This window comes from Streptomyces sp. NPDC002825, from assembly GCF_040295385.1.
Lineage (GTDB): Bacteria > Actinomycetota > Actinomycetes > Streptomycetales > Streptomycetaceae > Streptomyces.
In genome coordinates this window covers 1-110,447 of record NZ_JBEOVH010000031.1, presented here as the reverse complement: position 1 = coordinate 110,447, position 110,447 = coordinate 1, and the positions used below count along the sequence as shown (strand labels likewise).

At 73.1% G+C, this 110,447-nt stretch carries 94 protein-coding genes and 2 pseudogenes; 52 read left to right on the top strand and 44 right to left on the bottom strand.

All coding sequences use genetic code 11. The annotated features are described in order from the left end of the window. The first annotated feature begins 271 nt into the window (after nt 1–271). Nucleotides 272–1,279: an aminoglycoside phosphotransferase family protein gene (locus tag ABT041_RS31210; protein WP_351190767.1), complete on the top strand. Its 1,008-nt coding sequence runs from the start codon at nt 272–274 to the stop codon at nt 1,277–1,279. 34 nt (nt 1,280–1,313) lie between these two features. Here the strand turns inward: ABT041_RS31210 and ABT041_RS31205 are convergent, their stop codons facing one another. From ABT041_RS31205 to ABT041_RS31190, 4 genes are all read right to left on the bottom strand, one after another. Further along, nucleotides 1,314–1,817: a DUF6328 family protein gene (locus tag ABT041_RS31205; RefSeq protein ID WP_351190765.1), complete on the bottom strand. Its 504-nt coding sequence runs from the start codon at nt 1,815–1,817 to the stop codon at nt 1,314–1,316. Between the two features lie 60 nt (nt 1,818–1,877). After that, entirely contained in the window at nt 1,878–3,155 is a 1,278-nt protein-coding gene (locus tag ABT041_RS31200; protein ID WP_351190763.1) for a sugar ABC transporter permease, read from the bottom strand. Continuing rightward, nucleotides 3,152–3,931, bottom strand: coding sequence for an ATP-binding cassette domain-containing protein (locus tag ABT041_RS31195; protein WP_351190761.1), 780 nt, complete (start codon nt 3,929–3,931; stop codon nt 3,152–3,154). Before ABT041_RS31195 ends, ABT041_RS31200 begins: the two co-directional genes overlap by 4 nt. 108 nt (nt 3,932–4,039) lie before the next feature. After that, a complete protein-coding gene (locus ABT041_RS31190) occupies nt 4,040–5,128 on the bottom strand; it encodes a substrate-binding domain-containing protein (protein ID WP_351190759.1) in 1,089 nt (362 codons plus the stop codon). 299 nt (nt 5,129–5,427) lie between these two features. On the opposite strand from ABT041_RS31190, the gene ABT041_RS31185 reads away from it, so the two are divergent. Continuing rightward, nucleotides 5,428–5,880, top strand: a complete 453-nt coding sequence (locus ABT041_RS31185) for an SRPBCC family protein (RefSeq protein WP_351190757.1) — start codon at nt 5,428–5,430, stop codon at nt 5,878–5,880. Between the two features lie 17 nt (nt 5,881–5,897). Here the strand turns inward: ABT041_RS31185 and ABT041_RS31180 are convergent. After that, nucleotides 5,898–6,050 (bottom strand): annotated as a pseudogene (locus tag ABT041_RS31180) (Lrp/AsnC family transcriptional regulator); the annotation flags it as partial. A 109-nt stretch (nt 6,051–6,159) separates the two neighbouring features. Next, nucleotides 6,160–7,275 (bottom strand): tryptophan--tRNA ligase, encoded by a 1,116-nt coding sequence (gene trpS, locus ABT041_RS31175; RefSeq protein WP_351190753.1) that lies wholly within the window; start codon nt 7,273–7,275, stop codon nt 6,160–6,162. 370 nt (nt 7,276–7,645) lie between these two features. Between trpS and ABT041_RS31170 the strand changes: the two genes are divergently transcribed. Next, complete coding sequence (locus ABT041_RS31170) at nt 7,646–8,383, top strand: dienelactone hydrolase family protein (RefSeq protein ID WP_351190751.1); 738 nt, start codon at nt 7,646–7,648, stop codon at nt 8,381–8,383. Between the two features lie 71 nt (nt 8,384–8,454). Here the strand turns inward: ABT041_RS31170 and ABT041_RS31165 are convergent, their stop codons facing one another. Together ABT041_RS31165 and ABT041_RS31160 are read right to left on the bottom strand one after the other, a co-directional pair. Beyond that, a complete protein-coding gene (locus ABT041_RS31165) occupies nt 8,455–10,461 on the bottom strand; it encodes a serine/threonine-protein kinase (RefSeq protein ID WP_351190749.1) in 2,007 nt (668 codons plus the stop codon). A gap of 45 nt (nt 10,462–10,506) precedes the next feature. Continuing rightward, nucleotides 10,507–11,550: a helix-turn-helix transcriptional regulator gene (locus ABT041_RS31160; RefSeq protein WP_351190747.1), complete on the bottom strand. Its 1,044-nt coding sequence runs from the start codon at nt 11,548–11,550 to the stop codon at nt 10,507–10,509. 219 nt (nt 11,551–11,769) lie between these two features. Between ABT041_RS31160 and ABT041_RS31155 the strand changes: the two genes are divergently transcribed. The 4 genes from ABT041_RS31155 (at nt 11,770) to ABT041_RS31140 (ending at nt 15,471) form a co-directional block, all read left to right on the top strand. Continuing rightward, nucleotides 11,770–11,928, top strand: a complete 159-nt coding sequence (locus tag ABT041_RS31155) for a hypothetical protein (protein ID WP_351190745.1) — start codon at nt 11,770–11,772, stop codon at nt 11,926–11,928. Between the two features lie 2 nt (nt 11,929–11,930). Further along, nucleotides 11,931–14,780: a class IV lanthionine synthetase LanL gene (lanL, locus tag ABT041_RS31150; RefSeq protein WP_351190743.1), complete on the top strand. Its 2,850-nt coding sequence runs from the start codon at nt 11,931–11,933 to the stop codon at nt 14,778–14,780. 69 nt (nt 14,781–14,849) lie between these two features. After that, entirely contained in the window at nt 14,850–14,975 is a 126-nt protein-coding gene (locus ABT041_RS31145; protein ID WP_255325155.1) for a hypothetical protein, read from the top strand. 148 nt (nt 14,976–15,123) lie between these two features. Next, nucleotides 15,124–15,471: a DUF190 domain-containing protein gene (locus ABT041_RS31140; RefSeq protein WP_351190740.1), complete on the top strand. Its 348-nt coding sequence runs from the start codon at nt 15,124–15,126 to the stop codon at nt 15,469–15,471. Nucleotides 15,472–15,474: 3 nt separating this feature from the next. Here ABT041_RS31140 and ABT041_RS31135 read toward each other — a convergent pair whose 3' ends face one another. Then, nucleotides 15,475–15,771 carry a hypothetical protein gene (locus ABT041_RS31135; RefSeq protein ID WP_351190738.1) on the bottom strand — a complete coding sequence of 99 codons (297 nt, stop codon included), beginning with the start codon at nt 15,769–15,771 and terminating at the stop codon, nt 15,475–15,477. A gap of 225 nt (nt 15,772–15,996) precedes the next feature. Between ABT041_RS31135 and ABT041_RS31130 the strand changes: the two are divergent. Beyond that, nucleotides 15,997–16,719: pseudogene (locus ABT041_RS31130) on the top strand (phosphatase PAP2 family protein); the annotation flags it as partial. Here ABT041_RS31130 and ABT041_RS31125 read toward each other — a convergent pair. The 5 genes from ABT041_RS31125 to ABT041_RS31105 all read right to left on the bottom strand — a co-directional run bounded on the left by ABT041_RS31125 (nt 16,678) and on the right by ABT041_RS31105 (nt 23,916). Further along, on the bottom strand, nt 16,678–17,358 hold the full coding sequence (locus ABT041_RS31125) for a response regulator (protein WP_351190736.1): 681 nt from the start codon (nt 17,356–17,358) through the stop codon (nt 16,678–16,680). The pseudogene ABT041_RS31130 and the gene ABT041_RS31125 overlap by 42 nt on opposite strands. Before the next feature lie 7 nt (nt 17,359–17,365). Next, a complete protein-coding gene (locus tag ABT041_RS31120) occupies nt 17,366–18,697 on the bottom strand; it encodes a sensor histidine kinase (RefSeq protein ID WP_351190773.1) in 1,332 nt (443 codons plus the stop codon). Nucleotides 18,698–18,893: 196 nt separating this feature from the next. After that, complete coding sequence (locus ABT041_RS31115; RefSeq protein ID WP_351190734.1) at nt 18,894–19,988, bottom strand: nitric oxide synthase oxygenase; 1,095 nt, start codon at nt 19,986–19,988, stop codon at nt 18,894–18,896. 290 nt (nt 19,989–20,278) lie between these two features. Next, nucleotides 20,279–21,841: a mucoidy inhibitor MuiA family protein gene (locus ABT041_RS31110; protein WP_351190732.1), complete on the bottom strand. Its 1,563-nt coding sequence runs from the start codon at nt 21,839–21,841 to the stop codon at nt 20,279–20,281. Nucleotides 21,842–21,849: 8 nt separating this feature from the next. After that, nucleotides 21,850–23,916, bottom strand: coding sequence for a DUF4139 domain-containing protein (locus tag ABT041_RS31105; protein ID WP_351190730.1), 2,067 nt, complete (start codon nt 23,914–23,916; stop codon nt 21,850–21,852). A gap of 183 nt (nt 23,917–24,099) precedes the next feature. Between ABT041_RS31105 and ABT041_RS31100 the strand changes: the two genes are divergently transcribed. Further along, the gene (locus tag ABT041_RS31100; RefSeq protein ID WP_351190728.1) at nt 24,100–25,713 is read left to right on the top strand and encodes a TerD family protein; all 1,614 of its coding nucleotides are present in this window, start codon (nt 24,100–24,102) and stop codon (nt 25,711–25,713) included. A gap of 18 nt (nt 25,714–25,731) precedes the next feature. Here ABT041_RS31100 and ABT041_RS31095 read toward each other — a convergent pair whose 3' ends face one another. Next, a complete protein-coding gene (locus ABT041_RS31095) occupies nt 25,732–27,966 on the bottom strand; it encodes an alpha-N-acetylglucosaminidase (protein WP_351190726.1) in 2,235 nt (744 codons plus the stop codon). A gap of 215 nt (nt 27,967–28,181) precedes the next feature. On the opposite strand from ABT041_RS31095, the gene ABT041_RS31090 reads away from it, so the two are divergent. Next, entirely contained in the window at nt 28,182–29,552 is a 1,371-nt protein-coding gene (locus ABT041_RS31090; RefSeq protein WP_351190724.1) for a cryptochrome/photolyase family protein, read from the top strand. A gap of 173 nt (nt 29,553–29,725) precedes the next feature. Continuing rightward, nucleotides 29,726–30,373, top strand: coding sequence for an alpha/beta hydrolase family protein (locus tag ABT041_RS31085; protein ID WP_351190722.1), 648 nt, complete (start codon nt 29,726–29,728; stop codon nt 30,371–30,373). A gap of 128 nt (nt 30,374–30,501) precedes the next feature. Here the strand turns inward: ABT041_RS31085 and ABT041_RS31080 are convergent, their stop codons facing one another. After that, a complete protein-coding gene (locus ABT041_RS31080; RefSeq protein ID WP_351190720.1) occupies nt 30,502–32,169 on the bottom strand; it encodes an FAD-dependent oxidoreductase in 1,668 nt (555 codons plus the stop codon). Between the two features lie 231 nt (nt 32,170–32,400). Between ABT041_RS31080 and ABT041_RS31075 the strand changes: the two genes are divergently transcribed. From ABT041_RS31075 to ABT041_RS31045, 7 genes are all read left to right on the top strand, one after another. Further along, the gene (locus tag ABT041_RS31075; protein ID WP_351190718.1) at nt 32,401–33,519 is read left to right on the top strand and encodes a SchA/CurD-like domain-containing protein; all 1,119 of its coding nucleotides are present in this window, start codon (nt 32,401–32,403) and stop codon (nt 33,517–33,519) included. Nucleotides 33,520–33,628: 109 nt separating this feature from the next. Next, nucleotides 33,629–34,033, top strand: a complete 405-nt coding sequence (locus ABT041_RS31070; protein ID WP_351190717.1) for a cupin domain-containing protein — start codon at nt 33,629–33,631, stop codon at nt 34,031–34,033. Beyond that, nucleotides 34,030–35,298 (top strand): beta-ketoacyl-[acyl-carrier-protein] synthase family protein, encoded by a 1,269-nt coding sequence (locus ABT041_RS31065; RefSeq protein WP_351190715.1) that lies wholly within the window; start codon nt 34,030–34,032, stop codon nt 35,296–35,298. Before ABT041_RS31070 ends, ABT041_RS31065 begins: the two co-directional genes overlap by 4 nt. Continuing rightward, nucleotides 35,295–36,545 (top strand): ketosynthase chain-length factor, encoded by a 1,251-nt coding sequence (locus tag ABT041_RS31060; RefSeq protein ID WP_351190713.1) that lies wholly within the window; start codon nt 35,295–35,297, stop codon nt 36,543–36,545. Before ABT041_RS31065 ends, ABT041_RS31060 begins: the two co-directional genes overlap by 4 nt. Nucleotides 36,546–36,571: 26 nt before the next feature. Beyond that, nucleotides 36,572–36,829, top strand: a complete 258-nt coding sequence (locus tag ABT041_RS31055; protein WP_351190711.1) for an acyl carrier protein — start codon at nt 36,572–36,574, stop codon at nt 36,827–36,829. 1 nt (nt 36,830) lies between these two features. Next, complete coding sequence (locus tag ABT041_RS31050) at nt 36,831–37,310, top strand: SRPBCC family protein (RefSeq protein WP_351190709.1); 480 nt, start codon at nt 36,831–36,833, stop codon at nt 37,308–37,310. Nucleotides 37,311–37,345: 35 nt separating this feature from the next. Continuing rightward, entirely contained in the window at nt 37,346–37,678 is a 333-nt protein-coding gene (locus tag ABT041_RS31045) for a TcmI family type II polyketide cyclase (protein ID WP_351190707.1), read from the top strand. A gap of 82 nt (nt 37,679–37,760) precedes the next feature. Here ABT041_RS31045 and ABT041_RS31040 read toward each other — a convergent pair whose 3' ends face one another. Together ABT041_RS31040 and ABT041_RS31035 are read right to left on the bottom strand one after the other, a co-directional pair. Then, nucleotides 37,761–38,789, bottom strand: a complete 1,029-nt coding sequence (locus ABT041_RS31040; protein WP_351190705.1) for a methyltransferase — start codon at nt 38,787–38,789, stop codon at nt 37,761–37,763. A gap of 54 nt (nt 38,790–38,843) precedes the next feature. Continuing rightward, on the bottom strand, nt 38,844–39,908 hold the full coding sequence (locus ABT041_RS31035) for a right-handed parallel beta-helix repeat-containing protein (protein ID WP_351190703.1): 1,065 nt from the start codon (nt 39,906–39,908) through the stop codon (nt 38,844–38,846). A 321-nt stretch (nt 39,909–40,229) separates the two neighbouring features. Between ABT041_RS31035 and ABT041_RS31030 the strand changes: the two genes are divergently transcribed. From ABT041_RS31030 to ABT041_RS31005, 6 genes are all read left to right on the top strand, one after another. Further along, nucleotides 40,230–40,805 carry a sortase gene (locus ABT041_RS31030; RefSeq protein ID WP_351190701.1) on the top strand — a complete coding sequence of 192 codons (576 nt, stop codon included), beginning with the start codon at nt 40,230–40,232 and terminating at the stop codon, nt 40,803–40,805. 398 nt (nt 40,806–41,203) lie between these two features. After that, nucleotides 41,204–42,649, top strand: coding sequence for an ATP-binding protein (locus ABT041_RS31025; protein WP_351190699.1), 1,446 nt, complete (start codon nt 41,204–41,206; stop codon nt 42,647–42,649). Nucleotide 42,650: 1 nt separating this feature from the next. Next, the gene (locus ABT041_RS31020) at nt 42,651–43,058 is read left to right on the top strand and encodes a roadblock/LC7 domain-containing protein (protein WP_351190697.1); all 408 of its coding nucleotides are present in this window, start codon (nt 42,651–42,653) and stop codon (nt 43,056–43,058) included. Further along, entirely contained in the window at nt 43,055–43,411 is a 357-nt protein-coding gene (locus ABT041_RS31015; RefSeq protein ID WP_351190695.1) for a DUF742 domain-containing protein, read from the top strand. Before ABT041_RS31020 ends, ABT041_RS31015 begins: the two co-directional genes overlap by 4 nt. Continuing rightward, nucleotides 43,392–44,015 (top strand): GTP-binding protein, encoded by a 624-nt coding sequence (locus tag ABT041_RS31010; protein ID WP_351190693.1) that lies wholly within the window; start codon nt 43,392–43,394, stop codon nt 44,013–44,015. The genes ABT041_RS31015 and ABT041_RS31010 overlap by 20 nt, the downstream gene beginning before the upstream one ends. Further along, complete coding sequence (locus tag ABT041_RS31005; RefSeq protein WP_351190691.1) at nt 44,012–45,457, top strand: cytochrome P450; 1,446 nt, start codon at nt 44,012–44,014, stop codon at nt 45,455–45,457. Before ABT041_RS31010 ends, ABT041_RS31005 begins: the two co-directional genes overlap by 4 nt. Before the next feature lie 27 nt (nt 45,458–45,484). Here ABT041_RS31005 and ABT041_RS31000 read toward each other — a convergent pair whose 3' ends face one another. Together ABT041_RS31000 and ABT041_RS30995 are read right to left on the bottom strand one after the other, a co-directional pair. After that, nucleotides 45,485–46,516, bottom strand: a complete 1,032-nt coding sequence (locus ABT041_RS31000; RefSeq protein ID WP_351190689.1) for a terpene synthase family protein — start codon at nt 46,514–46,516, stop codon at nt 45,485–45,487. Nucleotides 46,517–46,700: 184 nt separating this feature from the next. Then, nucleotides 46,701–47,762, bottom strand: coding sequence for a PucR family transcriptional regulator (locus ABT041_RS30995; protein WP_351190687.1), 1,062 nt, complete (start codon nt 47,760–47,762; stop codon nt 46,701–46,703). Nucleotides 47,763–48,063: 301 nt separating this feature from the next. Here ABT041_RS30995 and ABT041_RS30990 point away from each other — a divergent pair, with 301 nt between their 5' ends. Continuing rightward, a complete protein-coding gene (locus tag ABT041_RS30990) occupies nt 48,064–48,288 on the top strand; it encodes a hypothetical protein (protein ID WP_351190686.1) in 225 nt (74 codons plus the stop codon). Here ABT041_RS30990 and ABT041_RS30985 read toward each other — a convergent pair. From ABT041_RS30985 to ABT041_RS30975, 3 genes are all read right to left on the bottom strand, one after another. Continuing rightward, nucleotides 48,263–49,108 carry a crotonase/enoyl-CoA hydratase family protein gene (locus tag ABT041_RS30985; protein ID WP_351190684.1) on the bottom strand — a complete coding sequence of 282 codons (846 nt, stop codon included), beginning with the start codon at nt 49,106–49,108 and terminating at the stop codon, nt 48,263–48,265. The genes ABT041_RS30990 and ABT041_RS30985 overlap by 26 nt on opposite strands. Before the next feature lie 51 nt (nt 49,109–49,159). Next, nucleotides 49,160–49,957 (bottom strand): VOC family protein, encoded by a 798-nt coding sequence (locus tag ABT041_RS30980; RefSeq protein ID WP_351190682.1) that lies wholly within the window; start codon nt 49,955–49,957, stop codon nt 49,160–49,162. Nucleotides 49,958–50,378: 421 nt separating this feature from the next. Next, nucleotides 50,379–51,302 (bottom strand): LysR family transcriptional regulator, encoded by a 924-nt coding sequence (locus tag ABT041_RS30975; RefSeq protein ID WP_351190680.1) that lies wholly within the window; start codon nt 51,300–51,302, stop codon nt 50,379–50,381. 92 nt (nt 51,303–51,394) lie between these two features. Between ABT041_RS30975 and ABT041_RS30970 the strand changes: the two genes are divergently transcribed. Both ABT041_RS30970 and ABT041_RS30965 read left to right on the top strand, forming a co-directional pair. Beyond that, entirely contained in the window at nt 51,395–52,831 is a 1,437-nt protein-coding gene (locus ABT041_RS30970; RefSeq protein WP_351190678.1) for an MFS transporter, read from the top strand. Between the two features lie 260 nt (nt 52,832–53,091). Beyond that, on the top strand, nt 53,092–54,360 hold the full coding sequence (locus ABT041_RS30965; RefSeq protein ID WP_351190676.1) for a serine hydrolase domain-containing protein: 1,269 nt from the start codon (nt 53,092–53,094) through the stop codon (nt 54,358–54,360). Between the two features lie 137 nt (nt 54,361–54,497). Here the strand turns inward: ABT041_RS30965 and ABT041_RS30960 are convergent, their stop codons facing one another. Continuing rightward, nucleotides 54,498–55,028: a DinB family protein gene (locus ABT041_RS30960; RefSeq protein ID WP_351190674.1), complete on the bottom strand. Its 531-nt coding sequence runs from the start codon at nt 55,026–55,028 to the stop codon at nt 54,498–54,500. Beyond that, complete coding sequence (locus tag ABT041_RS30955) at nt 55,025–55,579, bottom strand: helix-turn-helix domain-containing protein (RefSeq protein WP_351190672.1); 555 nt, start codon at nt 55,577–55,579, stop codon at nt 55,025–55,027. The genes ABT041_RS30960 and ABT041_RS30955 overlap by 4 nt, the downstream gene beginning before the upstream one ends. A 173-nt stretch (nt 55,580–55,752) precedes the next feature. Here ABT041_RS30955 and ABT041_RS30950 point away from each other — a divergent pair, with 173 nt between their 5' ends. Together ABT041_RS30950 and ABT041_RS30945 are read left to right on the top strand one after the other, a co-directional pair. Next, nucleotides 55,753–56,877 (top strand): aryl-sulfate sulfotransferase, encoded by a 1,125-nt coding sequence (locus ABT041_RS30950; RefSeq protein WP_351190670.1) that lies wholly within the window; start codon nt 55,753–55,755, stop codon nt 56,875–56,877. Next, nucleotides 56,874–58,223, top strand: a complete 1,350-nt coding sequence (locus tag ABT041_RS30945) for a uracil-xanthine permease family protein (RefSeq protein ID WP_351190668.1) — start codon at nt 56,874–56,876, stop codon at nt 58,221–58,223. Before ABT041_RS30950 ends, ABT041_RS30945 begins: the two co-directional genes overlap by 4 nt. Here ABT041_RS30945 and ABT041_RS30940 read toward each other — a convergent pair. Further along, on the bottom strand, nt 58,207–58,740 hold the full coding sequence (locus ABT041_RS30940) for a rhodanese-like domain-containing protein (protein ID WP_351190666.1): 534 nt from the start codon (nt 58,738–58,740) through the stop codon (nt 58,207–58,209). The two genes, ABT041_RS30945 and ABT041_RS30940, sit on opposite strands and share 17 nt — an antisense overlap. 202 nt (nt 58,741–58,942) lie before the next feature. Then, on the bottom strand, nt 58,943–59,713 hold the full coding sequence (locus ABT041_RS30935) for a DUF1684 domain-containing protein (RefSeq protein WP_502976626.1): 771 nt from the start codon (nt 59,711–59,713) through the stop codon (nt 58,943–58,945). Nucleotides 59,714–60,227: 514 nt separating this feature from the next. On the opposite strand from ABT041_RS30935, the gene ABT041_RS30930 reads away from it, so the two are divergent. Continuing rightward, nucleotides 60,228–61,424, top strand: a complete 1,197-nt coding sequence (locus ABT041_RS30930) for a S8 family peptidase (protein WP_351190665.1) — start codon at nt 60,228–60,230, stop codon at nt 61,422–61,424. A gap of 210 nt (nt 61,425–61,634) precedes the next feature. Here the strand turns inward: ABT041_RS30930 and xdhC are convergent, their stop codons facing one another. From xdhC to ABT041_RS30915, 3 genes are read right to left on the bottom strand one after another with little or no spacing between them, the layout of a single operon-like run. Then, complete coding sequence (gene xdhC / locus ABT041_RS30925; RefSeq protein ID WP_351190663.1) at nt 61,635–62,444, bottom strand: xanthine dehydrogenase accessory protein XdhC; 810 nt, start codon at nt 62,442–62,444, stop codon at nt 61,635–61,637. 1 nt (nt 62,445) lies between these two features. Next, nucleotides 62,446–64,806, bottom strand: a complete 2,361-nt coding sequence (xdhB, locus tag ABT041_RS30920) for a xanthine dehydrogenase molybdopterin binding subunit (protein WP_351190661.1) — start codon at nt 64,804–64,806, stop codon at nt 62,446–62,448. After that, nucleotides 64,803–66,266 (bottom strand): xanthine dehydrogenase small subunit, encoded by a 1,464-nt coding sequence (locus ABT041_RS30915; protein ID WP_351190659.1) that lies wholly within the window; start codon nt 66,264–66,266, stop codon nt 64,803–64,805. The genes xdhB and ABT041_RS30915 overlap by 4 nt, the downstream gene beginning before the upstream one ends. Before the next feature lie 476 nt (nt 66,267–66,742). Here ABT041_RS30915 and ABT041_RS30910 point away from each other — a divergent pair, with 476 nt between their 5' ends. From ABT041_RS30910 to ABT041_RS30885, 6 genes are all read left to right on the top strand, one after another. Continuing rightward, a complete protein-coding gene (locus ABT041_RS30910) occupies nt 66,743–68,005 on the top strand; it encodes a flavin-containing monooxygenase (protein WP_351190657.1) in 1,263 nt (420 codons plus the stop codon). A gap of 10 nt (nt 68,006–68,015) precedes the next feature. Continuing rightward, on the top strand, nt 68,016–68,528 hold the full coding sequence (locus ABT041_RS30905; protein ID WP_351190655.1) for a RidA family protein: 513 nt from the start codon (nt 68,016–68,018) through the stop codon (nt 68,526–68,528). After that, complete coding sequence (locus ABT041_RS30900; RefSeq protein ID WP_351190653.1) at nt 68,525–69,199, top strand: DUF1028 domain-containing protein; 675 nt, start codon at nt 68,525–68,527, stop codon at nt 69,197–69,199. The genes ABT041_RS30905 and ABT041_RS30900 overlap by 4 nt, the downstream gene beginning before the upstream one ends. 8 nt (nt 69,200–69,207) lie before the next feature. Beyond that, nucleotides 69,208–70,350, top strand: a complete 1,143-nt coding sequence (locus tag ABT041_RS30895; RefSeq protein ID WP_351190651.1) for a M20 family metallopeptidase — start codon at nt 69,208–69,210, stop codon at nt 70,348–70,350. Beyond that, entirely contained in the window at nt 70,347–71,789 is a 1,443-nt protein-coding gene (locus tag ABT041_RS30890) for an aspartate ammonia-lyase (protein WP_351190649.1), read from the top strand. The genes ABT041_RS30895 and ABT041_RS30890 overlap by 4 nt, the downstream gene beginning before the upstream one ends. A gap of 128 nt (nt 71,790–71,917) precedes the next feature. Next, nucleotides 71,918–72,832, top strand: coding sequence for a LysR family transcriptional regulator (locus tag ABT041_RS30885; protein ID WP_351190647.1), 915 nt, complete (start codon nt 71,918–71,920; stop codon nt 72,830–72,832). An 87-nt stretch (nt 72,833–72,919) separates the two neighbouring features. Here ABT041_RS30885 and ABT041_RS30880 read toward each other — a convergent pair whose 3' ends face one another. Further along, nucleotides 72,920–73,537: a TetR/AcrR family transcriptional regulator gene (locus ABT041_RS30880; RefSeq protein WP_351190645.1), complete on the bottom strand. Its 618-nt coding sequence runs from the start codon at nt 73,535–73,537 to the stop codon at nt 72,920–72,922. 232 nt (nt 73,538–73,769) lie between these two features. Here ABT041_RS30880 and ABT041_RS30875 point away from each other — a divergent pair, with 232 nt between their 5' ends. The 5 genes from ABT041_RS30875 (at nt 73,770) to ABT041_RS30855 (ending at nt 81,119) form a co-directional block, all read left to right on the top strand. Further along, nucleotides 73,770–75,242: an aldehyde dehydrogenase family protein gene (locus ABT041_RS30875; protein WP_351190643.1), complete on the top strand. Its 1,473-nt coding sequence runs from the start codon at nt 73,770–73,772 to the stop codon at nt 75,240–75,242. A gap of 122 nt (nt 75,243–75,364) precedes the next feature. Beyond that, nucleotides 75,365–76,720: an aminotransferase family protein gene (locus ABT041_RS30870; protein WP_351190641.1), complete on the top strand. Its 1,356-nt coding sequence runs from the start codon at nt 75,365–75,367 to the stop codon at nt 76,718–76,720. Between the two features lie 112 nt (nt 76,721–76,832). Beyond that, nucleotides 76,833–78,338 carry an APC family permease gene (locus ABT041_RS30865; RefSeq protein ID WP_351190639.1) on the top strand — a complete coding sequence of 502 codons (1,506 nt, stop codon included), beginning with the start codon at nt 76,833–76,835 and terminating at the stop codon, nt 78,336–78,338. 282 nt (nt 78,339–78,620) lie between these two features. Then, nucleotides 78,621–80,102: an FAD-binding oxidoreductase gene (locus tag ABT041_RS30860; protein ID WP_351190637.1), complete on the top strand. Its 1,482-nt coding sequence runs from the start codon at nt 78,621–78,623 to the stop codon at nt 80,100–80,102. A 45-nt stretch (nt 80,103–80,147) separates the two neighbouring features. After that, nucleotides 80,148–81,119 (top strand): nucleoside hydrolase, encoded by a 972-nt coding sequence (locus ABT041_RS30855; RefSeq protein WP_351190635.1) that lies wholly within the window; start codon nt 80,148–80,150, stop codon nt 81,117–81,119. On the opposite strand, the gene ABT041_RS30850 is transcribed toward ABT041_RS30855, so the two are convergent. Then, complete coding sequence (locus ABT041_RS30850) at nt 81,116–81,538, bottom strand: MarR family winged helix-turn-helix transcriptional regulator (RefSeq protein WP_041132796.1); 423 nt, start codon at nt 81,536–81,538, stop codon at nt 81,116–81,118. The genes ABT041_RS30855 and ABT041_RS30850 overlap by 4 nt on opposite strands. Nucleotides 81,539–81,714: 176 nt before the next feature. Between ABT041_RS30850 and eno the strand changes: the two genes are divergently transcribed. Then, the gene (eno, locus tag ABT041_RS30845; RefSeq protein WP_351190632.1) at nt 81,715–83,022 is read left to right on the top strand and encodes a phosphopyruvate hydratase; all 1,308 of its coding nucleotides are present in this window, start codon (nt 81,715–81,717) and stop codon (nt 83,020–83,022) included. Between the two features lie 60 nt (nt 83,023–83,082). On the opposite strand, the gene ABT041_RS30840 is transcribed toward eno, so the two are convergent. Beyond that, a complete protein-coding gene (locus tag ABT041_RS30840; RefSeq protein WP_351190630.1) occupies nt 83,083–86,454 on the bottom strand; it encodes a S8 family serine peptidase in 3,372 nt (1,123 codons plus the stop codon). Between the two features lie 365 nt (nt 86,455–86,819). Next, the gene (locus ABT041_RS30835) at nt 86,820–88,415 is read right to left on the bottom strand and encodes a hypothetical protein (RefSeq protein ID WP_351190628.1); all 1,596 of its coding nucleotides are present in this window, start codon (nt 88,413–88,415) and stop codon (nt 86,820–86,822) included. A gap of 339 nt (nt 88,416–88,754) precedes the next feature. Here ABT041_RS30835 and ABT041_RS30830 point away from each other — a divergent pair, with 339 nt between their 5' ends. From ABT041_RS30830 to ABT041_RS30815, 4 genes are all read left to right on the top strand, one after another. Next, entirely contained in the window at nt 88,755–89,498 is a 744-nt protein-coding gene (locus tag ABT041_RS30830) for a hypothetical protein (protein WP_351190626.1), read from the top strand. Between the two features lie 221 nt (nt 89,499–89,719). Next, the gene (locus tag ABT041_RS30825) at nt 89,720–90,910 is read left to right on the top strand and encodes an ROK family protein (protein WP_351190624.1); all 1,191 of its coding nucleotides are present in this window, start codon (nt 89,720–89,722) and stop codon (nt 90,908–90,910) included. A 364-nt stretch (nt 90,911–91,274) separates the two neighbouring features. Next, complete coding sequence (locus tag ABT041_RS30820) at nt 91,275–93,212, top strand: glycoside hydrolase family 5 protein (RefSeq protein WP_351190622.1); 1,938 nt, start codon at nt 91,275–91,277, stop codon at nt 93,210–93,212. Between the two features lie 328 nt (nt 93,213–93,540). Beyond that, nucleotides 93,541–94,758, top strand: coding sequence for a glycosyltransferase (locus ABT041_RS30815; RefSeq protein ID WP_351190620.1), 1,218 nt, complete (start codon nt 93,541–93,543; stop codon nt 94,756–94,758). A 48-nt stretch (nt 94,759–94,806) separates the two neighbouring features. On the opposite strand, the gene ABT041_RS30810 is transcribed toward ABT041_RS30815, so the two are convergent. The 5 genes from ABT041_RS30810 to ABT041_RS30790 all read right to left on the bottom strand — a co-directional run bounded on the left by ABT041_RS30810 (nt 94,807) and on the right by ABT041_RS30790 (nt 100,364). Beyond that, complete coding sequence (locus tag ABT041_RS30810) at nt 94,807–95,880, bottom strand: acyl-CoA dehydrogenase family protein (RefSeq protein ID WP_351190618.1); 1,074 nt, start codon at nt 95,878–95,880, stop codon at nt 94,807–94,809. Continuing rightward, nucleotides 95,877–97,259, bottom strand: coding sequence for an MFS transporter (locus tag ABT041_RS30805; RefSeq protein ID WP_351190616.1), 1,383 nt, complete (start codon nt 97,257–97,259; stop codon nt 95,877–95,879). The genes ABT041_RS30810 and ABT041_RS30805 overlap by 4 nt, the downstream gene beginning before the upstream one ends. 92 nt (nt 97,260–97,351) lie before the next feature. After that, the gene (locus ABT041_RS30800; RefSeq protein WP_351190771.1) at nt 97,352–98,338 is read right to left on the bottom strand and encodes an acyl-CoA dehydrogenase family protein; all 987 of its coding nucleotides are present in this window, start codon (nt 98,336–98,338) and stop codon (nt 97,352–97,354) included. Continuing rightward, the gene (locus tag ABT041_RS30795; protein WP_351190614.1) at nt 98,338–99,507 is read right to left on the bottom strand and encodes an acyl-CoA dehydrogenase family protein; all 1,170 of its coding nucleotides are present in this window, start codon (nt 99,505–99,507) and stop codon (nt 98,338–98,340) included. The genes ABT041_RS30800 and ABT041_RS30795 overlap by 1 nt, the downstream gene beginning before the upstream one ends. Next, on the bottom strand, nt 99,507–100,364 hold the full coding sequence (locus tag ABT041_RS30790; protein ID WP_351190612.1) for an enoyl-CoA hydratase: 858 nt from the start codon (nt 100,362–100,364) through the stop codon (nt 99,507–99,509). The genes ABT041_RS30795 and ABT041_RS30790 overlap by 1 nt, the downstream gene beginning before the upstream one ends. A 45-nt stretch (nt 100,365–100,409) precedes the next feature. On the opposite strand from ABT041_RS30790, the gene ABT041_RS30785 reads away from it, so the two are divergent. The 4 genes from ABT041_RS30785 to ABT041_RS30770 are packed head-to-tail and all read left to right on the top strand — an operon-like array spanning nt 100,410 to nt 104,143. Then, a complete protein-coding gene (locus tag ABT041_RS30785) occupies nt 100,410–101,576 on the top strand; it encodes an acyl-CoA dehydrogenase family protein (RefSeq protein WP_351190610.1) in 1,167 nt (388 codons plus the stop codon). Beyond that, the gene (locus ABT041_RS30780) at nt 101,573–102,361 is read left to right on the top strand and encodes an SDR family oxidoreductase (RefSeq protein ID WP_351190608.1); all 789 of its coding nucleotides are present in this window, start codon (nt 101,573–101,575) and stop codon (nt 102,359–102,361) included. Before ABT041_RS30785 ends, ABT041_RS30780 begins: the two co-directional genes overlap by 4 nt. Continuing rightward, nucleotides 102,358–102,948, top strand: coding sequence for a TetR/AcrR family transcriptional regulator (locus tag ABT041_RS30775; RefSeq protein ID WP_351190606.1), 591 nt, complete (start codon nt 102,358–102,360; stop codon nt 102,946–102,948). The genes ABT041_RS30780 and ABT041_RS30775 overlap by 4 nt, the downstream gene beginning before the upstream one ends. A gap of 37 nt (nt 102,949–102,985) precedes the next feature. Next, the gene (locus ABT041_RS30770) at nt 102,986–104,143 is read left to right on the top strand and encodes an acetyl-CoA C-acetyltransferase (RefSeq protein ID WP_351190604.1); all 1,158 of its coding nucleotides are present in this window, start codon (nt 102,986–102,988) and stop codon (nt 104,141–104,143) included. Nucleotides 104,144–104,288: 145 nt separating this feature from the next. Here the strand turns inward: ABT041_RS30770 and ABT041_RS30765 are convergent, their stop codons facing one another. The 5 genes from ABT041_RS30765 to ABT041_RS30745 all read right to left on the bottom strand — a co-directional run bounded on the left by ABT041_RS30765 (nt 104,289) and on the right by ABT041_RS30745 (nt 108,417). Continuing rightward, nucleotides 104,289–104,834, bottom strand: coding sequence for a VOC family protein (locus tag ABT041_RS30765; protein ID WP_351190602.1), 546 nt, complete (start codon nt 104,832–104,834; stop codon nt 104,289–104,291). Between the two features lie 97 nt (nt 104,835–104,931). Then, nucleotides 104,932–105,996 (bottom strand): NAD(P)H-dependent flavin oxidoreductase, encoded by a 1,065-nt coding sequence (locus tag ABT041_RS30760; RefSeq protein WP_351190600.1) that lies wholly within the window; start codon nt 105,994–105,996, stop codon nt 104,932–104,934. Beyond that, nucleotides 105,993–106,775: a CoA-transferase subunit beta gene (locus tag ABT041_RS30755; RefSeq protein ID WP_351190598.1), complete on the bottom strand. Its 783-nt coding sequence runs from the start codon at nt 106,773–106,775 to the stop codon at nt 105,993–105,995. The genes ABT041_RS30760 and ABT041_RS30755 overlap by 4 nt, the downstream gene beginning before the upstream one ends. Continuing rightward, entirely contained in the window at nt 106,772–107,620 is an 849-nt protein-coding gene (locus ABT041_RS30750; protein ID WP_351190769.1) for a CoA transferase subunit A, read from the bottom strand. Before ABT041_RS30750 ends, ABT041_RS30755 begins: the two co-directional genes overlap by 4 nt. Nucleotides 107,621–107,634: 14 nt before the next feature. Then, nucleotides 107,635–108,417 (bottom strand): enoyl-CoA hydratase family protein, encoded by a 783-nt coding sequence (locus ABT041_RS30745; RefSeq protein WP_351190596.1) that lies wholly within the window; start codon nt 108,415–108,417, stop codon nt 107,635–107,637. A gap of 78 nt (nt 108,418–108,495) precedes the next feature. Between ABT041_RS30745 and ABT041_RS30740 the strand changes: the two genes are divergently transcribed. Together ABT041_RS30740 and ABT041_RS30735 are read left to right on the top strand one after the other, a co-directional pair. Continuing rightward, nucleotides 108,496–109,272, top strand: coding sequence for an SDR family oxidoreductase (locus ABT041_RS30740; protein ID WP_351190594.1), 777 nt, complete (start codon nt 108,496–108,498; stop codon nt 109,270–109,272). A 36-nt stretch (nt 109,273–109,308) separates the two neighbouring features. Next, nucleotides 109,309–110,220 (top strand): SDR family oxidoreductase, encoded by a 912-nt coding sequence (locus tag ABT041_RS30735; protein ID WP_351190592.1) that lies wholly within the window; start codon nt 109,309–109,311, stop codon nt 110,218–110,220. Nucleotides 110,221–110,447 lie beyond the last annotated feature (227 nt).

Genomic DNA, 110,447 nt, shown 5'->3' with positions numbered 1-110,447 from the left:
ACCCGGGGGGGGGGGGTTCCACCACCATGCCCCCGCGGGGCCCCGCTAGCTCTGTAAGCCCGGCGCGGAATCGTTCCTCCCGGCCCCGCGGCGGCCCCCCCCCCCCCCCCCACAACGCGGGTGCAAGCAACCCCCTCGGGCTGCTGCCGGTGTACGGAGCTCCCCCGGGCCGCCCCCGGTGTACGCAGCTCCCTCGGGCCGCCCGTCTCATCCGTGCTCGCCCCGGAATATTCGCGTGCGCCGTGCCCACCCCGGTGGTGGAATCGCCCCCATGAGGCGAGCCACATCCATGACCGTCGACCGCGGGCAGTTCGCGGACGCGGTCACCCCCTGGGAGGAAGAGGCCTGGCGGACCGACGCACTCGACTGGTCGGAGCGGGAGCTCGCCCGGCACGGTCTGGAGGAGACGGGACCCCGTGAGGTCAGGGTCCGCCCCTGGTCGATCATCGTGCGCTTCCGGATCGGAGCCGGAGAACGCGAGGCCGTCTGGTTCAAGGCGAGCGCCCCCGACGCCGCCTTCGAGGCCGCACTCGGCGGCGCGCTCGCCGACTGGGTGCCCGAGCACGTCATGACACCGCTCGCCGTCGACGCCGCCCGCGGCTGGTCGCTCCTGCCCGACGGCGGGCCCCTCTTCCGGCACGTCCTCGACGCCGGCGGGGCCGGGCCGGAGTCCTGGACGGAGGCGCTCGGCCAGTACGCGCGGATGCAGCGGGCCCTGACCCCGTACACGGACCGGATGACCGCCCTCGGCGTGCCCGGCGGCCGCACCGGTCAGCTGCCGGCCATCTTCGACGACCTCGTCGAGGGCAACGCCACCCTGGCCCCGGACTCCCGCCGCGCCCTTGGGGACCAGCGCCCCCGGCTCCTCGACTGGTGCGCCGAGCTCGACGCGTACGGGATCCCGGACTCGCTCGACCACTGCGACCTGCACGACGCCCAGCTCCTTACCCCCGCCGTCGGCCGCTTCACCTTCTTCGACTGGGGCGACGCCAATGTCGCCCACCCCTTCACGAGCCTGCTCGTCCCCGCCCGCGCCGTCCGCGAGCGTCACGGCGCCGAGCATGTGCACCCGCTGCGCGACGCCTATCTGGAGCCCTGGACCGACCTGGGCCCCTCCCTCCCGGAGCTGCGCCGCGCCGCGACGCTCGCCACCCGGCTCGCGGCGCTCGGCCGGGCGGCCTCCTGGTTCCGCCTCTTCCCCGGAACACCGCACGAGGGGTGCGCCGAGGCGAGCGCCCACTGGGTGAACGAACTCTTCGCCGGATCCACGCTGTTCTGAGCGGAGGCCGGGACCCGCCGCCGGGCGGACGGTCTCACTCGCCGCTCGTGTGACGGATGCGGATCCACAGGGGCAGCGCGAACCAGCACAGCAGGTACCAGGCGAGCACACCGGCGACCAGCCAGGGCACGTAGGCGTCGTGCGTGACCACCCGCAGGACGAGGAAGAGGGCCGACGTCAGGGTCGCCAGGAGCAGGATCAGACCGACGAAGGTCAGACGTGACGCCCAGGTCACCGCCCGGGGTTTGATCCGGCGGCCCGCCACGATCCGGTGGAGGGCGACGGGGCCGATGAGCGCGCCCGTCGCCAGCGATCCGAGGACGACCGTGACGACGTACGTCGTCTTGTCGGTCTGCTGGAGGCCCTGGAAGTGCGGGGTGAACGCCACGGTGAGGAGGAAGCCGAGGAGGATCTGCACGCCGGTCTGCGCCACCCGGATCTCCTGCATGAGATCCCCCCAGCGCCGGTCGGCCCGCTCCTCCTCGGTCTCGTCGCGGCCGTGGCGACGCCCGTCCCGCCGATTGGGGTCCGCCTCCATGAGGTCTCCTTGCGGTCTCCTGGAAGTCTCCTTGGGTCTCCTTCTCCGGGAGTGCGGTGGTCACGCGCGGCCGGCGGCCTTCTGGCTCCGGCGGGACAGCGAGTCGACGACCACGGCGGCCAGCAGGACCGCTCCGGTGATCATGAACTGGACGGCGTTGCTGACGCCCATGATGTTCATGCCCGACTGGATGGATCCGATCACCAGCGCGCCGAGCAGGGCGGACCAGACAGAACCCCGCCCGCCGAACAGGCTCGTACCGCCGATGACGGCCGCCGCGATGACGTTCATCAGCAGGTTGCCGCCGCCGGAGGTCTGGCTCGCGGACTGGATCTGCCCCGCCAGGAAGATGCCGCCGGCCGCGGCCATGAACCCGGAGATCGAGAAGACCGTCATCCGGACGAACGGCACGCTGATGCCGGCGCGGCGGGCACCCTCGATGTTGCCGCCGACGGCGAAGATCCGCCGCCCGTACGTCGTACGGCGCAGCACGAAGTCGAGGAGCACCAGCACGATCAGGAAGATGAGGAGCGCGAGCGGAAGCCCCTGGTACTGGTTGAGGATGTACGCCGCGACGAACGCGATCGCCGCGATGACGACCGTACGGAGCACGATCTCGGCGACCGGGCGGAACGGCACCCGGGCGGCCTGGCGGCGTCTGGCGTCCAGGAGCGAGGCCGCCAGGAAGAGCCCGACCCCGACGGCCGCGGTCACGTAGGCGGTCGCGGGACTGTGGAAGATCGTCGAGTAGAGCTTGGAGACGATGCTCTCGCTCGGGATGTTGACCGTGCCGCTGGTGCCCAGGATCTGGAGCATCAGACCGTTCCAGAACAGGTTGCCGGCCAGGGTGACCACGAACGCCGGCACACCGACCTTCGCGAAGAAGAAGCCGTGGATGAGCCCGACGGCGGCGCCGCCCGCGAGCGCGACGAGCAGCGCCAGCCACTCGTTCATGCCGTTCAGGACGTTGAGCACGGCGAAGATGGCGGCGCACAGGCCGCTGACGGAGCCGACGGAGAGGTCGATCTCGCCGAGCAGCAGGACGAAGACGATACCGACGGCGATCATGCCGGTGCCGACGATCTGCTGACTGAGGTCGGAGAGGTTCTGGGCCGAGAGGAACGTGCTGTCGAGGCTGCCGAAGACCGTCCAGATGATGATCACGGCGACGACGACCGGCAGCGACCCCAGCTCTCCGCTGCGCAACCTGCGGCGGAACTCCCCGAGATACCCCTTGAGGCCCTCCTCGCGGACGAGCAGCCGGGTGTCGACCGCCGGCATGGACTCGGGCGCCGGTTCCTGGGTGGCGCCGTCTCCGGCGGCTCGGTCCCGTCTCATCGCTCCTCCTCCCGCTTGCGGGCCTGGCGGCGGGTGACGGCGCTTTCGGTGGCCCCGGTGATGGCGGAGATGATCTCCTCGGTGGTCGTGGAGCGCTTGTCGAAGAAGCCGTTGTTCCGGCCCAGGCGCATGACGGCGATGCGGTCGGCGACCGCCATCACGTCCACCATGTTGTGGCTGATCAGGATGGTGCCGAGCCCGTGGTCGCGGAGCCGCTCGACCAGGTCGAGGACCTCGGCCGTCTGCTCCACGCCCAGGGCGGCGGTGGGCTCGTCCAGGATGACGACCTTCGGGTCGCCGATCAGGGAGCGGGCGATCGCGACGGTCTGGCGCTGGCCGCCCGACAGGGAGGCGATCGGGATCCGCACACTGGGGATCCGGATGGAGAGGGTGTGGAGGAGCTCGCGCGAGCGCTGCTCCATCCGGACCTCGTCCAGGACGCCGAAGCGGCGCAGCTCGCGGCCGAGGAAGAGATTGCCGACCACGTCCAGGTTGTCGCACAGCGCGAGGTCCTGGTAGACGGTGGCGATGCCGAGGTTCTGGGCGTCGTGGGGCCGGTTGATGGAGACCGCCCGGCCCTGCCACTCGATGACGCCCTCGTCGGGCGGGTTCACCCCGGCGATCGACTTGACGGCGGTGGACTTGCCGGCGCCGTTGTCGCCGACGAGGGCGACGACCTCGCCGGCGTGGACCTCGAGATCGAAGTCCTTCAACGCCTGGACCGCGCCGAACCGTTTGGAGATCCCCCGCAGGGTGAGCACGGGTGGCTCCGGCAAGGGAACCGCCTCCTCCGCTCGCGTGGACCGCTCCGCGGCTTTTCGGGACCGGCTCTTGGGAACCGGCTACTCGGGACCGGCTCTTGGGAACCGGCTTCTGGGGACCGGCTACTCGAGACCGGCGTCCTTGCAGGCCGCCGCATAGGTCGGAGTGCAGATCTCCTGGATCGTGTAGAGCCCGTCCTTGACGACGGTGTCCTTGATGTTGTCCTTGTTGACCACGACCGGGTTGAGCAGCTGGGCCGCGACCTTGCGGTCACCGTCGCTCGTGACGGTGGTGGGTGTCAGGTCGGACGACAGCTTCTTGCCCTCGGCCAGGTTGACGGCCATCGTGGCGGCGATGTCGGCCTCCGGCTTGTAGGGCTTCTCGACGGTGAAGGTCTGAGTGCCGATCAGGATCCGCTGGATCGCGTCGAGTTGGGCGTCCTGACCGCTCAGCGGCACGTTCATGCCGGCCGCCTTGAGGGCGGTCGCGATGCCCGCGGCCAGTCCGTCGTTGGCCGAGTAGACACCGACGATCTTGTCCTTGCCGAGGGAGCTGATGGCGCCGGACATCTGCTGGTTGGCGTTGTTCGGGTCCCAGTTGGGAGTGTCGTACTCCTTGCCGATCTTCACCTTGCCGTCCAGGACGGAGTGGGCGCCGGCCTTGAACTGGGCCGCGTTCGGGTCCGTCGGAGACCCGTTGTGCATCACGATCTCGCCGCTCTTGGCCTTGTCGCCGAGCGCGGCGAGGAGCGCCTTGCCCTGCAGCTCGCCGACCTTGTGGTTGTCGTACGAGACGTAGGCGTCGACGGGGCCCTGCGCGAGGCGGTCGTACGCGACGACCTTGACGCCCGCGTCATGGGCCTTCTGCACGGAGGACTGGATGGACTTGGCGTCCACGGCATCGAGGATGAGGACCTTGTCGCCCTTGGCGAGTGCGGTGTTGACCTGTTGTTGCTGGGTCGTCGCGCTCTCCGCGGCGTTGTAGTAGTCGATCTGGGCGTCGGGCGCCAGTTCCTTGATCTTCTGCTCGATGTAGGGCCGGTCGAACTTCTCGTACCGGGTGGTCTTGCTCTCCGGAAGCAGCAGTCCGATCTTCACGTCCCCCTGCTTCTCGCTCCCCGCGCCCAGGGCCGCCGCGCTGGTCGCCACCACCCCCAGGGAGAGGGCCGCGGCTCCGGCCAGGGCTATCGCGCTCCGCAACGTACGGGTCATGGGAGGCTCCTTTCGTACGCCCCCTCTCCCTCACCTCGTGAGCGCGGGAACGAGGATGTACATATGGCCTATATATCGACATTAGCCGCAACCTGGGGACCGGCAAGCGGGTGGTGCGTCACTCTGCGTGGCGCCCGGGTGCCGTGGTGTGCGTTCGGTGCGGGCCGTCGGCATCCCGCCGGGCGGGCGAGGCTGGCCTGTCATCGCCCGACGTGGGACGATTTGTACGAAGCGACAACGGGCCCGACGGCGGCGCACCGGCTTCCGGCGAGGCCCTCCGTCGAACGAAGAAGGGCGACATGCCTGCCATCACGGAAACCATCGACATCGCCCGCACGCCCGCCGATGTCTTCTCCTACGTGACCGACCCGACGCATCTGCCCGAGTGGCAGGAGAGCGCGGTATCGGTCCGCAAGATCGGCGACACCCCCCTGGCGGTCGGCTCCAAGGTCGCCGTCACACGGCGGCTCGGCAAGCGGGAGTTCACCTCGACCATGCAGGTCATCGAGTTGGAGCCGCCGAGGCACTGGCACGTGCACGGCATCGACGGCCCCGTACGCGGCGACGTCCAGGGCACCATCGAGCCGCTGGACGACGGCGAGCGCTCCCGCCTGACGCTCTCCCTCGACTTCGAGGGGCACGGCATCGGCATGGCACTCGTCCCCCTCGTCGTCCGCCCGCACGCGCGGAAGGAGATGCCGAGAGACGAAAGGGCCCTCAAGGGCATCCTGGAGAGCGGCTCGACCGGCTGACGCGAGGCGACGGGACGTCAGTCCGTGGAGACCGACCGCTCGAAGAAGGTCTCCCGGGACACCGTCGCCTGCGTGCCGCTCACACCCTCGATCGCGCACAACCGGCGCCGCATGTCCTGCAGTCGGACCGTGGTCGAGGTCCGCACCTCCTCCAGGACCGAGGCGCTGCCTCGCCGAGCACCGTGTACGCCTGTGTGGCGTCCCGCTGGAGCTCGGCGGGCAGCGCCCGGTCGATGGCGCCCGGAGCCCCTTCCGTCATTCCCGTGCCGGAACCACGCGTCAGTAGTGGTTCCTCATCGCCCTGCGCACCTCCGCCAGCGTCTCGTCCGCCACCGCCCGGGCCCGCTCGTTCCCCTCGCGCAGGACGCCGCGGAGGTACGAGCGGTCGCGTGCGTATTCCGCACGGCGGGCCCGGATCGGTGCCAGGAACTCGTTGACCGACTCCGTCACGGTCCGCTTCAGTGCCGCGGCCCCGGCGGAGCCGATGTCGTCGGCGACCTCCTCCGGCGTACGGCCCTGACAGAGGGCGGAGAGCAGCAGGAGCGAGGCCACCTCGGGGCGGCCGGCCGGGTCGTAGGCGATGTGGCGGTCCGAGTCGGTCTTCGCGCCCTTGATCAGCCGGGCGGTCTCGTCGGCGCCGGCGGCCAGGGCGATGGCGTTGCCGCGGCTCTTGCTCATCTTTGTGCCGTCCGTGCCGAGCAGCAGCGGCGCCTCGGACAGCAGGGCGTCGGGCTCGGGGAAGACGGGGACGCCGTTGCCGTAGCGGTCGTTGAACCGGCGGGCGACGGTCCGGGTGATCTCCAGGTGCGGCAGCTGGTCCTGGCCGACGGGCACGAGGTTGGCCTTGCAGAAGAGGATGTCGGCGGCCTGGTGCACGGGATAGGTGAACATCAGGCCGCTGACGGCGGACTGCCGGGAGTGGGCGATCTCGTCCTTGACGGTGGGGTTGCGGTTCAGCTCGGCCACGGACACGAGACTGAGGAAGGGCAGCAGCAGCTGGTTCAGGGCGGGCACCGCGCTGTGCGTGAAGACCGTGCTGCGCGCGGGGTCGACGCCGATGGCGAGGTGGTCGAGGAGCAGCTCCTCGATGTGCTCGGGGAGGCGGTCCGCCACGTCGCGGTCGGTGAGGACCTGGTAGTCCGCGATGATCACGAACAGCTCCACGCCGAGGTTCTGCAGCCGCACCCGGTTGTGCAGGGTGCCGAAGTAGTGCCCCAGGTGCAGCCGCCCGGTGGGGCGGTCACCGGTCAGGATGCGGAAGCGCCCCGGGGCTTCGAGGATCTGTCGTTCGAGCACCGCGCTGCGCGTGCGGGCGGCGGCCGTCCCGAGCGCATCGACGGGCGAAGCGGAGGAGGCGGAGGAGGCGACGGCGGTGGTGGTGGCGAGGGTGGTCATGGCGTTCTCCCGGTGTGGGTCGGTGGTGCCGTCGGGACGACAGGACCCATGAGCCAGGAAACGCAAAAGGGCCGTTCGTCCGAACGGCCCGGTCGTGCGCGAGTAGTGGCCGCTCCTAGGAGGAGCGCCACCAGCTGAGGCACGACGACAGATGCATGGCTCCACCATAGCGCCCCCATGGCGCGGAGGGCCCCGAACAAAACTCTTTGGCGGACCGCGGCGACCCTGCTACCTTTCCGGAGGCCGTGCAAGATCAAGGAGGTGGTACCCGTGAACGCAGTACAGACATGGGTGCTCCCCTCCGGGGTCACGGTCGGGCGATAGGTCGCCCGGGAGCGCCGTTCTCCGAGCACTCCCGAAAGGCACGACCGTGCACTTCACTTCCGAACAGCGCCTCGACGACGGCGTCATCGAGCGCGCATTCACCCTCGGCGAGATCCCCGGCATCCTGTGGACGCCCGCATCCGGGTCCGAACCGGCTCCGCTGGTCCTGATCTGCCCCCCGCCCCTCGGGCTGAGCAGGGTGTACCCCCGGCTCGCGGCGCGGGCCCGGTACTACGCGACGCAGTACGGCTTCGCCGCCGCCACCATCGAGCTCCCCGGGAGCGGTGACCGGCCCCGGTGGGACGCCGTCGACCAGGCCCGCGCCGACCTGCGCAGCGCCATGGAGGCCGGCGGGCCGGTGGGCGCCGACGTCATCGACGCCCTCGTCCTCCCGCTGGTCGAGAGGTCCGTACCGGAGTGGCAGTCCGCCCTGGACGCCCTCCTGTCGCTGCCCGGGCTCGGCGGCCCGGTCGGGTACGAGGGCGGAGTGATCTCCATCGGCGTCCGCCTCGCGGCGGTCGAGCCGCGCATCGCGGCCGCCGTCCTCTTCGCCGGGAGCCTCGTGCCGGCCGTCATGTTCGAGGAGGCCCGCGGGGTCACCATTCCCCTGCAGGTCCTGCTGCAGTGGGACGACGAGGACAACGACCGGCAGGCCGCCCTGGACCTCTACGACGCCTTCGGCTCCAAGGAGAAGACGCTGCACGCCAACATGGGCGGCCACACCGGCGTCCCGCGGTTCGAGCTGGAGAACGGGGCCCGGTTCTTCGCCCGACACCTGAAGTAGGGGCGGGGGCGCCGGTAGCAGGATCTCGCCGTCGAGGAGAGGCCATGGCCCCTCCTCGACGGCGGTGGCGGTCAGTCCGTCGACGCGGACGGCGCCGCGTTCCGCCAGACCGTCAGATCGAGGGTCATGTAGGTGCTCGGCGAGTCCTCCGGGGAGAAGGCCTTGACCGTGACCAGGCCGAGATGGCCGGTGCCCGTCGTGACGCAGACCTGACGGCCCGGCGACAGCTTGTTCACGTAGATGTTCTGGGTGAACCGGGTCTCCGCGCGGCACGCTTCGAGGGAACCCTGCTGGCCCGGGTCGAGCAGCACCAGGTTGCCGCCGCTGCTCTCGGCGTCGAGGTAGCCGCCGGTGTCGTAGGAGAGTTCGTAGCCGTTGTCCTCCCCGTCCTGGGGACGCACGTCCGTGTCCCCGAGGGTCAGGTGGTACCCGGCCGTGAGGTCGATGTTCTTGTACGTGGCCGCCTGCGGGGCCGGTGCCGTCGACGGCTTCGGGGCCGAGCTCCCGGTCCCGGTCCCGGTCCCCGTCCCCCCGCTGCCCTGCGTGCTCGCCGAACCCTTCCCGCCGGTCTTGCCACCGGCGTTCGACGCCTGTTGTCCGTCCTTGTCCTTCAGGACGACGTAGGCGGTCGCGCCGCCCGCGACGGCGAAGGCGAGGACGGCGGCGACGGCGATGACGAGACCGCGCCCGCCGCTCTTCTTCTGCCGCGGCTGGGGCGGGTGCTGAGCCCAGGCCTGCTGCGGGTACGCGGGAGCGCCGGGCCCCTGCGTCTGGGCGTAACCGTGAGCCGCCGGCCCCTGCGTCGGGACGTAGCCGGAACTGCCGGGGCCCTGCGTCGGGGCGTAGCCGGAACCGCCCGGGCCCTGCGTCGGGGCGTAGCCGGAACCGCCCGGGCCCTGCGTCGGGGCGTACGCGTAGCCGGGCGCCGGAGCGGCGGCGGCCGGGGGAGCGACCGGGGCGGCCGCCGGGGGAGCGGCCGGGGTCGCCGCCGGGGCCGTGGGGGACGCGTGGACCGTGCTCGGCGGCGGGCCGTACCCCGGCGGCGGGGTCGACGGCGCGGACGGCGCCGTCGGCGAGTACCCGGCCGGTGCCACCGGCGCAGCCGCCGGTGCAGCCGTGGGGGCGGTCGTCGGCGGCGGAGGCGTCTGCGGCGGCGCCGGAGCCGCGGCCCGGGCCGTGATCTCGGCGGAGACCGCGCCCGGCAGCCAGTCCTCGGGCCGGCGCAGCACCGTCGCCGCGTTCGCCTCCTGGCACAGCCTGATGATCTCGGCGAGCGTCGGCCGCGCCTCGGGGTCCTTCGCGAGGCACCGCGTGACCAGTTCGGTGAGCCGCTCCGGAACGGCGCTCAGGTCCGGATCCTCGTGCACGATCCGGTACAGCACCCCGTGCCCGGTGCCCTCGCCGAACGCCGGGACGCCCGTCGCCGCGTACGCCGCGACCTGACCGAGCGCGAACACGTCCGTGGCGGGCGTGACCTTGCGCCCCGCCGCCTGCTCGGGTGCCATGAACGACGGCGTCCCTATGGTGACTCCACTGCCCGTCAGGGACGTCGCGTCGGCCGCGTGGGCGATGCCGAAGTCGATGACGCGCGGCCCGTCGGCGGCGAGCAGCACATTCGACGGCTTCAGGTCCCGGTGCACGATGCCCGCCCCGTGGATGACGTGCAGGGCCTCGGCCATGCCCGCGACGAGCAGCAGCACCGTCTCCACCGGCAGCGCGCCGTGCGCCACGACCGCGTCGGCGAGCGAGGGCCCCGGCACGTACGCGGTGGCCAGCCACGGCTGCGCGCCGTCCGGGTCCGCGTCGATGACGGGGGCGGTGAACAGGCCCTGGACGCGCTGCGCGGAGCGCACCTCCTGGGCGAACCGGCGGCGGAACTCCGCGTCCTCGCCGAACTCGGGACGGATCAGCTTGATGGCCACCGGACGACCGCCGGGCGTGTACGACAGGTACACCTTGCCCATGCCGCCGGCGCCCAGCCGGGCCGCGAGCCGATATCCGGCGACTGTGGTGGGGTCGTCCGCCGCCAGCGCCTTGAACACCTCGGAGCCGCCCCGGCCCGCTTGCTGACCGCCCATGAACCCATGTCTCCCCACGCAGAACACTGTTTGCCGGAGGGCACCCTACCGGTGAGCGGTGCCCTCGGCCGCGTCCGTCGTGACCTCCGTGCCCGTGAGCCCGGCGCGCTCCGCGAGCGCACCGCCCTGGAAGCGGCTCTCCGCGCCCAACTCCTCCAGGAGATCGGCGATGTGACGGCGGCAGGTGCGCAGCGACATCCCCATCCGACGGGCGATCACCTCGTCCTTGGCGCCCTCCGCGAGGAGCCCCACGAGGGCCCGCCGCAGACTGGGGCCGACCTCCTTGTACGCGGCCTCGCTGGTACCGCGGAAGGGGACCGCCCCGGACCAGTGCTGCTCGAACACCCGGCAGAGGTACGCCACCACGTCCGGGTCCCGGACGAGGACCGCGCCCTCACCCGTACCACCGTCGGCGCGCCGGGGCAGGAAGGCCACGGCGCGGTCGAAGACCACGGCCCTGTCGGGCAGTTCGGCCGCCGTGCGGTACTCGGCGCCGGCCTCGGTCAGCCGCTCCACGTACCCCTGGGTGGAGAGGCTGGTCCTCGCCGAGTGCTGGTACAGCGTGCGCATCCGCACGCCCCGGCGGAGCATGGCCACGTCCCGCTCGACCGCGTCCCCGAGGCGGTGCGCGGCCCGGCCGCCGCCGGGCTGGATGCTGAACACCTCCTCCCGGCAGCGGGCGGACTCCTCGGTGAGCATCGCGGAGGCGGATGCCATGTCGGGCAGCACGTCGAAGCCCTCCCGGCGGCCCTGCTCGCGCCGGGCCGCGCGGTACCGGGGCATCAGGGAGTGCAGATCGTCGCGGAGGGACTGGGCGTGCGCGGCGGCCCGCGCGAGCTCAGCCTCCAGCGGGCCGACGACCTCCGCCGCGGCGGCGTCCGGGCTCACCGGGATCAGCTCCGCGCTCCGGCCGGGCGCCGGCCGGAGCAGCCGGAGGCGCCGCAGGGTGCGGCAGGCCGCCTCGACCTCATCCCGGCCGAGCCCGAGGTCCGGCAGCCCGTCCGGCGACCGGTCGGCGAGGCCGCCGTGCTCCAGCGCGTACGCGAAGACGGCGACGGCCCCGGCGTCCAGCCGAGGTATTCCGTCCACATCCACCCCAGTAGTCACGCATTTCCCCCGTGATGCGGCCCTGCCACTTCCCTGCCATGCAGGGTATTGCCAGGTCATGGCCCTGGACCAAGCGGGCTCGCCGGGATGAACTGGTGGCGTCCGGCCGGGGGAATCCCCATCAGGCCGACATACGGCGTGAATCCGCCAGACACGGAGCTTCCCGCCTGTCCTCTCCTCTCCCGAACCAGGAGCCGCACCATGTCCGTTGCCGTCCGCTGCCTTCTCCTCCTCGCCGTCCTGCTCGCCGGCGGAGTGACCGTCGCCACCGAGGGCGGCGCACCGGAGACGACGCGGACGGTCGCCGCGGACCCCTTGGACACCAGCTGGGGCGACGAGTACGGGCGGCCGGTGCAGTAGGGATGTCGTCACCCACAGGGAACCCCTCCCCGTACGCCCCCGGCCCCCGGCGCTCGCGCGTCGAAAGCGCCGCGGACCTGGCCCTGTTGCCCGGCATCGTGCATGCCGCGATCGCCCGGGCCGCCCAGGAGCCGTGGAGCGTCGAACCCGGCGAGTTCTGGTGCCACGTCGTGCCCGGCGCGGCCGTCGGACGGGCCCAGGGCTGGAAGCTCCACGTCCCCGCCACCCCGCTCTCCGCACCCCTGGTCCTCGCCCGGTCCGCCGAGGTCCTCGTGGCCCACCGAGCTGCCTTCAAGTTCGCCGGGAGTCCGGCCAGGGTCGCCGCCCTGGTGTCCGGGCGCTTCGCCCGCGGCGGAGGCGGCAAGTTCCTGACCGTGTACCCCGCGGACGACGAGCAGTTCCGGCGGCTCGCCGAGGAACTCCACCGGGCCACCGAGGGACTCCCGGGCCCCGCCGTCCTCTCCGACCGCCGATACCGCCCCGGAAGCCAGGTCTTCTACCGGTACGGCGTGTTCAAGGGCGTCCGCGAACTGACCGCCGACGGCTCCTTCGCCGCCCGCCTCACCGACCCCGAGGGCCGGCCGGTCGCCGACGAGCGCAACGCCTGGTTCAGCCCACCGGCCTGGGCCGGCGACCCCTTCCCCGACCGTCCCGCCGCACCGGCGCGCAGCACGGCCACGGCCAAGCCCGTCCTCCTCGGCGACCGCTTCCTCGTACGGGGCGCGATCCAGCACTCCAACAAGGGCGGGGTCTTCCGGGCCGAGGATACCCGCACCGGCGCGCAGGTCGTCGTCAAGCAGGCACGGCCCCACGTGGGCGCCGGGCTCGAAGGCCTCGACGTCCGCGACCTGTTGCGCCGCGAGGCCGCACTCCTCGAACGGTTCGGCCGGGTGCGCCCCGACCGGGTCCCGGGCCTTGTCGAGGTGTTCGAACAGCAGGGCAGCGTGTTCCTGGCCACCGAAGCGGTCCCGGGGGCGACGCTCCGGCGCACCGTCGCCGAGCGCCTCGCCCGGGACGGCATCGGCTGCCCCGACGACCGCACGGCCGACTCCCTGGTCCGGCAGCTCGTCGAACTCGTCGCCACGGCCCATGAACTCGGCCTCACCCTGCACGACTTCAACCCCAACAACGTCATGGTCACCCCGGACGGGCGGCTCGTCCTCATCGACCTGGAGATGGCGGCCGGGGAAGGCGAGCGGTGGGTCCTCGGCGCCACCCCCGGCTACACCGCGCCCGAGCTGCGCGCCGTCGACCAGGTGGCGCCCGCGCTGCCGCCGGGCGTCGACCTGTACGCCCTCGGCGCCACCGTGTTGCACGCCCTGACCGGAGCGGATCCGGTGTTCGCGGAGGACCTCCCGCCGTCCACGGCCCGGCCGGACGAACGCCGCATGGAGGACCTGGTGCACCTCCTGGCCCGTGACGACGTGCGCGTACGACGGTTCGCGCCGCTGATCCTGGGGCTGACGCGGGACGCGCCCCGGGACCGGTGGACCCTGGACCGGGCGCGGGAGTTCCTCGCCGGAGGCCGAGCAGCGGAGACCTGTCGGACGCCGGAGACCCGCCGGCCCCCGGAGACCTGTCGGACCCATGAGGAGAACGAGTACCCGGACGCGGCCGCCACCCGCGCGCGTCTTCTGCGCGACGGCATCGCCCACCTCCTGGACACGATGCGTCCGCACGACCCCGAACGGCTGTGGGTCTCCGACTCGTTCGGCGAGACCTGCGACCCGGTGGCGGTCCAGCACGGCTCGGCCGGCGGTGTGGCTCTGCTCGCCCGGGCCCTCGGTCACTGGGACACCGGGCTCGGCCTCCCGGAGACCGGCGGCGTGACCCGTGAGGCGCTCGCCGCAGGCCTCCGTTCCGCCGCCCGTTGGACGGTGGAGCGGCAGGAGACGCTGCGGAGCGAGGTCCCGGGGCTGCACTTCGGCCGGTCGGGCACGGCCTGGGCCCTGCTCGACGCGGGCCGGGCCCTGGACGACGAGGCGCTCACGGACCGCGCCCTCGCCCTGGCCCTCGGCCTGCCCGTCCTGGGCCCCAACCCGGACGTCTGCCACGGCGTGGCCGGCGCCGGCCTGACGCAGCTGCACTTCTGGCGCACCACCGGGGACCCCCGCTTCCTGGAGCGCGCCGTCGAGACCGCGGACGGACTGCTCGACGCGGCGCGGCGCACCCCCGAGGGAGTGTTCTGGCCGGTGCCGGAGGACTTCGGAACGGCGCTCGCCGGGGCCTGGCACTACGGCTTCGCGCACGGCGTGTCCGGCGTCGGCACCTTCCTGCTGCTCGCGGCGGAGGCCACCGGCGACGAACGGTTCCTCGACGCGGCGACCGAGGCCGGGGCCACCCTCGCGGCGGCCGCCCGCAGCGGACCGGCGGGCGCGCTGTGGCCCGTGGACCGGGCCCGCCACCTCTCCGACTCCCCGGAGCTCGCCCGCCACTGGTGCAGCGGCTCCTCAGGCGTCGGCACCTTCCTCGTCCGGCTCTGGTCGGCGACCGGCGCGTCCGACAAGCTCCTGCGCGACCTGGTGGAGGGCGCGACCCGAGCCGTACGGGCGGGCAGGGCGACCGACTCGCCGGCCACCTGCCACGGGCTCGCGGGGAACGCCGAGTTCCTCCTCGACGCCGCCGACCGGACGGGCGAGGAGAGCCACCGCGCCGCCGCCGAGCTCCTGGTCGAGCACCTGGCCGCGCAGGCCGTCCTGCGCGACGGCCGGCTCCTCGTACCCGACGAGAACCGCAGGACCGTCCTCGCCGAGTACGCCACCGGCCTCGCCGGGAGCCTGTCGCTGTTGCTGCGCCTGCGGTGCGGCGGCCCGCGGGCCTGGCTGCCGGAGGACGGGCCGGCCCACCCCTGAGTGTCCGGCGGCCGTCCGGCCGCCGGCGTACCACCGAGATGTCCGACGTACGAGAAGAAGGAGACCGTCATGACGGAGTACGACATCGATGCCCTGCAGGTCCTGCCGGAGGAGGTCCGCACGGAGGACGCCCGTGGCGAGGAGCACGCCGCCGCGCTGATCACCGCCTGCCGCTGGCTCACGAGCGGCTGCTGACCCGCTCCGCCCACGGAAGGGGGCCCGGCGTCCCGGCCGGCCCCCTTCCCGCGCCGCGCGACCCCGTGGAGGCGCGACCGTAGACTCGAAGTGCCGGCCCCGCCTCGCTGCCGCGGCGCGGGGCGCCGCGTACGGCATGGAGGCGGCGATGACCAGGCTGACGGGCAGGGCCCTGCGGGTGACGGTCTTCGTGGGCGAGACCGATCTGTGGCACCACAAGCCGCTGTACACCCAGATCGTCGCCCGGGCGCGCGAGGCCGGTCTCGCGGGAGCGAGCGTGTTCCGCGGCATCGAGGGCTTCGGAGCGTCGTCGCTCATCCACACCCAGCGTCTGCTGTCGCTGAGCGAGGACCTCCCGGTGGCCGTGGTCGTCGTGGACACGGAGGAGAAGATCCGCGCCTTCCTGCCGCAGCTGGACGAACTGGTGGGTGAGGGCCTGGTGATCCTGGACGAGTGCGAGGTCATCCGCTACGTCGGCCGCTCGAAGGCCGCCTGAGGCTCACGAGCGCGTGATCGCCGCGATGCCCTTGTGGAGCTCCTCCGGGTTCATGACCGGCGAGTAGTGGATCTTGGCGCCGACCTCCATGAAGAACGGCTCCGAGATCTTGGGCATCTGGGAGGGTTCGGTCAGCTCGAAGAAGATGTAGGCGGTCCGGCAGCCGTCCTCGACGGTGAAGTAGGCGGCCTCCGCGTTGAGTTCGTCGAGCGTCCCCTCGATGATCTTCAGCAGGGAGCCTTGCCTGATGGCCTCGTTGGAGGCCTTCGTGTCCATCTCGACCCTCAGCAGCATGCGCATGACGCGGCCTTTCCCGGCCGGGCGGGCGCTCCCTCCGGGGCGCCCGGAACCCCGGACGCGCTCACTTCCAGCGTCCCCCTTCGCCGCCGGCGGGACCACTCGACGAGCCGGGCGCCGGAGTTCTTTCGTGCTGCCCCTGAAGCTGTCAACCCCGACGATCGTCAGGGTCCGGTGTTGCCGTTCGGCTCGTGTTCCCGACTGTTCCCGCTTCTACGTTCGGGCCTCATGGAACGAGAACCGCGAAGGAAATTCGGAGCCGGTCGGCTCTTCGGCACGTCGGCCGTCCTCGGCGTGGGAGCAGGAGCCGTCACGTGGCTGTCCCCAGGCGGGCTGGGCGAGGTCGGTGCGGTCGAGGTCACGGGTGGCGCTTCGGCGTCCGCGTACCGGTCGGTGGCCGGAGCCGTGGCGGATGCGCCGTCGTGGCTGGGCCTCCTCCTGGAAGTGGCCACCGAGGGAACCTTGGTGATCCTCGGAATGTTGCTGGTCCGGATGGGGTGGACGGCGATCCGCCGAGGGAACACACGGGAGGTCGCCGGATCCGTCCTGACCGGTGTCGGCACCGTAGCGGCCTATGCGGTGAGCGAAGCGGTGAAGCTCGTCGTGGACGAGGAGCGCCCTTGCCGTGCGCTGCGCGCAGGGGCCGCATCCGTAGCGGAATGCCCCGGACCGGGGGACTGGTCGTTCCCGAGCAACCACGCCACCCTGGCCGCAGGCCTGGCCGTCGGTCTCGCCGTGCTGCGGCCCCGCCTCGCCGCGATCACGCTGCCGCTGGCCGGGGCCGCCGCGCTGCTCCGTGTCCTGGTGGGGGTTCATTACCCGCACGACGTGCTCGCCGGTGCGACGCTCGGCGGCGCTGTCGTGACGGCGGTGCTGCTCGCGCTCCTGCCCCTTGCCGAGGCGGCGGCATCACGGCTGGGAAGGCTGAGGCGGAATGATCCCGGCCTCGTGGGCCACCACCGCGGCAGCGGCCCGGTTGTCGACGCCCAGCCTCGCCAGGATGGAACTCACGTGGGCTTTGACGGTTCCCTCCACCACATGGAGCCGCCGGGCGATCTGCCCGTTGGACAGACCGCTTCCGAGATGGGCCAGTACCTCGCTCTCCCGGGCGGTGAGGGCCGCGACCCGGTCGCGGGCGGCGGAGCGCCTACCGGCCAGGGTGCCCGCCCCCGTCGCGGCGAGATGCGCGATGACCCGGGCCGCGACCTTCGGTGACAGGTAGGCGGCGCCTTCGGCCACTGCACGGACTCCGGTGATCAGTTCCTCGGGTTCGCCGGACTTGATCAGGAAGCCGGCCGCACCACCGCCGAGCGCCTTGAGGATGTAGTCGTCCTCCCCGAAGGTCGTCAGCATGACGATGCTCGTGGACGGCACGGTGCTGCGGATCTCCGCGGCGGCGTCGATGCCGTTGATTCCGGGCATACGGATGTCGAGAACGGCCACCGCGGGACGATGGCGTTGCACCAGTGCCACGGCGTCGTGCCCGTCGACGGCCTCGGCGACGACTTCGATGTCCGGATCCGTGGCAAGAACGGCGCGCACCCCTGCCCGGATCATCGGCTCGTCGTCGGCGATCAGGACCCGGATCATCGCGCGCTCACGGGGTGATCGTGTCCAGGGACACCAGGATGTCCTTCCGGAAACAGAGCTGGTAGGCGTCGCCGGACCGATCGTCGAACCGGTCGGCCGTCATCGCGTAGTACTCGCACGTTGTGCCGTCTCCCGTCGGCTCGGCGTTCAGAGGTCGATCGTCGGTCTGCCGGTCCGGCAGGAAACGCTCCACCTCGGACCGATCCTGCCCCACACGCAGGCGGGCATGGTCGCGTGGGTCCAGGACCGACTGCGAAGCCGACAGCATCTCCCAGCCCGTGAGAGCTCCGCTCAGCAGGGCTCCGGTCACGAGGGGCACCATGACCGCGGCGACCAGGGTCCGGCCGACCCGGCGCCGAGCGCGGCGATGTTCCTGCGGCAACTCGTCGCCGCGAGCGGGCGGGGGAGAGAGCGGCGGTGGCGGCGAGGGTGTGTGCGGGATGCGCGCGACGACCGCGTAGCCTCCGTCTCGCGGGCCGTGGTCGAACGAACCGCCGGTCAGCCGCACACGTTCCTCCAGACCGACGAGGCCACGCCCTCCGGTCCGAGGCCGGGGCCGCTGGTCGGCCGCGGACGACGGCGGGCCGTTCTCCACGACGACCCGTGTTTCTGTTGCCGCATGCCTCACGTGGACAGTCGCGGTCGCGCCGGATGCGTGCTTGGCAACGTTGGTCAGAGCTTCCTGCACGACCCGGTGAGCCGCCCGTGCGACCACGGGCGGCACGTCGTCCGCCTCGCCGTCGACGCGCAGCTCCACCGTGAGACCGGCCGCAGAAGCCTCGGAGGTCAGACTCGTGAGGCTGGAGTTGCAGGGGTCCATCGGCGTGGTGTCGGTCTCCTCCCGCAGGACACCGATCACCTCGCCGAGACGCTCCACCGCGGCCGCAGCTCTGGCTCGGATGTCCCCTGCCGCCCTTCGGTGGTGTTCTTCGAGATCCGGCGCGAGTTTGAGTGCGCCGGCAGACAGGGCGATCAGGCTGAGGTCATGGCCGAGCACGTCGTGCATGTCCTGGGCGATACGTGCCCGCTCGCGCAGCCGGGCTTGATCGGCGATCAGCTCCTGCTCGCGTTGCAGCTGGCCGACGCGCTCCCACCCGGCCCGGACAAGCTGCTGATACTGGCACCAGAACCGGCCCGCGAACCAGGGCAGCATCGTGGCTGCGACCACCACTGCCAGAAAGCGGTCGGCCAGGGGGAGCCACGCGGGAACGACGGACAAGGCCGTCACCCCGGCCGCGAGAACCGCGACCAGGGCGAGGGCTGTCGGCGCCGTCCGTCCAGGCCGTCGTCCTGCCAGGAACGCGGCGATGGCGGTCGGGACAGCCCACCACGGGTTCATCACGCTCAGACCGGCGGCCACCGCGGTGGTCGCCGTGAGAAGGGTTCCAGGCTCAAGTGCCCTGCGTACAAGAGAGGTTCCGGTAGTCGCCACGTCCTGGTCGATCACTGCGCCGTCCACGGAGGTGACGGTACGGGCATCGGGCGCCGTCCTGCCACTGCCGAAAGTCCCATCCGTGCCCGATCGCGAGAGCCTTTCAAGGAGCCAGTCCCTGGCCCTCCCGGGGCAGGAACGCCGGTCGCAGGGAGGTGTCCACCGGGTCGTAGTACCGGTGGAAGACCGCGGTCGTGGAGCCCGACACCGGCGGGACGATCCAGCTCCAGTCGGCGGGGACCGGTCTGCCGTGGCGGGTCTCCTGGGCGATGTGCCGCAGGAACCGCTCGGACTCGGTGTGGTGGTCCGCCATCGTCACCCCGGCCCGCTGGAAGGAGTGCAGCACCGCCACGTTGAGCTCGACGAGCGCCCGGTCCCGCCACAGCGTGCGCTCCGAGGAGCGGTCGAGGCCCAGACGGTCGGCGACCACCGGGAGGAGGTCGTAGCGTTCGGCGTCGGCGAGGTTGCGGGCGCCTATCTCCGTCCCCATGTACCAGCCGTTGAACGGCGCCGCCGGATAGCGCACCCCGCCGATCTCCAGCGTCATGTCGCTGATCGCCGGCACCGCGTACCAGCGCAGCCCGAGCTCCGCGAACCACCCGTGGTCCGGGTGGCGCAGCGGCACCTCCATGACACAGCCGTCCGGCAGTTCGTACCACTCGGGCCGCGCGCCCGGACGCTCCTCGACCATCAGCGGCAGCACCTGGAAGGGCTCTTCGTCCCGCTTCCAGCCGAGGTCGCGGGCGCGGGCCGTCGGCGCCGCGCCGCGCGGGTCGCCGATCCAGCGGCCGCCGGGGGTGCGGTGTCCCGCGTACCGGACCAGCTGGTCGTTGACGATCCGCGGCGCGGGGCGGCCCGGCCGGTCGGGGGCGAACACCGAGATCACCGGCCGGATCCGGCCGGCGTTCCCGGCGAGGCGCAGATGCTCGAAGCAGTCGGCGGCGATGCCGTCGGCCGAGGTGACGTGCCGCAGGTCGCGCACCACGAGGCTGCGCCAGTACAGCCGGCCGATGCAGCGGGCCGCGTTGCGCCAGGCGACCCGGGCGCCGAAGGACAGCTCGGCCGGGGTGTGTTCGTACGTACCGGTCCGGCCGATCTCGGTGAGGACCTCGCGGACCCTGCGCTCCACGTCCCCGGCCCCGGGCTGTTCGCGATGGAACTGGCGGACGAAGCTCTCCGCCTCCCGACGGTCCGTCACCGTCGATACGGGTACGTGCGGTGCTGTTTCCCACCCGCCGGACGGGGGTGCGGACGTGAACGGACAGGTGCTGACAACGGCGGCCTTGCGGCGGCGACCCAGACTGAAGACCAAGGTGTTCCCTCCCGCCCCCATGGCTACCGCACGCAACCGTTCGGTTGTGGAGAGTGAGGGGAGTTCCGGATGGGGAGGGTGTCGGGCTGGTAGGGTGCCCGCCGCTTGCCGCGCCCCGCTGGGTCCGCGGGCGCACCTGCGGGGGAGGAGTGGTGCGGACACCGGTCGTCAGCGGCTCAGAGCCCCGCGACCCTGGCCGTCGCCGTCAGCTCGTACACCAGGGTGACCGTGCGGCGGCCGCCGGGCGGCAGCGTGAGGTCCCAGCGGACGATGCCCTCGGCGTCCACCGTGTCCGGGGCGGGGGAGCAGGCCTCCTTGCGCAGGCGCACCTCCACCGCCGAGACCTCGGAGACGGGGATCCGCTCCCGGACCACGACCACCCGCTCGTCCCGCTCCCCGGGCGGCGAGAACCGGGACAGGTGCAGCCGGACCGTGCGGGTGACCACGGTCCGCTGGGTGAGGCCGGTGGTGTCGCGGGACTCCTCGGCGTGCCGGACCACCCGGTGGTCGTCGCGGCTGCCGAAGGCGAGCTCCACGGCGGCGCCGGGAGCCGTGAAGTCCAGCGTGCCCCGCCCGATGAAGCCGCTGCCCCGGACCAGGTCCACGGGCCCGGCGAGCAGGGCGTGGCCGGACAGGTTGTCGAACCGCACCACCTGCGTGACCAGCGGGGACAGCTCGGGCGAGCAGGCGTACTCGCTGCTCGCGACCGTACCGAAGGAGGAGAGCGGCACCCGGTGGGCCCGGCCGTCCCCGGGCACGGAGACCGGCGCGGGGGAGTGCAGGACCCGCGCCTCGCCGCCGTCGTCCACGCCCGGCAGACCGAGCACCGGGGCCGGGCCGAGCGTCGCGATCTCCTCCTCGCGCAGTTCGACGTCGATCGTGCGGCGCTCCGCCGCGGTGCGGTCCTTGAGCGTCAGCCGGTCCTCGACGAGCCGCGGCGGTGCGGTGGCGAGCGAGGACCGGGCGGTGGACAGCGTCAGCCGTACGTCCGACCAGTCTTCCCCGGTCCGCTGCCAGACCATGGCGTCCGTCTCCAGGGTCAGGGAGTCCCCGTCGAGCACGGCCCGGTAGGCGGGCCTCCACAGCGCGCACGGGGTCAGATGGGTCAGCCGGAGCCGTACGGGACCGGCGGCCGTCGCCTCCACCGTCAGCTCGACATGGGCGAGCAGCTCGGCGGGCTCCTCCTCGGCGAGCTCCATCGCCCGCCGGACCGCGGCGAGTTCGGCGGCGAGGGCCGTCAGCCGGGCCTCCACGGTGCGGAGTTCCTCGCCGTACGTCTCGCGCTCGGCGTCCACCCGGTCCAGCTCACGGCCCCAGCGGGGACCTTCGGACTCCCCGAACCCGGCACCCTCGCCGATCTCCCGCAGCAGATCGGCGGCGAGCCCGCCGAGCAGGTCGAGGCGGCCCCGCAGCCGGTCACGGTGCTGCTCCACGGCGAGCCGTTCCTCTTCGAGGGCGTGCTCGCGGTGGTGGAGGGCGGAGTCCTCCTCGCCGGGCGGCACCGGTCCGCGCGGTGTCCACGCGCGGACGATCCGCACGTCGAGCACGGTGGCGGGGTGGCCTTCGGTCAGCTCGGCGTGGAGGGTGCGGTCGACGGCGAGCGGGCTGACCGGCCCGAGGCGCAGGCGCTGGACGCCGGCCTCCAGATCGAGCACGGCGGTGCGCTCGACGTGGGCGCGGTCCTCCAGGCAGGTGACGGCGGTGACGGGAAGGGCGATCGGCTGCGGGTCCGTGAACATGGTGGGTGTCAGCTCCTGCGGTTGCCGTCGACCAGGGCCTTGCCGGCCGGGATGCGGATCTCGAAGCCGCCGTCGAGCGCAGCGGTGCCTCCTGCGGGCAGTTCCACCCGCCAGACGCGGGTGCCAGGGGCGTGCCGCTCCGGCGCGGCACCCTCCTCGGGTTCCGTCCAGTCGGCGCGTTCCTCGATGCGGACGTCCGGCTCGGAGGAGACCGGCACCCGCTCGTGGACCTCGACCGTGACCGGCCCCGCGAGGCGGTTCGCCAGCTCCACGTGGACGCGGTGGTCGAGCACGGTGACGTTGTTGCGAAGGCCCGCCGTCGACTCCTTGAGGTGGGTGCGGCGCGTGACGCGGACGCCCTCGGAGGGCCCGAGGCCCAGCCGGCGGACGGCACCGGGCGCGAGCGTGGGCAGCGCGGCGGTCAGCAGGTAGTCGTCGTCGACGGTGACCTCCACCGGGCCCGCGAGCAGCGCCTGATCGGTGGCGTTGGACACGGCGAGCGTCGCGTACACCGTCTGCTCCACGGCCGGCACGCACAGGTGCTCGGCGCGCAGACCGACCGGGATCTCCCCGACGGCGACGCTGTGCCAGGTGCCGTCCGAGGGGACGTCGGCGCGGGCGACGGCGTCGAAACGGTGGTCGAACGAGCCCGCCGACTCCCGGGGGCGCACGGCGTGTTCGGGCAGCGGCAGCGCCGCCACCGCCTCGGCGCGGCGGCGGTGCTCGACCGCCACGGCGTCGAAGGAGGAGCCGGGGAAGAGCCGGCCACGGCGAGCGCCCGGCTCCTCCGGGCCGGCCAACACGAGCGCGGCATAGTCGAGTTCGGCACCGCTCGGCTGCGGCGGACCCACCGGCGGCGGTGGCGGTGGCGGAGCCGCCGCGCCGGGGGCCGCCGGGGCCTGGGGCGCGGGGGCCCCTCGGAAGGCCCCACCGCCACGCGGCCGGCTGCCCGGTGGCTGCGGGGCCGCGGGAACCGCACCGCCGAAGGCCGAAGGCGCCGCGCCGTACCCGCCACCGGGCTGCGGCGGCCCGGTGAACGCCGGAGGCGCGAGCGGTGCCGGTGCCGGCACGGGGGCGGGCACCGTCACCGGAACCGGTGCCGAGCCGGGGGCTCCTCCGGCGGCGGAACCGGGGAGGGAGGGCCGTGGCGCCGCGCCGGCCGCCTCGTACCCGGTGAACAGGTCGGCGAGCCCCGCCGGGGGTTCGCGCCAGCCGGAGGGCGCGGGCGCGGACTGACGGCGTCCGATCCGGATCGAGCGGAGCGCCGGCAGATCGGTACGGCGCCGAAGATCGGCGGTGGCCAGGGCGAGGCGCACCCCCCTCCAGTCCTCGCCGGTGCGCTGCGCCACCGAGGCGCGCAGCACCAGCCGCCCACTGCCGTCTCCTTGACGGTGGGTCAGCCGGTACGTCGGCACCCAGACGGCACCCGGCACGCCGTACTCCAGCTCCAGCTCGACCTCCTCCGCCCCCTCGGGCCCGTCGAGGGCCAGCACGGCACAGACCGAGGTGTCGACACGAGCGGCCGGAGCGTCGGTGGAGGCACGGTGGAGCCGGTCCTGGGCGACCTCGAAGGCGTGCTCGGCGAGCCGGAGCGCCTCGTCGAGCTCGGCCAGCCGGGCGTGCAGCCCCGCAAGGCGCGAGTCGACGAACTCGGCGAGCTCCAGCCACGCGTCGACCGGCGTGCGGCGGTGCGGATCCTCGCGCTTGCGCGGCGGCGGGACCGGGCGGAGACCGCCGACCTCCCCGATCAGGGCCCGGTGCCGGTCACGGCGCGCCCGCGCCGCCGCGGCCGCGTCGCGCAACCGCTCGGCCTCGCGCCGCAGACCGTCGGGCGCACCGTCGGCGTACGGCGCCGCCTCGACCTCCACCCGCGCCTCGGTGACCCGGGCCCCGGAGGCGCCCAGGACCCGGGCCCGCAGCGAACCGGGGTCCAGCGAGCGCGGCAGCCCCGTCACCCGCACCCGGCCGTCCGGCGGGACCGTGCCCCGGGCCAGGCGCCGGCAGAGCGCGCCCTGCGCGTACACCACGACCGAGTCGAGCTCCGACCCCCACCGCTGCCCCGCACCGACCGTCATGCGCCCCCCTCTGCCCTCTCCGTGTGCGGGGAAGCCTACGCCGGACCGCCCCGGGCGGTCCCCGAGCGCCGGAGGCGGCGCAGGTCCGGGACCTTGTCCGGGACGGCCGACCGACTGCAAGATCCTCTTTGTGAAGGTCTTGGGTGGGAACTCCGAGGGAAAGGCCGGTGTGTCGTGGGGGAGATGACCAAGGGGAGCAACGGGTTCGTTCCGTCCGTGCCGTTGCGGATCGCCGTGCGCGGTGGCGTGGACGCCATGGCGCTGCTCCTCACCGAGGCCGGGAAGGTCAGGGGCGACGGGGACGTCGTCTTCCACGGCGCCCCGGTCCACCCCTCCGGAGCGGTCCGGCTCGCGGACGTGGCGGGGGCCGCGGCGGCCGGCACGGCGTGGCTGGAGGTCGGTCTCACCGCCGTGGAGGAGCAGATCGCGCGCGTGCTGCTCGTCGGTTCGACGGAGCGCGGTGCGATGCGGGACGCAGCCGGGCTTTCGGTGGAGGCCTTCGCACCCGACGGCACGTCGGTCGCGCGGTACGACGTCACCGACGCCGCCGGGGAGACGGCGATGGTCCTCGCCGAGCTCTACCGCCGGGCCGGCGGATGGAAGTTCCGTGCCGTGGGCCAGGGTTGGGTCACCGGGCTCGCCGGTCTCGCCACGGACCACGGTGTGGACGTGGCCGAATCCTCCGGCGGGTCGACGGCACCGGCGACACCGCGGGCGCCCGCACCCGCGCAGCCTCCGGCGGCCGGCCACCTGCCCGCATCCCCGCCGACTCCGCCTGCCGCACCCGCACCCGTGCCGGCTCCCGCACCCGTGCCGGCTCCCGCCCCCGTGCCGGCTCCCGCGCCCGTGCCGGCTCCCGCCCCCGTGCCGGGCTTCGCCCCTCCGCCGGCGGACGTCCTTCCGCCGGCGGACGTCCTTCCGCCCGCGGCCGTTCCTCCGGCGGCGGCCCCGCCCCTCGGGGTCCCCGCCGCGGCTGCCCCTCCGTTCGCGGCCCCTCCGTTCGCGGTCCCTCCGGCGGCGGTCCCGCCCGTGGCGGCCGTCCCGCCCGCCGAGCCCGTCCCTCCCGTCACCGCCGGCTGGTGGACGTACGGGCCCGTCTTCGAGCCGTACACGGAGACCGGCCGGGACAACGACGTGATCACCGTCGGCGGGCTCCCGCCGGGCCCGGTCGTGGTCCAGCTCGACATCAGGGGCGACGGGTACACGGGACTCTGGCTGCTCAACCGCCGCAACAAGGAGGAGGACAACCTCGTCAACAGCACCGAGGAGGACTTCCACGGCAGCGTCCTCACCACCGTCCCCGCCCACGGCACCCTGCGTCTGAAGCTGCAGGCCGAGGGGCCCTGGCAGGTCCGGGTGTCGCCGCTGGCGGCGGCCCCCCGCCTGACGGAGGAGGAGGCGCCGTACCGCGGTCCCCAGGTGCTGCTGCACACCGGAGGCGTGGCCGACATGGCCGTCCACTACCGCGGCGACGACAACCTCATCGTCCACGTCTACGAACTCGCGGGGCACGACGACCACTCGGCGCTGCCGCAGTACGACAACGCGGTCAACGAGATCGGCAAGCGGCGCGAGACCGTACCGCTGCCCGAGGGCCCCCTGATCGTCCAGTTCGAGATGGCGGACGGCCCGTGGACCGCCAGGCTGAAGCGCCTGCAGCCGCCGACCCGGCCGCTGCCCCCGGCACCGCCGGGCGCGGCGGCACCCGTCCCGTTCGCCGCGCCCGGAGAGCCGGCCTGGCCGGACAAGCAGGCCGGACCCGGCCCGAGGAGGAACTGGTTCTCGCGCGGCCGGTGACGACCGTCGGGGCACACCTCAGGGGTGCGCGGCCGTGGACGTCAGGGCCAGGGCCGCCCCCACCTCCCCCGCCAGGGCGACGGGGTCGCCCACCGGGGCCGTCGGATAGGCCTGGTGGCCGCGAGCCCAGGCGTCCTCCCGGGCGAACCAGTCGATCGCGACCGGCGCAGTGCCCCGTACGAGCGCGGTGTCGAGGCTCGTGAAGTAGGCGGCCCAGCGCGGCGCGTACACGTCCTGGACGAGACCGGCCCACTCGCGGTTGGCGTAGTCGTGCAGGCCGCTCTCGCTCGGTCCCCGGTCGGCCCAGGTGGTGAGGATCGAGCGGGCGTCGTACTCGAGACGGTCGCTCTCGGCCGCGTCGGCGCCCCAGGAACGGGCGTCGGCGAGCCACGGGCCGACCAGGAAACGCCGGTCGGAGGCGACGAGCCGTCCGAGCAGCTCCTCCTCGGCGGTCCATTCGCGCACCAGGGCCCGGAAGCCCTCCAGGTCCATCGCGTCGTACGCGGTCTTGATGCGCGGCAGCAGGGCCCGGCCCCGGTTGGTGAGCGCCTGGCGTGCCACGTCCACCACGTCGAAGCGGTACGCGTCCGAGCTCCGCAGCTCCGGCGCCACCTGGAGCAGCTCCGACAGGGCGCGCTCCACCGCGACGGCCTCGTACCGCATGGCGGTCGGGCTCCAGCGCGCCGCCCTGGTCGCCGTCAGGCTGGGCCGGGCGGCGAAGAGGCTGTCCTGCGGCTCGCTCCACGTGCCGGACGTCCCGCTGTACGGGCCGAGGCGCAACTGCTCCCAGGCGGCGGCCGCGTGCGGGTCGGCACCGCCGTAGCGCCGGGCCGCGTAGGCGGCGAACCAGGCGCGGTGGTCGACCGGGTCCGGCTCCCAGGCGAGTTCGGTGAACAGGTCGAAGGCCGCGGGGTTCCCGCCGGTGCCCTCGGGAAGGTAGGCGATACCGCTCAGCGCGCTGTCGGACCTGGTCAGCCACGTACGGAAACGGTCCACCCACACGCCGGTGTTGGCGCCCAGGCTGGTGTGGCCGCCGAAGTTCGCGATGGAACCGAACGCGTAGGGCGTACCGCCCCACTGCGTCTCGCGGTCGAGTCCCTCGTACCGGTCGGAGAGGCCGTCGACGATCAGCACCCTGCTCCGGTCCACCCCGCTCAGGAGGGCCGCGGACGGGTTGTTCTGCCAGCCGAGCATGACCCAGGTGGCCCCGGGGTGCGCGGTGTCCAGGGCCTCCTGGACGGCCTCCGCCGCCCGCGCGACGTCGACCGGGCCGGGCGTGCCGCCCTCGTGCAGCAGGTCCATCTTGAACAGGGCGGTGTCACCGAACCGGTGCCGCTGCACCCGGTAGTAGGAGGCGGCCAGTTCACCGAAGACGGGTCCCGTCGGATCCAGCCAGTCGGGCCGGGCGAACCCGACCCACTTGCCCTGCGGGACGGTGACCGCGCCCGGGTTCCGGTCGGCGAAGCCGGGCGGCACCGTACCGAAGAAGCCCGGCAGCACCGGCGTCATCCCCAGCGAGCGCAGATGTCCCGCGATCCGGGCGCCCAGCGCCGCCCGCGCCTCGATCAGCCGCTCGGACACCGGACCCCCGAAGCCCGACATGTTCTGCAGCAGCCACCAGGCCTGGTGCGCGGGGCCCGGGATCCACGCCCGCAGCTCCTCCGCGTCATAGCCGAACCCCTGGAGCGCCCGGTAGTACGGGTATTCGGCCCCGGTCGGCACGAAGACCTCGTTCACGCCGTGCAGCGCCATCAGATCGATGTCGCGCCGGTACGAGGCGAAGTCGCGGTACGCGCCGGAGTACCCCTCGTCGGTGTCGTTCAGGGCGTAGCGGTGGGTCACCGTCGCCGACCGGGTGATCGTGCCCGGGACCGCGGGGAGCGTCTCCGGCAGCCGGCCGACGCTGTCGCCCGGCCAGCCGATGTCGACCCCGGCGACCCGCTCCAGATACCAGCCCACTCCGGTGAGCAGCGTGGCTGGCGAGGTGCCCCGCACCTGGATCGCGCCCGCCCCGCCGGAGACCGAGAAGGAGTCCCCGGAGCCGGTCTCCTCGACGGCGACGAGGGTGAACTGCGCTGCCCGGGCGGGCAGCAGACGCTCCAGGGCCGCCCGGGCGGGCGCGGGGTCGAAGGCGGGCTCGGCGGCGGAGGCGGTGCCCGGCCGGGCCGGCACGCCGGTCACGGCGGCGGTCACGGCGGCGACCACCGCTACGAGGAAGGTGTCGCGGCAACGACGGATCAGACGGCTGCCCATCAGGCTCCTTCTACGGACAGGACGACGGTGTGGGGCACCACTCTCCGGCGCTCCGCGGCCGCGACCGCGCAAGCGGAGCCGGGGAGTCCGTGGCGCTCATCCGTGCGGGTGCGCGCGTTCGATTCGTGGTGCGAGCCGCGCCGTGTTTCGTGCGAGGGGCCCTTTCTGTGGTGGGCTGCACCTACCCGCAGTGACCGAACCAAGGGAATGGCGCCATGACCGTCTCCGTCGTCCTCTTCACCTCCGACCTCCGGCTGCACGACCATCCGCCCCTGCGCGCCGCCGTGCGGCAGACGGACGAGACCGTCCCGCTGTTCGTGCGCGACCCCGCCGTCGACCGTGCGGGATTCGCGGCGCCCAACCGGCTCGCCTTCCTCGCGGACTGCCTGGCCGACCTGGACTCCGGGCTGCGCGAGCGCGGCGGCCGGCTCGTCGTACGCTCCGGCGACACCGTCGCCGAGGTGTGCGCCGTGGCCCGGCAGGCCGACGCCGCCGAGGTCCACCTGGCCGCCGGACACACGGTGTTCGCCCGCGCGCGCGAGGACCGGCTGCGGCACGCCCTGGAGTCCGACGGGCGCCGCCTCCACGTCCACGACGCCGTGACCACCGTCGTGCCGCCGGGCGAGGTCACCCCGCAGGGCTCGGACCACTTCGCCGTCTTCACCCCGTACTTCCGGCGCTGGTCCGCCGTACCGCTCCGCACGCCCCACCCCGCGCCCAGGGCGGTACACGTGCCGTCCGGGCCGCGCTCCGAGAGGCTGCCCGCCCGGGCCGCCGTGGCGGGCGTCTCCGCGGGCCTCGCCACGGGAGGGGAGACCGAGGGGCGACGGAGGCTCGGGAACTGGCTGTCCCGGCACGCCGACGCGTACGGGACGGGCCACGACGACCTCGCGGGCGACACGACCTCGCGCCTCTCCCCGTACCTCCACTTCGGCGCCGTCTCGGCGACCGAGGCCGTCCACCGTGCGCGGTCCCGCGGCGGCCCGGGTGCCGAGGCCTTCGTACGGCAGCTGTGCTGGCGGGACTTCCACCAGCAGGTCCTCGCCGCGCGGCCGGAGACGGCGCACGAGGACTACCGGCCCCGGCACGACCGCTGGCGGCGGGGCGCCGAGGCCGAGGCGGACCTGCGGGCCTGGCGGGAGGGCCGGACCGGGTACCCCGTGGTGGACGCGGCCCTCAGGCAGCTCGCGCACGAGGGCTGGATGCACAACCGGGGCCGCCTCCTCACCGCCTCCTTCCTGACCAAGACGCTCTACCTCGACTGGCGGGACGGCGCGCGTCACTTCCTCGACCTCCTCGTCGACGGCGACATCGCCGAGAACCAGCTCAACTGGCAGTGGGTGGCCGGGACGGGCACCGACACCCGGCCGCACCGGGTCCTCAACCCCGTCCTCCAGGCCAAGCGGTACGACCCCGACGGCGCGTACGTCCGCCGCTGGGTCCCGGAGCTCGCGGAGCTCCCCGGCCGCTCGATCCACGAACCCTGGCGCCTGAAGGGCCTGGACCGGGCCGCCTACGACTACCCCGAACCGCTCGTGGACCTCGCCGACGGCCTCGCGCGCTTCCGGGCGGCCCGGGACCGGTAGGCCGTGCGCGGTGTACCTGACGGACACCTCGGCCTGGCAGACTTCGCCCCCTCACGGTGTCCCGTCCTCACGACCCCTGGAGGCCCCATGGCGCAGCGGCCCGGTCATCCGTCCCGCACGAGCGGGCGCGTCCCCCGGCCGGCGGGCCGGCGCGCGAGCGGAGAGGCCGCGCGATGACCCTGTGCCCCACCCGCCGTGCCGATCCGACCGCGCTCCTCGTCCGCAGCGCGCCCGCGGAACCGAGCGCCGCCGTGCTGCTGCTCCACGGCGGCCGCGCCGAAGGCCCCGAGCCGCCGCCCGCCCTCAACCTGCCGGCGCTGCGGATGCGCCCCTTCGTCGGCGCGGTGACGCGGGCCGTCCGGGGCAGGGGGGTGCTCGTGGCCGAGGTGCGCTACCGGCACCGCGGCTGGAACGGGGAGCGCGCGGACGCCGCCCGGGACGCCGAGACCGCCCTCGCGCGGCTCCGCGAACAGGTCGGGGCCGTGCCCGTCGTGCTCCTGGGCCACTCCATGGGCGGCCGGGCCGCCCTGCGCGCCGCGGCCGACCCCGCCGTGCGCGGGGTGGTCGCGCTCGCGCCGTGGTGCCCCGCCGACGAGCCCGTCGACCACCTCGGCGGCCGGCGCCTCTACCTCCTCCACGACGAGACCGACCGGGTCACCTCGGCCCGCCAGTCCTGGGAGTTCGTCCGCCGGGCCAGGGAGGCGGGCGCCGACGCGGCGGGCATCCCGATGCCGACGGGCGGCCACGCCATGCTCAGGGGCGCGGACCTCTGGCACCGGCGCGCGGCCGAACTCACCGCGGCGCTGCTCTCGCACGGCTGAGACGGCCCCGGCGCTGGAGAGGGCGCTGGAGCCCCCGGCACCCTGACGCGCGGCCTCCGGGCGGACCCGTCGGCCCCGCGGGCGGGCGGTCCGCCGCCCGGGGTCCGCGGACCGCACCGCCGCCCGGCTCAGCGGGCCCCGGGCCGGGATCCGAGGCCGAGGACGGCCGTGAGGGCGGCCCTCAGGACCGACTCCGGGTCCTCCGATGTGCCCTCGGACCGCCAGGCGACGAAACCGTCCGGGCGGACGAGCACCGCACCGTCCGCGGTGATGCCATGGGCCTCGGCCCAGTCCTGGCCGTCCACGGGGGAGAGGTCCGCGTCCGGACCCGCGCCGATCCGGTACGAGGCCAGGGGCACCGCGAGGCGTTCGGCGACGCGCGCCGCCGCCGTGTGCCAGCCGCCGACGGCGCCCGCCGAGGTCAGCAGCACCGGAGCCGCCTCGTACAGATCCAGGGTGGAGATCCGCTCACCCGCCCGGTCCAGCCAGAGGTGCGGCGCGCGGCTGCCGGGCTCGCCCGTCAGACGGAGTCCGTCCGGCACGACCGGGACCGCCGGGTCGGCGCCCAGGACCGCGCCCCGCGGATAGCGGTACCCCAGCGCGACGTTGAGGATCCCGCCGCGCTTCCCGCCCGCGCCGGGACCCGGCGCGTACCCGGGGTGGCTGTGCTCGACCGAACGCGAGGAGGCGCGGGCGCTCGTCGCCTCCGCGACCGGCCGGCGCTCCGCGTCGTAGGACGCGAGCAGATCGGGTCCGGCCCAGCCGCCCAGTACCGCCGCCAGCTTCCAGGCGAGGTTGTGCGCGTCCTGGATGCCCGTGTTGGAGCCGAAGGCCCCCGTGGGGGGCATCTCGTGGGCCGAGTCCCCGGCGAGGAACACCCGTCCGTCCGCGTACCGTTCGGCGATCCGCTCGGCCGCGTGCCACGGGGCCCGGCCCGTGATCTCCACGTGCAGATCCGGTACGCCCACGGCGCGCCGGATGTGCTCCCGGCACCGCTCGTCGGTGAACTCCTCCAGAGTCTCCCCGTGTTCGGGGTGCCAGGGGGCGTGGAACACCCACCGCTCGGCGTTGTCCACCGGCAGCAGCGCGCCGTCCCCCTCCGGGGACGTGAGGTAGCAGACGATGAACCTGCGGTCCCCCACGACCGCCGCCAGATCACGCGACTCGAACGTGATGCTCACGTTGTGGAACAGGTCGCCCGGGCCGGTCTGCCCGATGCCGAGCTGCTCGCGGATCGGGCTGCGGGGGCCGTCCGCCGCGACGAGGTAGTCCGCCCGGATGGTGGTGTGCTCACCCGTCTCCCGGCTCTTGACCCGCGCGGTCACCCCTTCGGCGTCCTGCTCGAACGACATCAGCTCCGTCGAGTACCGCAGATCGCCGCCCAGCTCCCGCGCGCGCTCCAGGAGCACCGGTTCGAGGTCGTTCTGGCTGCACAGGCACCACTCGGCGGGGCTGAACCGCGCGAGGCCACCGCCGGGGTCGATCTCCCTGAACAGCCACTCGCCGGCGTCGCCCGCCAGGCTCGGCGCCTGGAGGATCCCGTTGTTCGCCGACAGGACCTTCGCGGCCTCGTGGATCCGCTCGCGCACCCCGGCGCCGCGGAACACCTCCATGGTCCGCACGTTGTTCCCGCGGCCGCGCGGGTGGATCGAGGTGCCCGCATGGCGCTCGACGAGCGTGTGCGGCACGCCCAGACGGCCCAGGAAGAGCGAGGTGGACAGGCCCACCAGGGAGCCGCCCACGACGAGGACGGGCGTGCGGTGTCCGATCTCACCGGTCGCTTCGCTTCGGTTCATCGATGGCCTCCAGCGTCACCGGTGACGCGGGTCGGGGATGGGATGCACATGCCTGCCCGGCCGAGCCCCGGACCCTGCGCGGAGGGCACCCGAATGACGCACGGTTCACTCATCCGCTCCGTGGGGCTCGCGGAGAACGAGCGCCCGAGCCAACGTTCGGTACATGACGACCCCGGCCATCCGAGCCAGGCGGTCCCTCCCCGCTCTCGCAGACGAGAAGAGGTGCGCCGTATGACCACGGCACGCATATCGCAGTCGGTGTTCGACGGGTCCAGGCTGCGGGTGATCCTGCTGCTCGACCTGTACGACGGAGCCCAGCAGCAGTTCCTCGAGGCGTACGAGGTCATGCGCAAGCAGGTGGCCGGCGTCCCCGGCCACATCAGCGACCAGCTCTGCCAGTCCATCGAGAACCCCTCGCAGTGGCTCATCACCAGCGAATGGGAGAGCGCCCCGCCCTTCCTCGCCTGGGTGAACAGCGAGGAACACGTCGAGATGGTCAAGCCCATGCACAGCTGCGTCCGGGACACCCGGTCCATGCGCTACAGCATCCTCCGGGAGACCGGCGCGCAGCGGCCCCTCACCCCCGAGACGGCCGCCGGCGAGCAGGTGGCGGCCCGCGTGGGCGACGGCGTGACCCGCCACGCGCTCACCTTCACCGTCAAGCCCGGCTCCGAGTCGAAGGTCGCCGAGCTCCTGGCCGGGTACGAGTCGCCCGACGCCCAGGTCGACGAGAACACCCGGCTGCGCCGCACCTCCCTGTTCATGCACGGCAACCGTGTCGTGCGGGCCGTCGAGGTGGAGGGCGACCTCCTGTCCGCGCTGCGGCACGTCGCCCGGCAGCCCGGGGTCCGGGCCGTCGAGGAGGCCATCAACCCCTACCTGGAGCAGGACCGGGACCTCACCGACCCCGAGTCGGCCCGCGTCTTCTTCACCCGGGCGGCCCTCCCGGCGGTGCACCACGTGGTCTCCGCCCGCCCCGAGCCGGCCGACCTGCGGCGCCACGCCCTGTACTACCCGGCCGAGCCGGGCCGCGGTTCGGACCTGGCCCGGCTCCTCGCCGAGCAGGACGCGGAGGCGGCCGTCGACCCCGACAGTCCCGTCTACGGCAGCACCGTCTTCCAGCGCGACGACGTCGTCGTGCGCCTCGTCGACGTCGAGGGCGACCTCGACCTCGACCCCGTCGCCGCCCTCGGCGTCAAGGGAGCAGGGAAGGCCAAGGCGCTGGAACGTCTCCTCGACGGGCCCGCGATCGGCGTGGAGGGCTCGCTGGAGACCGAGCGCAACCTCAACCGGCTCCTGTCGCACGCCGACATGCTGCCGGTCACCGACCGCCGCGCGGCCGGCTCCTGAGAGGACGGCCCCGGGGCCACCGGCCCGACCGCGCGCGGCAGGCCCGTGCACCGGGCCACCGGCCCCCACCGTCCGTCACATCTCACCGCAACACTCGGAGGTATCAACCATGCTCGAGCAGACTCGGCTCATCGTGAACCTGAGCGACACGGAGCCCAACCGCAGACGCGGCGGGGACGTGCGGGCCATGCTCACGCCCGCCACGGTGAAATCGACCAGCGGCTTCATGGGGATGGCCATCGCCCAGCCGGGCGAGCGCATCGCCGAGCACTACCACCCGTACTCCGAGGAGTTCGTGTACGTCGTCTCGGGCCGGTTCGAAGTGGACCTGGACGGCGAGACGCACCCGCTCGTCCCCGACCAGGGCCTCCTGATCCCCATCGGCGTCCGGCACCGCTTCCGCAACGTCGGCGACGTGGAGGCCCGCATGGTCTTCCATCTGGGGCCGCTCGCCCCGCACCCCAGCCTCGGTCACGTCGACACCGAGGAGGCCGTCGAGGGGGCGCTCGAGTGACCCGGCGCGTGGCCGTCACCGGCATAGGCGTCGTCGCCCCGGGCGGTGCCGGAACGGCGGCCTTCTGGGACCTCCTGGCCCAGGGGCGTACGGCGACCCGCGGCATCACCCTGTTCGACCCCGTCGGCCTGCGCTCCCGCATCGCCGCCGAGTGCGACTTCGATCCGTACGCCCACGGTCTGCCCCCCGACCTGATCCAACACGCGGACAGGTACGTCCAGTTCGCCGCGGTCGCCGCCGGCGAAGCCGTACGGGACTCCGGGCTCGACTCCGCCACCGAGGACCCCTGGCGCGTCGGCGTCAGCCTCGGCAGCGCCGTCGGCGGCACCACCCGCCTGGAGCACGACTACGTCCTCGTCAGCGAGCGCGGACAGCGGTGGGACGTGGACCACCGCGCCGCAGACCCCAAGCTCCACCTGGCGTTCTCGCCGAGCACGCTGGCGGCGGTGGTCGCCGAACAGTTCGGGGCCCGCGGTCCGGTGCAGACCGTCTCCACCGGCTGCACCTCCGGCCTCGACGCCGTCGGCTACGCCTTCCACACCATCGAGGAGGGCCGGGCGGACGTCGTCATAGCCGGGGCGTCGGACTCGCCGATCTCCCCGATCACCATGGCCTGCTTCGACGCCATCAAAGCCACCTCCCCCGACAACGACGACCCCGAGCACGCCTCCAAGCCCTTCGACAACCGCCGCAACGGCTTCGTCATGGGAGAGGGCGCGGCCGTCCTCGTCCTGGAGGAGTACGAGCACGCCAGGGCCCGCGACGCGCACATCTACTGCGAGATCAGCGGCTACGCCACCTACGGGAACGCGTACCACATGACCGGTCTGACCGGCGAGGGCCTCGAGATGGCCCGGGCGATCGACACCGCGCTCGACCAGGCCAGGCTCGACCCCACGTCGATCGACTACGTCAACGCGCACGGCTCCGGCACCCGCCAGAACGACCGGCACGAGACCGCCGCCGTCAAGCGGTCCCTGGGCTCCCACGCGTACGACACGCCCATGAGCTCCATCAAATCCATGGTGGGCCACTCGCTCGGCGCGATCGGCGCGATAGAGGTCGCCGCCTGCGTGCTCGCCCTGCAGCACCAGGTGGTGCCCCCGACCGCCAACTACGAGATCCCCGACCCCGAGTGCGACCTGGACTACGTGCCGCGCACCGCCCGCCCCCGGAAGCTGAGGAACGTGCTCTCCGTCGGCAGCGGCTTCGGCGGCTTCCAGTCCGCCGTGCTCCTGACCGGGCCGGGCGGGAGGACACGATGAGCACACAGCGGTCACCGCGGGCGGTCGTCACCGGCATCGGTGTGATCGCCCCCAACGGGCTGCGCTCCGACGCGTACTGGAAGTCCGTCCGGGAAGGCCTCGGCGTTCTCGACCGGATCACCCGCGAGGGCTGTGAACACCTGCCCCTCAAGGTCGCCGGCCAGGTGGAGGGCTTCGACGCCTCCGCCCTCATCGACGAGCGCTTCCTCGTCCAGACCGACCGGTTCACCCACTACGCCATGGCGGCGGCCTCGCTCGCCCTCGACGAGGCCGGCCTCAACCACGACGAGGGACCCGAGGAGCCCTTCTCCATCGGCGTCGTCACGGCCGCGGGATCGGGCGGCGGCGAGTTCGGCCAGCGAGAGCTGCAGAAGCTCTGGGGACAGGGCTCCAAGTTCGTCGGCCCGTACCAGTCCATCGCCTGGTTCTACGCCGCGAGCACCGGCCAGATCTCCATCCGGCACGGCTTCAAGGGCCCGTGCGGGGTGGTCGCCAGCGACGAGGCCGGCGGCCTGGACTCCCTCGCCCACGCCGCCCGCGCCGTCCGGCGCGGGACCGGCGCGGTCGTCGTCGGAGCCGCGGAGGCGCCCCTCGCCCCGTACTCGATGGTGTGCCAGCTCGGCTACCCCGAGCTCAGCACCGTCGACGATCCGGACCGCGCCTACCGTCCCTTCACGGCGAAGGCCTGCGGCTTCGTCCCCGCCGAGGGCGGCGCCATGCTCGTCGTCGAGGAGGAGACCCGCGCCCTCGACCGGGGCGCGACCGTACGGGCCACGATCGCCGGCCACGGCGCCACCTTCACCGGTGCCTCACGCTGGGCGGAGTCCCGGGAGGGACTCGCCCGCGCCATCCGGGTCGCCCTCGACGAGGCCGGCTGCGCCCCGGAGGAGATCGACGTCGTCTTCCCCGACGCCCTCGGCGTACCGGAGGCGGACCGCGCCGAGGCCCTGGCGATCGCCGACGCCCTGGGCGCGCACGCCACGCGCGTCCCCGTCACGGCCCCCAAGACCGGTTACGGCCGGGCCTACTGCGGGGCACCCGTACTGGACACCGCGGCCGCCGTGCTCGCCATGGAACACGGCCTTGTGCCCCCCACCCCCAACGTGTTCGACATCGACTGCGACCTCGACGTGGTCATGTCCGCAGCCCGGCCCGCCGAGCTGCGCACGGCCCTCGTCCTCAGCAGGGGACTCATGGGATCCAACGCGGCGCTCGTCGTGCGCCGCGGTGGCGAACTCGCCCGGTAGCTCCGGGCGAGGAAGGAGAAACCAAGATGATCACCACCGAACTCACCTTCGGCGAACTGGCCACGCTGATGAAGCAGTCGGCCGGCGTGACCGTCGACCCCGCCCAGCTCGAAGCGGCTCCCGAGACCCCCTTCAGCGGCCTGGGCGTCGACTCGCTCGGTCTGCTCGGCATCGTCGGCGAGCTGGAGAACCGGCACGGCGTGGCGCTGCCCACCGACGCCGAACGCTGCAAGACCCCGGGCGAGTTCATCGCCCTCGTCAACAACGCCCTCGCAGGAGTCTGACGTGTCCGGACACACCGACAACAGCATCACCATCGACGCCCCTCTCGACCTGGTCTGGGACATGACCAACGACATCGAGAACTGGCCCCAGCTCTTCAGCGAGTACGCCTCCGTGGAGGTCCTCGAACGGAAGGGCGACACCACCAAGTTCCGTCTGACCATGCACCCGGACGAGAACGGGAAGGTCTGGAGCTGGGTGTCGGAGCGCACCACCGACCGGGAGAACCGGACGGTGCGCGCCCGCCGCGTAGAGACCGGCCCGTTCGCGCACATGAACATCGCCTGGGAGTACACGGAGCTGCCGGGCGGCGTCCAGATGCGGTGGATCCAGGACTTCGCGATGAAGCCCGACGCCCCCGTCGACGACGCCTGGATGACGGACAACATCAACCGCAACTCCCGTGTCCAGATGGCCCTCATCCGGGACCGTCTCGTGGCGGCCGCGCGCGAGGGCCGGAGCGCGCCGGTCACGCGCGCCTGACGGGCATCCGGGGAATCACCTCAGGAAGGAAACCGATGCACCACGCACTGATCGTCGCCCGCATGGCGCCCGGCTCGGCGCCCGCGATCGCGGACGTGTTCGCCGACTCCGACCGCGGCGAGCTGCCGCATCTGGTCGGGGTCGCCCGGCGCAGCCTGTTCCAGTTCGGCGACGTCTATCTGCACCTGATCGAGTCCGAGCAGGACCCGGCGCCCCACGTCGCCAGGCTGGCCGGACACCCCGAGTTCCGCGGGGTCAGCGAGCGTCTGTCGGCGTACGTCAGCGCGTACGACCCGAAGACCTGGCGCAGTCCCAAGGACGCCATGGCGCACTGCTTCTACCGCTGGGAGCGTGACGCCGGCTCCTGAGCCGGGAACCCGGTGAAACCCGAGGCCGCCCGCCCCGCGACAGACGCGGAGCGGGCGGCCCGAGTTCGTGCCGGGGGCCGGATCAGCCGGGCACGGTGCACTCGAAGGCGTGCAGGTACGCGTTGACCGGACGGATCTCGCCGATGACGAGCCCGGCGGCGGTGAGCCGGTCCACCATGCTCTGCCGGGTGTGCTTCGCGCCGCCGACGTTGAGCAGCAGCAGGAGGTCCATGGCCGTCGTGAACCTCATGGAGGGGGTGTCGTCCACGAGGTTCTCGATGACGACGACGCGGGCGCCGGGCTTCGCGGCCTTGCGGACGTTCGCCAGGCACCTGCGGGTGCTGTCGTCGTCCCACTCCAGGATGTTCTTGATGATGTACACGTCGGCCCGGACCGGGATGGACTCGCGGCAGTCGCCGGGCTCGATGCGGACGCGGGAGGACAGCGAGCCGTTCTCCCGCAGACGCGGATCGGCGTTGCCGACGACCGCCGGCAGGTCGAGCAGCGTGCCGTGCAGCGTCGGGTGCTTCTCCAGGAGGCTCGCCAGGACGTGGCCCTGGCCGCCCCCGATGTCGGCGACGGAGGACGCCCCGCGCAGGTCGAGGAGGTCGGCGACGTCCTCGGCCGACTGCCGGCTCGAGGTGGTCATGGCCCGGTTGAAGACGTACGCGGACTCGGGCGCCTCCTCGTTGAGGTACGAGAAGAACTCCCGCTCGTACACGTCCTCGAAGACGTTGCGGCCGGAGCGGACGGCCTCGTCGAGCTTGGGCCAGACGTCCCACGTCCAGGGCTCGGTGCACCACAGCGCGATGTAGCGCAGGCTGTGCGGATCGTCCTCGCGCAGCAGCCGGGACATCTCCGTGTGGGCGAAGGTGCCGTCGGGCTGCTCGGTGAAGACGCCCTGGCATGCCAGGGCGCGCAACAGCCGCCGCAGGGTGCGCGGTTCGGTCTTCACGGCGGCCGCGAGGTCCTCCGCGGTCATGGGCGTGTCTCCCAGCGCGTCGGCCACGCCGAGGCGGGCGGCCGCGCGCACGGCGGCGGCGCACGCCGCCCCGAAGACGAGTTCTCTCAGCCGCATCGGCGGCGGGGGAGCGGAATCGACGGTCGTCATCTGTTTCGCCTTGCCTTTGCTGTCTTGCGGGGGTGGGGGGGGCGGAGCGGTCGGTCAGCACATGCCCGCGGGCTCGGAGACGCCGCAGGTGTTGTGGCGGAAGATGTTGGTCTTGCCGATGTCCCGGTTCGCGAGGTCCGCGGCGCCGTTGCGCAGCACCACGTTGTCGTGGATCTCGATCCGTTCGTTGGGGACGCCCACGAAGCTCTTGAAGAGCACGATGCCGCCGGACAGCGGCGAGTTGCCCACGTTGTCCTCGACCCGGTTGTGCGCGACGACGGTGTCCTCGGCGCCGGTGACGACGATGCCCGAGCCCTGGAGGAAGGGCAGGCGGGGGGTCTTGGGACAGAGCTTGTTGTTCTCGTGGAGGTGGTTCTGCCGCAGGGTCATCGCCCCGGCGCGCGGGGTGGACTCGTCGCCCACCACGAACACGGCGGCGCAGTTGCCGGTGGCCTCGTTGTGGTCGACGGTCAGGTTCCGCAGGCGGCGCACCGTGATGCCGATCCGGTTGCCGAGCAGCCGGTTGCCGCTGACGACCGTGCCGTGGGTGTCGGTGGCTCCTCCCTCCTCCGTGACGGTGTTGGCCAGGAACAGCCCGGCGTCGCCGTTGTCCCGGGCGGTGTTGTGGCGCAACACCCCCCGTACGGAACGCTCTTGGGCGATGCCCCAGGTGCCGTTGGACTCGGCGATGACCCGTCGCACCTCCAGGCGGTCGGTCCACTTGGCCCACAGGCCGTTCTTGGCGAAGCCCCGGAGCGTCAGCGAGCGCACGGTGACGCCCTCGACGGGGCGGGCCTCGGTGCCGGTCACGCAGATGCCGTTGCCGGCCTGCGCGCAGGTGTCGGCGCCCGGGGTGGCGGCGGGCACGAGGACGGAGGGGAAGACGGTCGAACCGCGGAGCGTGAGGTTCGGCGTGGTGATGCGCACGCTCTCGTGGTACGTGCCGGGGGCGAGGATGATGGTGTCGCCGGGGCGCGCGGAGTCCACGGCCTTCTGGATCGATTCCCCGGGCTTCACCCGGTGCACCGACCCGTCGGCGGCCGCGGGCACGGCGGCCCCGAGCCCCGAGGCCGTGAGGGCCGCGGCGCACGCCAGGAGGGCGATCTGTCGTTTCGTCATATCGCGAAGTTATGAGCGCCCGTTCCGGCCCGCCACCGCTGATCCCCCGGGCGGGCCGGGACCGGCCGGGGCCTGTGGCGGCGGCCGTACGGGCACTGGTCCGTTCGCGTGCGGCACAGGATCACCCGGGGGGCGGTACCTGCACGACGGTGACCTGCTGTGACGGCTCCGGGCGTGCGCGGTGGTGCGGCCGACCGGAGGACGGCCGAACGCGCTCCTCGTGTTGCGGGGGGTGCGGACCGGCCTTTGCCTCGTGCACGGAGCACAGCACAGGTGCCGCGCTAAGGAGCCGGCCGGAAAGCTCCACCGAAGGAGAGAAACATGCGTCGCGTACGCACCGGTCTGCAGGTCAGTCTGATCGTCGGCGCCGTCGTCCTGTCCGCCCCCGCGGCACTCGCGGCCCCGGGGGACCCCGAGGTCCGGATCACTCCGCTGAACGCGGCTCCCGGCACCACCGTCACGGTCACCACCACCGCCTGCGGCAAGGAGACCTACGGCAAGGGGAAGTCGGAGGCGGGCGGTGATTTCCATCTGCTGCCGGGCGGCCGGCAGGGTGTCCTGGTGGGCGAGTTCGTGGTGCCGGACGGCGCCGCCTCGGGCACGGACACGGTCACGCTGAAGTGCCCGCCCCGGATCAAGCAGACCGTCACGTACCGCATCTCCGGCCGTCCCCACGGCGGCGTCGAGGCCGGCTTCGGCTGGGCCGCCGGTGCCGCGGGCCGGGCCGGAACCGTCGCGGCGGCCGGTGCCGCCGGGTCGGCGGCGACCGCCGCGGAGCCCGCTGCCGACTCCACGGGCACCCCGCTCGCCGCGGGCGGCGTCCTGCTGGCCGGCGCCGTGGCGGGCGGGGCTCTGCACCTCCGCCGCCGCGCGCGGCGGGCCCGCGCGGAGGCCTGACGGAGGCCCGCGCCCGGGAACATGTCCGCCCTCGGTCCCCGTCGTGCGCCCGCGACGGAGACCGAGGGCGGACCCATGGGCACAGACGCCAGAACGTGATCGGTCCCGCACATTTCCGTTCGGCGAATGGTCGTTTTATAGAGGGGGATTGACCGCTGGAGGCTGTCCTTCCAGCAAGGTCACATGGCGAACCCGAACTGACTATGCTCCCCGATGTGTTGCGCCGTGCTCACAGCGAGTCACCGCCGCGCAATGCGTCACCTCAGTCCGTTCGTTTCAGACGGTTTAGGGACCCCCTGATGGTTCGTGCAGGTTCAATTTCCAGATCCCGGTCGGCCTCGGTCGCCCGGGTATGGCTTCTCCCGCCCGGAGTTCTGGCCGCAGCCACCGCAATAGCGTTGTTCGTCTCCTCCGCGCAGATACGGACACCGGTCGCCTGGTGCGGACTCGCCGCGGTCCTCCTCACGGTCGCCACCTCGGCCGTCGCCGCGCGCCGAACACGCGCGGCGGAAGCCGAACGGCACACCCGGGCGAGGGTCGAGGCGGCGGAGCAGCACGCCCAGCGGGAGGCCGTGCTCCTCGGGCGCCTGGCGGACCAGCGGGCCACCGTCCTCTGGCTCGCCGAGGAACTCCTCCCCGCGGCCGTCGCCCGGCTCCAGAAGGGCGACCCCTCCTCGGAGATCATCAACGCCGTCACCTTCGGGAAGCACCTCGACCCGGAGTACGTCGTGGCGCTCAAGGCCGCCCTGCGCACCTCCCTGGAGGCCGTGGAGGCCGAGGAGCACACCCGCGACGCCTCCCAGCGCGCCCTCGTGGCGGTCGCGCGCCGGGTCCAGGCGATCGTGCACCAGCTCACCAAGGACCTCCACGCCATGCAGATCCTGCACGGCAACGACCTGGTGGTCTCCCGCGGACTGCAGAACGTCGACCACCGGAACGCCCTGATCGGCCGCCTCGCGGCCAGCATCGCGGTCCTCGGCGACGCCCGGCCCGGACGCCAGTGGTCCAAGGCGATCCCGCTCTACGACATCCTGCGCGGGGCCATGTCCCGCATCGTGGACTACCCCCGCGTCAAGCTGCAGTCGGTGGCCGAGGTCGCGGTGACCGGCCCCGGCGCCGAGCCGATGATGCACCTCCTCGCCGAACTCCTCGACAACGCCACGACGTTCTCGCCGCCGCACACACCCGTCGAGGTGACCGCGAGCGAGGTGCCCTCCGGCATCGCGATCGAGATCGAGGACCGCGGGGTCGGCCTCACCGAGGAGGTCCGGCAGCGCGTCGAGCGCGTCATGGCCCAGTCGCAGACCGGCATCAACCTGTCGGGCCTGGGCGAGCTCACCCAGATCGGCCTCCCCGTGGTCAGCCGGCTGGCCCGCGAGCACGGCTGCGAGGTCGACCTGCGCACCTCCGCCTACGGAGGCGTACGGGCCGTGGTGCTCGTCCCCCGCCGGCTGATCACCACCGTGCCCCAGGGCTCCCTGCTGACCCCGGAGATCCTCCGGCGGCGGCGGGCGGGCGGCCCCCTCCTGCCCCGGCCGACCCCCGCGCCCGACGCCGGCGCGGACGCCGTCGAGGTCAGGAAGACCGCCAACGGACTCCCGCAACGACGACGGGAGGCGCCCTCGCCCATGCTCCCGCAGCGACGACGCGAGTCGCCGGTCCCGACCCCGCTCCTGCAGACCGGGCCCGCGCCCGCCGATCCGGCGGCCTCCCCGGCCGGTTCCGGCCGCACCCGCCAGCCGGGCCTGATGTGGGAGGCGTTCAACGGCACCAAGAGAGGCGACGACGGAGCGGTCGCCGAACCCACTTCTTCCCCCAGCGAGCCGTCAGATGAGGACGAGTAACATGCAGCCACTGCCGAACATGGACTGGATGCTCACGGACCTGGTGAGCAGTGTCCCGTACGTGCGACACGTGGTCGTGCTGTCGTCGGACGGCCTGAGCATCGGGCAGGCGAACACGGCCCCCGACACCGCCGACGCGATCGCCGCCGCCTGCTCCGGCATCCAGAGCCTGGCGCGGGCCATCGCACAGATGTTCCCGCAGGGCGACGGATCGACGCACATGGTCGGGATCGAGGCCGACGGCGGCTACTTCTCCCTGATGGCGGCCGGCCCCGGGGCCTATCTCGCGGTCCTCGCCGACCCGGAGGTGGACGCCGGACTCCTCGGCGACCGCATGCGCACGCTGGTCATCCGCATCGGCCAGCACATGACCAGCCCGCCCCGTGAGGACGTCGGGCAGGCGATGTGACATCGGAGAACCAGGGCCCCTGGCATGAAGGCACACCCGTCCCGCTCTACGTCGTTACCGGAGGCCCGGACCCCTCGGCCGGGAACTTCAACCTGGTCACCCTCATCGCGACGCGGTCCGAACCCGACCCCGCCATGCAGCCCGAGCACTCGGCCATCCTCACCCTGTGCACGTACCCGCTCTCGGTCGCCGAGGTCTCCGCGTACCTCAGCCTCCCCTTCAGCGTCGTCACCGTGCTGCTCGCCCAGCTCGTCGAGGAGGAGCGGGTCGAGGCCATCTCGCCCGTGCCCGTGGCGGCCTATCCCGAACGCGGCCTACTGGAGGCGGTGATCCATGGACTACGCAAACTCTGACGTACTCGAGGCCGGCCGGCGCGACACCGACCTGCTGCTGCCGCACGGCGCCAGGGGAGTCAAGGTCGTGATCGTCGGCGGCTTCGGCGTCGGCAAGACGACCATGGTCGGGTCGGTGAGCGAGATCCCGCCCCTGACCACCGAGGAGACCATGACGCAGGCGGGCGTCGGAATCGACGACAACCCCGGCGCCAAAGGCAAGAAGACCACCACCGTCGCGATGGACTTCGGCCGGATCAGCATCAACCAGGAGCTGATCCTCTATCTGTTCGGCACACCCGGACAGGAACGCTTCTGGTTCCTGTGGAACGGCATCTTCGAAGGTGCCCTCGGCGCCGTCGTCCTCGTCGACACCCGCAGGATCGAGGTCTCCTTCGAGGTCATCACCCGGCTCGAGGACCGCCGTGTCCCCTTCGTCGTGGCCGTCAACGCCTTCCCGGAGGCCCCGCAGTACCCCTTGACCGATCTGCGCACCGCTCTGGCCCTCAACGACTCCGTGCCCATCGTCACCTGTGACGCACGGGACCGGGCGTCCTGCCGCGACACCCTGCTCGCGCTGATGGGCTACCTGTGCACCCTCGCCGCCGCCCAGGAGACCGCATGACCGTCCCACCCACCGAACACGCCACCGCACAGCCCGGTACGGTCCCGCCCCCGGGCTGCCCCGCCCACATCGGCGACGGCCCCGGCGGGGCCACCCGGCTCTACGGTCCCGCCGCGTCGACGGACCCGATGGGCCTGTACGAGGAGCTGCGCGCCGCCCACGGGCCGGTGGCGCCCGTCCTGCTCGACGGCGACGTCCGCGCCTGGCTCGTCCTCGGCTACCTGGAGAACCGGGACGTGGCCAGCCGCCCCACCCAGTTCTCCCGCGACCCGCGCGTCTGGCACGGCTGGCGGAGCGGGGAGATCGACCCCGAGACCTCCCCGCTCATCCCGATGATCGGCTGGCGCCCCGACTGCGTCTGCGCGGACGGCGAGGAGCACCAGCGGCTGCGCGGCGCGGTCACGTCCAGCCTCAGCCAGTTCGACCACCGGGGCGTCCGCCGGCTCATCACCCGCTTCGCCCACCAGCTGATCGACACCTTCTGCGAGAGCGGCGAGGCGGAACTGGTCGAGCGGTTCACCGAGCCCCTGCCCATGCTCACCCTCACGCATCTGCTCGGGATGTCGGACGAGTCCGCCCCCAAGCTGGTGCACGCCGCCCGCGACCTGTTCAAGGCGACCGAGACCTCACTGGCCAGCAACGCCTATGTGCTCCAGTGCCTCGAACAGCTGGTCGTCGAGAAGCGCGCCCAGCCGGGCCACGACATCGCCTCCGCGCTGATGGCCCACCCGGCCGGCCTCACCGACGAGGAGGTCCAGCACCACCTGCGGCTCATCCTGCTCGCCGGCTACGAGACCACCGCGAACCTCATGTCCAACGTCATGCGCATGGTCGTCACCGACCCCCGCTTCCGCGGCTCCCTCGCGGGCGGGCAGATGACCCTGCCCGAGGCGGTGGAGCAGGTCCTCTGGGACGAGCCGCCGCTCATGGTGTGCCCCGGCCGCTGGGCCAACGGCGACACCACGGTCGGGGGACAGGAGATCAAGGCGGGGGACATGCTCCTGCTCGGTCTGGCCGCGGGCAACGTCGACCAGGCGATCCGCCCGGACGCCGCGACCCCCGTGCACCACAACCGCGCGCACCTGTCCTTCAGCGCCGGCACGCACGAATGCCCCGGCCAGGACATCGGCCGCATCATCGCCGACGCGGGCATCGACATCCTGCTCACCCGGCTCCCCGACATCGCCCTGGCCATCCCCGAGGAGGACCTCACCTGGCGCTCCTCCACCTGGGCCCGGCACCTCACGGCCCTGCCGGTGACCTTCGCCGCGCGCCCGCCCCAGGCCGACGACGTCCCCGCCCCGCTCCCGGCCCCGCCGGCCCAGAGCCACGGGGAATCCGCGGCGCCCTCGCAGCCGGTGGCCGGCCCGGGAACGGCGGGGAGGACCGGGCCCCGGGCCTCGTGGCTGACGCGCGTCCTGCGGTTCCTGCGCGGAAGGTAGGGGCGTGCCGGGGCGGCCCCGCTGCCCTCACCCCGGGAACGAGCCGTCCCCGGAGGCGTAGCGGGGTGCTCCGGTGTACCAGGCGTGGAGACCGGACAGGAAGCCGCAGGCTCCCCGGAGCCAGGTGTCCAGCTCGGCCCGCTCCTCGCGGTCGAGGCCGGAGCGGCGGACGAGCAGCGGCAGTTCGCTCTGTCTGAGGTGCTCGAACTCCCGCAGGCGGGCGTTCACCAGATGGAGAGCGGCGGGCACGGCGGCGTGGAGGGTGATGCCCAGGGAGGTTCCGACGACCAGAACGAGATTGTTGACATCGTTCTCCTCGTGCACCTCCCTTTCATAGGACGCGATGTCGTTGGCGAGGCCCATGAAATCCATGAAGGCGTCGAGCAGGGCGCGGACGGTCCGCGTATGTCGAATCTGTTCGGGTATTCGCGCGCCGGTGGCCAATTCCACGGAATAGGGGGCGGTATAGGCGGCGAAGCTCTCCCGCCGGAACGGGGCGTAATCGATCAGGTGGGGAACGCGGCCGCTGCGGCTGTTGGCCAGTTCCTCGACCCCCGCGTCGATGTACCGGGCCAGGGCCCGGTTGAACTCGGTGCGCCAGTGCGCCAGTCTCGGCGGGAAGAGGTGCTGCTGCAGATCGGCTATGCCGCGCTCGACGGCGTTCGTCGGCTCGGGCAGCCTGGCCCCGTGCTCGGGGCGCAGGAAGGCGTGCAGCCGGGTGGTGAAGGCCCGGGCTCCGGCGAGGTCGCCGGTCTGCTTGAACGCGGAGGCGAAGTGGTCGTCCCAGGCCAGGGCCCAGATGTTGAAGCGGTGGTTGAGCCGGAGGTCGGCGAGCGAGGCGTCGGGGAGGGTCCAGGCGGTCAGCTGGTCGACGGTCATCGCGTGGAACTTGTCCCGGCTCCAGATCGCGGGGCGTGCCGGCGGCCCCGGGTAGCCGTCCAGCATGCCCATGGCTCGCGCCCAGGACTCGCTCTCCTCGTGCAGGGCCGGCAGATGCGGATTCACCCGTAGCGCGTGGGGCATCCACAGCAGGGGCACGTCGACGGCGCGCACTGTCATGGGGACCGACCTCCTTCTGTCCTCGACCCGCACCGGTGCGCCGCGAGGCCGGCCGTTGCCCGCCCCACGGCTCTCCAAACCTGCCCGCCACGGACGACCGGAAACCGACAACTGTCCCCGTTCGGCGCTCAGTTCGGGATCACTTGCGGTAGCGAAACGATCCTTCCCGGGCCGGGCGGGGGTTCTACAGCGGCTGGTCCGGCCAGTCCAGGAGGCGGGCGCCGATGACGGCCGTCTGGAGGGCGTAGCGCTGCACCGGGTCGCCGGGGTCCGCGCCGGTGAGGCGGTGGATGCGGTCGAGGCGGTACGTCATGGCCCGCACGCTGAGGCTGAGGCCGCGGGCCGCCTGGGCGGTGACGCAGCCGCTGTCGAAGTACACGGTGAGCGTGTCCAGGAGGGGCTTCGCGCCGCCGCGGGCCTGCTGGAGCGGTCCGAGCACGGTGCGGACGAGGTCGGCCATGGCCTGCCGGTCGCGGGTGAGGACGGGGTAGACGAGGAGGTCGGCGGCGTGCAGGACCGGGTCGCTCAGGTTCATGCGGGCGGCGAGGGCGAGGGCGTTGAGCGCCTCCTCGTAGGAGTGGACGACACCGCCCGCGCCCGGGTGCGGGCGGCCGATGGCGACCTGGCCGCCGCCGGTCGCCGCGCACGCCTGCTTGGCGAAGTGGGTGAGCACCTCGGGCTCGTCGGCCGGCGCGACGCAGATCAGCCGCCCGTCCTTGGTGGTGAGCAGGATCCGGCGGTTGCCGAAGCGGGCGGCGAGCGAGGCTTCGACGGTACGGGTGACCGCGTAGCCGTCGCTGTACGGTTCCGGGCCCTGGGCGACGGCCACCGTGTGGGCGGGGGACAGGAGCAGTCCGAAGCGCTCGGCCCGCTCGGCCAGCCGGCCGAGATCGCTGCGGCCGTACAGCAGGTCGTCGATGAACTCCCGACGCGCGGCCTCCTCCTGACGCATCGCCAGCTGCTGGGCCCGCTCGTGTCCCGCGGCGAAGGCGTCCACGGCCTGCTCGACGGCGCTCAGGAGGTGCTCGGCCGCGGACGGCGGCAGACCGGGGCGCAGCCGCTCGGCGGCGCAGAGATGGGCCCGGACGAGGGCCCGCAGTCCGATCCCCGCCTCCGCGGCCCGCTCCCCGAGCGCGCCCAGGGCCTCGCGCTCCTCCCGGGTGAGTCTGCGCCGGGTCGCGCACACACCCGCCAGGATCTCGGCGTACCCCTCCAGGTACTCCTCGGCGGGCTCTCTCTCCGACACGGTTCCTCCCCCGTTCCCCCGACGCGTCCCTGACGTGTTCTTGACGCGCGGCGATCAAGAGTGACACGGCCGTGGGAGAGGGGAGGAACCGGCATCGGGAAGGCGTCGAACACTGCCGGAGGACGGCAGTGCGCCGCGGATGATCATGCCTCAGGATCACAGGCGGGCCCGGTGCCGCCAAACGGGGGAGTCGGCGGCACCGGACCCGTCCCACCACGGTACAAGCAGCGGGCGGGTCCGGGTGCCGGAATCGACGAGAACGGGGCGACCGCCGGAACCGGCGGAGAGAGCGGGCGACAGCATGGCCAAGCCGGTGCACGCGGCGATCGGCGGGAAGCCGGTCCGCTGCCAGGTGTGCGACGACGACACCTTCCGCGAGCGGGAGGTGAAGCTGAACAGCACGGGGATGGAGTTCTTCAACATGGCCTGGGCGAACGAGTCGGCGACCGGCCTGATCTGCTGGACGTGCGGCTACGTCCACCTGTTCGTCAACCGGGACATCAGGCTCTACCGTCCACAGGGGTGAGCCCGGCCTCCGGGGCGCACGGCGCACCGAACGAACCGTGCCTGCCCGCCCCTGCGGCGAAGCGGGCGGCCCCCGAGACGGTCTCGCCGGCCGTCAGGGGCACCATCCCGTGCCGCAGTTCGGCCGCCAGGGCCTCCGCCTCCGGCAGGCCGTGCTGTTCCCGGACCGACAGGCGGTCGTGCCGCAGGCACAGCTGGGGGAAGCCGGCGATCTCCCGGGCGAGTTCCTCCGCCGCCGCCCGGGCCCCGCCCTTCGGTACGAGACGGTTGGCGAGCCCGATCTCGTACGCCTCGGCGGCGGGGACCGGGCGTCCGGTGAGGACGAGGTCCATGGCACGGCTCTCGCCGATCAGCCGTGGCAGCCGGACCGTGCCGCCGTCGATCAGGGGCACGCCCCAGCGGCGGCAGAAGACCCCGAGGACCGCGTCCTCCTCGACCACGCGCAGGTCGCACCAGAGGGCCAGTTCGAGGCCGCCCGCCACGGCATGGCCGCTGACGGCCGCGATGACGGGCTTCGTCAGGCGCATCCGGGTCGGGCCCATCGGCCCGTCGCCCTCGGGCGCCACGCGGTTCCCGCGCTCGGTGCCGACGGCCTTGAGGTCGGCGCCCGCGCAGAACGTGCCGCCCTCGCCCCACAGCACCGCGACCGCGGCCTCCTCGTCGTCCTCGAACGCGCGGAAGGCTTCGGCCAGTTGCCGGGCCGTGGGCCCGTCCACGGCGTTGCGGGCGGCGGGCCGCGACAGGACCACCGTGGTCACGGGCCCTTCGCGCTCGACGCGTACGGCGTCCTGGTCCGCCGGTGTCGCTGCTGCATCGGTCATGGGGTGCATTCTGGCGTTGCCGTGGCCCGGCGAACAGACCGGAAAGCGGCCTCAGCCCGCCGGCGGCGTGAGGACCACGAAGTCGGCGTTCGACGGGTCGAGGCAGACCGCGAGCCGCCCGACCCCTTCCATGTCCATCGGTCCCATCTGCACGCTGCCGCCGTTCGCGGTGACCTTGGCGACGGTGTCGTCGCAGTCGGCGACGGCGAAGACGGGGTGCCAGTAAGGCCGTCCGTGCGCGAGGGCGAGGTCCGCCTCGGACACCTGCATGAGGCCGCCGTGCATGCGCTCCGCGGGCAGCCCGGCGGGGGTGATCAGGCTGTACGTCCCCGAGTCGCCGGGCAGGTCCATGTCGTCGAACCACCAGCCGAGGACGCCGCCGTAGAACTCCTTCGCGGCCGCCGCGTCGGTCGTGTACAGCTCGGTCCAGCTCAGGGACACCGGCTCGTCCACCAGCTCCGCGCCCTTGATCTCGCCCGGCTGCCAGACGGCGAACTGTCCTCCCAGCGGGTCGCTGTACTGGGCCATCCGGCCCTGCTCGCCGAAGCTCCTCGGCTCCACCCGGACCGTGCCGCCCGCGTTCTCCACCGCCCGGGTCGTCTCGTCCGCGTCCGCGACGGAGTAGTAGATCATCCAGGCCGAGCGCGCGCCCGGCTCGGTCAGCCTGCCGAGCCCGGCCACGACCTTCCCGCCGGACCGGAACATCCCGCCCTCGGCGTCCTGCGCCCCGCCCATGGGCTCGTACTCCCAGCCGAGCACGACGCGGTAGAAGGCCGCGGCGGCCGGCACGTCGGGGGCACCGAGGTCGAGCCAGCAGGGGGAGCCCGGCACGAAGGCAGTGGTGAGCATGGCGATTCCCTTTCGCGGATCCAGTACGCCCCAGACTGGCACCGGACACCGCCTCCCGCCCGTCGGTGCCTCGCCGACGGCCGGACCATCCGCGCCGAGCAGCCGCGCACCCTGCTCTCCGTCGACGACGCCGTGCAGGCCTTCAAGGACAAGCTCCAGGCCCTGGGCCAGCTCGACAACACCCTCGTCATCTACATCGGCGGCAGCCGCTTCAGAACGGCACGGTCTCCGGCACCGGCCAGGTCCAGTTCCGCGAGTGCTACGACCTGGTCGACGACCCCTACCAGCTGACCAACAAGCTGTACCAGGCCACCCCGGCCGACGAGCAGGCGCTCGGCATCCCCGCCCTGGCCGCCCAGCCCGCCGCCGACCGCGCGGCCTGACCCGCACCCCGGCACCCCCGCCACGGGGGTGCCGGGGGTCAGCCGGTCCCGTCGAGCAGCAGGTCCCGCACACAGCCGCGCAGCCAGGCGTGCGCCGGGTCGGCGTCGTGCCGCGGATGCCAGGCGAGGCCGACCGGCAGGGGCGGCAGCTCCAGGGGGACCTCGAAAGTGACCAGGCCGAGGGACTCGGCCAACGCGCGGCTCCGCGCGCTGATCAGGCCGACGAGGTCGGTGTCCCGCAGGAGGAACAGCGACGCCGGGTACGTGCCGACGCTCGCGAGCACCCGGCGGCGAAGCCCGAGCTCGGCCAGAGCGGTGTCGATCGGGCCCTGGAGCCGTCCCCGGCGCGAGACCACCAGATGGTCCGCGTCCGCGAACCTCCGCCGCGTCAGCCGACCCCGGAGGAGCGGGTGCCCCGACCGGACGACCGCGAGCATGCGATCCTCCAGGACGTGCTCGGTGTGCACCTCGGGATGGACGGTGTCGATGACACCGATCTCCAGGTCGGCGACGCCCTCCCGCAGCGTCGGGACGTCGATGTGACTCTCGTTCAGGAACCGCAGCCGCACCCGCGGGGCCTCGCGCCCGGCGCGCGCGAGGAGGGCAGGGCCGAGCAGGGCGGGATGGGAGTCCTGGCCGAGCACCGTGAACGTACGCGCGACGGTCCGCAGATCGGTGGGACCCGAGGCCGCGAACAGCGCCCTCGCCCGTTCCACGACCGCGCCGACCTCGGCCCGCACGGACAGGGCGTACGGCGTCGGCACCATCGCGCGCCCGGCGCGCACCAGGATCGGATCGCCGAGCGCCTTGCGGATCCGGCCCAGCGTACGGCTGGTGGCGGGCTCGGAGAGATGCAGCCGCCGGGCCGCTCCCCGCACGCTCTGCTCCTCCAGAAGGACGTCGAGGGCGACGAGGAGATTGAGGTCGAGGCCGGTCGGGTCCGCCGATTGCGTCATACGCACTCAACCCCTGCAAAAGATGCACTGGAAGTAATCCACGGGCCGAGCCTACGGTGGGCGCACATCCCCTCACCACGACGCTCCCCGGAGGAGCCATGTCCTCGCCTGCCCTCTCACCGCCTCCCGCCGCCCCGGCCGACACCGCGCCGAGCAGGCTCAGGCGGTCGACCCTGCTCGCCCTGTGCTCCTGCGTCCTCGTCGCCCAGAGCATGGTCGCCGCCATCAACCTGCTCATCCCCCAACTCGCCGCCTCCTCCCTGCATCCCTCCTCCACCGAGCTGCTGTGGACGGTGGACGCGTACGTCATCGTCTTCGCCGGACTCCTCATCCCCGCCGGAGCGCTCGGCGACCGCCGGGGCCGCAAGGGCGTGCTGCTCGCCGGACTCGCGCTGTTCGCCGCCGGGGCCACGCTCAGCGCCCTGGCCGCGTCGCCCGCGCTCCTGATCGCGGGCCGCGGGGTGTCCGGCGCCGGGGCCGCCTGCATCATGCCCGCGACCATGTCGATCATGGTGCAGCTCGCCGGACCGGCGCACCGGGCCCGGGCGCTCGCCTCCTGGACCCTCGCCGTCGGCCTGGGCGGCCTCGCGGGCAACGTCGGCGGGGGAGCGGCCGGCCAGTTCCTCACCTGGCGGGCCCTGTTCTGGGTGATGGTGCCCCTGGGCGGACTGCTCGCCCTGACCGTCGCGGTCGCCGTGCCGCGCACCGAGCGCTCCCCGCACGGGCACCCCGACCCCCGCGGCACCGTGCTGCTCGTCGCGGCCCTCGTCGCCCTCCTCGCGGGCATCATCGAAGGCCCGGCGTACGGCTGGACCTCACCCCGCATCCTCGCCTTCTTCGCCGTGGGCGCGATCCTCGCCGGCGTGTTCACCCGGCACGCACTCCGTTCGCGAGCCGCCCTGTTCGACCCGCGGGTCTTCCGCTCCCGGCAGCTGCGCGCCGCCGTCCTGGGCACGGCCACCGGCTTCTTCGGCCTCTTCTCGCTCTTCTACGCCAACTCGCAGTACCTCCAGTACGTCAAGGGGTACGGCCCCGCCGTCACCGGCCTCGCCATCGTGCCGCTCACCATCGGCATGGCCGTCTTCCCCAAGGTCGCCACCCGCTGGCAGACAGCCTCGGGACCGCGCCCCGCCATCGCGACCGGGCTCGCCCTGATCGGCGCCGGACTCCTGGGCGCCGCCACCGCGGGCGCGGCCACGCCGTACGCGCTGTACGCCTGCTGGCTGCTCGTCATCTCGGCGGGGACCGGCCTGTGCATGCCGGCCCTGACGGTCGGCGTCGTCACCGCCCTCCCCGCCCACCAGGCGGGCCTCGGCTCCGGCCTCGGCACCTCGGCCCGGGAGATGGGCGCCGCCCTCGGCGTGGCCGTCACCGGCACCGTACTCGCCGTGCACGAGGCCGACGCCCGGGCGGGATCCTTCGCCGACGCGATGAGCCCGGCGCTGCGCACGGTGGGCGCGGTCGTCCTGGTCGCCACGGTCCTGGTGACCCTCGGCTACCGGACCGGGGCCGCCGAGAAGGCGCCGATCGGCTGAGGGAGGCCGCCCGGCGTTCCCCGGCCCGCGGGGGAGGCCGGCGGACACCTCCGGCGCGCCGGCCCACGCGCGCGCGTGGGGGTGTGGGCCGGATGGCGCAGGCGGCGCGCGGCGGAGCCCGTACCGCGAGAAGGTGGGCCGGATCCCGGGACAGGACGGTCCGGTGGCCGACGTGGGCCCGAACGTCCGGCCGTCCGGCCGGATCCGGACACCGCGGGTACCGCCCGCCGTCCGCGGTCCCGCAACCGAGGAGGTAGCGCATGCCCCGACGTGTCCCCGCCGCGTACGCCGGGCGGAACTCCACGAGTTCCGCCCGTGGCCGCACCGGCCCCCGCCCCAGGCGCCGCCTCCGTACGGCGGCCGCCGGGGCGGTCGTGGCGGCCGCCGTCCTGACCGGCGCCGCGACGGCACCGGTCACGGCCGCCCCGTACGACGCCGGTCACGCGGACCCGGCACTGCGGAAGGCCCTCGCCGACCTGGTGGACGCGCCGGGCGGCCCGCCCGGCGCGATCGCGGTCCTGACCCGGGACGGCGTACGGCAGGTCTACCGGGCCGGCACCGCCGAGGTGGGCACGGGACGCCCGCCCCGGCCCGACGACCACATGCGCATCGCCAGCGTGGCCAAGGCCTTCAGCGGCGCCGTCGCCCTGAGCCTCGTGGACCGCCGGGCCCTCGACCTGGACGACACCATCGGCCGCCGCCTGCCCCAGCTGCCCGCCGACTGGCACGCGGTGACCCTGCGCCAGCTCCTCCAGCACACCAGCGGACTCCCGGACTTCAGCAAGAGCAAGACCTTCCAGGACATCGTCCGCGCCGACCCCCGCCACCACTTCGACTCCCGCCGGCTCCTCGACTTCGTGGCCGGCCAGCGGCTCCTCTTCCCGCCGGGCAGCCGCTACGCCTACTCCAACTCGGACAACATCGCGGTCGCCCTCATGGCCGAACAGGCCACCGGCCGCCCGTACGAGTCGCTGCTCGAGCACCTGGTGTACCGACCGCTCGACCTCACGGAGACCAGCCTGCCGCAGGGCTACCGGCTTCCCCGCCCCTTCCTGCACGGCTACTTCACCGCCCCCGGCGAGCCGCCCGAGGACGTGAGCGAGGCGGTCAGCGCCTCCGGCGCCTGGGCGTCCGGCGGCATCGTCTCCACCCCCGCCGACCTGAGCAGGTTCATCGGCGGCTACGCCGGACCGGAGCTGCTCACCCCCATGACCCGCCAGGCCCAGCAGGACTTCCTGCCCGGCGGCGCCTCCGAACCGGCCGGCCCCGGCGCCAACGCGGCCGGTCTCGGGCTCTTCCGCTACACCACCCGCTGCGGCACGGTCCTCGGCCACACCGGCAACACGCCCGGCTACACGCAGTTCGCCGCGTCGACGCGGGACGGCCGGCGCACGGTGACGGTCTCCGTCACCAGCCAGGTCACCACGAACCCGGCCCTGCTGAGCCGACTGCGCGCGGTCGAGGAGCGGTTCGTCTGCGCGCTGCTGACCGACCGGGGTCCCGGGGGCTGGACGCCCCGGGAACGATAGCGATCGGGCCCGGTGGACGGCGTACCCCGGCATACGGTCACCACCGGGCTCCGTCCGGCTCGAACGTCCTGTGGGCGCGGACGGGTTGACGACCCCTGACGCGGCGCCGGTCGGCAACCCCGGAGCCGTACCGGACGTCACCCGTCCCCCGTCACCCCGTCGGTCCGCTCCCGCAGGAAGTCGGCGTGGCCGTTGTGGCGGGCGTACTCCTGGATCATCAGCATGTAGACCCAGCGCAGGCTGAGGGCGACCCCGCGCGAGGACCGGAAGGTCTCGTCGAGGTCGTGGCCTGCCGCCGCCGCGTCGCATTCCTCCACCTCGGCCCGGTACAGCCCGAAGTCCCGCTCGGCGTCCGCCGCGTGCACCCCGTCGAAACCCTCGTTGCCGTCCGACGGGCCGGTGAAGACGTCACCGAGGTCCTCGCCCGCGAAGCCGCGCCGGAACCACCACCGCTCCACCTCCGCCATGTGCCGCACCAGGCCGAGGAGCGTGAGGCCCGAGGGCTCCACCGTCGCGCGCGCCAGCTGGCCCGGGTCGAGACCAGCGCATGTGGCCAGCAGGGTCTCCCGGTGCCAGGTCAGCCATCCGTGCAACATCTGGCGCTCCGTCACGGTGCCCAGATCGCGCAGCCGTTCGGTGCGGACCAGTGGCGGCGCCGTCCACGTCACGACTCCAGCACCTCCACGTGGTCCCCGATCGCCACCGCCAGGATCCGCGAGCCCGGCTCCGTGGTGCGCCAGCGGTGGCGGACGCCGCCCGACAGGAGCAGGGTGTCCCCGCGGCCCAGGCGGTGGACGCGGCCGTCGGCCTCCACCTCCACCGCGCCGTCCGCCACGTACAGCAACTCGTCGTTCCGGTGCCGGAACTCGCGGTCCGCCTCGTGCGCGCCGACGAACTCCAGCGCGTGCAGCTGATGCCGGCCGCGCACCACCGGACGCACCCGCGCCTCCCGGTCCAGGCCGCTGTCGTCGTCGGCCCGCACCACGTCGACCGTGCGGGTCTCGTCGGAGGCCGCGAGGAGCTGGACCGCCGTGGTCCCGAGGGCGTCCGCGATCCGCTGGAGCGAGCGCATGCTGGGCCGCGCCCGGTCGTTCTCGATCTGGCTGAGAAAGGGGGAGGACAGTCCGCTGCTGCGCGCCACCTCGGCGAGCGTCAGGTCGAGTGCCCGTCGCCGGCGGCGCACGGCGGCGCCCACCCGCGGTGTGTTCGCGGCCTCCATGGCTGGTCCCGTCCTTTCCCTCCGGCGCCCGGCGGCGCCTGACGGCACCCTACGCGGCGCGGCGGCGAAGCCCGGAAACGGTTTCGTACTCCCGACACACGCCCGTCACACTCCGCGCCTAACGTCAAAGTCGGTTGTTCTCATCAAAGAAAGTTTGAAGAAGGAGCTCCGACGTGCCCCCCATCGACCAGAACTCACGCCGCCGGCGTCCCACCGGCCTCATCGCCCTCGACGAGACGGCCGCGTCCGAGGGCTACACCCTCTACGCACCGCTCACCGGCACCGGCGAGGTCTACCTCATCGACCTCCACGGCAACACCGTCCACCAGTGGGACCTGCCGTACCGCCCCGGCCGCCACGCCCGGCTCCTCGCCGACGGCACCCTCGCCTACAACGGCGTCCTCCCGGGGGAGGAGGCACTCTTCCCGATGTGGCACAAGTACCGCGGCGGCGTCATGCTCCGCGCCGCACCCGACGGAACCGTGCTGAGCGAGCACCGCGACCCCCTCCAGCACCACGACGCCCACCACCTCGACGACGGCCGCATCCTCTACACCGCCCTGGAACCCCTCGCCGGGGCCGAAGCGGCGGCGGTATGCGGCGGAGTGCCCGGCTCCGAAGCCGAAGGCGGCCTGGTCTGGGCCGACACCATCAAGGAGGTCGGCCCCGACGGCGAACTGCTGTGGTCCTGGCGCGCCGCGGACCACCTCGGCCGCGACGCCTTCCCGCTGCACGAGGCCTACGCCCGCGAGCACTGGCCGCTGATCAACAGCGTCACGCCCCTGCGCGACGGCAACATCCTCGCCAGCCTGCGCAGCGTCTCGGCCGTCGTCGTCATCAGCCGCGACACCGGCGAGATCCTCTGGCGCAGCCGCCCCGGCACCGTCAGCCAGCAGCACGCCCCCACCGAACTGGACGACGGCCGGCTCCTCGTCTTCGACAACGGCGTCTTCCGGCCCGGCCGCGACGTCCCGTACTCCCGCGTCATCGAGATCGACCGGACCGACGGCGAGATCGTGTGGGAGTACCACGACCCGGCCCGCGAGTTCTTCTTCGCGCCCTTCATGGGCTCCGCGCAGCGCCTCCCGAACGGCAACACGCTCGTCACCGACTCCCCGTCCGGCCGGCTCTTCGAGGTGACGAAGGACGGCTACCTCTGCTGGGAGTACGTCGTCCCGTACTTCGCCGGCTACGGCGAGAGCGAGGTCCGCAGCCTCTTCCCGTCCCAGCCCAACGCCGTCTTCCGCGCCTACCGCTACAGCGCCTCCGACATCCCGTGGCTGGCGGCGACGGCATGACGACCGCACCCACCTCCAGATCCGCGGAGGCCCGCCCCGTCGAGGACGTCGACGCGCGCGTCCCGTACCGGCGCCTGGCGCCCCTCGCAGCCCAGCACGTCCTGGCGATGACCGCCGCCCCGGTCTCCACCGTCTTCCTCGTCGCCGGCAGTCTGAAGATGACGCCCGGAGCGACCGCCTCGCTGCTCAGCGCCGTCCTGCTGCTGTGCGGCGCGGGCGCCCTGCTCCAGTCCCTCGGCGTGTGGCGGATCGGCGGCCGCCTGCCGTTCGTCATGCTGCCCGGCGGCGCCGCGACCGCGCTGTTCCTCCAGATCGCCCAGGAACACGGACCGGCGACCGCCACCGGAGCCGTCCTCCTGGCGGTCGCGCTGCTGCTCGCCGTCCTTCCCCTGTACGCCCGTGTCGTACGGCTCTTCCCGCCGCTGGTCATGGGCGTGACCGTGCTGCTCATCGGGGTCGCGATGATTCGGGTCGCCGCCCGGCTCGTGACCGGGCCGGACGGCACGGGGGAGCCGCGCGCGGTGCTCCTCGCCGCACTCACCGTGGCGGCGACCGTCGCCGCGTACGTGTTCCTGCGCGGCGTCTGGCGACAGACCTCCGTCCTCCTCGGGATGGCGGCGGGAACCGTCGTCGCGGTGGTGACCGGCCTGGGCTCGTTCAGCCCCGTGGCCGGCAGCGGCTTCGCCCTGCCCGTGTTCCTGCCCTTCGGCGCACCGCGGTTCGACCTGGTGGCCGCGCTTCCGCTGCTCGTGTTCAGCCTCACCACCCTGGCCGAGATCACCGGGCAGACGGTGCTCAACAGCGAGACCGTGGGCCGGACTGCCGCCCCCGAGCGCGACGTTCCCCGCGTCGCCCGCGCCGACGCCCTGGTGTCCCTGGTCGGCGGCCTGTTCGGCACGTCCCTCATGGTCACCAGCGCCGAGAACATCGGCATCGGCCGGCTCACCGGCGTCCGCAGCCGCTTCGTGACCGCCGGCGCCGGGGTCCTCCTGGTGGCCCTCGGCCTGGCCACGCCCGTCTCCCGGGCGCTCGCCGGGATACCCGAGGCCGTCGTGGGCGGTTCCGCCCTCGTCGTCTACGCCGTGATCGCCGTCATGGGCGTCGAGATGCTCCGCCGCGCCGATCTGTCCGGTACGGGCACGGGCTCGCTGACGGCCGCCCTCGCGCTCACCGCGGGCCTGCTGCCGCTGCTCAGCCCGGACCTGTACGCGGGCTTCCCCGGCTGGGCCAGGACGATCCTGGGCAGCGGAGTCGTCGCCGGGACCCTCACGGCGGTCCTCCTCACCGCGCTGCTCGGCCGGGCCCGCCGCCCCGTCGGTACGGAGGTGGTCAGCCCCGCCGATTGAAGGGAAGCCGGCCCAGTACCGACGCCATCCCGCAGGTGTCGGTGACCGCCGAGAAGACCAGGCCTCCCGCGATCGCCGCCGAGAGGAGCTGGAACGCCGGATGCACCAGCAGACCGAGGACCAGCCCGAGCAGCACCAGGGCCCCGGCGGTGAACCGTACCTGACGCTCCATCGCCCATACGGCTCGTACGGGGCCGGGCGGGTACTCGAGACCGTGACCGGCATCGGCCCAGGCCCGGGTGCCGCCCGTGAGGCTCGCGGCGGGGATCCCGTGCGAGGCGAGGACCGCGGCGCCCCTGTCGGAGCGGGTGCCGGAGGCGCACACCAGGAGCAGCGGCCCGTTCTCGGCGGCCTGCCGCAGCTCCGCAAGGCTGTCGTCGATGAGAGGCAGGGGGACGTTGACGGCTCCCGGCAGACGGCCCGAGGCGAACTCTCCGGGGGTCCGGACGTCGACCACGTGCAGTTCGGGAAGCCGGGTCATGGCTTCGTCGACACTGAGGGTGCTGGAAATGCCCATGGGGAACCTGTCCTTGCGAGAAGCGGAACGCGCCGGAGGTGGGGCCGTGTCCCGGGATGCTAGGGGAGGAGGGGTGGCGCCGCCGGGAAGCGGACGGGATCGCCACGGGGTCGCCACGACGCCGTCACGTCGTGGCAACACTCCACGGCGACACCGCCCGCGGGGCCCGCCGGCCGGCCGGGCCGCGCTTGTGTGGGATCGGTCAGTCGACCGCTCCGCGCTCGTGCGGGATCCGCTCCCCGGCCTCGATCGCGACGGGCAGCCGGTTCTCGGCGGGCGGCAGCGGGCAGGTCGCGAAGTCGGTGTAGGCGCAGGGCAGATTGGTCGCGCGGTTGAAGTCGAGCACGACCGTGCCGTCGGGAGCCGGCGCCTCCACCGTGAGGTTCCGGTTGGCCGCGTAGGTGGTGACGCCCGAGGTCTCGTCGGTGAACAGCAGCGTGAGACTTCCGGGCGCGCGCCCGTTGAACGCGGTCAGGCTCAACTCCCGTCCGTCCAGCCGGAAGACGACACGGCCCGGCGCGTCGTACACATGCTGCAGACCCTCGACGGCGGCGCCGACCGTCGTCGGCCGCGGCTCCTCGAAGCTCTCGTACCGGCCGGTGACCACCCAGCGCGGATCGGGCTCGTACGCGGGCGTGCCCGCGAAGGCGACCCGCAGCGGGTGGCCGGGGTTCCGCGGGCGGACGATGTCGTTGCCGCCGCGCTTGGCGACCTCGATCACGGTGTCGCCCCAGACGGCGTCGACACCGCCGCGCTCCGGGACCACGCCGAAGACGTGCCGCCCTCGGAGCGTCTCGCCGTCGACGACGAGTTCGGTGCCCTCGTCGAGCTCGACGACGACGCCCTCGGGTCCGGTCGACCAGGTCCCCGGCGCGCCGGGGAAGGCCTGCGGCTCGCCGGAGAGCCGGTGCAGACCGGTGATCGCGAGGAAGCCGTGCTCCGAGGCGAGCCGGGCGTCCTCTCCCGGTGCCACGTCTCCCACTGCGCGGCGAAGAGCTCCGGATCGACGTCGGCACCCTCGCGGGCGGCCTCGGGGGCATGGGTGATGTCATGGACGCTCATGCGTCTCCTCCTGCTGAGGTGAAGGGCGTGAAGGCAGGACGAGGCCGTCAGAGGGCGACCAGGAGTCGTGGGGGCGTGTGCGTCGGTGTCCGGACGCCGGGTCGAGGCCTCGGTGTCAGCGGGAACACGCCATGGTCGTGACGCGCACGTGGTCCACGTGTCGGCGCGTCACGAGAAGGCTCATGGGTTCAGCCAAACACACCTCCGGAGCGGGACGCCGGCGATTCCCGCGCCCGGGCCGATGACGCGGCGGAGACCGGGCGTGTTCACCGGCGCGTCCCGCGGTTCGCGGCGGCTCGCCTTCGGCGCGGCGGGCTTCGCCGGATCGATCTGGTCCGCGACATGTACGGCATCCGTTGGAATCGATCGGAATCGCTCGGAAATGTCGTAGGACGTGATCGTTTCTGCATGATGCCCTCCCCGGCATGAACGCACGTACCAGACTCGCTCTCGCGAGCGCCGTCCTGACCGCCGTCGCCGTCTCCGCCCCGGCGGCCACGGCGTCCGGGGCCGCCGCCGGTCCGGAGCCGACCCCGGCCCCGCTCGTCACCGCCGCCCACGCGGTGCCCGGCAAGTACATCGTCACCCTCGACAGGACCGTCGACGCCGCCAAGGCCGCCGAGCGGCTCGACCTCAAGCCGACGTTCGTCTACGAGAAGGCCATCAACGGCTTCGCGGCGCCCCTGACCCCCCTTCAGCTGGAGACGGTGCGGAAGACCCCGGGGGTGATGTCCGTCGAGGAGGACGCGGTGACGCTCGCGCCGCCGCAGCCGGTCACGCCCGCGGAGACCCGGGGCCCGGCGGCCTCCTGGGGTCTCGACCGGATCAACCAGTGGCTCCTGCCGCTCGACAACGACTTCACCACGCGCGGCAGCGGCGCGGGCGTGACCGCATACATCCTGGACACCGGCATCGACTACCACCACGACGAGTTCGGCGGCCGCGCGGCCTTCGGTTTCGACGCCATGGGCGACGGACGCTACGGCCAGGACTGCAACGGCCACGGCACGCACGTCGCGGGCACGGTCGCCGGCAAGACGTACGGGGTCGCCCGCAAGGCCGGCCTGGTGAGCGTCCGGGTCCTCGGCTGCGACGGGCGCGGGTCCTACTCGGGAATGATCGCCGGCTTCGACTGGGTCGCCAAGAACGCCAGGCAGCCCGCGGTCCTGAACGGCTCCCTCGGCGGCGAACGGTCCGTCGCCCTGAACAACGCGGCCACGGCCCTCCGCGACGCGGGCGTGCTGCCCGTCATCGCGGCGGGGAACTCGTCGCAGGACGCCTGCGACATCTCGCCCGCATCGGCGACGGGCGTGGTCACCGTCGCCGCCTCCAACATCCGGGACGAGGAGACGTCCTTCTCCAACTACGGCCCGTGCGTGGAGATCTACGCGCCGGGACAGGGCATCGTCTCGGCCAGGATCGGCGGCGGCTCCGTCGCCGAGAGCGGCACGTCGATGGCCGCCCCGCACGTCGCCGGTGTCGCCGCCCTCTACAAGGCCGAGCACCCGACGGCAGGCCCGGCCGAGGTCGCCGAATGGCTCGACGACTACTCCACGAAGGGGGTCCTGAGCAACGTCAGCGGCGGCACCCCCAACAAGCTGCTGTTCACCGGCGGCCTGTAGCCCCGCGGCGAGCGGCACCGGCCCCGAGCGCCGCGGGCCGGCGACCACCCCGAGCGCCGCGGGGCCGGCGACCACCCTGAGCGGGCGGGTACGGTGACCACCCCGAGCGCCGCGGGTACGGTGACGGTCCCGAGCGCCGCGGGTACGGTGACGGTCCCGAGCGCCGCGGGACCGGTGACCGTCCCGCGGCGCTCCACGCGTCTGGACGCGTCAGTTCCCCTCGGCCTCGAAGGCGCGCAGCAGATCGGCGGCCACGCTCACCGCGATCGTCGCCGGTTCCTTGCCGCCGATGTCGGCAAGACCGATCGGGGTCTTGATCCGGGCGATGGTCGCGTCGTCGTGACCCCCCTCGGTGGCGAGGCGCTTGCGGAACCGTGCCCACTTCGCCGCCGAGCCGATCAGACCGATGGAGCCCAGGTGCGGCGTGCGCAGGGCCGCGTCGCACAGCGCGGCGTCCTCGGCGTGGTCATGGGTCATGATCAGGACGTGGGTGCCGAGCGGCAGCTCCTCCAGGACCTCCTCGGGCAGCAGCGGCGTGTGGTGCACGCGCACCTGCGCCACCGCGTCCGCGAGCACACCGAGCCGCTCCTCCGCGAGGGTCTCGGCGCGGGTGTCGATCAGATGGAGGTCGAGGTCCTGGCGGGCCAGGATCCGCGCCAGTTCGAGGCCGACGTGCCCGACGCCGAAGACGGCCACCGCCCGGACCACCGGCAGCGGTTCGAGCAGCACCGACACCGTGCCGCCGCAGCACTGCACCCCGTGCCGGTTGGTCACCTTGTCGTTCAGGGCGAAGTCGATCAGCTCCGGCTCCGCCTCGGACGCGGCGATCATCTCCCGGGCCCGGTCGATCGCGACGGCCTCCACGTTCCCGCCGCCGATCGAGCCCCACGTCTCGGTCCTTCCGACCACGAGCTTCGCGCCGGCGTCGCGCGGGGCGTGGCCGCGCACGGTCGCGACGGTCACGAGCACGCCGGGCTCCCGGCGTGCCCGCAGCCGCGCGACCGCGGCGAACCACGTCATGTCAGGCACCGCTGAGGACTTCCGCGCCCGCGCGGGCCCGGTCGCGGGCCGCCTCGATCGCCCAGTACACCGCTTCCGGCGTGGCCGGCGAGGCCAGCTCGACGCTGATCCCGCTCGGGCCGAACGCGGCCGCGGCCTGCCGCAGGGCCTCCCGTACGGAGAAGGCCAGCATCAGCGGCGGCTCGCCCACGGCCTTGGAGCCGTAGACCGCGCCCTCCTCGGCCGCGTTCTGGAGCAGCGTGACGTGGAACTCCCCGGGCATCTCGGAGAAGCTCGGCAGCTTGTACGTGCTCGCCGCCTGCGTGAGGAGCCGGCCGCGCTGCGGCCCGTCGCCGGCGTCCCAGCGCAGGTCCTCCAGGGTCAGCCAGCCCGCGCCCTGCACGAAACCGCCCTCGACCTGACCGATGTCGATCAACGGGGAGAGGCTGTCGCCGACGTCGTGCACGATGTCCACCCGCCGGATGCGGTACGCGCCGGTGAAGCCGTCCACCTCCACCTCGGCCGCGGCGGCACCGTGCGCGAAGTACTTGAACGGCGAGCCGTGGAACGTCCTCGCGTCCCAGTGCAGTCCCTCGGTCCGGTAGAAACCGGCCGCCGACAGCTGCACCCGCTGGAAGTACGCGGTGCGCACCAGCTCGTCCCAGGCCATCTCCCTGTCGCTGCCGAGGCCGCGCGCGACGCCGTCGACGATGCGTACGTCCGAGGCGTTCGTACCGAGCTGGGTCGCCGCCACCTGGAGCAGCCGCTCGCGCAGCTGCTCGCAGGCGTTCTTCACCGCCGCCCCGTTGAGGTCCGTTCCGGCGCTGGCCGCGGTGGCGGAGGTGTTGGGCACCTTGTCCGTACGCGTCGGGGCGAGGCGCACCTTGTGCAGCGGGATGCCGAGGGTGGTCGCGGCCACCTGGAGCATCTTGGTGTGCAGGCCCTGGCCCATCTCGGTGCCGCCGTGGTTGATCAGGACGGAGCCGTCCTTGTAGATCAGCACGAGCGCGCCGCCCTGGTTGAAGGCGGTGAGGTTGAACGAGATGCCGAACTTGAGGCCGGTGAGCGCGAGGGCCCGCTTGGTGTCCGGGTGCGCGGCGTTGAAGGCGGCGATCTCACGCCGGCGGTCGGCGAGGTTCCCGCTCTCCTTGACCTGCTCCCAGACGGCGGTGATCCGCTCCGGCTGGACGACCGGCTGCCCGTACGGCGTCGACTGGCCCTTCCGGTAGAAGTTGCGCTCGCGCAGCTCCGTCGGATCGAGGCCGAGCAGCGGTGCGCACCGGCCCATGATGTCCTCGATCACCAGCATGCCCTGGGGGCCGCCGAAGCCGCGGAAGGCGGTGTTGGAGACCTTGTTGGTCCGGGCGATGCGACCGGTGATACGGGCGTTGGGCAGCCAGTAGGTGTTGTCGATGTGGCACAGGGCGCGGGCCACCACCGGCTCGGACAGGTCCAGGCTCCAGCCGCCGTCCGCGGTGAGGGTGGCGTCGAGGGCCTGGATGTGGCCCTCGCCGTCGAAGCCGATCCGCCACGCGGCGTGGAAGCCGTGCCGCTTCCCGGACATGGTCAGGTCCTGGGTCCGGTTGAGCCGGACCCGGACCGGCCGGCCGGTCAGTCTGGCGCCGAGCGCGGCGACGGCCGCGAAGCCGTGCGGCTGCATCTCCTTGCCGCCGAAGCCGCCGCCCATCCGCAGACACTGCACGGTCACCTCGTGACTGTGCAGGCCGAGCACGTGCGCGACGATCTCCTGGGTCTCGGAGGGATGCTGGGTGCTGCTCTGGACGAAGACCTGCCCGGCCTCGTCGATGTGGGCGAGGGCCGCGTGCGTCTCCAGGTAGAAGTGCTCCTGGTCGGAGAACTGGAGCTCGCCGGTGAAGACGTGCGTGGAGTCGGCGAAGCCCGCGTCGACGTCGCCGGTCACCATCACGGGCCGGGCGCCGTGGAAGCTGTCGGCGGCGATCGCCTCCTGGAGCGTGATCACGGACGGCTTCTCGTCGAGTTCCACCTCGACGGCCCCGGCGCCGAGCCGGGCCGCCTCCAGTGTTTCGCCGAGCACCCAGGCGACCGCGTGCCCGTGGAACATGACCTCGTCGGGGAAGAGCGGCTCGTCGTGCTTCATCCCCGCGTCGTTGACACCGGGCACGTCGGCACCGGTGAGGACGCGCACCACGCCGGGCACGGCGAGCGCGGGCCCGGTGCGCAGCGCCGTGATGGTGCCGTGGGCCTTCATGACCTGGACCGGGTAGGCGTGCAGCACGTCCTTGGTGCGGTGGACCAGGTCGTCGGTGTAGAGCGCGGTGCCGGTGACGTGCTGGGCGGCGCTCTCGTGCGGCAGGGAGAGGCCCACGACGGACTTCTCGGGACGCTGGGACAACTGGCTCATGACGACACCGCCTCGGTGGTTCGCGTGTACAGCTTCAGCAGGCTCTGGCCGAGCATCGCGGAGCGGTAGGCCGCGCTCGCCCGGTGGTCGCTCATCGGCGTGCCCTCCTCGCGCAGCACCGGCGCCACGGCCTCGACGGTCTCCGCCGTCCACGGCCTGCCCTCCAGAGCGGCCTCGGTGGCGAGCGCGCGGATCGGGGTGGCGGCGACGCCGCCCAGGCCGATGCGCGCCTTGCGCACGATCCCGTCCTGGACGTCGAGTGCGAACGCGACCGCCACGCTGGAGATGTCGTCGAAGCGTCGCTTGGCGATCTTGTGGAAGGCCACGACCGGCGACAGCGGCAGCGGGAAGCGCACCGCCCGGATCAGCTCGCCGGGACGTCGCACGCTCTGCCGGTAGCCGGTGAAGTAGTCGGAGAGGGGGACCTTGCGCTCACCGTCGGCGTCGGCGAGCACCACCGAGGCCTCGAGCGCGAGCAGCGCCGGCGGGCTGTCGCCGATGGGGGAGCCGGTGCCCAGATTGCCGCCGAGGGTCGCGCCGTTGCGGATCAGGCGTGAGGCGAACTGGGGGAACAGCTCGGCCAGGAGCGGGACTCGACCGTCGAGGCGGCGTTCGATCTCGGTGAGGGTGAGCGCCGCTCCGATCTCGACGGAGTCGGACCCGACGCGCAGCTCGCGCAGTTCGGTGAGACGGTCGACGGCGACCACGCAACCCGCCCTTTTGGAGCGGATGTTCACCTCCACGCCCCAGTCCGTGGAACCGGCGACGACCACCGCGTCGGGCCGTTCGCGCAGCAGCCGCAGCGTCTCGGCCAGGGTGTCCTTCCGGACGAACACGCTGTCGTCCTGGGCGTATTCGGTGGCGACCGGCGCGGGCGGGGCCTGCTCGCGGCGCCGCGCGAGCGGGTCCTCGTCGGTGGGGGTGCCGACGGCGAAGGCGGCGTCGCGGATGGGGCGGTAGCCCGTACAGCGACACAGGTTGCCGCTCAGCGCGTGCAGATCGAAGCCGTTCGGACCGTGCTCGGCGTCGGATTCGCCCTGCGCCGCCGCGTGGGCGCAGCGGTCGGGGCGGTAGTACTCGGCGGCCATGCTGCACACGAACCCCGGTGTGCAGTAACCGCATTGGGAACCGCCGCGGACCGCCATCTCCTCCTGCACGGGGTGCAGGGCCGGCGGCGTGCCGGGGGCGCCGGCGGTGGCGAGGCCCTCGGAGGTGACGATCTCCTGGCCGTCGAGCGAGGCGACCGGGACCAGGCAGGCGTTGACCGCCACCCAGTCGGTCGGCTTGTTCACGCCGGGGCGGGCCACCAGGACGGAACAGGCGCCGCACTCGCCCTCGGCGCAGCCCTCCTTGGTGCCGGTGAGGCCGCGCTCGCGCAGGAAGTCCAGCACCGTGGTGTGGGGCGCGGCCGGTGCGAGGGGTGCTTCTTCTCCGTTGACGGTGATGCGCGCCGCTACCATGACGGGCCCTCGATTCCGTGCGCGATGGGTCGATTCATCATGTTCGCCAATGTCGGCAGCTTTCTGTGTTCGGACGCGCCACGGCGGTGAAGCGGGCGCGGAACGGCACGCGACAGCGGCGTGCCGGGAAGCGGTGAAGGGAAACCGGGAAACCGGGAAGGCGGGCGCGTGCCCGGGGACGGGCACGGCGGAACGGCGTCGTCAGCAGCCGTGGGCGATGCGACCCGGAACCCAGACCGTGGTGTGGGCGAGGCGACTCAGGTCGGAGCTGGTGTTCATCCGCGGTCGCCTCCTCTCGGTCGTCATGGGGCGAGGCTGCAAATTAATGCCCGGCGATCACCGCGGTCAAGAGGACGTCCGGGCTGCGGACATCTCTGAATCAGATGACTCTCAACGGAAACATCTGTTGGACAGTTCCACGGGCCGCTCCGAGGATGGGCCGTGCGGTTGCACAGTCCACGAGAGCGGAGGCACACATGCCGCATGAAGAGACCGAAGTAGTCGTCGTCGGGGCGGGCCAGGCGGGCGTGGCGATGAGCGAGCACCTGGGCGCCCACGGCATCCCGCACCTCGTCCTGGAGCGGCACCGGATCGCCGAGCGGTGGCGCTCCGAGCGCTGGGACTCCCTGGTCGCGAACGGGCCCGCGTGGCACGACCGTTTCCCCGGCCTGGAGTTCGGCGACGTCGCCCCCGACGCCTTCGCGTCGAAGGAGCAGATCGCCGACTACTTCGTCGCGTACGCCGAGAAGATCGGCGCCCCGGTCCGCAGCGGTGTCGAGGTGACCTCGGTGCGCCGGCTCGCCGGCCGGCCGGGTTTCCGCGTCGAGACGCCGCAGGGCACGATCGACGCGCGCTTCGTCGTGGCCGCGACCGGCGCCTTCCAGCGGCCCGTGATCCCACCGGTCGTACCGGACGGCGCCGTGCCCACGCAGCTCCACTCCAGCGGCTACCGCAACCCCGAGCAGCTGCCCGAGGGCGCGGTCCTCGTCGTCGGGGCCGGTTCCTCCGGGGTCCAGATCGCCGACGAACTGCGCCGCGCGGGGCGCCGGGTGTTCCTCTCCGTCGGCCCGCACGACCGGCCGCCCCGCGCGTACCGCGGGCGTGACTTCTGCTGGTGGCTCGGTGTGCTCGGGATCTGGGACGCGCAGACCCCTGCCCAGGGAGCCGAGCACGTCACCATCGCGGTCAGCGGCGCGCGCGGCGGCCACACCGTGGACTTCCGCGACCTGGCCGCCTCCGGCATCGAACTCCTCGGCCTGACCGCCTCCTACGACGACGGCGTGCTGCGCTTCGCGCCCGACCTCGCCGCGAACATCGCCTTCGGCGACGCCCGGTACCTGGAGTTCCTCCGGGCCGCCGACGCGTACGTGGAGCGCAACGGCCTCGGCCTGCCCGAGGAGCCGGAGGCCCATGTCCTCGGGCCGGACCCGGAGTGCGTGACCAGCCCCCGCCTGGAGCTGGACCTCGCCGAGGCCGGCGTCACCTCCCTCGTCTGGGCGACGGGCTTCGCGAGCGACTACGGCTGGCTGGACGTCGACGCGTTCGACGAGGCCGGCCGGCCCGACCAGCAGCGCGGGGTCTCCTCCGAGCCCGGCGTCTACTTCCTCGGCCTGCCCTGGCTCTCCCGCCGCGGATCGAGCTTCATCTGGGGCGTCTGGCACGACGCCCGGTACGTCGGCGACCACATCGCACGGCAGCGCGGCTATCTCGCGTACGACCCCACCGACCGGAAGAACTGAGGCCCGGATCATGAGCTCCACGAACGCCCAGACTCCGACCGCCACCTCCACGAACACCACGGCCCCGGCTCCCACAAGCCCGACCCTCCCGATCGTCGCCGGCGGACACACCCGCATCCGCCCGTTCAACACCCGCGCGACCTATCCCGAGCAGAACCTCGACAACGACCTCTGCCAGGCCGTCGTCGCCGGAGACACCGTGTACGTCCGGGGCCAGATCGGCCAGGACCTCGACACCAGCGAGTCCGTCGGCATCGGCGACGCCGAGGCCCAGGCCGAGCGCGCCATGGCCAACATCAAGATGCTGCTCGAAGAGGCGGGCAGCCGGATGGAACACCTGGTCAAGCTGACGATCTACCTGATCGACCCGCGCTACCGCGAGGCCGTCTACCGCACCGTCGGCCGCTGGACCCGGGGCGTGCACCCCATCTCCACCGGTCTGGTCGTCTCCGCCCTCGCCCGGCCGGAGTGGCTGTGCGAGATCGACGCGATCGCCGTGATCCCGCGGGAGGAGTCGGCATGACCTTCTCCCTCCTCGTACGCGACGGTGCGCGGTTCGGCGTCGTGGCGAGCTCGTCGAGTCCGGCCGTCTTCGCCCGTGTCGCCCATCTGCGGCCCGGGGTGGGCGCGGCGGCCTCGCAGAACGTCACCGACCCCACCCTCGGCACGCGCCTTCTCGACGGCCTGGCGGAGCACGCGGACCCGGAACGCGCCCTGGCCGAGGTCACCGGCGAAGCCCGCCGTGAAAGAACCGTCGCCTACCGCCAGTTGACCGTCCTGGGCCGCACCGGCCCCGGGTTCGCCTTCAGCGGTGCGCACACCCTCGGAACGTACGCCTCCGCCACCGCGGACGGCGCGGTGGCCGCCGGAAACATGCTGTCCGGCACGCACGTCCCCGGCGTGCTCCTCGACGCCTACGCCGCCGCCGGCGGAGAACTCGAAGAGCGTCTCCTCGCCGCGCTCAAGGCCGCCGTCGCGGCCGGGGGCGAGAAGGGGCCGGTGCACTCCGCCGGCCTCGCGGTCGTCGCCGACGTCGACTGGCGCGTGACCGATCTGCGGGTGGACTGGGCCGACGACCCCGTCGACCGGCTCGGTGAACTCCTCGACGTCTGGCTGCCGCAGCGCGACGACTACGTGCGGCGCGGACTCGACCCCGCCTCCGCCCCCTCGTACGGCGTCCCGGGGGACCTGTGACGACGGACATGAAGCAAGCGGCCCGGCACGCCGTCCACCGCCGCGCCGAGGAGCTCATCGATCTCTCCGAGCGGCTGCACGCCGACCCGGAGACCGCCTGGGAGGAGCACCGGGCCGCGGCCGCCGTGCCGGAACTCCTCGACCGCGCCGGATTCGACGTCACCCCGTCCTACCTGGGCCTTGAGACGGCCTTCCACGCCCGGTTCGGCAGCGGGCCCGTACGGATCGCCCTGTGCGCCGAGTACGACGCGCTGCCCGGTCTCGGCCACGCGTGCGGGCACAACCTCATCGCGGCGAGTTCCGTCGGCGCGGCGCTCGGGCTCGCTGCCGTCGCCGACGACGCCGGTCTCACCGTCGAGGTCTACGGCACCCCGGCCGAGGAGGGCGGCGGCGGGAAGATCGAGCTGCTCGACAGGGGCGCCTTCGCGGGGGTCGACCTCGCGATGATGGTGCACCCGGCGCCGGTCGACGTCGCCGAGGCCCGGCCGTTCGCGGTCAGCCACTCGAAGATCTCCTACACCGGCAAGTCCGCGCACGCCGCGGCCTATCCGGAGTCCGGGGTCAACGCCGCCGACGCCTTCACCGTGGCCCAGGTCGCGATCGGTCTGCTCCGTCAGCAGCTGCCGGCCTCGGCCCGGGTGCACGGTGTGGTGACCCACGCCGGGGACGCGCCCAATGCCATTCCGGAGCGTTCGACCGGGCGGTGGTACGTACGGGCCGAGACGCTCGCCGAACTCACCGCACTGGAACCCCGCGTCATGCGGGCCTTCGAGGCCGGAGCCCTCGCGACGGGCTGCGAGCTGCGGATCGAGCCCGAGAGCAAGCCGTACGCGGAGTTCCGCACCGACGAGAACGCCCTCGCCCGCTACCGTACGAACGCCCTCGCGCTGGGACGGGAGTTCGCGGCGCCCGGCCAGGCCGCACGCATGAACCGCGCCTCCACCGACATGGGCAACGTCTCCCAGGTTGTGCCCGCCATCCACCCGTACATCGGCATCGGCTCGCTGCCCGCCACCAACCACCAGCACGAGTTCGCCGCGTACTGCGTGGGCGGGACGGCGGAGCGGGCCCTGTTCGACGGGGCGATCGCACTGGCCTGGACCGGTGTGGACCGGACCCGCCCTCCCCGACCCTCCGAAGGACCCCGATGACCCCGACCTCCGCCCCCCGGCGCACCGTCCCGCCGGACCACGGGTACCGGACGGAGCACGACATGCTCGGCGACATCGACGTCCCCGCCGACGCCTACTACGGGGCGCACACCGCCCGCGCCCTGGCCAACTTCCCCCTCACCGGGGAGACCCTCGCCTCCCGCCCCCACATGATCGGCGCCCTCGCGGCGGTCAAGTGCGCCGCGGCCCGCGCCAACGCCGAGGTCGGCGCCCTGGACCCGACGCTCGCCGGGGCGATCGCGGACGCCTGCGCCGAGATCAGGGGCGGGGCGCTCCACGAGCAGTTCGTGGTCGACCTGATCCAGGGCGGCGCGGGCACGTCGACGAACATGAACGCCAACGAGGTCATCGCCAACCGCGCCCTGGAACTCCTCGGCCGCTCCCGCGGCGAGTACGCGCTCCTGCACCCGCTCGACCACGTCAACCTCGGCCAGAGCACCAACGACGTCTGTCCGACCGCCCTGCGGCTGGCCCTGGACGCGCAGGTCGTCGGACTCCTCGCCGCCCTGGCCGGGCTGCGCGGCGCCTTCGAGGACAAGGCCGCCGAGTTCGCCGACGTGCTGAAGATGGGCCGCACCCAGCTCCAGGACGCCGTGCCCATGACGCTGGGCCAGGAGTTCGGCGCGTACGCCGCCACCCTCGCCGAGGACGAGCAGCGGCTCGCCGAGGTCAGACCGCTGCTGCACGAGCTGAGCCTCGGCGGCACCGCGATCGGCACCGGCCTCAACGCCCGCCCGGGCTACCGGGAACGCGCGGTCGAGGAGCTCAGACGACTCACCGGCATCCCGACGCTCGTGTCCGCGCCCGACCTCGTGGAGGCCACCCAGGACGTCGGCGTCTTCGTGCACCTGTCGGGGGTGCTCAAGCGCGTCGCCGTGAAACTGTCCAAGATCTGCAACGACCTGCGGCTGCTCTCCTCGGGACCGCAGGCCGGACTCGGCGAGATCAACCTGCCCGCACGCCAGGCCGGTTCGTCCATCATGCCCGGCAAGGTGAATCCGGTGATCCCCGAGGCGGTCAACCAGATCGCCTTCGAGGTCATCGGCAACGACGTGACCGTGACCCTCGCGGCCGAAGGCGGGCAGCTCCAGCTCAACGCCTTCGGACCGGTCATCCACCGCAGCCTGGGCGCCGGCCTCGACCACCTCGCCGCGGCCGTCCGCGTCCTCACCGAACACTGCGTGCGGGGCATCACCGCCGACCGCGAACGGCTCGCCGCGACGGTCGCCGCCTCCACGGGACTCGTCACCGCGCTCGGTCCCGCGCTCGGCTACGAGACCGCCTGCGCGCTCGCGGTCGAGGCCCACCACACCGGCAGGCCCGCGCTCGACCTCGTACGCGAACGGGCGCTGCTGACCGAGACGGAACTCGACGAGCTCCTCAGCCCCGCCGCCCTCACCGGTCTGCCCGCCCTCTGAGAGGACCCCGCCCGTGCCGTACAGGACTGAGGGCATTCCGGCCCGAGCCGCACAGGTCCGAGGGCATTCCGGCCCCAGCCTCCGCATAGGGTCGGGGGCGACCGGATCACCAGGCGCGAGGGCCACGCATGACGTCACCAGTGGGTTTCACACTCGTCCAGCTCCGCTACTTCCTCGTCGCCGCCGAACGCGGCTCGATGACGGAGGCGGCGGCGGAGCTGCACATCGCGCAGTCCGCCGTGTCCACGGCCGTCCACAACCTGGAGCAGGACCTGCGGGTCCAGCTGTTCATCCGCCGGCGGGGCCGGGGACTGACCCTCACACCCGCCGGGGAGCGGCTCCGGCTGCAGGCCGAGGAGCTCCTCGCCCGCGCCCGGGAGGTCGCGGAGGAGGCCAGGGGAGGGGGCGAGTCCCTCTCCGGGCCGGTGTCCGTCGGCTGCTTCGTGACGCTGGCGCCGCACTATCTGCCGGCGCTGTTCAGCGAGTGCACCCGGCGCCATCCGGGCGTCGAGCTCGACGTCGTGGAGGCGGAGGCGGACCAGCTCGTCCAGGCCCTGACGGCGGGACGCGTCGACTTCGCGCTCACCTACGACCTCGGTCTCGCGACCGAGCCGGACCTGGACGGCGAGACGGTCGCCCGTGCCCCGGCGTACGTCATCGTCGCGGCCGACCACCCCCTGGCGGGCCGGGACAGCGTCGAGCTCGCCGACCTGTCCGGGGAACCGCTCGTCCTCCTCGATCTGCCCCACAGCCGCGACTACTTCCGGTCCCTGGTGGCCGCAACCGGCACCGCGCCCGAGGTCCGCTACCGCACCGGGAGCTACGAGACGGTGCGCTCCCTGGTGGCCCGCGGGCTCGGCTACTCCGTGCTCAACCAGCGGCCGGCGACCAGCCAGACGTACGGCGGCGGCGAGGTCGCCGAGCTGCGGCTCCGGGACGGCGGACCGCCGCTCGACGTCAAGATCGCCACGGTGCGGAGCATGACCCAGACCGCCCGGGCCCGGGCGGTCATGGACCTGCTGCGGGAGATCGCGGGGGCCTGACCGCCGGCCTCCGTGCCACAGATCGGCGGGGCCTGACCGCCGGCCTGCGCGCCACGGATCGGCGGGACCTGACCGGAGGCCTCCGCCCTACAGATCGGCGCGGCCCGTCACCGTTCGGGCGTGGGCCAGGATCAGCTCGCGGGCCCTGTCCGGGCGCAGCGCGGCGTTGCGGCTGACGATGTGCAGTCCGTAGCCGTCCTCCAGGGCCACGAGCCCGTGGGCCAGGTCCGACGCGGCCGCGGCGAGAGTGAAGCCGCCGGTCGCGGCGCCGACCGCGAGGGCGGTGGTGTAGAGCGCGACCTCCCGGGCGAAGAGCGAGGCCATCAGCTCGGCGTGCCCGGGGCTGCGGCCCGCGCGCCGGTGCAGCTCGTAGAGCAGCCCGTGCACCGGGTCGTCCGTCATGCTGGGCAGACCGCTGTTGAGGAGGGCTCGCAGCCGGGCCGCCGGATCGTCGGCGGGCGCCTCGTCGTAGGCCTGCTGCCGGGTGGCCAGATAGCTCTCGACTGCGCCCCGGTGCACCTCCAGGACGAGGTCGTCGAGCTCGGGGTAGTAGTACAGGACCGAGCCCTGGGAGACGCCCGCGGCCTCCGCGATGTCCTTGATGCGCAGGGCTTCGAGGCCGCGCTCCGCGATGGCCCGGCCCGCGGCGGTGACCAGGGCCTCCCGGCGTGCCGTCTGGTCGCGGGGTCTGCCGACTCTGCTCATGGCGCCCATTCTCTGATGACCGGATCAGGTTGTGCAAGAAGTTCCCGTCCAGAGCATTGACGGCCGCTTAACGAATTGTTTGAATCCCAACTCAAAGAAGTCGGTGCGGACGATACCCGCCGGACTCCCTCCCTCTCCGCCGCCCCCGCACACCGCCCGGGCCGCACCTCCCCCGTCCCCCCGAACGGGCACCGGCTCGCAGACGTCCCACGACGCGATCGAAGGCCACACCATGCAGACCTACGCCCACTGGCGGCAGCGCGCCGCCGAACTCACCCCACGGACCCGCCTGTTCATCGACGGAGCGTGGACCGACCCCGCCGAGGACCACTGGCTCCCGACCGTGAACCCCGCGACCGGCAAGACCACCGCCCAGGTGGCCGCCGGCTCCGCCGCGGACGTCGACCGGGCCGTGGCCGCGGCCCGCGCCTCCTTCGAGGACGGCCGCTGGTCGCGCACCGCACCCGCCGAGCGCAGGCGGATCCTGCTCGCCCTCGCCCGCCTCGTCGAGGAGCACGGTGAGGAGCTCGCCCTCTGCGACACCCTCGACATGGGCAAGCCCATCGCGGAGTCCCACGGAACCGACGTCCCCGGCGCCGCCGGCGTCTTCACCTGGTACGCCGAAGCCGTCGACAAGCTCTACGACGAGGCCGCCCCGGCCCCGCCGGGCAACCTCGCCCTCGTGCGCCGCGCCCCGCTCGGGGTCGTGGGCGCGGTGGTGCCCTGGAACTTCCCCCTCGACCTCGCGAGCTGGAAGCTGGCACCCGCACTGGCCGCCGGCAACAGCGTCGTCCTCAAGCCAGCCGAGCAGTCCCCGCTCTCCGCCCTGCTCCTCGCGGAACTCGCCGCGGAGGCCGGCCTGCCCGACGGCGTGCTGAACGTCGTCCCCGGCCCGGGGGAGACGACCGGGCGGGCGCTCGGCCTCCACCCGGACGTCGACAGCCTCGTCTTCACCGGGTCCACCGCCGTCGCCAAGCGCTTCCTCGCCTACTCCGCCGAGTCCAACATGAAGCAGGTCTGGCCCGAGGCCGGCGGCAAGAGCCCCAACGTGGTCTTCGCCGACGCCGACCTCGACGCGGCCGCGGAACGCGCGGCCTGGGGCTTCGCCTACAACGCGGGCCAGGTGTGCTCCGCGAACACCCGCCTCCTCGTCGAGGCCTCCGTCGCCGAGGAGTTCACGGCCCGCGTCGCCGCGCACGCCCGCACCTGGCTCCCGGGCGACCCCCTCGACCCCGCGACCCGGCTCGGGCCCCTCGTCGACGAGGCCCAGGCCGAACGCGTCCTCGCGGCCGTGCGCTCCTCGGGCGGCACCGTCGTCTGCGGCGGCACACGGCCCGACCGGGACGGCGCCTACCTCGACCCCACGGTCGTCACCGGCCTCGGCCCCGACGCCCCGCTCGTCCGCGAGGAGCTCTTCGGCCCCGTCCTCGCGGTGCTCCCGTTCCGGGACGAGGCCGAGGCGATCCGCCTCGCCAACGACTCCGCCTACGGCCTCGCCGCCTCCCTCTGGACCCGGGACCTGGCCCGCGCCCACCGCGTGGCCGACGCCCTGCGCGCCGGGACCGTGTCCGTGAACACGGTCGACGCGCTCAGCCCGTACACCCCCTTCGGCGGGTTCAAGCAGTCCGGCCACGGCCGCGACCTCTCCCTGCACTCCTTCGACAAGTACACCGGCCTGAAGACGACCTGGATCGCGTACGGCTGACCCCGCCGGCCACACCGGTCCGCCGCCGCTGCCGAAACGGAACACCTGCCCCCGCCGGCGACCGAGAAGACCCCCGACCCGTCCCGACCCCACACCCTCACCCCAGCAAGGGACTCACCACCATGACCAGCGACCACACCGCAGACCTGATCCGCCTCGACCGGGCGCACATCATCCACCCCTACCTGCCGGGCACCGCCACCGAGCGCGTCGTCATGGCCTCCGGTTCCGGCTGCCGGCTCACCGACACCGAGGGCCGCGACTACCTCGACGCCACGGGAGGCCTCTGGCTCGCCCAGATCGGCCACGGCCGCGACGAGGTGGCCGATGTCGCCCACGAGCAGATGAGGAAGCTGGAGTACTTCACCAGCTTCTGGGAGTTCTCCAACGAGCCGGCCATCAAGCTCGCCGCCCGCCTGGCCGAGATCGCCCCGGAGCCGCTCAACCACGTCTACTTCACCTCCGGCGGCTCCGAGGGCAACGAGGCCGCCATCAAGATGGCCCGCTACTACCACCACCGGCGCGGCGAGGGCAGCCGGACCTGGATCCTCGCGCGCAGCAAGGCCTACCACGGCATCGGCTACGGCGGCGGCTCGGCCACCGGCTTCCCCGTCTACCACGAGGGCTTCGCCCCGATGATGCCGCACGTCTCCCACCTCACGCCCCCGTGGCCGTACCGCAGCGAGCTCTACGACGGTCAGGACCCGACCGACTTCCTCATCCGCGAACTCGAGGAGCGCATCGCCGAGATCGGGCCCGAGAACATCGCCGCGATGATCGGCGAGCCGATCATGGGCGTCGGCGGCATGCTCGTCCCGCCGGCCGACTACTGGCCCCGGGTGCGCGAGGTCCTCGACCGGCACGGCATCCTCCTCGTCTTCGACGAGGTGGTCACCGCGTACGGCCGGGTCGGGGAGTGGTTCGCCGCCCAGTACTTCGACGTCACCCCGGACATCATCGTCACCGCCAAGGGCATCACCTCCGGCTACGTCCCGCTCGGCGCCCTCCTGGTGAGCGACGACCTCGCCGAGGTGCTCCTGCGCGACCACGGCTTCCCCATGGGCTACACGTACAACGGCCACCCCGTCGCCACCGCCGTCGCCCTCGCCAACCTCGACATCATCGAGCGGGAGGGACTGCTCGCCCGCGCCACGAGCCTGGGCTCCTTCCTCCACGACGAACTGAAGGCACAGCTGGGCGAGTTGCCGATCGTCGGCGAGATCCGCTCCGTCGGCATGATGCTGGCCGTCGAACTGGTCCAGGACCGCACCACCCGCACGCCCCTGCCTCTCGACCCCTCCCGGATGCCCCACGACGTGATCCGCCGCGAGGCCGGCGTCATCGTCCGCGACTCCGCACACAGCCTGGTCCTGTCCCCGCCGCTCGTCATGACGGAGACCGAGGCCAAGGAAGTGGCCACCGCACTGCGCGGTGTCCTGGAGCGCACCGATCCCACCGGTGCGATCCGCCCGGCCTGACGACGCACGGGAGGCCCGGTGCCCCGCCGGGCCTCCCCGACACGGACGCCACTCCGTCACCGCGCTCACGCGCGCCTGCTCGCAGTACCCCTCTCCCCGCTAGGAACTGCCCGTGTCCTCCCCTCTCTCCGCCACCGACTCGCGCACTCCCTCCGCCACGTCCGGGCTGCGGCGCAGCCTGAAGCGCCTCGACATCACCGCCCTGGGCATCGCCGCCGTCATCTCCTTCGACACCGTCGGGCAGATCGCCACCGGCGGCGGCGAGGCCGCCACCTGGACGGCGGTCCTCGCGCTCTTCTTCCTCGTCCCCTACGCCCTGCTGTTCGCCGAGACCGGGGCCGCGTTCCCGCAGGAGGGCGGCCCGTACGTCTGGGTCAAGCTCACCCTGGGCCGTGCGGCGGCCGCGCTCACCACGCTGCTGTACTGGGTGACCAACCCGATCTGGCTGGGCGGCTCCCTGGTCTTCCTCGCCGCCGAGACCTGGGACGGCTTCGTCTTCCACCTGGGCTCGGGCACCTTCGCGGACTACACGTTCAAGCTGCTGTTCGTGTGGACCGCGATCCTCACCGCCGTCGTCTCCCTGCGCCGCGGCAAGTGGATCACCACCCTCGGCGCCGCGGTGAAGGTCCTCACCCTCGCCGTGTTCACCCTGACCGCGCTGCTCTACGGGTTCGAACACGGCTTCCACGGGCTCACCGACGCCCACTTCACCCCGACCACCGCCGGGTTCCTCGCCCTCGTGCCGATCCTGCTCTTCGCATACGTCGGCTTCGAGGCGCCCAACGCGGCCGGCGAGGAGATGCACGACCCACAGCGCGACGTGCCCGCCGCCCTCGGACGTTCCGCGTCCGTCGCCGCCTGCTGCTACCTGCTGCCCGTCCTGGCGCTCCTCGCGGTCGTCCCCGCGGGACAGGTCACCGGCATCGGCGGCTTCATGGAAGGCGCGCGCCTCGTGTTCTCCCTCTACGGCGGCGCGGCCGGGCCGCTCCTGACGCTCACGGCGGTCATGTTCGTCTTCGCCCTCCTCACCCAGGGCAGCGCGTGGATGATCGTCAGCGACCGGATGCAGGCGATGGCCGCCGCCGACGGCGGCTCCTTCACCCGGAGGCTCGGCGCCTTCCACCCCCGGCTCGGCACGCCCGTCCGTACCAACCTGCTCTCCGGAGCGGTGGCCACCGTCTTCATGGTCGTGGCCATGCGGGTCGCGGAAGGCGACGCGGGCGCCGTGTTCGCCGTGGTCCTCACCGTGGCGGTCACCACCCTGCTGCTGTCGTACCTCGTCATCGTCCCCGCGCTCGTCCTGCTCCGGCTGCGCAGGCCCGAGGTCGTCCGGCCCTACCGGGTCCCCTTCGGCCGGCGCGGTTTCATGACCTGCGCGGCGCTCGTCTACGCCTGGATCCTCGTCGGCTCCTGGTGCGCGCTCTTCCCCGGAACGCTGGAGGGGCTCTTCGGCATCGAGTACGCCTTCGACGACATCTGGGGCATGTCCCGGGCGGCGTTCGAGGCGTTCACGCTCGGCACGGTCGCCGTGCTGCTCCTGGTCGGAGCCGCAGGCCTGGCGATCGCCCGCCGGGAGAGCCCGGACGCGCAGGCCGATCGCGCCGAGCCGTTGCGCTAGTGCCCCGCCCGGGGTGGGACGCGTGACCGGGCACGGGCACCCCACGGTGCCCGTGCCCGGCACGGCGTTCGCCGTCAGTCATGCCCCGCACGCCAGAACGCCCGTACGGCCGGACGGGCGGGTTCCGGGGACGCCGGGAACGCACGCGGCCGGTCGCGTTCCTTCGCGTGAACCTTGACCGGCTCCCGAGTGTCACGACGGCCCGAGGTCCCCGCCGAGGCCGATGGTGGGCCCCGCTGCCCCAGGCATATGCGTGGGGCACCCCAACGGAAAGGGACCACCGTGCAGATCAGCCGACGCGCCGTCCTGCGCGCAGGTACGGTCGCCGCGTTCGGAGCCACGCCGGCAGCGGGCCTCGCGAGCGGTCCGGCATCAGCGCACGACACCGACCCCGCCGCGTGGCGCGAGCTGAGCCGGTCCCTCAGCCCGCCCGCCCGCCTCCACCGGCCGGGGGAGCCGGGCTACGCCTCCCAGGCCACGGCCGACAACCAGCGGTACGCCTCCGTCCTCCCCGCGGGAGTCGTCGCGTGCGCCACCGAGGGCGACGTACGAGCCGCCCTGCGCTGGTCCGCGAAGCACGGCGTGCCCTTCGCTCCCCGCTCGGGCGGCCACAACTACGCCGGCCACTCGACGACCACCGGACTCGTCATCAGCCTGCGCGCCATGAACCAGGTGACGCCCGGCGCCCGCCGGCTGCGCCTGGGAGGCGGCGCCACCAACTCCGACGTCTACGCCGCCCGCGACGCCGGACTGTACTTCCCGGGCGGACGCTGCCCCGGCGTGGGCGTCGCCGGCCTCACCCTCGGCGGCGGACTCGGCTTCAACGACCGCAAATGGGGCCTGACCTGCGACCGGCTGACGGAGACCCGGGTGGTCCTGGCCGACGGCACCCTCGTGCGCGCCGCAGGGAACGAGAACGCGGACCTGTTCTGGGCGTGCCGGGGCGGAGCCGGCGGCAACTTCGGCATCAACACCGCCTTCACCTTCGACGCCGTCCCCGTCGGATCGCTGCGCGCCACCGTCTTCGACCTCACCTTCGGACTGACGCGGGCCGTGGACGTCGTGGAGGAGGTGCAGGAGATCCTCACCGGCGACCGGACCGGGGACTTCGACGTCCGCGTCGGCTTCAAGCACGCGGGCGACGGCACCCTCAGCCTGTGGGTGCTCGGCCAGCGCATCGGCCCCGAGACCACCCTCCGCCGGCTCCTCGCACCCCTCCTCGCGCTGCGGCCCACCCGTACCTTCGTCGAGGAACTCGGCTTCTGGTCCGCGCAGGACCGCCTCATGGAGAACCCCGGCGCGAAGGACTGCTACGCCTCCAAGTCCCTCGTCCCCGACCGGTGGCTGAGCCCCGACACGGTCACCGACATCGCCGCATGGACCCGCGCGTGGCGCCCGGGACCGGCGAGGGCGACGGGGTACGTGACGCTCTTCGCCATGGGCGGCGCCGGTGACGCCCCGCGGCCCGACGAGACCGCCTACCCCCACCGCGGCGCCACCTACGTCATCGACATCGGCACCCACTGGCCGCCCGGCACCCCGCCCGCCGCCGTGGCCGAGCTCCTGGCCCAGACCTGTACCGCCCACCGGACCCTCCGCCACCGCCTGCGGACGGACGCCGCGTACGTGAACTTCCCAGACCCCGACCTCCAGAACTGGCAGCACGCGTACTACGGCGCCAACCACGCCCGCCTGGCCGAGGTCAAACGGCGCTACGACCCCCTCGGTCTGTTCCGCCACGCGCAGTCCGTGACCGGTTCCTGAAGCGGCGTCCTTCGCGCACCGCGCCGGATGTGGGACGGTGAGGTCATGCCGGTTCCCGTGATTCTCGACTGCGATCCCGGTCACGACGACGCCTTCAACATCCTCCTGGCCGCCGCGCACCCCGCGATCGACCTCCTGGCGATCACCACCGTCGCGGGCAACCAGACGCTGGAGAAGACCACGCTGAACGCGCGCCGGGTCTGCTCGGTGGCCGGGATCAAGGACGTGCCGGTCGCGGCGGGCCGCGACCGGCCGCTGCACGGGCCGCCCCGGATCGCCGAGAACATCCACGGCGACTCCGGACTCGACGGACCCGGTTTCGCCGCGGGCGAGCCGGACGTCCCGCAGGACCCGCGCGACGCCCTCACCCTCCTCCGCGACACCCTCCTCGCCCACCCGGCACCGGTCACGCTCGTGCCGACCGGACCGCTCACCAACATCGCGGTGCTGCTGCTCGCCCACCCCGAGCTCGCCGGGCGGATCGAGCGGATCGTGCTCATGGGCGGCTCGACGGGCCGCGGCAACACCACGCCCGCGGCCGAGTTCAACATCCTGTGCGATCCGGAGGCCGCGGACATCGTCTTCCGCAGCGGACTGCCGGTGACGATGTTCGGCCTCAACGCGACCCACCAGGTCCGTGCCACCCCCGAGGTCGTCGCCCGGATCGCCGCGCTCGGCACCCCGCTGAGCGGGCTCTGCGTCGACCTCCTCACCTACTTCGCGGCCACCTACCGCGAGGTGTACGGCTTCGACGCGCCCCCACTGCACGACCCGCTCACCGTCGCCCACCTGATCGACCCGTCGCTCGTCACCCTGGTACGGGCGGCCGTGACGGTCGAGCTGAACGGCACCCACACACGGGGCGCGACGGTGGTGGACCTGCACGGCGTGACGGGCCTGCCCGCCGCCACCGAGGTCGGCATGGAGGTCGACACGGACGGGTTCTGGAACCTGATCGTGGAGGCCGTCCGGGTGCTCGGCGGCCCGTCCCGCGGACCGGAGCCGAACAAGCCCTAGCGTGCCGCGAGCCGCTCGAGCAGGGCGGCGCTCCGGGCGAGCAACGCCCGCTCCTCATCAGTGAGTTCGGCCTCGATGGCCTGCGCGAGCCAGCCGGCCCTGCGGCCGCGCTCCGCCTCCAGCGCGGACCGGCCCGCGTCCGACAGCTCGACCAGTGACTTGCGGCCGTCGGTGGGGTGCGCCCGGCGCGTGACCAGGTTCTGCTCCATGAGCAGCCCCACCGCCCGGGCCATCGACTGGGGGCGCACGCGCTGATCGGCGGCGAGGTCGCTGGTGGTCATGGCGCCGTTCCGGTCGAGCGCGCCGAGCACGGCGGCCTGGCCGAGGGGGATGCGGTCCTCGTCCTTGACGCGTCGGGTGAGCTTGCCCATCGCGGTGCGCAGTTCGGTGGCGATGGCGGCGGCTTCCGGGGTGGGCATACGGCACTTTACCCCGCGCGCCGGCCGCGCCGTGCGGCTGACCTGCACAGCAAGAGTGTACAGCCAAACTGAACAGAGAAACTGAACAGCATTGCTGTAGAGTCTCTCTCTGCCGGGCTCAGCGCCAGCGCCGTCGCAGCCGGGGCCACGGCACACCACCACGCGGAGGAACCACCATGTCCACCAAGGAAGCCGGAACCGTCGACGCCGCCATCGAGACCGTCACCGCCCGCCGGATCATCGACAGCCGCGGCAACCCCACCGTCGAGGTCGACGTCGTCCTGACGGACGGGTCCCTGGGGCGCGCGGCCGTCCCCTCCGGCGCCTCCACCGGCGCCCGGGAGGCCGTGGAGCTGCGCGACGGGGACTCCGCGCGCTGGCACGGCAAGGGCGTCGACCGCGCGGTGGCCCACGTCGACGGGGAGATCGCGGCGGCCGTCCGCGGCCGGGACGCGACGGACCAGGCGGGACTCGACGCCGCGCTCGTCGCCCTCGACGGAACGCCCACGAAGTCACGGCTCGGCGCCAACGCCGTCCTCGGCGTCTCCCTCGCCGCCGCCAAGGCCGCCGCGGCGGCCCACCGCCTGCCCCTCTACCGTCACCTGGGCGGGCCCGAGGCCCACCTCCTGCCGCTACCGATGATGAACATCGTCAACGGCGGCGCCCACGCCGACAATCCGCTGGACTTCCAGGAGTTCATGATCGCGCCCGTGGGCGCGGACACCTTCGCCGAGGCCGTCCGCATGGGCAGCGAGGTCTTCCACACCCTGCGCCGCGATCTGCTGGCCGCCGGGCACTCCACGGCCGTCGGCGACGAAGGCGGCTTCGCGCCCGCGCTGCGCACCGCCGAGGAGGCGCTCGACTTCGTGATGTCCGCCATCGAGCGCACGGGCTACCGGCCCGGCACGGACATCGGCCTCATCATGGACCCGGCCTCGTCCGAGTTCTTCCGCGACGGGGTGTACGACTACGCGGGCGAGGGGGTGCGCCGCACCCCCTCCGAGAACGCCGACTACCTGGCCAAGCTCATCGACGCCTACCCGATCGTCTCCGTCGAGGACCCGATGGCGGAGAACGACCTGGACGGCTGGCGCGAGCTGACCGCCCGTGTCGGCGACCGCTGCCAGCTCACCGGCGACGACGTGTTCTGCACCAACGAGACGCTGCTCCGCGAGGGCATCCGCACCGGCGTCGGCAACTCGGTCCTCGTCAAGGTCAACCAGATCGGAACCCTGACCGAGGCGCTGGCCACCGTCGCCACGGCCCACGCGGCGGGCTGGACGGCCGTCATGTCGCACCGCTCGGGCGAGACGGAGGACACCACCATCGCGGATCTGGCGGTGGCGACCGGCTGCGGCCAGATCAAGACCGGCTCGCTCTCCCGCTCCGACCGCACGGCGAAGTACAACCAGCTGATCCGGATCGAGGAGGAGCTGGGCGACGCGGCGCGCTTCGCGGGCCGCTCCGCACTGCGGCGGGCCTGACGCGCACGCCGGAGCGGCGTCACCACCCGAAGGCGGTGACGCCGCGTCAGGCGGAGCGGGTCACTTGCCGAGCCACGCGTTGTGGACGGTCAGCGTCGACGTGTTGCCCTGCCGGTCCGTGATCTCGGCGGCGAAGGAGACACCGCTGTCCTTCGCCGGGCTCCTCACGGAGAGCAGGCCGCCCACGACCTTCGTCGGCTGCCAGCTCTTCCCGTCGTCGTAACTCACCGACACCGCGAGTGACTTCAGGTTCCCCCCGGCCGCGGCACCCTGCACGGTCACGGGGACCAGGACCGTGGTGCGTGCCGGGATCCGCGAGGCGAGGTCGACGGGTGCGCCGAAGCGGACCGTGGACACCGGCAGCGGCGTCGTCGCCGCGACCTGCTTCGAGCGGAACGTGAAGCCCGTCTCGATCCGCGTGGAGACCCCGGCGACCTTAGCCGGGCGCACCGCGGAGGTGGTCAGACGGTACTCGGCGTCGGCGGCGTCGACCGTGAAGGGCTTCGAGCCGCTCAGCGGATCGTCGTTCTCGGCGACCTTCACCCCGTCGCGATAGAGCGCGGTCGTGGCCGAGACGTACGGGAGAGTCGGCAGGTGACCCCGGCCGTCCGCGAACAGCGGCACGGCGCCCACGAGCTGCTGCTCGCCCGTCACCGGGTCCGGGGCCGTACGGAAGACCCCCATGCCCTCACCCAGGAGCGGCCCGAAGACACCCGTGTTGAAGCTCTCCCGGTACGTCCTGCCGGCCTCGTAGCGCTTCGGCCGGACCATCTCGTACGCGCCCTCGAAGGCCGGGTAGCCCCACTGGTCCGGCTCGCCCAGCTGGTTGAACCGGGTGAGCCAGGTGGCGCCGTCGGCGGTGGAGACGTAGAAGGTACGCGTGCCCGGCGCCGGCTGCGGGGCGGAGAAGCCGTTGCCCTCCGGCGCGCCCGGCAGATGGGCGTACGGGGAGGCGAGCGTGGTCTTCCCGGGCGCGGAGGAGCCGAGACCGACCTGCAGTGTGGCCAGCTCGCTCGCCTTCACGTGCTTGGTGTATCCGGTCGCGACCGCGCTCGCCTTGCCGCCGAAGGCCACCGCGTACTGGCTGCCCGCGTCCTTGAGGAAGTGCGCGTCCCAGGTCTGCAGGAGGGATCCGTCGGTGACGGCAGGACCCATGTGGGCGGTGCGGAAGCCGGTGAAGCCCCGCAGGACCCAGCCGTTGCCGACCTTGCCGATGTCGGTGGCGACCTCGTAGTACGTCCCCGCGTAGTCCGCCCTGTCGAGGCCGGGCACGGTGATGTCCACCGGCCTGGTGGTGCGCGCGTCGGCCGTGACCGTGGTGTCGGCCAAGACGTCCAGCTTCGGCCGGGCGATCCAGTCGGTGCCCGCCGTGTAGTCCGACGGGTCCTCGTAGACGGCGGTGTTGAGCGTGTACGAGCCCTTGGGCACCCGGATCGTGTGGGCACCCGGCTCGTTGTCGATGCGGGCCTGGACGTTCGCGGCGGCCCCGCCGACGCCGGTCAGGGTGGTGGAGAAGTTCGGGGCGTCGGCGCCGTCGCGCCCGAGCGCCCGGACCGTGAGGTCGTACGACTCCACTTCCCGGACGGCCACCGCGGCCGTGCGGACGGACCGGCCCGCGGCGGTGGCGGTGACGTAGCCCGAGTAGGCGCCGTCGGCCTCGCCGATCCGGGTGTCGGCGACGAGGTCCACCTCGGCCGTGCCGCCCGCGGGCACGGTCACCTGCGAGGCGCCGAGCGTGAAGAACCCGGCCGGGGCCGGCTTGCCCGCGGGGTCCAGGGCGGACACCGAAAGGCCGAGGGTGACGTCGGTGGTCCCGAGGTTGCGGTAGGAGACCTTCTTGGTCACGGGCTTGTCGTCCGTGTGCGGCCACAGGGCGGTGCCGTAGTTCAGCGACACCGGCTCGGCGACGACGCTCTGGGCGAGCGCCCTGTCGACCCGGATCCGGCCCGCGCCCTGCTGGAAGGCGGTGTAGCCGCCGTCCTCGGCGGAGCCGGTCAGCGCGCCCTTGAGCTCGGCGGACCTCCAGCCGGGGTGGCGCTGCTTCAGGATCGCCGCCGCACCCGCGACATGCGGGGTGGCCATGGAGGTGCCGTCGATTTGGAGGTAACCCGGCGCGGGGTGCGGCGTGCCGGGCCGCGTGTCGATGAGGCTGCCGGGGGCGGCGGCCGCGGTGATGGCGACGCCCGGCGCGGTCACGTCCGGCTTGACGGCTCCGTCGCCGACCCGCGGGCCGGTGCTGGAGAACGGGGCCAGTCGGTCGTCCTGGTCGACGGCGCCGACGGTCAGCGCGGCGTCCGCGCTGCCCGGCGAGCCCACGGACGACGCACCGGACTCGCCCTCGTTGCCCGCCGCGACGGCGAACAGGATCCCCTTCTCGGCCGACAGCCGGTCGACCGTCGCCTCCAGTGGGTCGACGCCGGGGCTGTCGGGGCCGCCGAGGCTGAGGTTGACGACGTCCGCGCCTTCGGCGGCGGCCCACTCCATGCCGGCGGTGATCGCCGAATCGTCCCCGTACCCCTCGTCGTCGAGGACCTTCCCGCTGATCACCTTGGCGCCGGGGGCCACGCCCTTGTACCGGCCGCCGGACTTGGCGCCGGTACCGACGGCGATCGACGCGACGTGCGTGCCGTGCCCGACGCGGTCCACGGCGTCGGCGGAGGCGGAGAAGTTCTTCTCGCCGACGACCTGCGTCCTCAGGTCGTCATGGGTCTTGTCGACGCCGGTGTCGAGCACGGCGATCTTCACGCCCGTGCCGTCGAACCCGGACGCCCACGCCCGGTCGGCGCCGATCTGCCGGACGCTGCGGTCCAGGCTCGCGCCCCGCACCCCGTCGAGCCACACCTTGTCGATGCCGGAGGCGGCGGCGCGCAGGCCGCTGCTCTGCCGGTCGGTCAGCGCCTCCCACAGCCGGGCCACGTCGTCCGGGGACGTACGGATGGCGTCGGCGCCGATCGTCGGGAAGGTGCGCCGCAGTTGGGTGTCGCCGGCCGTACGCACCTCGGCGCGGGCGGCTGCGGCACTCCCTTCGTACTGCACGATCAGCTTGAGCCCGGTGCGGTGGCTCTTGCGGAGCCGCGGGTCGGTGAGCACGTCGAGGTCGAAGAGCCGCTGGTCGAGGCGGCCGGTGGCGATCAGACGCCGGGCGTCGCCGGGCACCACGAGCGTGTGGTCCCCGGTGCGCTCTATCTGAACGGGTATGCGCTCGCGGCCCTCGGCGGACTCGAAGCCCACCATCCGGCCCTTGGCGTCCACGAGGACGCGGTCGCCGGTGACGAGCGGGATCCGCTGGGTGCCGCCGATGGACGGCGTGGTGCCGTGGGTGTCCGGTGCGACCGTCGCGGTCGCGGTGATCGCCGTCGCGGGGCTGGTCAGGCCTGCGACGAGGGCCACCGAGGTGGCCGCTGCGACGGTGAAGGCGCGTGCTCGCTGCACAGGTGCGCGCAAGTCTCCCCCAGGAGCTCGGGATGAGGTCGAATGGTCGATTCCGGCCGGGCGGCACGAAGCGCCCGCCGCCGGTCAGCGCAGTATGTGAGGAGCGGACGGCGCGATCAACGCAGGTGGGGGAGGGGAGAGTTGATCGGCATGGTTTCAGGCCATCGTCCGGTCGCCGACTGTGATCGGGCGACGATGGCGATGTGACAGCACGGTGACGGCAGCGCGATCCTTGCGCGACAGAGGGCTCGTCGGGCCCGCCCCTTCAGGCATTCAGGGGCTGCGGGGAGCGTGCCGCTCGCCTTGGCCGTATCCGTACCCGGATGGAACGGCTCTCCATCCGGGTACGGCGATGCCGGTCCGGGCTACGGCTGGCCGTCGAGCCAGCTCAGCTTGTGCCCGTACAGCACCCGCTGGCAGTAGTCCGTGCCCACCGGATCGGCCGCGTCACGGTTGGCCGTGCAGTCGGACGCGGATCCCGGGCGGTGCTCGGAGAGGGACCACAGACGGCCCGTGCCCCGCTCGATGTAGAGGTCCTCGGCGCCCCGGGCGGTCTTCACGGCCGCGCCGTTCGTGACCAGCTGGCCGTTGCTCCAGCTGTAGCGCCAGAGGTTGCCCGGCTCGTCGGTGCCCTTCGACTCGTTCACGTACAGCTTGCCGTTGTACGCGGCCGCGCCCTGGGCGCCGCCGTTGGTCAGCGGCAGGTAGTTGGCCCAGCCCTCCGCAGTGACGTCGGAGGAGCGTCCCTCCAGGTCTGCGACGGGGAAGGACGCGATGCGGCCGGTGGACGGGTAGCCGGTCTGCGGACGGCAGTACTCACCCATGAGCAGACGGTCCGGGGTGGTGCTGCGGTCCAGGGAGATGTAGGAGGCCTTGGGGGCGCCGGTGGAGACGCAGGCGTACGAACCGGAGGGGTTGCTCTGGGTCGCCTTGAACTTCCACGCGGCGACCTGCGGCATCACGTAGCGGTAGCCGAAGCTGTACCAGACGTTGTCGTGCCGGCCGACCTTCGTCTTGTCCTCGGTGTTCGCCGTGGTCTGCACACCGTCGGTGTCGCTGCCCATCGCGTCGTGCGTGGTGGGGTCGCCGTCCGGGTCCAGGTCCATGATGTAGCGCATGTCGAAGACGCGCAGGCCGTTGCGGGTGTCGGCGACGTAGAGGTAGTTGCCGTACCAGACGATCCCGCCGGCGTGGACGCCCTTCTGGATCGGGTACTCGGAGGCGTGCAGCCCGTCGAAGGAGACGTGGTCGGCCGAGTTGATGTACGTCCAGCCCAGCAGGACGTGCCGGTACTTGACCTCGGGGCTGCCGGTCGCCGGGTTGACGCGGCTCTGCACGAAGGTGATGCGGACGCCCTTCTGGTTGCAGGCGTCGTTGGCCTCCAGCTCGGCCGTGGTGCAGTCGCCGGTGGCCGGGTCCGGGTCGGTCTCGCGGCCCGGGTCCCAGCCGTCGTACGAGGCGAACAGCTGGATGTTCCCGGCCGTGCCCCACAGCTCGTCGTCCTGGGCGTCGGATACGCCCGAGAAACCCTGCGGGACCCACTCCTGCGAGGTGGAGTCGTCGCTCTGGAGGCAGTACTTGATGTCCGGATCCGCGGCGGTGCCGAACGGGTCGCGGGAGCACCACGGCGTGACGGTGCGGTTCGCCCCGGCCAGGAGGTTCTGCACACCCGACTTGGGGAGGACCGCGTCGAGGCGGGCGACGCGGGAGGTGGTCTCGGCGTTCAGCGCGCCGGGCGACATGGTGAAGTCACCGGGCGAGGCCGCGCCGCCGGGCGAGGTCCAGGCGGTGGCGGAGAAGGAGGAGGGCGCGGCCTCGGCCGCGAGCGGCTCCTGGACCGTGGGGTCCGAGCCGCCCTGCGGAACGACCTCGGCCTGGGCCGGGGCCACGAGGCCGGTGAACACGAGCGAGGCCGCGGCGGCTGCGGTGAGCCAGGCGCGGCGTATTCGCCTTGAGGGCATGGGTGGGTGCCTCCGGTTGATGAAGCGTCAGACGGGCTGAACGGAGGCTTCCAGAACGCCCGAGCGAAACGCAAACCTGCCGGAAATGCGTGCAACGCCCCCTTCGGGCGGGGCAATTACTCCCGATCCGCCCGCATCGCACCGCCGGGGCGGGTAGGCCTCCGCGGTCCCTCAGGCGACCGTTCGGTGCAGGACCTGCCGCCGATCCGCACAAGATCCCCACGGCGGGCCGTCGCCTCTCCTGGGCCGGCGCAGGATGTGTGCGCGGCGAACCGGCCGTCCGGCAGATCTCGACGTGGCCCGTGACTCCTACGACCGGGCGGCCGACAGATAGTCGACATGGCGGACGAACACGCGAGCCCCGGCGTCGTCGTCATGGCCAGGCGACCCGGCTGCGAGCGGGGCAGCCTGTCAGCGGTGGGCGGTAGCTTCCCCGGCATGGGATTCACGAGCGCGTGGGCGATCAGCAGTCACACCGACGAAGGCATCGCCGGCCTCTCCTCGCACCTGCTGCCGGCGATGCGGGCGGACCGCGGCCACCCGGAGGCCGAAAGGCGCTGGCGGCAGTGGCTGCGAGAGCCGCTCCCCGACTACCGGACCTGGTACTCCTTCGGCGGCGAGGGTGGTGACGTGCGAGCCGATCCCGATGCCATCGAGTCGTTCCGCGAGCTCACGGCACCCGGCCGCCATGTCGATGATGTCTGCGGCGGGACGGTGGATCCCTCTTTCGACGTGCTGGACACCGTGTGGGAGGGGCAGAGCGAGGAGAGCATGTTCGTCTCCGTGCACAGCAAGGAGTACGCGGTCTCGTCCCTGTTCCACGCCATCGGTCCGACCCGTGCGGCGCTCTTGCCGGGCTGGTGCGGCACCTTCCTGCTCTCCGCCGCGGAGGTCCGCGACAGCCTTCCGCTCGTCGAGCGTGCGCTCACCTTCACCCCGGCCGAACGTGCCGCCGTCGAGGATCAGGACTGGTTGTACTACGGCGAGGGGGAGGAGCGCGTTCTGGACGGGCCTTTGCGTGTCTGGCGCACCGCCGTTCTTCAAGGGCTGGGCCTGTGCGGGGTGTCCGTGCACCTCTGCTGAGGCCGCCGTGGCGCCGGGGCGACGAAGGAGAACCCGAACCGGGGAGTCGGGTCGGGCGCTCCGGGGTGTCGTCAGCGGGTGACGAAGGTGACGCGGCCCCGGGGGTGGGGGCGAGGCCGGGACGGTGGGGGACGTGGTCGTTTCGGAGGGCCGGCGCGATGAGGTGAGGGGGCGTCAAATCAATACTGGAGGAAGTTATTTATTTGCTCTATGTTACTCGCGTGTCACGACTTCGCTCGCGGCCTCTCGTCTCCGCACCCGCCGAGACCGCGGTCCTCGCCCTGCTCCTCGCGGAGGGCCCCCTCAGTCGGGTGGAACTGGCCCGGCGGACCGGCCTCTCCTCGACCGCCGTCACCAAGGCCGCCAGGCCGCTCATCGACGACGGGTATCTGTACGAACTCCCGCCGGAGCGCACCGCACCCGGTGCCGGCCGGCCGGTCAACCCGCTCGCGGTCGCCCCCGACCGGGAGTACTTCGTCGGCCTGAAGATCAGCTCCGGTCAGGTCTTCGGCGCCCTGTGCGATCTACGGGCCGGGATCCGCGCCACAGCCGCCCGCCCGCTCGGCGAATGCACCCCCGAGGCCGCCGCCGCGCTCACGGCCGAGCTCGTCGGCGAACTCCTCGACTCCGAAGCCCCGTTCAGGGCCCGTACGCGTCACCTCGGCGTCGCGGTGAACGGTGACGTGGACCGGGACACCGGCCGGCTCCGCCACTCGGGGCTCCTCGGCTGGCGCGACGTCCCGCTCGCCGAACTGCTCACCGCCGCCACCGGTCTGGCCGTCACCGTCGAGAACGACGTCAGGGCGCTGACCGTCGCGGAGCACTGGTTCGGCGAAGGCATCGGCACCGAGTACTTCGCGCTCGTCACCATCGGTGCCGGCGTCGGCTCCGCACTCGTCGTCAACGGGCAGCTGCTCAGGGGCGCGTACGGTGTCGCGGGCGAGGTCGGACACGTCCGCGTCGACCCGGCCGGCCCGCGCTGCCGCTGCGGCGCACGCGGCTGCGTCGAGGCGATCGCCTCCACCGACGCGATCCTCGCGGCGGTCCGCCAGGCCACCACGAACCCGCACCTCACCTTCGGCGAGGCCGCCGATCTGGCCCGCGAGGGCCACCCGGCCGCCCGCGAGGCCTTCGACCGGGCCGGACACGCCATCGGGATCGGCATCTCCGCGCTCGTCAGCCTCGTCGGCCCGGAACGCGTCGTCGTCAGCGGTGAGGGCGTCGACGCCTACGACCTGCTCAGCCGCCCCATCCAGGACGCGTACGCCGCACACACCTTCGGGGCCGCCGGACGCTGCCCGCTGTCGCTGCGGCCGCTGCCCTGGCAGGAGTGGGCCAGGGGCGGCGCCGCCGTGGCCATCCAGGCCCTCTTCCCGCAGTACGCGGCCACCGCCCCGACCGGCGCCGGCTGAACGTCCCGCAGCCGACCGTACGACGCCCCGCCCTCCTCCTCGCGACGGAGACGGGGGCCGAGCGGCACGACGCACCGCTCCCGCACGCCGCGCCACCCGCACCGCCTCGCATGCCGCACCGTCCTTGCACGCCGCGCCAACCCGGCGCCCGCACCGCCTCGCATGCCGCACCGCCACCCGCACGCCGCGCCAATCCGCACGCCGCGCCACCCGCACGCCCGCACCGTCCCCACACGCCGCGCCAATCCGCACGCCGCGCCACCCGCACGCCCGCACCGTCCCCGCACCCCGCACCAATCCGCACCCCGCACCTCCCGCACCACGCACAAGGCAGGTACATCACCCCGACCCGTAAGGAGCCTCCGTGGCATCCCGCTTCACCCCGCTTCGACGCGCCACCGCACTCCTCGTCACCACCTCCGCGCTCCTCCTCGGCACCCTCACCCCGCACGCGGCCGTGGCCGACACCGGGACGCCGCCGCCTCCCGTCCTCACCGGCGCCGAGCTCGCCGCCTCCTGGACCGCCCCGCTGTCGACCCGGGACCGGTACGTCGTCGACGCCGACGGCGACCGGTTCAAGCTCAAGTCCGGGAACTGGGCCGGTGCGCAGGGCACCTGGCAGGGCAGCGGCGACGTCGGCGACGTCGCCAACCACCAGGCCCGGCAGATGTCGCACAACATTCCGCTCGGCCTCGACCGGAAGCCGATCGCCGACATCCTGGCCGACTTCCACACGCTCGGCCTCAACAGCATCCGGCTGCCCTTCGCGAACGCGCTGGTCCACGACACGACCGTCGTCCCGGACGCGGCCGTCGCCGCCAACCCGCAGCTCAAGGGCAAGACCCCGCTCCAGGTGCTCGACGCCGTCGTCGCCGCCCTGACCGCGGACGGCTTCGCCGTCATCCTCAACAACCACACCACCAGCTACCGCTTCTGCTGCGGCCTGGACGGCAACGAGCGCTGGAACAGCGGCCAGTCCACCCAGCAGTGGATCGACGACTGGGTCTTCCTCGCCAAGCGCTACCAGGCCGACAAGCGGGTCGTCGGAGCCGACCTGCGCAACGAGGTCCGCCGCGACACCTGGGACGACCCCAACTGGGGCTGGGGCGACGAGCACGACCTCAACAAGGCCATGGAAGAGGCCGGCAACAGGATCCTCCAGGCCAACCCGGACATGCTCGTCGTCATGGAGGGCATCAACTGGCAGGGCATCCCCACCGACCTGACCCCTCACGGCCGCCCGATGCTCACCCCGGTCGCCACCCTGTCCAACACCCTGATCCGCTCCGACAAGCTCGTCTACGCGGCCCACTTCTACGGTTACACGGGCCCGAACCACACCGGCGCCACCGGCACCGGCGAGACGCACGACCTCCGCTACGAGGAGCTCACCCCGGCGCAGCTCGCCCAGGTCGTCGACGACGAGGCCCTGTTCGTCACCCGGTCGGGCCAGCACTTCACCGCACCCGTGTGGATCAGCGAGTTCGGCGCCGCCGGGCGGGGCGACATCGACGCAAGGGAACGCGCCTGGTTCACCAACTTCACCGACATCCTGGTGCGGAACGACTCCGACTTCGCCATCTGGCCCCTGGTCGGCTGGACCGACGCGAACGGCATCCCGCAGGACAACTGGGCCATGGTCAGCTACAGCGCGAACGGCACCCGCCTCGGCGTCATGGACGCCGGCGACTGGCGCGCCACCGACTGGAACAAGCTCGTCGGCGCCCCGGGCAGGACCGGGAGGGTCGGCGACGCCCCGCGCTGGAACATGCTCAACCTGGACCACGCCGACTACGACGTCTCCGCCACCATGCTCGCCAAGCCGGACTGGTCCCCGGGCAACCGGAAGGGCAACTGCCCGGACAGCCAGCGCGTGACCGGCCTCGCCCGCAGCAGCGGCCGCGGTCTGTGCACCGACGCCGGCCAGCCGGCCAAGGCGAGCGGCTCCTGGACCGTCGTCACCGACGAGCGGTTCGTGACCGGAGGCGACTGGGCGAACGGCTACAACAAGCTCCAGTGCCCCGACCGTTCCTTCGCCGTCGGCTACAGCGTGAACGGCAACGCCATGGCCGCCCTCCTGTGTGCCCCCGCGGCCACCGCCCTGCCCACCACCGGCCGGGTCCTCTGGTTCGACCACGGCGACAACCGGCCCGCGACCGGCGGCTCGACCGCCAGTGACTGGGCGCCGGGCTACTACAAGGGCCAGTGCCGCGACGACGAGTACCTCGCCGGCGTCGCCTACACCTGGAAGTGGACCCACGGCGGCGTCCCCGACGCCCTGCTGTGCCGCCCGCTCGCCTGATCCGTCCCCCCGACCGACTCCGGCCCGCCGAAGCGCCTCGGCGGGCCGGAGTTCTGTCGTCACGGAGCGACCGTCGGCCTTCACGTGACGGCTCGGCGGTCGTCACGGAGCGACCGTCGTCCTCGGGGTGAGCGCCCGCCGCCTCAGGCCGACGGCTCGGCGGTCCTGGCCAGCGCCGTCGGCAGCTCGGCCGCAGTGGAGTGGAGCCGGCGCACCAGGTCCTCCGGCGTGTGCCCGGTCGGCTGTGCCGCGGGAAGGCGGACCTCACCTTGGACGAGCTCGGCTGACCGGCGTTCCCGTCGACACCGGCCGGGTGTTGAATCGCGCCATGCGCATTCTGATCATCACCGCCGGTTCCCGCGGAGACGTCGCGCCCTTCACCGGGCTGGGCCGCCGCCTGCTCGACGCGGGCCACGAGGTCGCCGTGGCCGCCCACGCGTCCTTCGCCGCGCTCGTCGGCGGCTGCGGCCTCGAACACCGGCTCATGCCGGGAGACCCGCAGGAGCTCCTCCGCGGCTGGTCGCGGGCGGCTTCGCGGGAGGAGGCGCAGGCGCTGACCAGGGCGTACGCGGACGGGCTCGCCGACGGGGTCGCGGATGCCGTGGCGGGCGGAGCCGACCTGCTGCTCACGGCCCACGGCCCGGCTCCGCTGAGCCGGACGGCCGGGGAGGCCTCCGGCATCCCCGTCATCGGCACCTACCTCGTCCCGTCCTTCGCCACCCGGGAGTTCCCGCTGCCCCACGCGCGGGGCACCGAGGACGGCGGCCCGGAGGGCAACCTCGCTGCCGGCCGGGACGTACTGAGGCGCGCCGAAGGGGCCTTCGCCGGCGCCGTGGCCCGGCTGCGCGACCGCCTCGGACTCCCCGCCGACACGCCCTCGTCCGCGGCGGACCTCCGCCCCGCCTTCCACGGCTACAGCCCGCTGGTGGTGCCGCGCCCCGGCGACTGGCCGTCCGGGGTCGAGGTCACGGGCTACTGGTGGCCCGCGCGGCCGGAGCACTGGCAGCCCCCGGCCGAGCTGGTCGACTTCCTCAAGGCCGGTCCGCCCCCGGTGTTCCTCGGGTTCGGCAGCATGGCGCCGGGGGAGGGCGAACGGCTCGGCGAACTGGCGGCCGCGGCGGTGAAGCGGGCGGGAGTGCGGGCGGTGGTGCAGGCGGGATGGGCCGAACTGAGCGCGGGGTACGGCCCCGACATCCTGGCCGTCGGCGACGTACCGCACGACTGGCTGTTCCCGCGCACCGCCGCCGTCGTCCACCACGCGGGAGCGGGCACCACCGGGGCCGGGCTGCGGGCCGGGGTCCCCGCCGTGCCCGTCCCCGTCATGTACGACCAGCCGTTCTGGGCGGCCCGGCTGCAGGCCCTCGGGGTCGCCCCGCGGGCCGTGCCGTTCCAGGACCTCACCGCCGAAGCCCTCGGCGACGCGATCGCGGCCTGCCTGTCCGAACCGTCCCTCCGCCGCCGCGCGGCCGAACTCGCCCGCGGGATCGCGGCGGAGGACGGCGCGGGGGCGGTGCTCGCCCACATCGACACCGTACGCGGCGGGTGACTGCCGGATGTTCCCCGGAGGGGGACCCCACCTCCTCCAGTGAGGTGCTCAGGCCTTGACCAGTCCCAAGTCGGCCGCCAGGCGGGCGCGGTGCCAGGACGGCGGGCCGAAGAGCTGGGACGAGCCGTGCGCCCGCTTGAAGTAGCGGTGGGCGTCGTGCTCCCAGGTGATGCCGATGCCGCCGTGCAGCTGGATCATCTCGCCCGCCACCGCAGAGAACGCCTCCGAGCAGGCGGACTTGGCGGCGGCCGCGTGGCGGGACAGCTCCGGGTCGCCCGCGGCGGCGGCGAAGGAGGCGCCGAGCGCGGCCGAGCGCGCCGACTCCACCAGGACGTACGCGTCCGCGAGGCGGTGCTTGACCGCCTGGAAGGAGCCGATGGCCCGGCCGAACTGGACCCGTTCCCTGGCGTAGGCCAGCGTGAGTTCGAGGCAGCGCGCGGCGGCGCCGACCTGTTCGGCTGCGAGCGCCGTACAGGCCAGGTCGAGCACGTGCGCGAGCACCCGCTCGCCCTCGCCCTCCCCTCCCACGAGCCGGCCCTCCGCCTCCGCGAGCACCACCCGCGCCTGCGCCCGGGTGGAGTCCATCGTCACCGTCGCCGCACGAGCCACACCCGTTCCGTCCCCGAAGACCTCGAAGAGCGAGACTCCCGCCCTCGTACGGGCCGCCACGAGCAGCGGCCCGGCCTCGGTGCCGTCGAGGACGTGCTCCTTGGTCCCGGTGATCCGCCACGTACCGCCGGGCCCCGCGATGGCCTCGGCCCGTACGGCCGTCGGATCCCAGGAGCCGCCCTCCGCCCATGCCAGGGCGCCCACCGCCTCACCCGAGGCCAGGTCCGGCAGCAGCCGTGCGCAGGCCTCCCTGTCGTCCGAGGCGAGCAGCGCCTGCACGGTGAGCACCGCGGAGCCGAGGTACGGGACGGGGCTCAGCTCCCGCCCCAGCTCCTCCACCACGACGTAGACCTCTCCGGCCCCGTACCCCGCACCGCCGTACTCCTCGGGCACGGCGAGTCCCGCGATGCCGATCTGTTCGGTCAGCGGGCGCCAGGCAGCCTTCCCCGGGTGCCGTCCGAGGACGGACCTTACGGCGGAGCGCAGTTCCTCCTGTTCCTCCGTCGGCCTCATGCCTCTGCTCCTCTCGAAGTCGTACGGGTACGGGGCCGCTCCTCCGGCGCCGCAGGGTCCTCCGCCGACAGGTCCCGGCCCCGGGTCTCGGCGGTGCGCCAGACGGCGAGCGCGGTCACGAGACCGCAGACGACGGCGATGACCACGAGCGGCGTGCTGCGGACGTCGTCCGAGGCGGACAGCAGACTGCCGGCGAACAGGGGGGTGAATCCGCCGCCGATCAAAGCGGCCAGCTGATACCCGAGCGAGGCTCCGGTGTAGCGGACGCGGGTGCCGAACATCTCCGAGAGCAGCGGCCCCAGGGGCGCGTACATCGCGGACTGCACCACCTGGCCGACGACCATGCCGAGGATCAGCAGCGTGGTCGAGCGCGCGTCGACCAGGGCGTAGACGGGGAAGGCGAGCAGCACGACGCCGGCCGCGCCGCCGAGGACCACGGCCCGGCGGCCGACGCGGTCGGAGAGAGCGGAGAACAGCGGGATGGACACGAGGCCGGTGACCGAGGTGAAGAGCAGCCCGGTCATCACCTCGGCGGTGGCGTATCCGATGGCCGTGGCGTACGTGAGCATGAACGTGCTGATCAGCGCCGTCAGGGCGAACGGTCCGATGCCCACGGCACACGCGAGGACCAGGTTGCGCGGCCGCCGCAGCACCTGCGCCAGCGGAACGCCCGGCGCCTCACCGGCGTCACGACGCTGCGCCGCCCGCCGGAACAGCGGGCTCTCCGTGATGCTGACGCGCACGTACAGACCGATGCCGAGGAGCACCGCGCTGAACAGGAACGGGACGCGCCAGCCCCAGGCCAGGAAGGAGCCGTGGGGGAGCAGCGAGGCGAGGGTGACGGCGACCGTGGAGAGCAGGAAGCCGATGGGGGAGCCCATCTGCATCACACCGCTCCACAGGCCCCGGCGCCCGGGCTCGGCGTGCTCGACGACCATGAGCGTCGCGCCGGCCCACTCGCCGCCGATGGCGATGCCCTGGACGACGCGGAACAGCACCAGGAGGACGGGAGCCGCGACGCCGATCGTCCCGTACGTCGGGAGGACGCCGATGAGGAAGCTCGCCACGCCCATGAGGGCCATGGTGAGGACGAGCATGGACTTGCGGCCGAGCCGGTCGCCGAAGTGCCCGAAGACGGCGCCGCCGAGCGGGCGGGCCACATAGCCGGCGGCGAGCGTCCCGAAGGCGGCGATCGTGCCGACGGTGGGGTCGGACGCGGGGAAGAACAGCTCGCCGAAGACGAGCGCGGCCATCGTGCCGTACAGCAGGAAGTCGTAGTACTCGATGACGGTGCCGAGCAGACTCGACAGCGCCACCCTGCGAAGGAGCGCGGGGTCGGAAGGTCTCTCGGGGACGTGCGGGGACGGTGCGGGGGACACGCTGACTCCCGGGTGCGGTAGGGATGGTGGGGAGGGACGAGCGGTACGGGGCTGACGGGCCCGCCGGCCGGCCACGGGCAGCGGGCCCCGGTTCAGGAGGCGAGCACGCGCGCCCGGCAGGCCGCGGGGGTGCCCCAGGCGTCGCGGAGGGGACGGGCCTTGCGGATCCACAGGGCGAGGTCCAGTTCCTCGGTGTAGCCGACGGCGCCGTGGAGCTGGAGGGCGGTGCGGGCGGCGGCGTACGCGGCCTCGCCCGCCGTGACCTTCGCCGCCGCGACCTCGGCGCCGGCGTGGTCCGCCCCTTCCGCGAGGGCCAGGGCGGCCGAGTGGAGCAGGGGGCGGGCGAACTCCAGGGCGATGAGCGTGTCCGCGAGGCGGTGCTTGACCGCCTGGAAGGAGCCGATGGCGACCCCGAACTGGGTGCGCTGCTTCACGTACTCCACGGTCCGGTCGAGGAGGGCGAGTCCGAGGCCGAGGGACTGGGCGGCGGTGGCGAGGGCGGCGACCTCGCGGGCGTGCGCGGCGGCGGCGGTCACGGCCGGGCCCTGTGCCAGGACGGTGCCGCCGAGCGGCCGGGCGAGGCGGCGCGCGGGGTCGGCGGAGGGCTGGACGGGACCGGCGGTCTCCGCCCGGCGCACGGTGTCGCCCTCGACGACGAGGACGGCGTCGGCGGTGTCCGCGTCCAGGGCGTAGGGGCTGCCCGCGGCCGGCACGCACAGGGAGACGAGCGCCTTCCCGGAGGCGATCTGCGGCAGCAGGGCGGCGGTCGCGGTGTCGTCGAGCCGGTCGAGGAACGCCGCCGCCGCGACCGTCTCGACCAGCGGACCGGGCACGGCGTGGCGGCCCAGCTCGGTGAAGGCGACGGCCAGTTCGACGGGCAGCGGGCCGAGACCGTCGTGCCGCTCCGGCACGGCGAGGGCGAAGACACCCGCCTCCGCGAGCCGGGACCACAGCGCCCGGCCCGGCCCGGTGTTCCCGTCGGCCCAGGCGCGGGCGGCCGCCGGGGTGTCGGCCGCGGTGAGCATGCCGTCGAGGGAGCGGGCGAACTCCCGCTGCTCGTCGTCGAGGAGGAACCGCATCACCGGCGTCCCTTCGGGAGGCCGAGCAGCCGCTCGGCGATGATGTCGCGCTGGATCTCGTTGGTGCCGGCGTAGACGGGTCCGGCGAGGGAGAAGGTGTGCCCCTCGGCCCAGCCGCCGTGCGCGGGCGCTTCCGCGGCCCGGTCGGACAGTTCGCCGAACGGCCCGAGCAGGTCGAGGGCGGTCTCGTGGAGCGCGATGTCGAGCTCGGACCAGAAGACCTTGTTGAGGCTGGACTCGGCGCCGATCGCCCCTCCGGCGGCGATGCGTGAGACGCCCGCGTACGCGAACAGCCGGTAGGCGCGCGCCCCGATGACGGCGTCGGCGACCCGGTCGCGCAGGGCGGTGTCGGACGGGTCGGCGGTCTCCCGCCACAGCCCGGCGAGACGCTCGGCGGCGGCCGTGAACCGGCCTGGGCTGCGCAGGGTGAGCCCCCGCTCGTTGCCCGCGGTGCTCATCGCGACCCGCCAGCCCTGCCCCGGTGCGCCGATGACGTCCTCGTCGGGCACGAACACCTCGTCGAGGAAGAGTTCCGCGAAGGCGGGCTTGCCGTCGAGCCGCCCGATGGGCCGTACGGTCACCCCGTCGGCGTCCAGGGGGAACATCAGGTACGTCAGGCCCTGGTGCGGCTTCGGTGCGTCGGGGTCGCTGCGGAACAGGCCGAAGGCGCGGTCGGCGAAGGCCGCCCGGGACGACCAGGTCTTCTGGCCGCGCAGGAGCCAGCCGCCGTCGGTCCGTTCGGCCGTGGAGCGCAGCGAGGCGAGGTCGGAGCCGGACTCGGGCTCGGACCAGGCCTGGGCCCAGATGACCTCGCCGCGCGCCATGGAGGGCAGGATGCGGGCGCGCTGCTCGGCGGTGCCGTGCTCGAAGAGGGTGGGGGCGAGGAGGTTGATGCCGTTCTGGCTGACCCGGCCGGGGGCGCCGGCCGCGAAGTACTCCTCCTCGAAGACCAGCCACTTCAGGAGGGAGGCGCCCCGGCCGCCGTACTCCTCGGGCCAGGAGACGACCGACCAGCGGTCGGCGGAGAGGGTACCCTCCCACTCGCGGTGGGCGGCGAAGCCCTCCTCCGTCTCCAGGGAGGGCAGGGGGGTGTCGGGCACGTGGGCGGTGAGCCAGGCGCGGGCCTCGGCCCGGAAGGCGTCCTCCGCCGCGGAGAAGTCGAGGTCCATCAGGCTCCCGCCGCCTTCATCTTCCGTATGTCCATGCCGGCCAGCGCGTCGGGCGCCGTCTCGGCGTTGTGCGCGTGCGCGAGGTGGTGGAGGCCGAAGACCGAGTCCATGCCGGTGTGCAGGCCCTGGAGGTCCTCGGCCTGGTTGACGGCGCGCTTGGTGAGGGCCAGTCCCATGCGGGGCATCTCGGCGATGCGGTGCGCCAACTCCAGGGTCTTCTCCGTGAGTTCCCCGGTCGGGACGACCCGGTTGACCATGCCGACCTCGTAGGCGCGCCGGGCGTCCATCCGGTCGCCGGTGTAGAGGAACTCCTTGGCGACGCGCGGGGGCATCACCCACGGGTGGGCGAAGTACTCGACACCGGGGATGCCCATGCGGACGACCGGGTCGGCGAAGAACGCGTCCTCGGCGGCGACGATGAGGTCGCACACCCAGGCGAGCATCAGGCCGCCCGCGACGCAGGCGCCCTGCACCGAGGCGATCATCGGCTTGGGCAGTTCGCGCCAGCGGCGGCACATGCCCAGGTAGACCTCGGACTCGCGGGCGAAGCGGCTCTCCGCGCCCTGCTTGTCCGAGTGGTCCCACCAGAGCCCGGCGCGCCGGTCGAACGGCAGATGGGCGTCCCGCCCGGGGGTGCCGATGTCATGGCCGGCGGAGAAGTGCCTCCCCGCTCCGGCGAGCACGACGACCTTCACCTCGTCGTCGTCGGCCGCGCGGTAGAAGGCGCGGTCGAGGGCGTACGTCATCGCGGAGTTCTGGGCGTTGCGGTAATCGGGCCGGTCCATGGTGACCACGGCCACCGGGCCGAGGCGTTCGTAGCGGACCGGGTCCTTGGATGCGGTGCGGGCAGCGGACATCCGCCCTCCTTCCCTAACAAGTGTTTGGTAGGTTAACGTACGGCCATGAGCAACGTCGAGGAGTTCCGCAGAGAGGTCCGCGGCTGGCTGCGCGCCAACCTCACGGGCGAGTTCGCCGCCCTGCGCGGGCGCGGCGGCCCCGGACGGGAGCACGAGGCGCACGCCGAACGCCTCGCCTGGGAGCGGCACATGGCCGCCGCCGGGTGGACCTGCGTCGGCTGGCCCAAGGAGTACGGCGGACGCGGCGCGAGCCTGGAACAGCAGGTCGCCTTCCACGAGGAGTACGCGCTCGCCGACGCCCCCGCCCGCGTCAGCCACATCGGCGAACAGCTCCTGGGACCCACGCTCATCGCCTTCGGCACACCCGAACAGCGCGAGCGCTTCCTCCCGAAGGTCGTCAGCGTCGAGGAGCAGTGGTGCCAGGGCTACTCCGAGCCCGACGCCGGCTCCGACCTGGCCAACGTCCGCACCCGCGCCGAGCGCGACGGCGAGGAGTGGGTGGTCACCGGGCAGAAGGTGTGGACCTCACTCGCGCACGAGGCCGACTGGTGCTTCGTCGTCGCCCGCACCGAACCCGGCTCCACCCGCCACCACGGCCTGTCCTACCTGCTCGTCCCCCTGGACCAGCCCGGAGTCGAGATCAGGCCGATCGTCCAGCTGACCGGGACCTCGGAGTTCAACGAGGTCTTCTTCGACGGGGCCCGCACCCACGCCTCCCACGTCGTCGGCGCCCCCGGCGACGGCTGGCGGGTCGCCATGGCCACCCTCGGCTTCGAGCGGGGCGTGTCCACCCTCGGCCAGCAGGTCGGCTTCCGCCGCGAACTGGAAGCCCTCATCGCGCTCGCCCGGCGCAACGGCGCGGCCGCCGACCCGCTCATCCGCGACCGCATCGCCCGCGCCTGGATCGGCCTGGAGACCATACGGTTCAACGCCCTGCGCATGCTCGACGGCGTCGCCGCCGGAGCCCCGGGCCCCGAGGCCTCCATCGGGAAGATCTTCTGGGCCACCTGGCACCGCGAGCTCGGCGAACTCGCCATGGACGTCTGCGGGGCCGGGGGAATGCTGGCCGACGGCGAACCGTACGACCTCACCGACTGGCAGCGGCTCTACCTCTTCTCCCGCTCCGACACCATCTACGCCGGCTCCAACGAGATCCAGCGGAACATCATCGCCGAGCGCGTCCTCGGCCTGCCCAAGGAGGTCCGCCCATGACCGGCACCCCGCCCCCCTACGTGCCGGGCCACGGTCTGCTCGCCGGCCGCGACGCCGTCGTCACCGCCGCCGCGGGCGCCGGCATCGGCGGCGCCACCGCCCGCCGGCTCCTGGAAGAGGGGGCGCGGGTGGTCATCTCCGACGCCCACGCCCGCAGACTCAAGGAGTCCGAGGCCGAACTCGCCGCCGAGTTCGGCGCGGACCGCGTCGCCGCCCTGCCCTGCGACGTCACCGACGAGACCCAGGTCGCCGCACTGTTCGACCTCGCCGTCGAGCGCCACGGGCGCCTCGACGTCGTCGTCAACAACGCCGGACTCGGCGGAACCGCCGACCTCGTCGACATGACCGACGAGCAGTGGGACAAGGTCCTCGACGTCACCCTCAACGGCACCTTCCGCTGCACCCGCGCCGCACTGCGCCGGATGAAGGCCGCGGGCGCCGGGGGAGCCGTCGTCAACAACGCCTCGGTGATCGGCTGGCGCGCCCAGAAGGGGCAGGCCCACTACGCCGCCGCCAAGGCCGGCGTCATGGCCCTCACCCGCTGCGCCGCCCTGGAGGCCGCCGCGTACGGGGTACGGGTCAACGCCGTCTCCCCGAGCCTGGCCATGCACCCGCACCTGGTGAAGGTCACCACCCCCGAACTCCTCGAAGAGCTCACCTCCCGCGAGGCCTTCGGCCGCCACGCCGAGCCCTGGGAGGTGGCCAACGCGATCGTCTTCCTGGCCAGCGGCTACTCCTCGTACCTGACGGGCGAGGTCCTCTCCGTCAGCAGCCAGCACCCGTGAGACCGGCGCCGGAGCGGCGCCGCGAGATCCTGGACACCGCGGCCGAGGTCTTCGCCGCGCAGGGGTACGACGCCACCACCGTCCGCCGCATCGCCGACGCCGCCGGCCTGCTCGCGGGCAGCCTCTACTACCACTTCGACTCCAAGGAGTCGATGCTCGACGAGATCCTCCGCGCCTTCCTGGACGAGCTGTGGGCCCGGTACGACACCGTGCTCGCCGCCCTGCTCGGCCCCCGGGAGACCCTGGAGGCCCTCGTCACCGAATCGTTCCGGGAGATCGACCGGCACCGCGCCGCCGTCGCCATCTACCAGAAGGAGTCCGGGCACCTGCGGGAGCAGCCGCGCTTCGGCTACCTCGCGGGCTCCCAGCGCAGGTTCGAGGAGGCCTGGCTCAGGACCCTGGAGCGCGGCGTCGCCGCCGGGGTCTTCCGCACCGACCTCGACGTCCGGCTCACCTACCGCTTCGTGCGCGACACCGTCTGGGTCGCCGCGTCCTGGTACCGGCCGGGCGGACAGCACAGCCCCGAGGAGATCGCCCGCCAGTACCTCTCGATGGTCCTCGAGGGCATCGCCCCCGCCATCCCGTGAACGACATGACATCGTGGACAGAGAAGAAGGAGCCGTCATGGCCGAGGCCTACATCGTCGAAGCGATCCGCACCCCGGTCGGCCGGCGGAACGGCGGACTGTCCGCCGTCCACCCCGCCGACCTCGGAGCACACGTCCTGAAGGCGCTCATGGAGCGCTCGGGCGCCGACCCGGCCGCCGTCGAGGACGTCGTCTTCGGCTGCCTGGACACCGTCGGCCCGCAGGCCGGCGACATAGCCCGCACCTGCTGGCTGGCCGCCGGACTGCCCGAGGAGGTGCCCGGCACGACCGTGGACCGGCAGTGCGGCTCCTCCCAGCAGGCCCTGCACTTCGCCGCGCAGGGCGTCCTGTCCGGCACCCAGGACCTGGTGGTCGCGGGCGGCGTGCAGAACATGTCGATGATCCCCATCGCCTTCGCCAGCCGCCAGGCCGCCGACCCGCTCGGGCTCACCGAGGGCCCGTACGCCGGCTCCGTGGGCTGGCGCGCCCGCTACGGCGACCGGCCGGTCAACCAGTTCCACGGCGCCGAGCTCATCGCCGCCAAGTGGGACATCTCCCGCAGGGACATGGAGGAGTTCGCCCTGCGCTCGCACCAGCGGGCCGCCCGCGCCATCGACGAGGGCCGCTTCGACCGCGAGATCGTGCCGTACGGGGACGTCACCACCGACGAGGGCCCGCGCCGCGACACCACCCTGGAGAAGATGGCCGGGCTGAAGCCGCTGGTCGAGGGCGGCCGGCTGACCGCCGCGGTCTCCTCGCAGGTCTCCGACGGGGCCTCGGCGATGCTGATCGCCTCCGAGCGCGCCGTACGCGAGCACGGACTGACGCCGCGCGCCCGCGTCCACCACCTGTCCGTCCGGGGCGAGGACCCGATCCGCATGCTGTCCGCCCCTATCCCTGCGACGGCGTACGCGCTGAAGAAGGCCGGGATGACGCTCGACGACATCGACCTGGTCGAGATCAACGAGGCCTTCGCCTCGGTCGTCCTGGCCTGGCTGAAGGAGACCGGCGCCGACCCGGAGAAGGTCAACGTCAACGGCGGCGCCATCGCCCTCGGCCACCCGCTCGGCGCGACCGGCACCAAGCTGACCACCACCCTCCTGCACGAACTGGAGCGCACCGGCGGCCGCTACGGCCTGCAGACCATGTGCGAGGGTGGCGGTCAGGCGAACGTGACGATCATCGAGCGTCTGTGACGAACGACGGCCGCGGCCCTCGGACCGTCCGGCCGGAGGCCGGCGCGGGCTTCCGAAGCCCGGGAGGCCCCCGGGGCCGAGCGGTGCGAGGGGGCCGTTCGGGAGGGGGCCATGTGCGAGGGTGGCGGTCGGGCGAACGTGACGATCATCGAGCGTCTGTGACGCCGTTCCCGAAGAGCTGCTGCCAGACCGCCTGATCGGTGCGGGGGCCTCCCGGGGTCTCCGCGCCGTACACCTCGATCTCCGCCTCGATGTCCAGCGGGAGGGTGGGCGAGGTCATCGTCGACAGCTCCTCGGCCACCGCCGCGTCGGGGACCAGCCAGCACACCTCGAACTCGATGCCGTCCGGGTCCCGGCCGTACAGCGCCTTCGTGGAGGCGTGGTTGCTCGCCCCGGTCAGGGCCCCCGCCAACGCCAGGCGGGCCCGCATCCGCCGAAGCTCGGCAAGCGTGTCCACCTCCCAGGCCAGGTGGTACAGACCGACCCCACCCGTGGCGTGCCCGGGGCCGCGCCCGGGGGACTGGAACAGACCGAGGTCGTGGTCGTTGGCGGAGCCCGCCGCCTGGAGGAAGGCCGCCCCGGGGAACGCCTGCGGCAGCGGCCGGAACTCCAGGACGTCGCGGTAGAAGGCGAGGCTGCGCCCCAGGTCGGAGACGAAGAGGACGGCGTGGTTCAGCCGCTGGATCGGCATGGCGGTTCCGTTCGGGTCGGTGCGGAGGAGTCCGGGTCGAGACACATGTCCGCCGGGGTGAAGGTACCCCGGCGGACATGTGCGTGTGGGGGACGGTTCAGTCCGTGGCGGGCAGGGCGTGAAGCGCGGCCCGCGCCTCGGCCATCAGGCGCTCGACGAGCTCGGCGCAGGACGGCAGGTCCTCGATCAGACCGGCGACCTGGCCGGAGGCCATCACGCCCAGGTCGGTCCGGCCCTCGACCATGGAGGCCTTGAGCAGCATCGGGGTGTTGGCGGCCAGCAGGATCTGGCTCCACGTCAGGTCCTTGCCGTGCTTCATCGCCAGGCCGTCCCGGACCATCTGCGGCCAGCTCATGCCGGACTCGCGCCGGAACGCCGCCGCGTGCCGGACCGCCCGCAGCAGCGAGGCGGCCCGCCCCGAGCGCTCCAGGGCGTCGACCAGCTCCGTACGCAGCATGCGGTGCGGCAGTCCGTCCACCTTCGTGGTGACGGTGACGTCCGTGACCGCCGCGGCGAGGTAGCGGGCCTTCACCGCGTCGGGGACCGTGCTGTCGGAGGTGAGCAGGAAGCGCGTGCCCATGGCGATACCGGCCGCGCCGTAGGCGAGCGCGGCGACCAGGCCGCGGCCGTCGTGGAAGCCGCCGGCCGCGACGACCGGGATGTCCACGGCGTCCACGACCTGCGGGAGCAGGACGGTGGTGGCGACGCTGCCGGTGTGGCCGCCGCCCTCCCCGCCCTGCACGATCACCGCGTCGGCGCCCCAGGCCGCGACCTTCTCGGCATGGCGCCTGGCCCCGATGGACGGAATCACGACGACCCCCGCGTCCTTGAGGCGGGCGATGAGCTCGCGCGACGGGGCGAGCGCGAAGGAGGCGACCCTCACGCCCTCGTCGATGATGATCCGCACCCGCTCGGCCGCGTCCCCGGCGTCCGCGCGCAGGTTCACGCCGAAGGGCGCGTCCGTACGGGACTTCACCTCGCGCACCGCCGAGCGGAGCTGGTCGACGGTCATCGTCGCCGAGGCCAGGATGCCGAGCGCCCCCGCGTCGGCGGTGGCCGAGACCAGGCGGGGACCGGCCACCCACCCCATGCCGGTCTGCACGACGGGGTGGCGCACCCCGACGAGCTCGGTGAGCCGGGTGGGGAGCGTGACGTCGCTCATGAGGGGACCTCCCGGTCGCGCAGCCCCTTCGGGTCGATCTCCTCACGGATCAGCCGCAGTTCCTCGGCGGTCGGCTCGCGGGTGTACGGCACCTCCTCGGGGACGGTCAGCGCGAAGCCGGTGGCCTCGCGTACCTCCTCGACCGTGACGCCGGGGTGCAGCGAACGCAGCCGCATGCTGCGGTCCGGGGTCTCGAAGTCGAAGACGCCGAGGTCGCTGATGACGTCCGGGAGGCGGTGGTAGCGGGTCGCCGAGGGGCCGGCCGCGGCCGCCCGGTCGTAACCGACGCCGGACACCATGTCGACCCGCTCGACGAAGACGCGCGTCGAGTGCTTCGGGACCCAGTAACTGGTCGGGTTGTTCAGGGTGTTGACCGGTGCGCCGCGCACGCCGAGGAGCTGGCGCTTCGGCCGCGCCCAGTCTCCGATGCAGCTGATGTTCTGGTTGCCGTGCCGGTCGAGCTGGCTCGCGCCCATCATCACGTGCCGGCGCCCGGTGGCGACCATGGCCAGGTGCTGGCGGTACGGCAGCCAGCCCTCCACCACCCGGGGCGCGGCGCCGACCGCCGGGACGTCGGCGATGAGCAGTGCCTCCCCGTCGGTCAGCAGCAGCTCGGGGGAGAAGGTGAGCTTCGCGAGGCGGGCGCCGATCATCGGGACCGTCCCCATCGGGCTGGCCAGGACCTCGCCCGCGTCCCGCCAGGCCTCGGCGCAGGCGACGACGCAGTACTCGGCCCGTGTGGCGGGCGCGGCCTTCGGCGTGGTGTCGGTGCCGCTCACGCTTCCTCCTTCTGGAACGCCGCGACCGCGGCCTGGTAGGCGTCCTCGTCGCCGGACAGGAACCGGGCACTGAACTCCCGCCATGCCTCCGGGTCCCGGGCGGCCTTCACATAGGCGCGCTGGAAGGCCTCGTCCCGGTCGTAGTCGGGGGCGCAGGAGGTGAAGTGCGCGCCGTTCGGGGTCTCCACGACACCGTCGACGAACGCCCGCTTGAGCAGCAGCGACTGCGGCCCCGCGTCCTTGAGCAGCTCCGAGGTCTCCACGATCCGCTCGCAGGAGACGTACGCGGCGTCGGCGGCCTCGCAGAACAGGTCGTCGAAGTACGGGTCGGGGCCCAGGTACTGGCCGTTGCCGTGCACGTCGGCACGGTTGAGGTGGACCAGGGCGGCGTCCAGGTGCAGCGCGGGCACGGCGACGAGCTCCTCGCGGTCGTCGTACGGGGAGGTCACGGTCCGCAGCGAGGGGTTGACGGTCATCACGTCCGAGGCGAGCCCGGCCCGGATGGGCATGAACGGCAGCCGGTGCACGGCGGCGGTCAGGCCCCACATCACCATGGCCTCGTCCAGCTCCACCAGCTCGAAGTCACCGCGCTGCCGGGCCGCGCCGAAGTGCGGCTCCAGGGGTACGGAGTCGAGCGTGGCGAAGGCCGCGACCAGCTTGCGTATCTTCCCCGCGGCGGCGAGCAGCCCCACGTCCGGGCCGCCGTACGAGACCACGGTCAGATCGGTGAGGTCCGACCGCAGCAGCGCCCGTACCAGGGCCATCGGCTTGCGGCGCGAGCCCCAGCCGCCGATGCCGATCGTCATCCCGCTGCGGAGCCGGCCCACGACCTCCTCGGCGGTCATCGTCTTGTCCCTGCTCACGACTGCTGCTCCTCGTCCGTGTCGATGGCGTCGTCGGCGTCGTCCTTGCCGAAGGTGTCGCGCACCCGGTCGGCGACGCCGCTGAGGTTGGCCTCGAAGGTGAAGCCCTGCTCGAAGCGGTAGCTGCGGTGGACGTCCACCGGGTCGATGCCGTTGATCGCGGCCTTGGCGAGCCGGATCAGCTGTCCGTCCTTGGCGGCGATCTCCCGCGCGAGTTCCAGCGCCGCGTCGAGCAGTTCCTCGCGCGGGACGACCCGCCAGACCGAGCCGTGCCGGTGCAGTTCCTCGGCCGTGACGGTGCGCGAGGTGTAGTACAGGGCCCGCATCAGCTGCTGCGGGACCAGCCGGGCCAGATGGGTGGCCGCGCCGAGCGCGCCCCGGTCCAGCTCGGGCAGGCCGAAGGTCGCGTCCTCGGAGGCGACGATCGCGTCGGCGTTGCCGACCAGGCCGATGCCGCCGCCGAGGCAGAAGCCGTGCACGGCGGCGACCACCGGCACCTCGCAGTCGTAGACCGCGGCGAAGGCCTCGTAACAGCCGCGGTTGGCGCCCAGGAGGGCCTCGTGCCCGGCCGTGCGCTGGATCTCCTTGATGTCGACGCCGGCGTTGAAGCCGCGGCCCTCCGCGGTGAGGACGACGCAGCGCACCTCCGGATCGGCTCCGGCGGCGCGGACCGCGGCGGCGAGGTCGTACCAGCCTTGTACGGGGAGGGCGTTGACCGGGGGGAAGTCGACGGTGACGACGGCGATGCCCTTGTCCGGGGCGGAGGTGGAGACACCCATGAGCAGATCAGCTACCTTTCCACCAAACGTTTGTTAGGTGGAAGATAGCAGCGGTTCGCGCGCTGCGGGAGGTGTCCCTTGCCAGTCACCATCGATCTGACGGGATCCGTCGCCGTCGTCACCGGCGGCACACGAGGCGTCGGCGCCGGGATCACCAGATCCCTGCTCGAAGCCGGCGCGGAGGTCGTGACCTGCGCGCGACGGGCCCCCGAGAAGCCCGTCGAGGCGGGCGGGCGCACGGCCCGCTTCCTCCCCGTCGACCTGCGCGACCCGGCCGCCGTCGCGGACTTCTTCACGCGCGTCCGCGACGACCACGGCAGGCTGGACGTCCTGGTCAACAACGCGGGGGGAACTCCGTTCCGGATGCTCGGCGAGGGGAGCGCCGAGCAACAGGCCCGCGTCCTCGAACTGAACCTCGTCGCCCCGCTGACCGCCTCCCTCGGCGCGTACGAGGTGATGCGCCATCAGCCCGGCGGCGGGTCCATCGTCATGATCGGCAGCGTCAGCGGCACCCGCCCCTCACCGGGCAGCGCCGCGTACGGAGCCGCCAAGGCCGGCCTGGACAACCTCGCCCGCTCCATGGCGGTGGAATGGGCACCGCTGGTGCGGGTCAACACGCTGGTGCCCGGCATGGTGCGCACCGAACTCTCCCATCTGCACTACGGGGATGAGGACGGCATCGCCTCGGTCGGCCGCACCGTGCCGCTCGGGCGGCTCGCCGAGCCCTCCGACATCGGCGACGCCTGCGTCTTCCTCGCCTCAGAACGGGCCGCGTACATCAGCGGCGCCAGCCTGCTCGTGCACGGAGGCGGGGAACGCCCGGCCTTCCTGGACGCGGCCACGGTCAACCACTGAACCCCCCACTCACTCACTCACCGAAAGGCACGCACCATGACTGGACTGTGCAACGGACGCGTCGTCATCGTCACCGGCGCCGGGCGAGGGCTCGGCCGCGCGCACGCGCTCGCCTTCGCCGCCGAGGGCGCCAGGGTCGTCGTCAACGACCTCGGCGTCGGCCTCGACGGCACGGGTGGCGGCGCGGGACCGGCTGACGAGGTCGTCGACGAGATCAAGGCAGCCGGTGGCGAGGCCGTCGCCCACGGCGGCGACATCGCGACCACGGACGGCGCGGCCTCACTCGTCGCCACGGCGCTTGACGCCTTCGGCCGTCTCGACACCCTCGTCAACAACGCCGGCTTCCTGCGGGACCGCATGCTGGTCAACCTCGACGAGGACGACTGGGACGCCGTCATGCGGGTCCACCTCAAGGGCCACTTCCTGCCACTGAAGCACGCGGCGGCGTACTGGCGGGCGGAGGCCAAGGCGGGCCGTACGCCCGACGCCCGTGTGATCAACACCAGCTCGGGTGCCGGCCTCCTCGGCAGCGTCGGCCAGGGCAACTACGCGGCCGCCAAGGCCGGCATCGTCGGCCTCACCCTCGTGGCCGCGGCCGAGATGTCCCGCTACGGAGTCCAGGTCAACGCGATCGCGCCTGCGGCCCGGACCCGGATGACGGAGCAGACCTTCGCCGAGACGATGGCCGCGCCGGGGGCCGGAGCCTTCGACGCGATGGCTCCGGAGAACGTCTCCCCTCTCGTCGTCTGGCTGGGCTCGGCGGCCTCGGCGGGGGTCACGGGGCGCGTCTTCGAGGCCGAGGCGGGGCGGATCACGGTCATGGAGGGCTGGCGGCCGGGGCCGACGGCGGACAAGGGCGCCCGCTGGACCCCGACGGAGGCGGGCGAAGCGACCCTGAAGCTCCTGGCCACCGCGGAGCCCCCCCACCCGGCCTACGGCACCCGCTGACGCCACCCCGCCCCGTTGTGGGCATGCGTTCCGCAAGGGGCGGTGCCCACCCGCAACGGAGCGGCGCCCAGGCCCGTTGTGGGCAGGCGTTCCGCCGGGGCGGTGCCCACCCGCAACGGAGCGGCCCCCAGGCCCGTTGTGGGCATGCGTTCCTCCCCCAGACTTCGTCCGGGAGGTGCCCCCAGGGCGGAACGGGTGGGCACAACGGAACGGCGCCCTTGCCGGCG

Excerpts from the sequence above, each read along its gene's own strand:
- ABT041_RS30945 (WP_351190668.1), top strand. The coding sequence starts at position 56,874 with ATGACGACCGCACCCACCTCCAGATCCGCGGAGGCCCGCCCCGTCGAG.
- ABT041_RS31155 (WP_351190745.1), top strand. The coding sequence starts at position 11,770 with ATGTCCGTTGCCGTCCGCTGCCTTCTCCTCCTCGCCGTCCTGCTCGCC.
- ABT041_RS30855 (WP_351190635.1), top strand. The coding sequence starts at position 80,148 with ATGCCGGTTCCCGTGATTCTCGACTGCGATCCCGGTCACGACGACGCC.
- ABT041_RS31090 (WP_351190724.1), top strand. The coding sequence starts at position 28,182 with ATGACCGTCTCCGTCGTCCTCTTCACCTCCGACCTCCGGCTGCACGAC.
- ABT041_RS30785 (WP_351190610.1), top strand. The coding sequence starts at position 100,410 with ATGAGCAACGTCGAGGAGTTCCGCAGAGAGGTCCGCGGCTGGCTGCGC.
- ABT041_RS31020 (WP_351190697.1), top strand. The coding sequence starts at position 42,651 with ATGCAGCCACTGCCGAACATGGACTGGATGCTCACGGACCTGGTGAGC.
- ABT041_RS31185 (WP_351190757.1), top strand. The coding sequence starts at position 5,428 with ATGCCTGCCATCACGGAAACCATCGACATCGCCCGCACGCCCGCCGAT.
- ABT041_RS31060 (WP_351190713.1), top strand. The coding sequence starts at position 35,295 with ATGAGCACACAGCGGTCACCGCGGGCGGTCGTCACCGGCATCGGTGTG.
- ABT041_RS30815 (WP_351190620.1), top strand. The coding sequence starts at position 93,541 with ATGCGCATTCTGATCATCACCGCCGGTTCCCGCGGAGACGTCGCGCCC.
- ABT041_RS31005 (WP_351190691.1), top strand. The coding sequence starts at position 44,012 with ATGACCGTCCCACCCACCGAACACGCCACCGCACAGCCCGGTACGGTC.
- ABT041_RS30750 (WP_351190769.1), bottom strand. The coding sequence starts at position 107,620 with ATGACCGCCGAGGAGGTCGTGGGCCGGCTCCGCAGCGGGATGACGATC.
- ABT041_RS30990 (WP_351190686.1), top strand. The coding sequence starts at position 48,064 with ATGGCCAAGCCGGTGCACGCGGCGATCGGCGGGAAGCCGGTCCGCTGC.
- ABT041_RS30875 (WP_351190643.1), top strand. The coding sequence starts at position 73,770 with ATGCAGACCTACGCCCACTGGCGGCAGCGCGCCGCCGAACTCACCCCA.
- ABT041_RS30940 (WP_351190666.1), bottom strand. The coding sequence starts at position 58,740 with ATGGGCATTTCCAGCACCCTCAGTGTCGACGAAGCCATGACCCGGCTT.
- ABT041_RS31045 (WP_351190707.1), top strand. The coding sequence starts at position 37,346 with ATGCACCACGCACTGATCGTCGCCCGCATGGCGCCCGGCTCGGCGCCC.
- ABT041_RS30850 (WP_041132796.1), bottom strand. The coding sequence starts at position 81,538 with ATGCCCACCCCGGAAGCCGCCGCCATCGCCACCGAACTGCGCACCGCG.
- eno (WP_351190632.1), top strand. The coding sequence starts at position 81,715 with ATGTCCACCAAGGAAGCCGGAACCGTCGACGCCGCCATCGAGACCGTC.
- xdhB (WP_351190661.1), bottom strand. The coding sequence starts at position 64,806 with ATGAGCCAGTTGTCCCAGCGTCCCGAGAAGTCCGTCGTGGGCCTCTCC.
- ABT041_RS31030 (WP_351190701.1), top strand. The coding sequence starts at position 40,230 with ATGCGTCGCGTACGCACCGGTCTGCAGGTCAGTCTGATCGTCGGCGCC.
- ABT041_RS30970 (WP_351190678.1), top strand. The coding sequence starts at position 51,395 with ATGTCCTCGCCTGCCCTCTCACCGCCTCCCGCCGCCCCGGCCGACACC.
- trpS (WP_351190753.1), bottom strand. The coding sequence starts at position 7,275 with ATGACCACCCTCGCCACCACCACCGCCGTCGCCTCCTCCGCCTCCTCC.
- ABT041_RS30980 (WP_351190682.1), bottom strand. The coding sequence starts at position 49,957 with ATGCTCACCACTGCCTTCGTGCCGGGCTCCCCCTGCTGGCTCGACCTC.
- ABT041_RS31105 (WP_351190730.1), bottom strand. The coding sequence starts at position 23,916 with ATGACGGTCGGTGCGGGGCAGCGGTGGGGGTCGGAGCTCGACTCGGTC.
- ABT041_RS31135 (WP_351190738.1), bottom strand. The coding sequence starts at position 15,771 with ATGCGCATGCTGCTGAGGGTCGAGATGGACACGAAGGCCTCCAACGAG.
- ABT041_RS31205 (WP_351190765.1), bottom strand. The coding sequence starts at position 1,817 with ATGGAGGCGGACCCCAATCGGCGGGACGGGCGTCGCCACGGCCGCGAC.
- ABT041_RS31190 (WP_351190759.1), bottom strand. The coding sequence starts at position 5,128 with ATGACCCGTACGTTGCGGAGCGCGATAGCCCTGGCCGGAGCCGCGGCC.
- ABT041_RS30880 (WP_351190645.1), bottom strand. The coding sequence starts at position 73,537 with ATGAGCAGAGTCGGCAGACCCCGCGACCAGACGGCACGCCGGGAGGCC.
- ABT041_RS30810 (WP_351190618.1), bottom strand. The coding sequence starts at position 95,880 with ATGAGGCCGACGGAGGAACAGGAGGAACTGCGCTCCGCCGTAAGGTCC.
- ABT041_RS31055 (WP_351190711.1), top strand. The coding sequence starts at position 36,572 with ATGATCACCACCGAACTCACCTTCGGCGAACTGGCCACGCTGATGAAG.
- ABT041_RS31085 (WP_351190722.1), top strand. The coding sequence starts at position 29,726 with ATGACCCTGTGCCCCACCCGCCGTGCCGATCCGACCGCGCTCCTCGTC.
- ABT041_RS31010 (WP_351190693.1), top strand. The coding sequence starts at position 43,392 with ATGGACTACGCAAACTCTGACGTACTCGAGGCCGGCCGGCGCGACACC.
- lanL (WP_351190743.1), top strand. The coding sequence starts at position 11,931 with ATGTCGTCACCCACAGGGAACCCCTCCCCGTACGCCCCCGGCCCCCGG.
- ABT041_RS30780 (WP_351190608.1), top strand. The coding sequence starts at position 101,573 with ATGACCGGCACCCCGCCCCCCTACGTGCCGGGCCACGGTCTGCTCGCC.
- ABT041_RS31110 (WP_351190732.1), bottom strand. The coding sequence starts at position 21,841 with ATGTTCACGGACCCGCAGCCGATCGCCCTTCCCGTCACCGCCGTCACC.
- ABT041_RS30830 (WP_351190626.1), top strand. The coding sequence starts at position 88,755 with ATGGCGGACGAACACGCGAGCCCCGGCGTCGTCGTCATGGCCAGGCGA.
- ABT041_RS30835 (WP_351190628.1), bottom strand. The coding sequence starts at position 88,415 with ATGCCCTCAAGGCGAATACGCCGCGCCTGGCTCACCGCAGCCGCCGCG.
- ABT041_RS30985 (WP_351190684.1), bottom strand. The coding sequence starts at position 49,108 with ATGACCGATGCAGCAGCGACACCGGCGGACCAGGACGCCGTACGCGTC.
- ABT041_RS31145 (WP_255325155.1), top strand. The coding sequence starts at position 14,850 with ATGACGGAGTACGACATCGATGCCCTGCAGGTCCTGCCGGAGGAGGTC.
- ABT041_RS31075 (WP_351190718.1), top strand. The coding sequence starts at position 32,401 with ATGACCACGGCACGCATATCGCAGTCGGTGTTCGACGGGTCCAGGCTG.
- ABT041_RS31120 (WP_351190773.1), bottom strand. The coding sequence starts at position 18,697 with ATGAACCCGTGGTGGGCTGTCCCGACCGCCATCGCCGCGTTCCTGGCA.
- ABT041_RS30885 (WP_351190647.1), top strand. The coding sequence starts at position 71,918 with ATGACGTCACCAGTGGGTTTCACACTCGTCCAGCTCCGCTACTTCCTC.
- ABT041_RS30915 (WP_351190659.1), bottom strand. The coding sequence starts at position 66,266 with ATGGTAGCGGCGCGCATCACCGTCAACGGAGAAGAAGCACCCCTCGCA.
- ABT041_RS30965 (WP_351190676.1), top strand. The coding sequence starts at position 53,092 with ATGCCCCGACGTGTCCCCGCCGCGTACGCCGGGCGGAACTCCACGAGT.
- ABT041_RS30910 (WP_351190657.1), top strand. The coding sequence starts at position 66,743 with ATGCCGCATGAAGAGACCGAAGTAGTCGTCGTCGGGGCGGGCCAGGCG.
- ABT041_RS31070 (WP_351190717.1), top strand. The coding sequence starts at position 33,629 with ATGCTCGAGCAGACTCGGCTCATCGTGAACCTGAGCGACACGGAGCCC.
- ABT041_RS31165 (WP_351190749.1), bottom strand. The coding sequence starts at position 10,461 with ATGGGCGGTCAGCAAGCGGGCCGGGGCGGCTCCGAGGTGTTCAAGGCG.
- ABT041_RS30735 (WP_351190592.1), top strand. The coding sequence starts at position 109,309 with ATGACTGGACTGTGCAACGGACGCGTCGTCATCGTCACCGGCGCCGGG.
- ABT041_RS30895 (WP_351190651.1), top strand. The coding sequence starts at position 69,208 with ATGAAGCAAGCGGCCCGGCACGCCGTCCACCGCCGCGCCGAGGAGCTC.
- ABT041_RS31035 (WP_351190703.1), bottom strand. The coding sequence starts at position 39,908 with ATGACGAAACGACAGATCGCCCTCCTGGCGTGCGCCGCGGCCCTCACG.
- ABT041_RS30770 (WP_351190604.1), top strand. The coding sequence starts at position 102,986 with ATGGCCGAGGCCTACATCGTCGAAGCGATCCGCACCCCGGTCGGCCGG.
- ABT041_RS30930 (WP_351190665.1), top strand. The coding sequence starts at position 60,228 with ATGAACGCACGTACCAGACTCGCTCTCGCGAGCGCCGTCCTGACCGCC.
- ABT041_RS30800 (WP_351190771.1), bottom strand. The coding sequence starts at position 98,338 with ATGCGGTTCCTCCTCGACGACGAGCAGCGGGAGTTCGCCCGCTCCCTC.
- ABT041_RS31140 (WP_351190740.1), top strand. The coding sequence starts at position 15,124 with ATGACCAGGCTGACGGGCAGGGCCCTGCGGGTGACGGTCTTCGTGGGC.
- ABT041_RS31095 (WP_351190726.1), bottom strand. The coding sequence starts at position 27,966 with ATGGGCAGCCGTCTGATCCGTCGTTGCCGCGACACCTTCCTCGTAGCG.
- ABT041_RS30900 (WP_351190653.1), top strand. The coding sequence starts at position 68,525 with ATGACCTTCTCCCTCCTCGTACGCGACGGTGCGCGGTTCGGCGTCGTG.
- ABT041_RS31210 (WP_351190767.1), top strand. The coding sequence starts at position 272 with ATGAGGCGAGCCACATCCATGACCGTCGACCGCGGGCAGTTCGCGGAC.
- ABT041_RS31080 (WP_351190720.1), bottom strand. The coding sequence starts at position 32,169 with ATGAACCGAAGCGAAGCGACCGGTGAGATCGGACACCGCACGCCCGTC.
- ABT041_RS31000 (WP_351190689.1), bottom strand. The coding sequence starts at position 46,516 with ATGACAGTGCGCGCCGTCGACGTGCCCCTGCTGTGGATGCCCCACGCG.
- ABT041_RS31040 (WP_351190705.1), bottom strand. The coding sequence starts at position 38,789 with ATGACGACCGTCGATTCCGCTCCCCCGCCGCCGATGCGGCTGAGAGAA.
- ABT041_RS30955 (WP_351190672.1), bottom strand. The coding sequence starts at position 55,579 with ATGGAGGCCGCGAACACACCGCGGGTGGGCGCCGCCGTGCGCCGCCGG.
- ABT041_RS30745 (WP_351190596.1), bottom strand. The coding sequence starts at position 108,417 with ATGGGTGTCTCCACCTCCGCCCCGGACAAGGGCATCGCCGTCGTCACC.
- ABT041_RS30790 (WP_351190612.1), bottom strand. The coding sequence starts at position 100,364 with ATGTCCGCTGCCCGCACCGCATCCAAGGACCCGGTCCGCTACGAACGC.
- ABT041_RS31100 (WP_351190728.1), top strand. The coding sequence starts at position 24,100 with ATGACCAAGGGGAGCAACGGGTTCGTTCCGTCCGTGCCGTTGCGGATC.
- ABT041_RS30760 (WP_351190600.1), bottom strand. The coding sequence starts at position 105,996 with ATGAGCGACGTCACGCTCCCCACCCGGCTCACCGAGCTCGTCGGGGTG.
- ABT041_RS31125 (WP_351190736.1), bottom strand. The coding sequence starts at position 17,358 with ATGATCCGGGTCCTGATCGCCGACGACGAGCCGATGATCCGGGCAGGG.
- ABT041_RS30870 (WP_351190641.1), top strand. The coding sequence starts at position 75,365 with ATGACCAGCGACCACACCGCAGACCTGATCCGCCTCGACCGGGCGCAC.
- ABT041_RS30795 (WP_351190614.1), bottom strand. The coding sequence starts at position 99,507 with ATGGACCTCGACTTCTCCGCGGCGGAGGACGCCTTCCGGGCCGAGGCC.
- xdhC (WP_351190663.1), bottom strand. The coding sequence starts at position 62,444 with ATGACGTGGTTCGCCGCGGTCGCGCGGCTGCGGGCACGCCGGGAGCCC.
- ABT041_RS30905 (WP_351190655.1), top strand. The coding sequence starts at position 68,016 with ATGAGCTCCACGAACGCCCAGACTCCGACCGCCACCTCCACGAACACC.
- ABT041_RS30765 (WP_351190602.1), bottom strand. The coding sequence starts at position 104,834 with ATGCCGATCCAGCGGCTGAACCACGCCGTCCTCTTCGTCTCCGACCTG.
- ABT041_RS30890 (WP_351190649.1), top strand. The coding sequence starts at position 70,347 with ATGACCCCGACCTCCGCCCCCCGGCGCACCGTCCCGCCGGACCACGGG.
- ABT041_RS31200 (WP_351190763.1), bottom strand. The coding sequence starts at position 3,155 with ATGAGACGGGACCGAGCCGCCGGAGACGGCGCCACCCAGGAACCGGCG.